This is a genomic window from Blastomonas natatoria, assembly GCF_003201955.1.
In the GTDB taxonomy this organism is placed as follows: Bacteria; Pseudomonadota; Alphaproteobacteria; order Sphingomonadales; family Sphingomonadaceae; genus Blastomonas; species Blastomonas natatoria.
This window is the reverse complement of record NZ_QJJM01000005.1, coordinates 114,613-224,382: the sequence shown is the minus strand read 5'-3', so window position 1 is coordinate 224,382 and position 109,770 is coordinate 114,613. Positions and strand designations below refer to the sequence as shown.

Genomic DNA, 109,770 nt, shown 5'->3' with positions numbered 1-109,770 from the left:
TGCCCTCATAGGCCTCGACGATGCGCCCGACGATCGGATGGCGCACCACGTCCGCCGCCGTGAAGCGCACGGTGCCGATGCCCTGCACGCCTTCCAGCCGTCCGACCGCATCCGCGAGGCCCGACGCACCGACCCCGCCGGGCAGGTCGACCTGTTTGGGGTCGCCGCAGATGACCATCCGGCTGTTCATGCCAAAGCGGGTGAGGAACATCTTCATCTGTGCAGGCGTGGTGTTCTGCGCCTCGTCGAGGATGATGAAACTGTCCGCCAGCGTGCGGCCGCGCATGAAGGCGAGCGGCGCAATCTCGATCTCGCCGCTGGCGATCCGGCGCTCGACCTGCTCGGCGGGCAGCGTGTCGTAGAGCGCATCGTAGAGCGGGCGGAGATAGGGATCGACCTTCTCCTTCATGTCGCCGGGCAGAAAGCCCAGCCGCTCGCCTGCCTCGACCGCCGGGCGCGAGAGGATCAGCCGGTTGACCGTGCCGGTAATCAGCTGGCTCACCGCCTGTGCCACCGCGAGATAGGTCTTGCCTGTGCCCGCCGGGCCCAGCGCGAAGATCACGTCATCGCGCACCAGCGATCGCATATACTCGGTTTGCGTGGCCGACCGCGGCACGATGGTCTTCTTGCGCGTGCGGATCATGATGCCGGGCGGGTCGGCCACCTCGGAGCGGACAATGCCCTCCAGCGTCGGTTCGGCCGACATGGTGATCAGCGCGTCGACCGCGCCCTCGTCGATATCCAGCCCCTGCTCGATCCGCTTGTGCAGGCCGACCAGCACATCGCGCGCCCGCGCCGCAGCTTCGGCCTCGCCCTCGATCTGGATTCGGTTGCCCCGCGCCTGGATATAGACGCCCAGCCGGTTCTCGATCGCTACCAGATTCTTGTCGAACTGGCCAAACAGCGGGCCAAGCAGCGTCGGCTCGTCAAACTCGACCCCGATCCGCGCCTTGTTGGCGGGTTCTGGCCGGTTGAACGGAAAGTCGCTGCCATAGACCGGCGAAAGCTGGGTCGACTGCGGATCGCGCTTGCCGCGAAACTTGGTCGAATCGCTGCCGCGACCGCCACCCGGCCCCTGCTTGCGCGCCATCAGGCCGTCACCAGCGCGAGCGGTTCGCCAGCAAGGCTGTTCGGCCCGGCAGAGACGATCTCTACCTCGATCATGTCGCCGATACTGGCGCCTTCCTGCGTCACATGCACCGATTGCAACCATGGCGACTTGCCGACCAGCTGGCCCGGCTTGCGCCCGGTCCGCTCGAGCAGCACCTGCATCCGCTTGCCCACCGTCGCCAGATTGAAGGCATGCTGCTGGGCATTGAGCAGGTCCTGCAGACGCTGCAGACGCTCGTCCATGATTTCGGCGCTGATCTGATCCTCCATATCGGCAGCGGGCGTGCCCGGGCGCGACGAATATTTGAAGCTATAGGCCTGGGCGTAATCGGTGGCGCGCACGATATCGAGCGTCGCCTGGAAATCCGCCTCGGTCTCGCCGGGAAAGCCGACGATGAAATCGCCCGACATGGCGATATCGGGCCGGGCGGCGCGCACCTTGTCGATCAGCTTCAGATAGCTCGCCGCCGTGTGGCTGCGGTTCATGGCCTTGAGGATGCGGTCGCTTCCGGCCTGTACGGGCAGGTGCAGATAGGGCATCAGCTTGGGGATGTCGTGATGCGCGGCGATCAGCGCATCGGTCATGTCATTGGGATGGCTGGTCGTGTAGCGGATGCGCTCAAGCCCGGCCATGTCCGCCAATGCCTCGATCAGCCCTTCGAGCCCCTTGGCCCGTCCCCGGTCGTCCTCGCCCGTCCAGGCGTTGACGTTCTGGCCGAGCAGCGTGATTTCCTTCACCCCTGCATCGACCAGCGCGCGCGCCTCTGCCACCAGATCGGCATAGGGACGGCTGATTTCGGCGCCGCGCGTATAGGGCACCACGCAATAGGTGCAGAACTTGTCGCAGCCTTCCTGCACGGTGAGGAAGGCCGAAGGCCGCTGCTGGCGCGCACGGCCAGGCAACAGGCCGAACTTGGTGGCCGCCGGCATGTCGGTGTCGATGGCGGTTTCGCCCTTGCGCGCCTGCTCGATCAGCTGCGGCAACCGGTGATAGGCTTGCGGGCCGACGACGATATCGACGCTTCTTGCACGCCGGGCAATTTCCTCGCCCTCGGCCTGCGCGACGCAGCCTGCGACCGCGATCATCGGCTTGGATCCGTCCTCGCGGCGCAGGCGACCGATATCCGAATAAACGCGTGCGACCGCCTTTTCGCGGATATGGCAGGTGTTGAGGATGACGAGATCCGCCTCGTCGCGCGTTTCCGCCTGCGCCATGCCTTGCGCCGCCAGCATCTCGCCCATGCGCTCGCCGTCATAGACGTTCATCTGGCAGCCGAACGAGGTGACGAAATAGCGGCGGGGCGCGTCTGCTGGCGTTTCAGGCGCGGAGACGGAGGATGTATCGAAAGTGTCGGTCATGAATGCGTCAGGCTATACAGCCGGTTCGCGGCCCAAGGAAGCACAAAGCGCCGCATCGATGCGCGCCCGCGCCTCGGCTGCAATCGCCTTGCGGCCGGGAAAATCGGCGGGGCTGAACGGTTCGAGAAAATGCAGCGTCACCCAGAAGCTGCCCCGCCGCGTGAACAGCCTCAGCGCATTGTTGGGTGCCGTCTCTTCCCCGACCCAGGCGATGTCATGCGCGTTGGCCCCGTAATCGAGATACATGGGCTGGACCAGCACTTCGGGCGGCGGAGGATCGAGCACCTGCAGCAGCGGCGACTTGAACGGCAGCAGCGTGCTGCCATCGGTCGTGGTGCCTTCGGGGAAGATGGTGATCGCCCAGGTCTCGGCCAGCGCATCGCGCAGTTCGTTGATCTGCCCGGCAATGCCCAGCCGGTTGGTGCGCGAGACGAAGACCGTGTCGTTGAGCTTGCACAGCCAGCCGATCACCGGCCAGCTCTTGATCCCGTCCTGCGCGACAAATGCACTGCCATTGCGCCCCGCGATGACAGGAATATCGAGCCAGCTCAGATGATTGGAGATATAGAAGACGTCCCGCTTGAGCGGCGTGCCGACCACGCGGACCTTGGCTCCGCAAGCGCGCCCGACGCCGCGCAGGAACAGCTTGGGCCAGGGATTGGACAACCGAAGCGTGCGCCAGACATAATAGAGCGGGACGCAGACGATCAGCATCAGCACGATCGCCAGAACGCGCAGGGACAGGCGCACGCGCCCGATCAGCCCCGGATCGCGCCAGTGCAGATGCGCCATGTCTGGCGTATCGGGATAGAGCGGTGCGGGCTTCGGGGCGACCGGCGCAGCTTCGGCCTCGCTCATGCGCGGGCTCAATCCTTGCGGTCGAGCGCGACGCCGTACAATTCCATGCGATGATCGACCAGCCGATAGCCGAGGCGCTCGGCGATCAGCTTCTGCAGCGCTTCGAGTTCCGGATCGACGAATTCGAGCACCTTGCCGGTCTCGACATCAATCAGATGATCGTGATGCGCTTCCGGGGCGGCTTCATACCGCGCCCGGCCATCGCCGAAATCGTGCCGATCGAGAATGCCGGCCTCTTCGAACAGACGCACCGTCCGATACACCGTGGCGATCGAGATGCGCGGGTCGATGGCCGAGGCGCGCTCGTGCAACCGTTCGACATCGGGATGGTCATCGGCTTCGGACAGCACGCGCGCGATCACACGCCGCTGATCGGTGATCCTGAGGCCGCGATCGGCGCACAGCGCCTCCAGGTCGATTTTCTGGCGCATGCTGCCCCTTTGAATGCCTTTGCTGGTTCTAGTCCGGCTCGTCGCACGACGTCATGCGAAGACGGACCGGCGCCGGAAACCCAGTTCCTGCGCCTGTCGCTCAACTTATCGCGCAACGCCGCAATTGCAACCGCCCGTGACGCAAGCACGGCCGGTTGCGGCCAGGTTATTTCGCCGTGCGCTTGCCCGGCTTGCGGCCCAGGCCGATCTTCTTGGCGAGTTCGCGACGCGTGGCGGCATAATTGGGCGCAACCATCGGGTAATCCGCCGGCAGGCTCCAGCGCGTGCGATATTCTTCGGGCGTCATGTTGTAATGCGTCATCAGATGCCGCTTGAGCATCTTGAGCTTCTTTCCGTCTTCCAGGCAGACGATATAATCGGGCTTCACCGATGCGCGGATCGATACTGCCGGTTCGGGAAGCTCGGGCTCTTCTGCTGTCTCGCCGGGGGTAAGACCGTTCAGCGCGCGATGTACGTTCTCGATAAGTCCGGGAATATCCGAAACGGCCACGCTGTTGTTGCTGACATGAGCCGCAACAATATCGGCTGTAAGCGTAATCAGCGTTTCATGCATGTCGATTTCTGTATCTGCCATGGTCCATCATCCTGTTTCTTTTTGTGAATTGCGACCGCTAATTCCGCCAATTGGTCTGGCAGAGGCGATATGCAAGACCGATTGACCCACGTCAACGCTCTTAAGCACCTCGGAAAAAACGGGTAGCATATACTAACATTTTGGGAGCTATTCGATTACTGTATTTAACCCAGTGCCATAGCCATGGTCAAGGCATCATATCGGCAACTATCTGTCCCTATGTAGTAATCTTTACGTAAACCGATAGGCTGGAAGCCAAATTTTGAATAAAGACGAATCGCGGGATTATTGGACCGCATTTCAAGATGAAGCTGCGACACGCCGGCTTCTCGCGCATTCTCTAGAACCTGACCCAGCAAGATCGTTGCCGCGCCAAATTGACGCCATTTTGGGGCGACCGCGATCAGCAGCAATTCTTCCTCGTCGGCGACACGGCGCGTCATGGCAAAGCCCACCGGTTCGCCGCTTTCCTCCAACTCGCTAGCAATCGTTTCCAGAAGCAGTACGTGGGTCAGCGGCAGCGCCAGCATCGATCGGGTCTGGCTGTGGTTCCAGGCCTCGCCGTATCGCGGGTCAAAGGCCTGCTGCATGACCTGCATGATCGGACCAAGCGCGTCTTCCGCCGCAAGTCCGTCGATCAGCTGGAAGGCTGGCGCACTCGACGTTCGGGGCGGCGGGGACTCCATCTCGATCACCGTGGCGCTTGCATGGCCATGGGCTTGGCATCGGCACCCCGGCCATAGATCGGATCGGCGGGAAGGCTCCGGGCCGCCTCGGTCAGCAACAGGGCCTGGCGCGCATCGGGCAGCAGCGCCACCGCAGTTCCGAAGCCGCGCGCTGCGACAAGCGTCTCGGCCATGCTTCCGGCCACGAGCTCGTGCCCGCACACTGCATGTGCCGCATCGGGCAGCAGCGAGGCAAGCGGGCCGAGCGCCGCGCCCTCCCGTCCGAAGCTCTGGACGAAATATTCGCCGTGACCGCCCGTCATCACCACATCGACAGCGTCGGCATCCGGATGGGAGGCCAGCGCAGTGGCGGCCACCAGGCTGTGCGTGGCATAGCCGCTCACCGGGACATTCCAGGCGAGCGCCAGAGCGCGCGCCGCCGCAAGGCCGACACGCACGCCGGTGAAGCTGCCCGGCCCGCAATTGACCAGGATCGCGTCGGCGCGGCCGCGTTGCGGCAGGGTGGCAATCATCGGCACAAGGCGTTCGGCATGACCGCGCCCCATGACCGCATGTTCGCTGGCCAGCAGTTCGTCACCGGCAAAAAGGGCAACGGAACAGGCTTCGGTTGCCGTGTCGATGACCAGCAGCTTATGGGGTTCGGGCGGCATACCCGAAGCCGCTAGCGGATTGTATTGAACCGGTCAAAACCGGGACGCGGGCTGCGACCGAAAATGGTCGACGGATCGCCATGGCCCAGCGTCGAGATGAAGTTGGACTTCACGTTCGGCTGATCGGCAAAGAAGGCCTTGTCGACGGCGGCATTGTCGAAGCCCGACATCGGGCCGGTATCGAGACCGAGCGCGCGCGCAGCGAGGATGAAATAGGCGCCCTGGAGCGAGGAGTTGCGCAGTGCCGAGATGCGGCGGAACTCGGCCTTGTCGTCGCCGGTGAACCAGCTGCGCGCATCGGTGTGGGGGAAGAGCTCGGGCAGCAGCTCGTGAAATTCCAGGTCCATGCCGATCACGACGCTGACCGGTGCGGCCAGGATCTTCTTGGCATTCGCCTCCATGCAGCAGGCGGCGAGCTTCTGCTTGGCCTCGTCGGACACGCACCATACCATTCGCGAAGGCAGCATGTTGGCCGACGTCGGCCCCATCTTCATCAGGTCCCAGATCGCATGCAACTGCTCGGTGCTGACCGGCTGATCGGTATAGCCATTATAGGTGCGTGCGGTGCGGAACAGCTGATCGAGCGCGGCATCGTCGAGCGGTGCGGACATGGGGGAGCTTTCTGGGTCGGGGGAGGAGGAGCCGTCAGGCGGCACGGACTTCGGTAACTTCGGGCACATAATGCTTGAGCAACGATTCGATGCCGTGCTTGAGTGTCGCGCTCGACGAGGGGCAGCCCGAGCACGCGCCCTGCATCTGCAGATAGACCACGCCCTTGTCGAAACCGCGATAGACGATGTCGCCGCCATCATTGGCCACTGCAGGGCGCACCCGCGTCTCGATCAGTTCCTTGATCTGCGCGACGATATCGGCGTCTTCCGGATTGCTGGGCCAATCGGCGTCTTCGGGCGGAACGGCGATGCCGGCTGCGGTCGCGGCTCGGAACAGCGGCATGTCTGCCGAGAAATGGTCGAGCAGGACCGAGAGCACATCAGCCTTCAGCACCGACCAGTCGGCGCCGGGCCCCGAAGTCACCGAGATGAAATTGTGCCCGAAGAACACGCCTGTCACATCGCCCAGGCTGAAGATCGCCTCGGCCAGCGGCGAGGCTTCGGCCTCTTCGGGCGAGGCAAAGTCGCGCGTGCCCATTTCCATGACCGTACGACCGGGCAGGAACTTGAGCGTGGCGGGGTTTGGCGTGGTTTCGGTCTCTATCAGCATGGGCCGTATCTGGTGCAGGCCTTGGCCCGGCGCAAGGCCGTTTTTGTCTATGGCGGTCGGCCCGCGATCAGGTCCGCATATTCACTGGCCCTTCATCATGCGGCTGCCTATAGATTCGCGCATGACCTTTCCCCTGATGCGCTGTGCGCCCGTGGCCGCTGCTCTGGCGGCATTTTCGCTGATACTCTCTCCGCCGCTGCTCGCCAATCTTCCCGGCGAGCCGGTGGCCAGCGGCAAGGACGCCAACGGCAAGCCGCTGCGCCCCCCCAATCTCGAGCCGGGCGAAAAGACCCCCTGGCTGTACCGGGGAAGCAACGTGCCGGTCGACAAGGGCTGGACCTTTGGCGAGCTGAGCAATGGCGTGCGCTATGCGGTGCGGCGCAACGGCGTGCCGCCCGGCCAGGTGTCGATCCGCGTGCGCATCGATGCCGGTTCGATGATGGAGACCGATGCGGAGCAGGGCTATGCCCACCTGCTCGAGCATCTGACCTTCCGGGGATCGAAATATGTGCCAGATGGCGAGGCGATCCGCATCTGGCAGCGGCTGGGCGCGAGCTTCGGCAGCGACAGCAATGCCGAGACCACACCAACCCATACGGTCTACAAGCTCGACCTGCCTGCCGCGACCCCGGCAGGGCTCGACGAGAGCATGAAGATCCTTTCGGGCATGATCCGCGAGCCCGGGCTGACCGCCGATGCGGTCAAGGCCGAGGTGCCGGTGGTGATGGCCGAATTGCGCGAACGATCGGGCGCGCAGGTGCGCGTCGGCGATGCGACCCGCAACCTGTTCTTCGCCGGGCAGAAGCTGGCCGAGCGGTCCCCCATCGGCAAGCCAGAGACGCTGAATGCGGCAACCTCGCAAGCCGTGCGCGCCTTTCATCAGCGCTGGTACCGTCCGGAAAATACCGTGATCTCGATTGCGGGCGATGTCGACCCGGCGACGCTCGAACAGCTGATCCGGACCTATTATGGCGACTGGAAGGTGAGCGGCAAACAGGCCCCCTATCCCGGCTTCGGCGAGCCCGATGCCACCCAGCCCATCGCGCGGACGATCGTCGAGCCCGGCTTTCCCTATCTTGTCAGCATGGCGATCCTGCGGCCCTGGAAACCGGTCAACGACACGATCGAATACAACCAGCAGCTGCTGATCGATCTGGTCGCAACCCAGCTGATCAACCGCAGGCTGGAGGGGCGCGCGCGCGGAGGTGGCAGCTTCCTGCAGGCGCAGGTCAACCAGGAGGATGTCAGCCGCTCGGTCGATGGCACCTTCATCTCGATCGTGCCGATTGGCGACGACTGGCAGGCGGCGCTGGCCGACGTACGCGGCGTGCTCGCCGATGCCACCACCACCCCGCCCACCCCTGAGGAAATCGCGCGTGAGATGGCGGAATTCGATGCCGCGCTGGCCGTCCGCGTCGAAAGCGCGGAGACCGAGGCGGGGGCGAAACAGGCCGATGACATTGTCGGTGCGGTCGATATTCGAGAGGCGGTGGCCTCACCGCAGACCGCGCTCGACGTGTTCCGCGCGATGAAGGACCAGTATACGCCCGAAAGGCTGCTCGAATCGACGAGGCGTCAGTTCACGGGCGTCACCACCCGCGCGATTCTGGTGGCACCCAAGCCGGTGGAAAATGGTGAGCAGCTCCTCGCCGCCGCGCTCACCCGCGATGTCAGTGCAGATGCCAGCGCGCGCCTTGCCGCTGCCAATGTCACCTTCGATGACCTGCCCAAGCTGGGTGCGCCCGGCACCGTCACCGCAACCACCGATCTCAGGTTGCTCGGCATCGAGATGATCGAGCTTTCCAACGGGGTGAAGGCCATTCTCTACCCCAACGACGCCGAAGTATCGAAGATCATGGTCAAGGTCCGCTTCGGCAACGGCTATCAGGCCTTTCCTGCAGACAAGCCCTCGCTGGTCTGGTCCGGACAGTCGGCGCTGGTGGCGAGCGGAATCGGCGAGATCGGTCAGGAGGGGCTCGACAGGCTGACAAACGGGCGCCGGATCGGCTTCGGCTTCGAAGTGGAAAATGACGCCTTCGCCTTTTCCGCCGATACCCGCCGCTCCGATCTGGAGGATCAGCTCAAGCTGTTCGCGACCAAGCTGGCCGCGCCGCGCTGGGATGCGAACCCGGTGCGCCGCGCCAGGGCCGGGACGGAACTGGCCTATCGCAGCTTCGGCATGTCCCCGCAAACGGTACTCGAGCGCGATCTCAATTACCTGACCCGCAACCGCGATCCGCGCTGGAAGGTCCCGGGGCCGGACGAAGCCGCACAACTGACGCCCGAAGCATTCCGCGCGACCTGGGAACCGCTGCTGCAACAGGGGCCGGTCGAGGTGCTGCTGTTCGGCGATTTCGACAAGGCCGAAGCGATTGCCGCGCTGCAAAGGACCTTTGGTGCCCTGCCGCCGCGCCAGCCGGCGCCGGTGGTTGCGGGCCCTGACACGGTCAGCTTCCCCGCACCCAACAGCACGCCGCTGGTGGTCCGGCATGAAGGCGCGCCCGACCAGGCAGCCGCCTTTATCGGCTGGCCGACCGGTGGCGGGCTGGAAAACGTGCAGGAAAGCCGTCAGCTCGAGATCCTGACCGCCATCTTCAACAGCCGCCTGTTCGATCAGCTCCGCGCGCAGGCAGGGGCCAGCTATGCGCCGCAGGTCCTGAACAACTGGCCGATCGCGTTCGACAAGAGCGGCTATGTGGGGGTCATCGGCCAGCTGGCGCCGGAAAATGTGGCCAAGTTCTTCGAGATCGCCAACAGCATCGCCGCCGACCTCGCCGCCAGGCCGGTCGATGCCGACGAACTGGCCAGGGCTACCGAGCCGCTGCGCCAGCTGGTCTCGCGCGCCAGCACTGGCAACAATTTCTGGCTCAACCAGTTGCAGGGCGCCACGCGTGACCCGCGCAAGATTGCAGCGGTGCGGACGATCCTGCCGGATTACACAGAGACGACGCCGGAACGGATGCAGGCGCTCGCCGCCAAATACCTGCGCGGGGACAAGGCCTGGTCGTTCGTAGTCCTGCCCGAAGAAACCGAAGCTCCCTCGGGCCGGTAGGGATCAGATCAGACTGGCATTTCATCCGGCCCGCGATCGGGCTCGATGATATCAGGGCTGACAGGATCTATTTCGGGAGGCTGCTGGACCGGGTCTTCCATCGGGGTCGGGGTCACCGGCAGCTCGGGCGGGCTCTGCGGCTCGATGCGGTCGGGGGCGGGGATTTCCGGATCGTCGGGACGGGTGGCCATGCTATCGTTCCTTTCGAGCCCCTTACGCCCTGCCGGACGGCTGGTTGCATGCCGGGACGGCTGCTGGATGCGCCCCCTTGCCCTTTGCGGCAACCTTCTTTAGACGCGCACGCTTGATTACCGCGACGCGGGCGTGGCGAAACTGGTAGACGCGCCAGATTTAGGTTCTGGTATCGCAAGATGTGGGGGTTCAAGTCCCTTCGCCCGCACCATCGCATGGATGGCCGGGAAAGGGCGGGATTGCCCTTTCTTATTATGGAAAGACAAGAGTTTAAGCCGATGCAGATTGTCGAGACGCTGAACGAGGGCCTGAAGCGGGCCTATACCATCACCATCCCCGCCAAGGATCTGGACGCCCGGGTCGATGCGGAGGTGAAGAAGATCGCGCCGCAGGTGCGCATGCCCGGTTTCCGCCCCGGCAAGGTGCCCGCCAACCTGATTCGCAAGATGCACGGCGAATCGATTCATGCCGATGCGCTCAACGCCACCATCCAGGAAAGCGTCGACAAGGCGATCCGCGACAACAACCTTCGCCCCGCCATCCAGCCTTCGGTCGACCTCAACGAGGATTATGCCGCCGGCAAGGATGCCGAGGTCAAGGTCTCGCTCGAAGTGCTGCCGCAGGTTCCCACGCCGTCGATCGATTCGATCACGCTCGAGCGCCTGACGGTCGAGCCTGCGGAGGAAGCCGTGACCGAAGCGCTGCAGCGCATCGCCGACGGCCAGAAGAGCTATGACACCGCGCCCAAGAGCTACAAGGCCAAGGAAGGCGATCAGGTCGTCATCGACTTCGAAGGCAAGGTCGATGGCGTTCCCTTCGAAGGCGGCAAGGGCGAAGGCATGGCCGTCGTCATCGGTTCGGGCCAGCTCATCCCCGGTTTCGAGGATCAGCTTGTCGGCCTGAAGGCCAATGACGAAGCCGTGATCAATGTGACCTTCCCCGAAAACTACGGCGCTGCCGATCTCGCCGGCAAGGCCGCGACGTTCGACATCGTCGTCGGCGAAGTGAAGAAGCCCGGCGAAACCAGGCTGGACGACGATTTCGCCAAGTCGCTGGGCCTCGAAAGCCTCGAGCAGCTGACCGGCCTGATCAAGGGCCAGCTGGAGCAGGAACTGAACGGCCTCACCCGCACGCACATGAAGCGCCGCCTGCTCGACCAGCTGGCTGCCAATCATGACTTCGAGGTTCCCCCCTCGATGGTCGAAGCCGAGTTCAACCAGATCTGGGCGCAGCTCGAGCAGGAAGCCGCACAGGAAGCCGATGTCGAGGCCGCCCGCGCCGAGATGGAAAAGGACCGCGACGAATATCACGCGATCGCCGTGCGCCGCGTGCGCCTCGGCCTGTTGCTGTCGGAAATCGGCCAGGCCAATGGCGTCGAAGTGTCGCAGCAGGAAATGAACATGCTGATCGCGCAGGCCGCGCAGCAGTATCGCCAGGAAGACCGTCAGCGCTTCGCGGAATATATCCGCCAGACGCCGATGGCCGCCGCCCAGCTGCGCGCGCCGCTCTATGAGGACAAGGTCGTCGACTTCCTGTTCGACAAAGCGACGATCACCGACCGCGCCGTGACCCGTGAAGAGCTGGAAGCTGCGATCGAGGCGGACGAGGACGGCCATGTCCACGGTCCCGATTGCGGTCACGACCATGGCCATGACGAAAAGCCCAAGGCCAAGAAGGCCGCGCCGAAAAAGGCCGCGGTGAAGAAGGACGCGGAAGCCGAGGCTGCTCCGGTTGAGGCAGCGGAAGAAGCCAAGCCCGCCAAGAAGGCGCCGGCCAAGAAGGCAGCAGCGAAGAAGGAAGAGGCTCCGGCCGAAACCGCTGAAGCTGCCGAAAAGCCCGCCAAGAAGGCTCCGGCGAAGAAGGCCGCTGCCAAGAAGGCCTGATCTTTCGGGCCTTCGGACCAGAAAACAGCCCCCGCGAGCCAGGCTCGCGGGGGTTTTTTCATGTCCGCCGCCAGCGCCGATCGGTCAGGATCGCGCGCGCGGCATTGTGCCCCGGCGCACCGGTCACGCCGCCGCCCGGATGCGTGCCCGATCCGCACATGTACAAGCCCTTCAATGGCCCGCGATAATCGGCATGGCCCAAGATCGGCCGCGCCGCCCAGAGCTGGTCGAGGCTCATCCGCCCGTGGAAGATGTCGCCGCCGACCAGTCCGAACGTGCGCTCCAGCCCCTTGGGGCTGAGCACCTGCCGCCCCAGGATCGAGGCGCGGAAACCGGGGGCATGCGCCTCCACGGTCTCGATGATCGTGTTCGCCGCCGCCGCTTCCTGCGCGTCGGTCCATTCCAGAGCCGGGTCGAACTGCTGGCAGAACAGGCTGGCGACATGGTGTCCGGCAGGAGCAAGGCTGTCATCGACTTGGCTAGGAATCAGCATCTCGACGATCGGTTCGCGCGACCAGCCATGCAGTTTCGCGTCGGTGAACGCGCGGTCCATGTAATCGAGGCTGGGTGCGATCACGATGCCGGCGCGCAGATGCTCGCCGTCTCCTGGCAGACAGGTGAAATCGGGCAGGCGACCCAGCGCAACATTCATGCGAAAGCTGCCCGACCCCGCGACATAGCCGCGCATCCGCCGTGCAAAATCCTCCGGCAGCGCGGTCTCGTCGATCAGCCGTCCGTAGAGCAGCTTGGGTCCCACATTGGCGACGATCCGCGCCGCTCGCATCGCCTCGCCGCTCGCCAGCCGCACGCCGACCGCGCGACCACCCTCGACCAGCACCTGCTCGACCGGGCTGTTCAGCCGGATATCGACCCCCTGCTCCTCGCACGCCTCGGCCATCATCCGGGTGATGCTGCCCATCCCGCCGAGAACATGTCCCCAGCTGCCCTTGTTGCCGTTCACCTCCCCAAAGACATGGTGGAGCAGCACATAGGCCGAGCCGGGCGTGTCGGGGCTGGCATAATTGCCGACTACCGCGTCGAAGCCGAAGGCGGCCTGGACGGGCGCGCTTTCGAACCATTGGGCCAGGAACTCGCGCGCGGACTTGGTGAACAGCTCCAGCATATCGCGCTGCACCTCACGCGACAGGCGGGAGAGCAGCCGCCCGGTCGTGAGCGCCTCGACAAGACCGGCGATACCGCTGCCGATATTGGGCGGGGGCCTGAGCGCAAGATCGCGCAGCACATCGGCGACCCGGTCGAGCATCGCGTAATAGGCGGGCAGCGCCTCGGCATCGCGTTTCGAGAAGCGCGCGAACTCGGCCTGCGTGCGTTCGAGCCCGCCCCCCAGGATCAGATAATCGCCATTCGGCAGCGGAAGGAAGTTCGATACCGGTCTTTCGATCACCCGATAGCCGCGCTGCACCAGCCCCATGTCCGCGATGACGCGCGGCTGGAGCAGGCTGACGGTATAGCTTGCTACAGAATTGCGGAAACCGGGGTGGAATTCTTGCGTCACCGCCGCCCCGCCGACGACAGGCCGCGCCTCCAGCACGCGCACCTTCATTCCTGCTCGCGCCAGATAGAAGGCTGAGGTCAGGCCGTTATGCCCGCCCCCTATGATGATTGCATCCGGCTGCGTGTCGCTGCTTCCCATGCTCCAAGGCCTAGCCGAGCGGCGGGAAACCGCCAAGCACGCACACACGGGACATTATCGCAAGAAATCGCTGGCGCGTGCGAGCGGATATTGATAGCGGTTCGCAAAACCATGCTTCTTGACCAGCTTCCCACCGGCCAGCGCGCGGAGATTGCCGCGATCGACTGGAGCATTCTGCCTCCGGACGAGGGCAAGCGCCTGCGCGCGCTCGGCGTGGACGAGGGCGCGATGGTCTCGATCCGCCAGCGCGGCATCTTTTTCGGGCGCGATCCCATCGCGCTCGATATCGGGCGGATGACCGTGGCGATCCGCCGCGTCCACGCCCGCGCGATCACGCTGCGCGCGCCGGAAACTGCGGCATGACCCGCCACCAGCCACTGATCGCGCTGGTCGGCAACCCCAATGCCGGCAAGAGCGCGCTGTTCAACGCGCTGACAGGCGCGCGGCAGAAGATCGCCAACTATCCCGGCGTCACCGTCGAGCGCAAATCGGGCCGGTTCGCCTTTGCCGACGGACGCCCTGCCGAGCTGATCGACCTGCCGGGCAGCTACAGTCTCGACCCGACCAGCCCCGACGAGGCGGTGACCCGCGACGTGGTGATGGGCCGCCAGGCGGGCGAGCGCCAGCCCGATGCACTGGTGATCGTGCTCGATTCGGCCAATCTCGACCAGCATCTGGTCTTCGCGCTCGAACTGCTCGCGCTGGGCCTGCCGACCGTGATCGCGCTCAACATGGTCGATCTTGCCGAACGCGATGGTCTTACGCTCGATGCGACGCGGCTGGCGGCGGACCTCGGCGTTCCTGTGATCCCCACCGTCGCGGTGCGACGCCGGGGCCTGACCGAGTTGGCGGGAGCGCTCGATGCGGTGATCCTCGCCAAGCAGGTGCCGCACGCGCCTTTGGGTGAGCCCGATATGCGCGCGCGGCGCAGGCGCGCAGAACATATCGCGACAGCCGCGATCGTCAGCCAGACGCAAAGCCGCCGCTGGACAGATCGCGCCGACAGCCTGCTGCTCCACCCCTTTGCCGGACCGCTGGTCCTGTTCGCGCTGCTCTTCGTCATCTTCCAGGCGGTGTTCAGCTGGGCGACGCCGTTCGCCGATGCGCTCGAGGCAGGTGCCGCCGCGCTCGCCGAGCTCGCCACCGCGACGATACCGGAAGGCTTTTTCCGCTCTTTGGTGGTCGATGGCGTGATCGCAGGCGTCGGCTCGGTCGTCGTCTTCCTGCCGCAGATCGTCATCCTGTTCTTCTTCATCCTGATGATGGAGGCGACCGGCTACATGGCGCGCGCTGCCTTCATCATGGACCGGCTGATGGCGAGCGTCGGGCTTTCGGGCCGCTCGTTCATTCCGCTGCTTTCCAGCTTTGCCTGCGCCATTCCCGGCATCATGGCGACGCGCAGCATCTCGGACGAGAAGGACCGGTTGACGACAATCCTGATCGCGCCGCTGATGACCTGCTCTGCGCGGCTGCCGGTATACACCGTGATCATCGCCGCGTTCATTCCCGAGATTGCGGTCGGTCCCGGCATCGGGCTGCAGGGGCTGGTGCTGTTCGGCCTTTATGTCTTCGGCATCATCGGCGCAATGGTGGTGGCGCTGGTGCTGCGCTCGACCGTCGCCAAGGGCGGCGCGAGCGGCTTCCTGATGGAAATGCCCAAATACCAGATGCCGCGCATCGCCGATCTCGCGCTCGGCCTGTGGCAGCGCGCCTGGCTGTTCCTGCGCCGCGCGGGCACGATCATCTTTGCCGTCACCATCGGCCTGTGGCTGCTGCTCAGCTATCCGCAGGTGCCTGCGGGCAGCAGCATGAGCCAGTCCGAATATTCCGCCGCCGGGCGCATCGCAGGCGTGATCGAGCCGATCGTCGCGCCAATCGGCTTTTCGCGCGACATCGCGCTCGCTCTGATCCCCGCGATGGCGGCGCGCGAGGTCGCGGTGTCGGCGCTCGCCACGACCTACGCGATCGATGCGACCGACGAGGACGAACAGGCACAGGCGCTGGGCGAACGGCTCGCCGGGCGCTGGTCGCTGCCGACCGCACTCGCCTTTCTTGCCTGGTTCGTGTTCGCGCCGCAATGCATCTCGACCATCGCGGTCACGCGGCGCGAGACCAATGGCTGGAAATGGCCGATGTTCATGGTCGGATACCTGTTCGGCCTCGCCTGGATTGCGGCGGGGATTACCTTCTGGACCGCGACCGCATTCGGTCTATAAACGGGCCAACGGACCGCGCGGTGCATCGCGCGTTCTCTCCATCACAGCATCATTATCCTGAGGAAAGCATATGTCGGGCAGCGTCAACAAGGTCATCCTGATCGGCAATCTGGGGGCCGATCCCGAGGTCCGCAGCTTCGCCAATGGCGGCAAGGTCGCCAATCTGCGGCTCGCCACGACCGAGACGTGGAAGGACCGCAACAGCGGCGAGAAGCAGGAGCGCACCGACTGGCACACCGTCGCGGTGTTCGGTGACGGCCTCGCCGGTGTCGCCGAGCGCTATCTGCGCAAGGGCAGCAAGATCTATGTCGAAGGCCAGCTGCGCACCCGCAAGTGGCAGGACCAGCAGGGCAATGACCGCTACACCACCGAAGTGGTGCTGCAGGGCCCCGGCGCGGTGCTGACCATGCTCGACAGCGCGCAGGGTCGCGGCGGCGGTGGCGGCGGCATGGGCGGCGGCGGCGATTTCGGCGGCGGCTCGCGCGGCGGTTCGTCGGGTGGCGGTTCGGGCGGCTCGCGCGGCCTCAACGATGGCGGTTCATCGAGCGGCTGGGGCGGCGGCGGCTTCGACGACGATCTGAACGACGACGTGCCGTTCTGATCGGACGCGCGTCATGGCCTTCACAATCTATCACAACCCCAGATGCGGCACCTCCCGCAACGTCCTCGCGGCGCTGCGCGAGGCTGGGCATGAGCCGCAGGTCATCGAATATCTGAAGACCCCGCCGTCGCGCGAGACGCTGGAAAGCCTGATCGCGCGGGCAGGGCAAGGCGCGCGCGGCCTGCTTCGTGCCAAGGAGCCTCTGGTCAAGGACCTCGGCCTCGATGCCGAAGGCGTGACCGATGCGCAGATCATCGAGGCGATGATGGCGCATCCGATCCTGATCAACCGTCCGATCGTGGTCGGCCCCGGGGGCGTCAGGTTGTGCCGCCCGAGCGAGACCGTGGCAGAGCTGCTCGACAGCTGAGCGTCGCCCCGTCTGGCGCGAGTGTCTTTTTCCGTTCGCATATGCAACATAGGATGGCCAAGCGGGTTGATGGCCTTGGGCCGCGGCCCGCGCCGATCTGCGCCTATCCACCACGCGCCACAAGGGAGTCTTCGCCATGCTCAACGGATTGAACGCCATCGTTACCGGATCGACCAGCGGGATCGGGCTGGGGGTTGCCAAGGTGCTGGCCGCGAAGGGCGCGAACCTGGTGATCAACGGCTTCGGCGATGCCGACGCGATCGAAAAGGAACGCGCCGGGCTGGAATCGGATTTCGGGATCAAGGCGGTCTATAGCGACGCCGACATGTCCAAACCCGATCAGATCGCGGCCATGGTCGATCTGTGCGCCAGCAGCTTCGGATCGGTCGACATTCTGGTCAACAATGCCGGCATCCAGCATACCGACCCGGTCGAACAGTTCCCGGCGGAAAAATGGCACGCCATCCTGGCAATCAACCTGTCGAGCGCCTTCTTCTCCATCCAGGCCGCGCTGCCGCACATGCGCGCCAAGGGCTATGGCCGCATCATCAACATCGGTTCGGCGCACGGCCTGGTCGCCAGCGCCAACAAGTCCGCCTATGTCGCGGCCAAGCACGGCGTGGTAGGCCTTAGCAAGGTCGTCGCGCTGGAAACCGCAGGCAGCGGCATCACCTGCAACACCATCTGCCCCGGCTGGGTCCACACCCCGCTGGTGCAGAAGCAGATCGAGGCGATGGCCGATGACCAGAATATCAGCGTCGAGGCTGCAACCGACAAGCTGCTCTGCGCCAAGCAGCCCTCGGGCCAGTTCGTCACCCCCGACCAGATCGGCTCGCTCGCCGCGTTCCTGTGCAGCCCCGCCGCAGCGCAGATCACCGGCATCGCCCTGCCGATCGACGGCGGCTGGACGGCGCAGTGATGCGATGACGGTGGCGGGGCCGGGGGGCTCCGCCGATATTCGGATACGAAGGGGGACGGCGGGACGAAAGCTTCGCCGGTTTTCGTGTGGCGACCTGATTGCTTCTGTGCCGATCAATTGATATCTTATAGGATATGTTGAAAGTCGTGCTCGACACGGACGTGGTTGTGACAGCGCTTCGGAGCAGAGAGGGCGGCAGCAACGCCGTCCTGCGACTGGTCGCCGCCGGGCGGATTGTTCTGCTGGTCAAACCTGCGCTGTTCGTCGAATACGAATCGGTTTTGAAAAGACCAGAGCAATGCATGGTGCATGGCTTCAGCCCGAGCGAGATCGATGCTTTCCTCGATGCGCTGGCGAGCAGCTGCAAGGCGACGGAAGTAAGTTTCCGCTGGCGTCCGTTGCTGAACGACGCAAACGATGAAATGGTGCTGGAAGCCGCGATCAACGGCGGTGCGGACAGGTTGGTAACGCACAATGTCCGCGATTTTGCCAAAGGTGCGGCGCTGTTTGGACTGCCGGTGGTCAGACCGGGAGAACTGTTGAAGGAATTGCGGTCATGACCAAGGCATCCTATCCCTTGAAGTTGCCGGTATCGATCAAGGAGGCCGCCGCGCGCCTAGCCAGGCAGGATGGCGTGTCGCTCAATCAATGGATCTCAGTGGCCGTGGCTCAAAAGATCGGAGCCGTGGAAACAGCTGCAGATTTTCTCAAGCAGCGCGCCGGGACTGCCAAGCCATCGGATATGCTGGCCTTTCTTGATCGCGCCGGAACCGAGCCGCCGCCTCTGGGGGACGAGATCGAACCGTGAGGCAAAGCGCCCCCCCTCACCCCACCGGTGCCCGTCGCCGATAGCTCAGCGCCTCCGCCACATGCACCCGGCCCACCGTTTCTGCGCCGCCAAGGTCCGCGATCGTGCGGGCGACCCTGAGCACCCGCGTATAGCCCCGCGCCGATAGCCGCATCGCTTCGGCGGCGCGGGCGAGCAGCTGGCGCGCGGGCTCGTCGGGCGTGGCGAAGCGTTCGAGGGCTTCGCCGTCGATCTCGGCATTGGTGCGCGCCTTGATGTCCGCATAGCGCGCGGTCTGGAGGGCGCGCGCGGCGGCGACGCGCGCGGCGACCTCTTTCGAACCCTCGGCGGGCGGGGGCAGGGTCAAATCGGCGGCGGTCACCGCCTCAACCTCGACATGCAAGTCGATGCGGTCGAGCAAGGGGCCGGAGACCTTCGCCTGATAATCCGCCGCGCATCTGGGCGCGCGCGAGCAGCCGAGTGCGGGATCGCCCAGATGCCCGCAGCGGCACGGGTTCATCGCCGCGATCATCTGCACCCGCGCCGGAAAGGTGACATGCGCATTGGCGCGCGCGACGCTGACCTCGCCGGTCTCGAGCGGCTGGCGCAGCGAATCGAGCACGATGCGCTGGAATTCGGGCAGTTCGTCGAGGAACAGCACGCCCAGATGCGCCATCGAGACCTCGCCTGGCCGGACCTTCAGCCCGCCACCGACCAGCGCCGCCATCGAGGCGCTGTGATGGGGGGCGCGAAAGGGACGCGCGCGACTGATCCGGCCATCGACCAATGTTCCCGCAACACTCGCCACCATCGAGACCTCCAGCGCCTCCTGCGGGGTCAGCGGCGGCAATATGCCCGGAAGGCACGAGGCCATCAGCGACTTGCCCGCACCGGGTGGGCCTACCATGACCATGTTATGCCCGCCGGCCGCCGCGATCTCCAGCGCGCGCTTGGCGGTTTCCTGCCCCTTGACCTGTTTCAGGTCCGGCCCCGGTTCGGGTTCTTCGGCCACGCCCGGTTTCGGCGGGCTCAGCCGTCCGTTGCCCTTGAGATGGTTGAGCAGGGTGAGCAGATCGGGCGCGGCGATCACGTCGATCCCGCCCGCCCAGGCAGCCTCCGCGCCCTGCGATGCCGGACAGATCAGGCTTTTGCCGGTCGCCGAGGCGTGGAGCGCGGCGAGCAGCACGCCGGGTGAGGCGGCGATGCGCCCATCGAGCGCCAGTTCGCCCACCGCGACATATTCGCTGACCAGTTCGCTATCGATGATGCCCATCGCGGCGAGCAGCGCGAGGGCAATCGGCAGGTCGTAATGCGAGCCTTCCTTGGGCAGATCCGCCGGGGACAGGTTCACGGTGATGCGCTTAGGGGGAAGCGACAGGCCGAGCGATGCGATCGCCGCGCGCACCCGCTCGCGGCTTTCGCCCACCGCCTTGTCGGGCAGGCCGACCACCGCGATTCCCTTGTTCATGCCGGGCGAAATCTGCACCTGCGCCTCGACGCTGCGCGCTTCCAGCCCCAGATAGGCGACGGTCTGGACGATGGCGACCATGCGCTGCCCCCTGTTTGTTCCAGAGGCGAGACTGGCGCGACGCTATCTTCGAGTCGAGCGGAATCGGCAGAATTGCTTCATTCCGGATGCAATTCCACCTTTTCGGGCAACGGAAACAGGGTGAGGAAACGGGCGATCAGCTGGGGGTCGCCCGTGGCGGTCAGCTGTCCACCGCCTTGCAACTCGGCAAGCGGAACCCCGCCATAGACTGCGCCCACCAGCGCATGCGGCGATCCGGTGAACACGATGTCGCAAGCCTGGGCCTCGCCGCGTGCGATCGCGATGCCGGTGCGGTCGAGCTGGCCGACATAGGTCATGTCGCCGAACACGAAGCCGACGCGAATGGCAAGATCGCCCACCCGCGCGCGGTCGATCATCGTGCGGAACGAGAGCAACACCGACACCCCGCTGATCGGCAGGCCGGGATCGTGCCAGGGCGATCGCGCCGCCCAGCGGCCGAGCATCTGGATCAGCGGTTCGGCCTCGTATCCCCAGGGGGTCAGCGCATAGACCTGGACCGAGGCGGGCGGCGGCAGGCGGCGACGGACGAGCAGCTGCTTCGCCTCCAGCCCCTCGAGCCGCTGGGTCAGAACATTCGCGCTGATGCCCGGCAGATCGGCGCGCAACTCGCCGAACCGGCGCGGCCCCAGCATCAGCTCGCGCATCACCAGCAGCGCCCAGCGTTCGCCGATCAGTTCCAGCGCATGCGCAGTGCCGCACGCATCGTCATACAGCCTTTTTGGCAATGTTACTCCCTTTGAGGTTATAAATAGTAACTAGACGGTTGCTTTTTGTAACACAGGCTCGCACGCTCGGCAACGACAGTCCCGAGTCGCAGAAACAGGCGGCCGGGCCAAGCGAGGATGTGGTGATGAGCAAGATTGCACCGTGCCTGTGGTTCGACGGGGCGGCGGAAGAAGCCGCGCGATTCTATTGCAGCCTGCTTCCCGGCAGCCGCATCGATCGTGTGGTGCAGGCACCGTCCGACAACCCTTCGACCGCTGGAGGCGCGGTGATCCTGGTCGAATTCACGCTTGCCGGACAGGGCTGGGTCGCGCTCAATGGCGGACCGGGCAAGCCGCATGGCGACGCCATCTCGTTCCAGATCTATACTGAAGGCCAGGCCGAGACCGACCGGCTCTGGGACGCGATTGTATCCGCTGGGGGCGCAGAGATGGCATGCAGCTGGTGCCGGGACCGCTGGGGCGTGCGCTGGCAGATCGTGCCCAGGCGGATGATGGAATTACTGTCCGATCCTGATCCTGCGCGTGCCAGAGCAGCCTTCGATGCCATGTCGGCGATGGTCAGGATCGACATCGCCGCGATCGAAGCTGCTGCCGACGCGGCCTGAACTCTCTCTCCCTGCTGCGACAAGGACCATGCCCCATGACCTATATCGACGGATTCGTGATCCCCTGCCCCACTGCCAATCGCGAAGGATTCATCGAGCACGCCCGCGCTGCCGATGCGGTCTTCGTGGAGCTCGGCGCCTTGCGTATCGTCGAATGCTGGGGCGATGACGTGCCCGACGGCCACACCACCGACTTTCGCCGGGCCGTACAGGCAAGGGAGGGCGAGACGGTGCTGTTCAGCTGGGTCGAATGGCCGGACAAGGAAACGCGCGATGCGGCCATGGCGCGCATGCAGGAGATGATGAGCGATCCGGCCAAGGTGGATCCGCGCATGGACCCGGCAACCAACCCGATGCCATTCGACGGAACGCGGCTGATTTTCGGCGGTTTTGTTCCTGTGGTCGACATGACCGCCTGAACAGGAGAACCCTTATGCCCAACCGCCCCGGTGATTTCGTCTGGTACGAACTCATGACCCGCGATGTCGACGGCGCCATGGCCTTTTACGGCGCGCTGCTGAACTGGACCTATGAGGATTCCGACCAGCCGGACCGGGACTATTACACGATCGAGGCCGAGCACGAACCGATCGGCGGCATGCTGGGGATGAGTGCGGACATGCTGGCAGGCGGATGGCAGCCGTGCTGGCTGGGCTATGTCGCCGTCGATCGGATCGATGCAGCGATCCGGGCCATCACGACGGCTGGCGGCGCGCTTCACATGGGCCCGATGGAGGTGGAGGGCACCGGCCTGATCGCCATGGTCGCCGACCCGCAGGATGTGCCATTCTATATCGTAGAAGACCGGTCGGGCCGTACCAGCCAGGCTTATGTCGCCAATGGCGGGAAGCCCGGCCATTGCGCATGGAACGAGCTTGCCACCACGGACCAGGCCGGCGCCATCGCCTTCTACACCTCCCAGTTCGGCTGGGTGAAGGATGGCGCGATGGACATGGGACCGATGGGATCATACGAGTTTTTGCGGCATGGCGAGCAGATCGGTGCGGTGATGACCAAGCCCGCCGACATGCCCCGGCCCGGCTGGGCGCATTATTTCCATGTCGAGGATATCGATGCCGCCGCGCGCACCATCCCGATCCGCCAGGGAGAGATCCTGTTCGGACCCTCGGAAATTCCCGGCGGCGATTTCATCATCACCGGACGCGATCCGCAAGGCGCGATCTTCTCGCTCGTCGGCCCCCGGAAGGCCGCCGAATGACGCTGCATGCTCTCGTGGACGCGATCCCATTTCGTGACGCAGGCGCGGAGCCTCGATGGCCCTCGCCGCTTCGACCGCCCGATCGCAATGGCTCTGAGGAGAATCATCATGCCAGACGAACAGGACCAGCCCGGCTATCCGTTGCGCGTCACCCGCCATATCGCCGCACCGCCCGAGCGGGTCTGGCACGTGATGACGGAACGGCTGGAGGACTATTGGTGCCCGCGCCCCTGGCGGACCGAGATCATCGAGATTGACTGGCGATCGGGCGGACGCATGGCGACGACCATGTGCGGCCCCGAAGGTGAGCGCCATGACGGCGATGGCGTGCTGCTGGAGGTGACTCCAGGCCGGCGCATCGTGTTTACCGATGCCTTTCGCGCCGGATGGATACCGCAGCCTGCGTTCATGGTCGGATGCCTCGAGATCACTCCCGAAGGCGAAGGCACGCGCTATACTGCGACGACCTGGCACTGGACAAAGGAAGCCTGCGAACAGCACAAGGCTATGGGTTTCGAGGCTGGCTGGGCCACCATGGGTGATCAGCTTGCCGAACTTGCAGAGGCCGGGTAACCATGATGCATGTCGCAAACCTCTGAAATTGCAGGAACAGGCTTCAGCCGGTCGGCGGGGTTAACCCTGACTTAACATTCGCAGCTGACCCTGTTCGTCAACCCGTCGGCAAATCGCCGGGCGCATCGATGGAGCATCGTCTCCGGTCCGAAGATGCCCGCCCATGTCGCTGCTGCGTTCCTTGCCCGTCCTGCTCGTCCTGGCCCTCGCGCTGTGCCATGAGCGGGCGGCTGCCCATGCCGCCGGCCCGGTCATTCTCCAGACCGTCCTCGAACACGACATGGTCGCCGACCATGAGGTGGCGAGCGGCAGCATGCAGGCTCCCCAGGCGCCTCGTGCCGCAATCCCGGCGCTCGCAGCCTTCGGCCCGTTTCGCGTGACCGGGCCCGCCACCGCCGACATGATCGGACTGGTCGATTCGGGGACGCCTGACGATTTTGCCGCGATGCTCGAGGCCTTTCCCGGGATCGCGACGCTGTGCATGATCGAATGCCCCGGGTCCGAGGACGACGAGGCGAATCTGAAGCTGGCGCGCATGCTGCGCAAGGCGGGGATAGAGACCCTGGTTCCCGCAGGCGGGTCGGTCCGATCGGGCGCGGTCGAGCTGTTTCTGGCCGGCGTGAAGCGCCGCGCCGATTCGAAGGCGGAGTTTGCCGTGCACAGCTGGCGCGACGAGCTGGGGCGCGAGGCACGGGACCTGCCATCCGACGATCCCGTCCACCGGGAATATCTCGATTTTTACCGTGAAATGGGGCTGAGCGAAGACAGCGCCGCGCGATTCTACGCGCTGACCAATAGCGTTTCATTCGATGATGCGGTGATGCTTGCGCCGTTACAACTTGCGGCCATGGGACTGCTCGAGATGCTGTAACGCTCTCAAAACGGTGTAAAAACTGCGGTGAAAGTCACGATAATTGCGCCCAACGCATGTTGCATTTGCTAACAAGCTGTGGAATATCGCAACTGCTAGCAGCATGTCTGAAGGGACAATCTTATGAAACTTGCAAAGACCGCACTGGCTGCGCTTGCTCTGACCACGATGGTCGGCGCTCCGGTTCTGGCACAGGCTGCGACCTCCGCAGCTCGCGTCAGCGCTTCGGGCGAAGAGAGCGACGCAGAAGGCAGCACCGGCATCATCATTGGTGTCGTGGCCGCTGCCGCCGTCGTGGGCGGCATCATCGTCATCGCTGACGATGATGAGCCCAACAGCCCCTGATAGCCGCAAGGCAATCAGGTACTGATTCGGGAAAGGGCGGTCGGCAACGGCCGCCCTTTTTCGTTGGGTGCCCGGCGCGCGCCATCGCTCTTGACTGGAAAGCGCGCACAGCCATCTAGTTCAGCGACGCCCCTGTCGTCGCGATCCGGCCTTTCGAATCGCGATCGAACCGCGAAAGACCAGCCTCATGACCAACTTCCCCGAAAATTATACGCCACCTGCCATCTGGACCTGGAACAAGGACAATGGCGGCGCCTTTGCGAGCATCAACCGGCCGGTCGCCGGCGCGACCCACGATAAGGCGCTGCCCGTCGGCAAGCATCCGCTGCAGCTCTATTCGATGGCGACGCCCAATGGCGTGAAAGTGACGGTCATGCTCGAGGAGCTGCTCGCAGCAGGGCATGCGGGCGCGGAATATGATGCCTGGCTGATCGACATCCGCCAGGGCGGTCAGTTCGGCAGCGATTTCGTTGCCATCAACCCGAACAGCAAGATCCCTGCGTTGATGGACCGCAGCGGACCCGAACCCGTTCGGCTGTTCGAATCGGGATCGATCCTGCTGTATCTTGCGGAGAAGTTCGGCGCATTCCTGCCGACCGATCCGGCCAGGCGCACCGAGGCGCTCAACTGGCTGTTCTGGCAAATGGGCAGCGCGCCCTATCTCGGCGGCGGCTTCGGCCATTTCTATGCCTATGCGCCGCTCAAGATCGAATATTGCATCGACCGCTTCACCATGGAAACCAAGCGCCAGCTCGACGTGCTCAACCGGCATCTGGCGGACAACGAATATATGGCGGGCAGCGACTATTCGATCGCCGATATCGCGATCTGGCCCTGGTATGGCGGGGTCGCGACCGGACAGGTCTATAACGCCGCCGAATTCCTGCAGGCCCACGAATATACGCACCTGCTGCGCTGGGCCGATCAGATCGGCCAGCGCCCGGCGGTGCAGCGTGGGCGGATCGTCAACCGAACCTTTGGGGACGACCTGAGCCAGCAGCTGCACGAGCGCCATGATGCCAGCGATTTCGAACTGCGCACCCAGGACAAGCTGGCCGCCGAACCGGCGCAATAGTCAGTCCTGCAAGAGGTCCGCCGCCAGCAGGAACGCACCGGCAAGGCCCGATATGGGGCCGAGCGCGGGGCGGCGGATCACCTGGTTTGCGCTCAGCGCGAAATAGCCGCCGTCGCGCGCACTCGCCTCGGCCACGATCCGCTCGAACAGTCCCGGCGTGCCCATGACGCCGCCGCCGAGCACGATGGCATCGGGTGCGAGTGTGGCGCGTACGCTGTTGCACATTTCGGCGAGATAGCCCGCGATGATCGCATGGGCTTCATGATCCGGCGCGAGGTGCGAAAGCGACTGGCCCCAGCGCGCGATGATTGCCGGACCGCTTGCCAGCCCCTCCAGGCAATCGCCGTGAAAGGGACAAGTACCGCCAAAGTCCCGGTCATCCGCCGCACGCCGCGGGCGCATATGGCCAAGCTCGGGATGTCCGGTGCCGCCGATGATCTGACCATCGGCAATCACCCCGCCGCCGATGCCGGTTCCGATGGTGACATAAACGCTGACCTTGGCATCGCGCGCTGCGCCGCGGCGCGCTTCGGCCAGGGCCGCAGCGTTGACATCGGTATCGAAACCGACCGGAAGGCCGAAGGTGCGCGCAATGCTTCCCGCGAGGTCGCAATCGCTCCAGCCGGGCTTGGGGGTAGCGAGAATATGCCCCCATTTTGCCGCATCGCGGTTCCGTTCGAGCGGCCCGAAAGAGCCGATTCCGATCGCGGCGAGGCCCGCATGCTTGCGGAAAAAGGCGACCGTCTCAGCCAGTGTGGTTTCAGGATCGCGCGTCGGAATCTGCATCTGTTCGATGATCGCATCGGGACCATCACCGACACCCAGCACGAACTTGGTGCCCCCCGCCTCGATCGCGCCGAGCAATGGGCGTTCAGCCGGCATCGCAGACCGCGTGCAGCTGGTCCATCGCGAAGACCTCGACGATGGACGAGCGGTCGCCGTCGAGCGCAATGCGCACCATCGGTGCAGGGGTTCCGCCGAACGTCTCGGCGGCGACCAGGGCGCTGTCCGATGGCTTGCGACCGTTGAGGCCCCAATGGTCGATAAAGCTGCACACCAGCAGTTCGGTGCTGGCGAACCAGCTGTAGGTCTGCATCGGCTCCTCGTCCGGATTGGCGATCACCAGCCCGGTGCCATTGAGCGGGCGCCATGGCCCGGCGATCGAATCGGCGACCATGCCGTAAAATCCGGTCGGCCCGGTCGGACCATCGGGGTTGAACACCGAGCGTTGCGTGGACCAGAAGGCATAATAGAGCCCCTGATGCGCGATGATCTGCGCGCGCTCAAGCTCGTTGTTCAGCGTATCGGCATGGATGATCGGCGGCAACAGCTGCCATGCGCCGGTGTCATCCATCCGCGCCAGTCCCACTGCGCCGTTGAACGCATGGCTCGACGTCGCGAGCGTGGCGGTGAACACCAGATAGCGCGCGCCATCACGCGGATCGACGAAGAAGGCCGGGTCGCGAAACGCCTTGACCGTACCGGGCGCGCCTTCGTGCCTGTCGGCGGCGAGGTACATCTTCCCATCGGCGACCATGCTCTCGCGGACGGGGCTCCAGCCGGTGATGCGACCATCGGCCTGCAGGGTCCCCGTCGTTTGCGCCAGCCGCTGCTGGAAGCCGCCGGGACGATCCGCATAGCCTGCCGCGGTGAAATACAGCGTGACCCGATCGCCTTCGAGCAGCGCCGAGCCCGACCATTCACGCTCGAAATCGCCCAGACCGCCGGGCATCATTTCGCCCAGATCGTGCCAACCCGCGGCATCGAGGTGGAGCAGACGGATCTTGGCCTCGAAATGGCGCAAAATCGGGTCGCCGCGGTCTGGCGCGGCAAGCACCATCCACAGGCTGCCCTGGTTGACCGGTGCAATGGCGCCGTCAGGCAGCTGCAAGGGCCACATGTCCCACAGCAGCAGATCGGGCATGATCCGCCGGGCATCCGCCTCGCCGATCAGCCCCGGAGCGGGAAGGGGCTGATCGGCGAGTGCCGCGACATGTTCAGCGGTCCAGGCGGTGGTCATCGCAGATCAGAAGTCGTAGCGCAGCGTTGCCGAGATGGTGCGACCGTTGATCGATCGGGCGCGCACGATGCCGTTGGGCGGAATGGTGCCCTCCTCTGCCTCGGTAAAGCCGCGCGTGTCGAACAGGTTGTTCGCATTGACCGACAGCTGCACCCGGTCGAACGGACGCACTGCGACGAACGCGTTCACCTGGGCGAAGCCGGGCAGCACGAGCTGGTTGTCATCCTGGGCGAAGCTGTCGGTCGTGCCGACCATGTTCGCGCCCACCGTGAACATGTCCTGTTCGTACTGGCCGCTCAACTGATAGATGAAATCGGCCTGGCGACGCGGCGTGTTGCCCTGATTGGCCGGCGTGATGCGATCGCGGCTGATCTCGGCGTCGGTATAGGTGCCGCCAGCGCTGAAGGTGAAGCCGCCGGTGCGGTACGAGGCTTCGAGCTCGAGCCCCTTGGCCTTGAACACGCGGTCGAAGCTGCGCAGCGTGGTGGCTTCGAAATTGGTTTCCTCGGTCTCGGCATAGAAGGCCGTGGCATAAAGAGCGAGTCCGCCCGCGCGATATTTCACCCCGGCTTCGGCCTGCTTGACGAAATCGACGGCAAGTCCCTGGTTGGCGATCGCGCCGGTGGTGAAGTTCACGTTGTTGGGGTTGAACAGGATGCGATCGGCATTGGCCCGGCCGCCCCGGCTGTAGCGCGCGAACACCGCCAGATCGTTGGAGACACGGTAGTTGGCGCCGAACGAATAGCTGAAATAGTCATAGCTGTAATCGACCAGCGCCGGCGCATTCAGCGGAATGGTCGCGGTCTGTGCCTCTGCAGGGCTGATGACGCCATTGCCGTTGAAATCGAAGCTGGTGATGCCGACGCGGCCACCGCCCAGGTCCGCGCCGAAAGTGCGGCCCGAGGCATCGCCGAAATCATAGCGGATGCTGCCATCGAGCGTCAGCTTGTCGAATTCGAGCGAGAGCGAGGCGAAGGGCGCGTTGGTATCATATTGCAGATCATAGCTGCGGCGGCAGCAATTGCCGAAGAAGCTCGCCGAATAGGCCACGGTGCCGAGGTCCGACAGCCGCTGGCCGGTGGGACCGACCAGATCGATCAGCGCTGCATTGCCGCCGCCGCGCACTTCGAGCAGATGCGATGTCCACAGCCAGTCGGTGTTGATGTCCTGACGCGACTTGTAGAAGCCGGCTGTCAGCGTCGCCTTGCCGCTGCCGACATCAAAATCGCCGGTGATGCGCAGGTCGTTGGTGATGTTGTCGAGGCTGTTCAGCCGTGTGTTGAACAGCACGACGCTGGCGACCAGCGCGTTGCCGGGCACGTTCTGTCCGGCCTGCTGGCCATTGGCGAAGACGAGGCGCGAACCGGCCCCGGCAAGGAAGGCCGCAGTGTTCGTGGCGGTGTCGACCGATCCGGGGAAGGGCGAGGCGAAGCTGCCCGACACATCGGAGAAGCGGAAGCGGTTGGTGACCGTCCAGCCATCGGCGACCTCGAACTCGCCCTCGAAGCCGAAGGCCTTGACCAGCGGCCGCTGCCCGGCGGTGATATCGAAACGCTGCGGCTGGTTGTTGCCGTTGAGGCTGAGTGCCGAACGGAAGAAGCGCGAATGCAGGCTGTCGCCGCTGATGTCGAACCCGGGGACGTTGCGGTAATTCGGGTTGGCATTGGTGCCGGTCACCTGCACCGGATTGGGCAGATAGGCGACTGCGCGGTCGTCCAGATACTTGCCGTAGAAGCGGATGAAGCCGCCGGTGAATTCCTTGGTGATGTTGATCTTGAACTGGCCGCCGCGATTGCCGTCATAGCCGATGTCGCGCGGGCCTTCACCTTGGCGCACGAAGCCGCCCATGTGGAAATAGAGGTCGTCCGCCAGCGAACCACCATAATCGAAATCGAAGCGCTTCTCGTCATAATCGAGGCCGAGCGTCGCCTGGATGGTGCCACCATCCTGACCCTTGCCGGTCTTGGAGATCATGTTGATCACGCCGCCGGGCGAATTGGAGGCGAAGGTCGAAGCCGAACCGCCGCGGATCGCCTCGACGCGCGCGATGTTGAGGTCCGAGCGCAGGAAGATGTCGGCATTGCCGAAGGTGATGTCGCCGAATTCGAGGATCGGCAGGCCGTCTTCCTGCAGCTGCAGGAACTTCGAGCCGCCCGAGGCGATCGGCAGACCGCGCACGGCAATGTTGGCATTGCCTTCACCGCCCGACGATTCGGAACGGATGCCGGGAATGTTGCGGAAGATTTCCGCCGCGCTGCGCGGAGCGGTGGTGGCGATCTGCTCGGCGTCGAGCGCACTCACCGAGACCGAGCTGTCGAGCACGTTGGCGCCGCGCGCCACGGCGGTCACGACGATGACCTCGCTCTCGGCGCTGTCGTCCTGAGCGGCGGTGTCTTGCGCGAAGGCGGCGGTGGTGAAGAAGAAGCTGGAAGCGGCAAGGGCCGCAGTAGCGCTGGATGCGCGAAGAGCCTTGGAAATCGACATCGTTTCTCTCCTGAACCTGCCGGTTGATCGGCTATGACCTCAGAGGCTAGCAATATGGCAAACGATTGCAAGTCTAAACTGCAATCGTTTGCAAAAAAGCTTGCCAACGGTGCTTGCCGCAGCTTAGCATGGCTTCCAAGGCGCAGGGCAAGACGCCGTACCGGATATTGAGGAGAGGCAGATGACCAGCGCCACGCACGCCCCGGCTCCCGAATTCGCGACGCCCCGGGCGACACCGCCACGCCTCTCGCTGGCGCGAATCGTCGAGATGAATCTCGGCTTTTTCGGTCTCCAGTTCAGTTTCGGCCTGCAACAGGCCAACATGACGCCGATCTACACCTTTCTGGGCGCGGACGAGGCGACGATGCCGCTGCTGTGGCTGGCCGGGCCGATGACGGGCCTTCTGATCCAGCCGATCGTCGGCGCGCTGTCCGATCGCACCCGCTCGAAACTCGGTCGCCGCACGCCCTATTTCCTGATCGGCGCAGTCATCTGCTCGCTCTGCCTGTTCCTGATGCCCTATTCGAGCACGCTGTGGATGGCCGCCAGCCTGCTCTGGCTGCTCGATGCCGGCAACAACATCACCATGGAACCCTATCGTGCCTATGTCGCCGACCGGTTGGAGCCGGAACAGCGACCTGCAGGCTTTCTGGTGCAGAGCGCGTTCACGGGCCTCGCGCAATGCCTGTCCTATGCCGCGCCCAGCCTGCTCGTCGGGTTCGGGATCAGTCAGAATCTGGTCGACCTGAACGGCATTCCGGTGATCGTCCGCATCGCCTTTGTCATCGGCGCGATCCTGTCGATCTCGACCATTGTCTGGTCGGTGGTCCGCGTGCCCGAATTGAAGCTGAACGATGCCGAACTTGCCGAGATGGCGGCCAGGCCAATGGGCGCGGCGGCAGCACTGGCAGAGATTCGCGACGCCTTCATCGCCATGCCCCGGCCGATGCGCCAGCTCGCCTGGGCGATGCTGTGCCAATGGTACGCAATGTTCGTCTATTGGCAGTATATTGCGCTGTCGGTCTCGCGAACGCTGTTCCCTGCAGGCGAGAGCGCACGGGCCAGCAGTGCCGATTTCATCTCCGCCTCGCTCACCGCGCAACAGATGGGCGTTGCCTATAATGCCGTTTCGTTTGTCGCCGCACTCGCGCTGATCCCTATCGTGCGCCGGCTGGGGGCAAAGCCCGTTCATGCGCTCTGCCTGGTGGCATCGGGCATCGCAATGCTCAGCCTGCCAATGCTCGACAGCCGCGCTGCCATGTTCGTTCCGATGATCGGCATCGGACTCGGCTGGGCAGGCATGATGGGCAATACCTATGTGATGCTGGCCGACTGCATTCCGCCCGAACGCACCGGCGTTTACATGGGCATTTTCAACATGTTCATCGTCATCCCCATGCTGATCGAGACGATGACCATGCCGTTGATCTACGGTCCGCTGCTCGGCTCCGATCCGCGCAATGCGATATTGCTGGCGGGGGTGCTGATGCTGTGCGGAGCGGTCGCAACGCTGATGGTCGGCAGGGCGCAACGCATCGGGGCTTGAACTTGCGCGCAAACAGGCCGATTTAGGCGGTCGAAACAAAAGCGCAGAAAGAAGGCTAGTTTATGTACGATACCGTCCGCGATGCCCTGGTCCCGATTGTCATCGAACAGTCGAATCGCGGGGAGCGCAGCTTTGACATTTTCTCGCGGCTGCTGCGTGAACGGATCGTGTTCGTGACCGGTGAGATCGAGGACAACATGGCCTCGCTGATCGTCGCGCAGCTGCTGTTCCTGGAATCGGAAAATCCGAAAAAGGACATTTTCATGTACATCAACTCGCCGGGCGGCGTCGTCACGGCGGGCATGGCGATCTATGACACCATGCAGTATATCCGTCCGCGCGTCGGCACGGTGTGCATCGGCCAGGCGGCATCGATGGGCAGCTTCCTGCTCGCGGCGGGCGAACCGGGCATGCGCACCGCGCTCGCCAATGCGCGCATCATGGTGCACCAGCCCTCGGGCGGTGCGCGCGGCATGGCATCGGACATCGAGATCCAGGCGCGCGAGATCCTGCGCATCCGCAAGCGGATGAACGACCTGTACGTCAAGTTCACCGGCCGCAAGCTCGAGGAAATCGAGAAGGCCATGGACCGCGACACCTTCCTCGAGGCCGAGGAAGCCAAGGCGTTCGGCCTGGTCGACCATGTCATGGAAAAGCGCCCTGCCCCCTCGGACGAGGCAGGAAATTAACAAGGATTGCGCCCTATCACGGGCGCTACGGGCCCTGGCCCATGCAGGATTCGTCGCAACGCCTGTCCACAGGACAGGTGTTGCGTGTTGAATTTCGCGTTTTTGGCACTAGGCTGAAACGTCACGTTCCGGGCACGATGCCGCAGGAACAGAAGGAAGAGCTATGACCAAGCTGAGCGGTTCCGATTCGAAGAGCACCCTGTACTGCTCCTTCTGCGGAAAATCGCAGCACGAAGTGCGCAAGCTGATTGCCGGACCCACGGTATTCATCTGCGATGAGTGCGTTGAGCTGTGCAACGACATCATCCGCGAGGAATCCAAGGCCGGTCTTGCCGGCAAGAAGGATGGCGGAGTGCCGACGCCGCAGGAAATCTGCGACGTATTGAACGATTATGTCATCGGCCAGGACCGCGCCAAGCGCGTGCTCTCGGTCGCGGTGCACAACCACTACAAGCGCCTCAACCATTCGGGCAAGGGCTCGGGCGAGGTCGAGCTGGCGAAGTCGAACATCCTGCTCGTCGGCCCGACCGGCTGCGGCAAGACGCTGCTCGCGCAGACGCTGGCCAAGACCTTCGACGTGCCCTTCACCATGGCCGATGCGACGACGCTGACCGAGGCCGGCTATGTCGGCGAGGATGTCGAGAACATCATCCTCAAGCTGCTCCAGGCGTCCGATTACAACGTCGAAAAGGCGCAGCGCGGGATCGTCTATATCGACGAGATCGACAAGATCAGCCGCAAGGCCGAGAACCCCTCGATCACGCGCGACGTATCGGGCGAAGGCGTGCAGCAGGCGCTGCTCAAGCTGATGGAGGGCACCACCGCCAGCGTTCCGCCCCAGGGTGGCCGCAAGCATCCGCAGCAGGAATTCCTGCAGGTGGACACGACCAACATCCTGTTCATCTGCGGCGGCGCATTCGCGGGTCTCGAAAAGATCATCGGCGACCGTCTGCAGGGCAAGTCGATCGGCTTCGGCGCGCATGTTGCCGCCCCCGAGGAGCGCAAGACCGGCGAGCTGCTGCGCCAGGGCGAGCCGGAGGATCTGCTGAAATTCGGCCTGATACCCGAATTTGTCGGTCGCCTGCCGGTCATCGCGACGCTCGAGGATCTCGACGTCTCGGCGCTGGTGAAGATCCTCAAGGAACCCAAGAACGCGCTGATCAAGCAGTATCAGAAGCTGTTCGAGCTCGAGGATGTGGAGCTGAGCTTCACCGACGACGCGCTCGAGGCGATCGCGAAAAAGGCCATCGAGCGCAAGACCGGCGCGCGCGGCCTGCGCTCGATCGTCGAGGCGATGCTGCTCGATACGATGTTCGAGCTGCCGGGCATGAAGGGCGTGGCCGAGATCGTGGTCGACAAGGACGTGGTCGAGGGCCGCAAGGACCCGATTCAGGTCTTCGCTGCCAAGGACAAGGTTGGCGCTGGCGACGCAGCCTGACGTTGGTGTCCTGGTCGCTGAGCGGCCTGCAGAACCCATGACAAGGGGCGCGGCGAGCCATCGCTGCGCCCCTTTTTGCTGCGGCTGGCAGCGAATCGCCATTATCGCGAGGCCATTGTGACGGCATCGTCCGGTCGGGCTGGCCGGTCGCGGAAAGAGCGTGTCATTTATGCCGCAGTTGCGAACAAAACGTCAAGGCGAGCGATAGGCCCGTGCTGGCCCCACGCCCTGTAACAGCCTGTCGCCTCCATAAATATCTTTATTTTCCAATGCTATAACGCAGTTGCGAACGATTTGCGCGACCGCTGTCATATCGTGACTTAAAACTGTCACATTTCTTTCACATTGGTTTCGCTTTTCTGTCCTTAGCGCCGCCTAGTGCGCCGCTCATCTCTTGATTTTTGAGAGCGCTTTCATCGCCGCCGGTGTCCCAGGGCGGCAAGAAACGGGGAAAGACACATGCAGATTCGCTATTATCTCGCGGCCAGCGCCGCGGCGCTTTCGCTGGCCACCGTCATGGCCGCACCGGCGCATGCACAGGAAACGACTTCGGCCCTGCGCGGTTCCGTCACCGCTGACGGACAGCCCCTGCCGGGTGCTCAGGTCCGCGTGATCCATACGCCTTCGGGCACGGTCTCGACCTCGACGACCGACGCTCAGGGCAATTTCAGCGCCAACGGCCTGCGCGTCGGCGGCCCGTTCGTGATCGAGGTTTCGGCCGATGGTTACGAGCAGTCGTCGGTCACCGACATCTTTCTTCAGGCTGGCCAGCCGCTGCGTCTGCCGATCGAACTGCAGTCTCAGGCTGTGATCGTCGTATCCGCGTCTTCGGTGCGCAACTCGCTGGAAACCAGCAAGGGTCCGATCACCGCGCTGAGCCGCGAAGACATTGACGGTGTTGCCTCGATCAACCGCGACATCCGCGACCTCGCCCGCCGCGACCCGTTCGTGACGATGGACCTGACGAACAGCCGCACCATCGAAATTGCCGGCAATAACGGACGTCTCAACCGCTTCTCGGTCGACGGCGTGCAGTTCTCGGACGATTTCGGTCTCAACAATGGCGGCCTGCCGACCTCGCGCGGTCCGGTGCCGTTCGATGCAATCGAGCAGTTCTCGGTCAAGGTGGCGCCGTTCGACATTGCCGAAGGCGATTTCCAGGGCGGCGCGATCAACGTCGTGCTGCGTTCGGGCTCGAACGATTTCCATGGTGGCGCCTTCTTCACCTACACCGATGACAGCCTGACGGGCGACCGCACGCGCGGACGCAACGTCGCTCTCGATTTCGATTCGAAGCAGTATGGCGGCAACATCAGCGGTCCGATCATCAAGGACAAGCTGTTCTTCATGTTCGCCTATGAAAAGACCGAAGAAAGCGATCCGTTCGACAACGGCGTCGGTGCAGGCTTCTCGGCACAGATCCCCAATCTGACCCAGACGCAGATTGACCGCATCAGCCAGATTGCCCAGTCGGTCTATGGCTATGACACGCTCGGCCAGATCCAGAATGCGGTCGAGGAAGACGAGAAGTTCGTCGCCAAGCTGGACTGGAACATCACCGACGGTCACCGTGCCTCGCTGACCTATATCCGCAACGTCGGCAACCAGCAGTTCCAGCAGAACACCTCGATCAGCCTCTCGACGCCGTCGGTTGGTCTGTTCTCCAACGGTTATGAACTCACCGAAGAAGTCAATTCGGGCGTGTTCCAGCTGAACAGCCAGTGGTCGGATAACCTGTCCACCGAATTCCGTGCCTCGTATCGCGATTACAATCGCGGCCAGACCGCATTTGGCGACACCAGCATCGGTGAAGTGTCGGTCTGCCTTGACGAAACCTCGCTCGGCTCCGTCACCAACTGCTCGACCGGTGTCCCGCGGGTGTTCTTCGGGCCGGACGTCTTCCGTCATGCCAACGCGCTGAACACGGAAAACCTGTCGCTCGACTTCACCGGCCGCCTGAACGTTGGCGATCACGACCTGCGTCTGATGGTGGGCTATACCGATCAGAGCACGTTCAACCTGTTCGTGCCGCGCTCGCTGGGTCAGTTCTATTTCGACTCGGTCACGGATTTCCAGAATCGCAACCTCAGCCAGTTGCAGCTGAACAATGCCGTGCCGTCGCTGGATCCCGCCGATGGCGCCGCTCGGTTCAGCAGCCAGAGCTTCACCTTCGGCATTCAGGACGACTGGCAGGTCACCGACACGCTGCAGGTGAGCTACGGCGTCCGCTACGATCTGTTCAACGTGCCCGAGCGCCCGGCTGCCAACGCCAATTTCCTGGCGCGCACCGGCTTTACCAACCAGTTCACCTTCAACGGTCTGGGCGTCGTTCAGCCGCGTATCGGCTTCACCTGGAACGCGACCAACCGTCTGGTGATCCGCGGTGGTGCCGGCATCTTCGCTGGCGGTACGCCGGACGTGTTCCTATCGAACAGCTTCTCGAACACTGGCCAGCTGACCAACCAGATCACGATCAACCGGACCGCCCAGTGCAACACGCCGGGTTCGCTCTGCGCGCTGGGCCTGAACAATGTGGATCCGACCACGTTCAATCCCGCGGTCCTCTCGTTCCTGACGACCAACACGGCTTCGCTTGCTGCGGCACCGACGGATGCAGTCGACCCCAACCTGAAGCTTGCACGTCAGATGCGTGCAACGCTTTCGGCAAGCTACGAAGCGGATCTGGGTCCGCTGGGCGACGGCTGGCTGTTCGGAGCGACCGTGCTCTATGGTCAGCAGGTATACGGCTATAACTGGGTCGATGCCCGTTCGGTTCCGATCGGTACGCTGCCCGATGGCCGCCTGCGCTACGGCCCGGTCAACGGCGTCCCGACCGTCAACCGCGACCTGGTGATGACCAACACCACCGAAGGCCGCAGCTGGATCGGTTCGTTCCAGGTCGAAAAGAGCTGGGATTGGGGTCTGACCCTTTCGGGAAGCTACACCCGTTCGGACATCACCGACGTCAATGCCATCACTTCGGCCACCTCGAGCTCGCTGTACGGCAACAATGCCTTTATCGATCCCAACACGGTTGCCCTGGGCCGCTCGATCTATGAGATCAAGGATCAGTGGAAGTTCGGTATCGACTTCAACAAGGCGCTGTTCGACGACACGCACATGACTCGGATCAGCCTGTTCGGCGAATATCGCTCGGGCCGTCCGTACAGCATCACCATGTTCGACAACGTCAACGATGCGAGCGGCCGTCCCAGCCTGACCGGAACGAATGGCAACAACAGCCGCACGCTGCTGTACATTCCGACCGCAGGCGCCGATCCGCGCGTAACCTTCGCCAATGCTGCGACCGAAGCTGCGTTCAACAGCGCGATCGAGCAGCTGGGCCTCGAACGGTTCCGCGGTCGGGTGGTTTCGAAGAACACGCAACAGTCGCCCGACTTCTTCAAGGTCGACGTTCATCTCGAGCAGGAAGTTCCGCTGCTGTTCGGCTCGAAGCTGTCGGTGTTCGCCGATATCGAAAACGTGCTCAACATGATCGACAGCGACTGGGGTGCCCTGCGCCAGGTCGGCTTCCCGCAGACCTCGAGCCTCGTCCAGGCAACCTGTGCGCAGGCCAATGGCAATAACTGCACGCAGTATCGCTATTCCAACGTGCTTCTGCCGAACGAGGCACTGGTTACGCGGCCGTCACTGTACGGCATCCGCGTCGGCGTCCGGGTGAAGTTCTAAGACCTGTTCCCCTCGGGGAGAGGATCGGGGGCGCGGTGGTTTCGACCATCGCGCCCCTTTTCCTTGACCGGGTGCAGGGAAAGGCGCGCATGAAAAAGCCCCCCTGGCGGTGATCGCCGGGGGGGCTTTTTCGTGCACCAATGGGTTTTAGGCTCAGCCCTTGAGATCGGGCGGCAGCGCCTCGCTCTTCAGCATCGCCACCGCCTCGTCCAGCGACAGGAACTGCTGCTGCTGTTCGCCCAGGCGGCGCAGCGCCACGGTGCGCTTCTCGGCCTCCTGCTTGCCGACGACGAGGATGTTGGGCACGCGGCCGACCGAATGCTCGCGCACCTTGTAGTTGATCTTCTCGTTGCGCAGATCCTCCTCGACGCGGATGCCCGCAGCCTGAAGCTCTGCCACCACCTCGCGCGCATAATCGTCGGCATCCGAGACGATGGTCGCAATCACCGCCTGGACCGGCGCGAGCCAGAGCGGGAACTTGCCCGCATAATGCTCGATCAGGATGCCGATGAATCGTTCATAGCTGCCCAGGATCGCGCGGTGCAGCATGATCGGGCGGTGACGGGCGCCATCCTCGGCGACATAGCTCGCATCGAGTCGCTCGGGCAGCACGGTATCGGTCTGGATCGTGCCCACCTGCCAGGTGCGGCCGATCGCATCGGTCAGGTGGAATTCCAGCTTGGGCGCGTAGAAGGCGCCTTCGCCGGGAAGCTCTTCCCAGCCCCATTCTTCCGTGTTGCGTCCGGTCGCGGCGACGGCATCGCGCATCGACTGTTCGGACCAGTCCCACATTTCATCGGTGCCGAAGCGCTTTTCGGGGCGCAGCGCCAGCTTGATGGCATAATCGCCAAAGCCCAGATCCTTGTACACCACGTCGAGCAGGTCGCAGAAGCGGCTGATCTCGTCGACCAGCTGATCCTCGCGGCAGAAGATATGCGCATCGTCCTGCGTGAACTGGCGCACGCGCATCAGCCCGTGCAGCGCGCCATGCGGCTCGTTGCGGTGGCAGCAGCCCATTTCGGCAAGGCGCAGCGGCAGGTCGCGATAACTCTTGATGCCCTGGCGGAAGATCAGGACATGCGCCGGGCAGTTCATCGGCTTCAGCGCCATCCAGGCGGCATCGTTCGACACCACCGGGCCTTCATCCTCGGTATTCGGCACCTCGTCGGGGATGACGAACATGTTCTCGCGATATTTGCCCCAGTGGCCGGACTGCTCCCATTGCCGCGCGTCCATGACCTGCGGGGTCTTGACCTCGAGATAGCCCGCGGCATCGAGCCGGCGGCGCATATAGGCCTCCAGCGCGCGATAGATGACGAAACCGCGCGGGTGCCAGAAGACCGAGCCGTGCGCTTCGGCTTGCAGGTGGAACAGGTCCATTTCCTGCCCGATCTTGCGATGGTCGCGCTTGGCGGCTTCCTCGAGCCGCAGAAGATGCGCGTCGAGCTGCTTCTTGTTGAGCCAGCCGGTGCCGTAGATGCGCGAGAGTTGCGGGTTGCGCTGGTCGCCGCGCCAGTATGCGCCCGAGACGCGCGTCAGCTTGAACGCGGCCGGGTCCAGCCTGCCGGTCGAGGCCAGATGCGGGCCACGGCACATGTCCATCCAGTCATCGCCCGACCAGTAGACGCTGATCTCCTCGCCCTCAGGCAGTTCGGCCGCCCATTCGGCCTTGAACGTCTCGCCCTGCTCTCTCCAGCGCGCGATCAGCGCATCGCGGTCCCAGACTTCGCGCCTGAGCGGCTTGTTCGCGGCGATGATGCGGCGCATCTCGGCCTCGATGACGGGCAGGTCCTCGTCGGTGAACGGGCGTTCGGCAGGCGCGAAATCATAATAAAAGCCGTCATCGGTCGATGGGCCGAAGGTGATCTGTGTGCCCGGGAAGAGATTCTGCACCGCCTCGGCCAGCACATGCGCGAAATCGTGCCGGGCGAGCTCGAGCGCATCGGCCTCGTCCTTCGCGGTGACCAGGGCCAGCGTCGCGTCCCCCGTGAACGGCCGGGTGATGTCGCGCAGCTCGCCATCGACGCGCGCGGCAATCGCCGCCTTGGCAAGGCCGGGGCCGATCGCGGCGGCGACATCGGCGGGCGTGGAGCCCTCCGGCATCTCGCGCACCGAACCATCGGGCAGGCTGATCTTCAAAAGCTGGGACATGGCCGTCTTTCCTGTACTGGTCGCAGCGCCATGGCACAAAGCGCCGCGCCCCAAAAGGGGTTACGCGCCTGTTTGATCTGCCGGAAAGTGCGGGGGAGCCGACGCCGCGCCACCCGCTCCGGGTGGCTGGCCTCGTGCGCCTTCAGCCCACGCAGCCCCGCCCCCGGTCGCCCGGAGTAGTGGTGCTAGTGAGGGTGCGGATGCTCGCCATACGCGAGGCATAGCGGGGAAAGGTGAAGGAGTCACTAGGGGTGATGGTGCGCCATCCCCAAAGCCCTCGTCCTTGATGGGGGAGGGTTGGGTGGGGGTGATCGGGCCAAACCATGCCTGGGTGCCGAGACGCACCTTCACCCTCACCGTTGCAACCAGCCAGCCCTTCGACAGGCTCAGGACTGGCAAGTCTTGCTGCCTCTCCCATCGAGAGAGAGGCGGATAGTGTGCACCTCTCTCCTGCTTGGTCCGCCGGAGAGGAAAGACGCATGACAACCCTCCCAATCATTTTATCAAGGACCCTTGACATTCATGGCCCTAAATGACAAACAACCTTTACATCGAATCAAGGGAGCTTGACCATGAAAGCCTATATTCTCGCATTGTGCTGGGCGCTGCCGATGCTCGGGCTCGCGGTCCTGAACGTCTTTGGCATTGTCTCGGACGCCTCGATGCAGGTGATGCTCGCGATTATGCCGGCGCTGGCCGTCATCTCGATCAACCGCAACCGGCGCTGCCTCAAGGCGCGGACCAGTAACTGATGCGCGCCAAGGACCATCCGGCAATGCGGCGCTACGTGCGCCGCTTCGTGCCGATCACCTTTGCCTATGTCGCGAGTATCGCGCTGGCGACCTTCCTGGTGGCGGACAATGCTCCAGCCGGCGTCCTCACCATCGGACTGGCGCTTCTGCCCGGCCTTGCCGTTCTCGGCTGGCTCTGGGCGATGGCGCGGCTGCTGGTCGAGCTCGACGACGAATATCTGCGCATGCTGGAGGTGCGCAAGATGCTGGTCGCGACGGGCCTCACGCTCGCGATCACCAGCGTCTGGGGCATATTGGAGCTGTTCTCGCCCGGCATACCGCGCATGCCGGTGTTCTTCGTCTTCCCGATGTGGTGCGTGGGGTTAGCGATCGGCCAACTCGTCAACCGCTTCGGCTTTGGCGACGCGGGGGACTGCGGATGAAGAACCGGCTCAAGGTGCTGCGCGCCGAGCGCGACTGGACGCAGGGCGATCTCGCCGATGCGCTGGGCATCTCGCGCCAGAGCGTCAACGCGATCGAGACCGGCAAATACGATCCCTCGCTCCCCCTCGCCTTCCGGATCGCCGACCTGTTCGGCGTCCCGATCGAGGCGATCTTCATGCGCGATTGAACGATTCCGCAGAAATTTTCTGGAGTTCCATCAATGCGATTGATTGCCCTTGCCGCCCTGCTGGCGGCTTCGATGCCTGCTGGCCAGGCCACGGCGCAAGCCGCCAGCCCGGCGCCGGTCTCGGTGGATGCGTCCATGCCTGCCGTCCAGCGCCCCCGCCTGACGGTGCAGGTCGTCGGAAAAGGCCCCGACGTCATCCTGATCCCTGGCCTCGCCAGCCCACGCGCCGTCTGGGACCGGACGGTCGATCAGCTCAAGGGACGGTACCGCCTGCATCTGGTGCAGGTGCGCGGCTTCGGCGATGAAGCGGGCGCCAATGCAAGCGGTCCGGTGCTCGCACCACTGGTGGATGATCTTGCCGGCTATGTCCGCGACGCCGGGCTGAAAAAGCCTGCCGTGATCGGTCATTCCATGGGCGGGCTGACGGCGGCGATCATCGCAGCTCGCCATCCCGATCTGCTGGGCCGGGTGCTGATCGAAGACAGCTTGCCGTTCATCGGCCTGATCTTTTCACCGATGGCGACCGTCGATTCGGTCCGCAGCCAGGCGGACGCTCTGCTCAAGGCCGCACTTGCCGCAGGCCAGCAGCCGCCCAATCCCGCCAATCCCATGCTGGCCACGATGTCGGCGACCGATACAGGCCGGGCGCAAGTGGCCGCATGGAGCGGGACCGCCGATTACCGCGTCTCGGCTCAGGCGTTTCACGATGTGCTGCTGACCGACATTCGGCCCGAACTTGCGCGCATCACCGTTCCGGTGACGGTGCTCTATCCACATGACGCCGTGGTGGGACCGGTGGCGATGGTCGATGCGCTGTACGGCCATGCCTATCAGGGACTGACCGGCGTCACGCTCAAGCGCATCGACAACAGCCGGCATTTCATCATGCTCGATCAGCCTGAAGCCTTTGCGCAGGCCGTCGAGGCATTTCTGCAAGACTATGGCGGTTGATGCAGTGCTCGGCTAAGCCGCAGCCCATGACCAACACCCTCTCCTTTCTCGACCGCGCCGACCGTCCGCGTCTTGTCTATGCCCATCGCCGGGCTGCGCCGGAGCGTGCGGCAGCGCCGACGCTGGTCTTCCTGCCCGGCTATGCCAGCGACATGACCGGGACCAAGGCGCTGGCGCTCGATGCCTGGGCGGGGGCGCAGGGCCTGGCGATGCTGCGCTTCGATTATGCCGGGTGCGGCTCCAGCAACGGCGCGTTCGAGGATCAGGGCCTGGCCGACTGGCGCGACGATGCGCTGGCGCTGATCGATACAGTGGTAAGCGGCCCGGTGCTGCTGATCGGATCGTCGATGGGCGGCTGGCTGGCATTGCTGGTGGCGCTGGCGCGGCCGCAGCGGGTCGCAGGGATTATCGGCATCGCCGCTGCGCCCGATTTCACCATGTGGGGCTTCACCCAGGACGAGAAGATGACGATCCTCACCGAAGGGCGGCTCGAACGGGTGAGCGAATATGGCCCCGAACCGATGGTGACGACACGCAAGTTCTGGCAATCGGGCGAGGGCAACCGTGTGCTGATCGGCGAGATTGCCTATGATGGCCCGGTGCGGCTGATCCAGGGGCAGAAGGACGATGCAGTGCCCTGGCAATATGCGCTGGAGACCGCGAAGCAGCTGCGGTCCGAAGACGTGCAACTGATGCTGATCAAGGATGGCGATCATCGACTGTCGCGCGACGGCGATATCGCGCTGCTGGTGCAAACCGTGGGGAATCTGCTGGCGGACCTCTCGGGCAACTGACCCGTCACCCCCGCGCAGGCGGGGGTCCCGCTTTCTCCCTCGAACGCGACGCAGAAGCACGATTCCCGCGTGCGCGGGAATGACGATCAGACCAGAGGCGCTTCCCTGACGATCGGGCGCGGGCGGTGATTCTCGTCGAGCGCAACGAAGGTGAACAGCCCGCTGGTCACGCGCACTTCCTTGGCATCGCGCCCGCGCGTGGCGATCACGTCGAGCCGGATCGCGATCGAGGTGCGCCCCACCCGCTCGACCTCGCCATAGATCGAGATGATGTCGCGCAGCAGGATGGGGGCGAGGAACTGCATCGTCTCGATGGCGACGGTCGCGCATGGCCCCTGCACCTCGCGGCCGGCAACGATGCCGCCTGCGATATCCATCTGCGCCAGCACCCAGCCGCCGAAGATATGGCCATTGGAGTTGATGTCCGCAGGCGCGGGCACCACGCGCAGCACGGGCTCGCGGCCCGCAGTCAGCGATCCGGTGGGTTCAGACATCAAACAGGCCCCCTCAAGGCGCGTCGGGATCGAGCGCGTCGTCTATCGATTCATCATGCCCGGTGCCGCTGGAGAGGAAGACCAGCCCCATCAGCGCCGCAGTCAGCAGCATCGTAAAGCCGATCCCGAGCGCGGCGGCAATATAGAGATGGATCGATACCCAGCCGTGCAGCAGGAACAGCGTGCCCAGAATCAGCACGATCGCCAGCGTCGTTACGGCGGCCATCCAGCCCATCACCCGCCAGTAGCGGCCCCAGGCGAAGCGGGCATAGTCGGGATCGTCGAGATTGGAAAAGCGCGGCATGAACCGGGATATAGGTGCGCACCGCTTTTCTTTCCAAGCATTTCGTGGGACCATGGCCAAGTCTTGAGTCGCTCTGGCGGCGCTCATGCAGCAGCGCTGCCTTTCCAGAAGGCGACCGGGCCTTGCCGAGGAGAGCGCTTGCCATGACGATTGCCCATATCCTTTCCGCCCGCGACGGCACCGTGCACCAGTGCACCTGCACCGCCACCGTGCGCGATGCCGCCAATCTGCTCGCGGAAAAACGCATCGGCGCGCTTCCCATCGTGCGGGATGGCGAGGTGGTGGGCATCTTTTCGGAACGCGATCTGGTCTATCGGCTGCACTCTGACGGGCCCGGCATTCTCGACCAGCCAGTCGAAGCCGCCATGACGGCCCCGGCCATCACCGTAACCCCCGATTCGGCTGTCATGTCGGCACTGTCGCTCATGACCAGGCGGCGCATCCGCCACCTGCCGGTGGTGGAAGGCACGACGCTGATCGGCTTCGTCTCGATCGGCGATCTGGTGAAATACCGCATCGACAAGATCGAGAGCGAGGCAGCGGCGCTGCGCGACTATATCCAGAGCGTCTGACCTTCCTGCGCGAGCCACCGGACTTTGCGCCATGGCTCGCATGGTCCGCTAGAGCTTCCCGTGCGCGTCAACTTGTCTTGTGGCGGGCGGCTTCCTAGTGTGGCCCCGAACGCACCGATTTTCGGGCGAAAAGGAGGATGATGATGGGCCGAATCGCAATCGTTACTGGCGGAACGCGCGGCATTGGCGAGGCGATCAGCCTGGCGCTCAAAGACGCCGGCGCGCATGTCATCGCCAGCTATGGCGGCAATGACGATGCGGCCAGGGCGTTTTCGGAGCGTACCGGAATCGCGGTGCAGAAATGGGATGTGGGCGATCACCAGCAGAGCATGGACGCGGTCGCGAGGATCGAGGCGGATTATGGCCCGGTCGACATTCTGGTCAACAATGCCGGCATCACCCGTGACGCGACGATGATGAAGATGACCTGGGAACAGTGGGACGAGGTGATTCGCGTCGACCTGACCGGCTGTTTCAACATGGCCAAGGCGTGCTTCCCCGGCATGCGCACGCGCGGCTGGGGCCGCATCGTCAATATCGGATCGGTCAACGGCCAGGGCGGGCAGATCGGCCAGGTCAACTATGCCGCTGCCAAGTCGGGCATCCACGGTTTCACCAAGTCGCTGGCGATGGAAGGCGCGAAATACGGCGTCACCGCCAATGCCATCGCGCCGGGCTATATCGCCACCGAGATGCTCTCGACCATTCCGCAGAACGTGATGGACAAGATCGTCGCGCAGATTCCCGTCGGGCGTCTCGGCCAGGCGGAGGAAATCGCGCGGGGCGTGGTGTTCCTGACCGCCGAAGAGGCCGCGTTCATTACCGGATCGACGCTGTCGATCAACGGCGGTCAGCACATGTACTGATCGAACGACCAGCAACCGCAGAACGGGCCGCAGGGGGAAGCCCTTGCGGCCCTTTTTGCATCAACCCCGCGTGAACATGCTGGCGATCAGCCCGCGCTTGCCCCCACCCGATTTCAGCACGTTGCGGCGGAACAGCCTGGCGCCGAAGCGGATCAGCACCAGCACCCAGAAGGCCTGCCAGCCGAGCGCCACAAGGTGCTGCCACAGCACGTCCTGCTGGGCCGCGCGTGCCAGCATCGCGAAGGGCGAGCTGAACGGGAAGATGGCGGCAAACAGCTCGATCGGTTCGCCCAGGCGCGTGACCGAGAACGAGGCAAGGAAGAAGAAGATCAGCTGTCCCATCGTCACCGGCATCGACAGTGTCTGCACCTCGCGCACCGTCGTCGCCATCGCGCCGATGCCGAGGAACAGCGATCCGAGCAGCAGATAGGCCATGGCGAAATAGGCGATGCCCAGCGCCAGGAATGCGGGCCAGCCAATGGCCGGGGTTGGCAGGGCGGGCAGACCGCTGGCGGCGAGCAGGATCGCCGAGACCGCGAGCGCCGCCCAGCAGGTGATACCGATCATCGCCATGCCCAGCATCGCGAACAGCTTGCCCAGGAAGATCGCGTCGATTGGCACCGCAGCAGCGAGAATCTCGATGATCTTGTTGGTCTTTTCCTCGACCAGATTGGAAAGGACCATGCCTGCGAGCAGCATGGTGAGCAGCACCAGCAGCGCCTGGCCGACCTGCGCGGTCATCAGCCGCCCCTGTTCGACCGAACCGCTGCTCTCGGTGACGATGCGCGTCGCGATGCGGACAGGCGCCGCCCCCTCGCCTTGCCTTGCGCGCTCGATCAGAAGCTCCAGCGGCCCCTGCCAGCGGTCGATCTCGGCCTGGGTACCGATCAGCCGGGGGTTTGCGAGATTGCCGGTCAGCACGCCCAGATAGCGGGTGTCCCTGCCCGACGCGATGACGCTTTCGGGGTCATCGGTTTCGACCGCCACCAGCACCGGAACGCGCTGTTCGCCAAGTTGCTCGGCGAGCGCGGTGCGCGCCTGGAGCATTGCGGCGCTGTCGGCCCCGGCCATCACCAGCGCAAAGCTCGACCGGTCGATGTCGCGCGCGACCTGCCCGCCGATGCTGCCTGCGGCAATGCCGATGGCGAGCGGAAAGATCGGGCCCAGAAGGAAGAAGAAGAACGCCTTGGAAAAGATGATCGCAGCAAAATCGCGCCGGGCGATCACCCAGGAGGCGCGCAGGAGTTCAGGCATCGGCGCTCTCCTGCTGCTGGTCTTCCTCGAGCTGACGCGCGGCATCGGCCCCGGCGATGGCGACAAACGCATCGTGCAGCCCGGGCCGCTCGATCGACAGCGACAGGATTCCCGCCTCGCCCTCGATCAGCGCGCGCAGCAGCGGCTCGACCCCGGTTTCGGGCAGGGTGAAATGCCAGAAATGCCCCTCGGGCACCGCATCGGCGGGCAAAGCCGCGCGCCATGGCCCGTCGAGCGCGCGCGTCTCGAGCCGCACCTGCGGGCGCAGCCGGTCGCGCGCTTGCGAAACGGAACCGGCGAAGGGCACCTTGCCGCCCGCGATGATCGCGATCCGCTCGCACAACCGTTCGGCATGCGCGATGACGTGGGTGGAAAAGATCACGGTGACCCCGCGCGCCGCCTGGGCGCGGATCATCCGTTCGAGCTTGGCCTGGTTGAGCGCGTCGAGCCCGGAAAAAGGCTCGTCGAGCACGATCAGTTCGGGATCGTGCACCAGAGTCCCAAGCAGCTGCACGGTCTGCGCCATGCCCTTGGAGAGCGTGCGCACCTCCTTGTCGGCAGCCTTGCCCAGGCCATGCTCTTCCAGCATCGCGCGCCCGCGCCGACGCCCTTCGGCGAGCGGCAGCCCGCGCAGCGCGCCCATGAAGGCAATGGCGTCATAAGCCTTCATCGAGGGGTAGAGGCCGCGCTCCTCGGGGAGATACCCCACGCGCCGCGCAACATCGAGCGGATGATCGGTGCCGAGCAGCGTGCGTGTGCCCTCGTCGGGATCGAGAATCCCGAGCAGCATGCGCAGCGTCGTCGTCTTGCCCGCGCCGTTGGGGCCCAGAATGCCGAAGATGCTGCCGGCCGGCACGGTGAGGTCTACCCCGTCCACCGCGCGCTGACGCCCGAAGATCTTCACAAGCCCGTGCGCTTCGATCGCGTTGGCGGTCACCGTCTCTCCTGAGCCGTCGGGGCATGCAGCATGGGCATGCAGCTTGGTGGTTCTGGGCAAATCGGGTAGCGGATGACCATGGCGAGCGGCAAGCGAAACCTTGAGGCAGAGATAGCGGCGGAAGCGGCCCGGCTGGGCTTTGCCGATTGCGGCTTCGCGCCCGCCGTTCTAGGCCCGCAAAACGCCTTGCGCTTTCAGCAGTGGCTCGACCAGGGCTTCCATGGCGACATGCTGTGGATGGAGGCGCGCGCCGACCAGCGCGCCGAGCCCAGGGCGCTGTGGAGCGACGTCCGCTCGGTGATCATGCTGGGCATGAGCTATGCGCCGGGGCGTGATCCGTTTGCACTGGCCGAGCATCCCGATCGAGCACGGATCTCTGTCTATGCGCAAGGCGGCGATTATCACAAGACGGTCAAGTCCGCGCTCAAGGCGCTGGCGCGCTGGATCGTCGAGCTGGCGGATGACGTCGAGGTGAAGGTGTTTGTCGATACCGCGCCGGTAATGGAAAAGCCGCTGGCGATGGCGGCGGGACTCGGCTGGCAGGGCAAGCATAGCAATCTGGTGAGCCGCAGCCATGGCAGCTGGCTCTTCCTGGGCGCGATCTACACTACGCTGGACCTTGCGCCGAGTGGGGCCGGGCAGGACCGCTGCGGATCGTGCACCGCCTGTCAGGACATCTGCCCGACCGATGCCTTCCCTGCCCCCTACAGGCTCGATGCGCGGCGGTGCATCTCGTATCTGACGATCGAGCATGCAGGCCCGATTCCCGTGGAGCTGCGCGCCGGCATCGGCAACCATGTCTATGGCTGCGACGATTGCCTTGCGGTTTGCCCTTGGAACAAGTTCGCCGATGCTGCGCACCGCAACCGCGCCTTCCTTCCCCGCGCCGAGCTGGTCGCGCCGTCGCTTGCCGATCTGCTCGGCCTCGACGACGCCGGTTTCCGCGCGCTGTTCTCGGGCTCGCCGATCAAGCGCAGCGGCCGCGGGCGCATGGTGCGCAATGCCCTGATCGCTGCGGGCAATAGCGGCGATGCGGCGCTGGTTGCCCCGGTGGCGGCGTTGCTCGAGGATTCCGATCCGGTGGTGCGCGGCGCAGCGGTCTGGGCGCTGGGACGGCTCGATCCGGAGCGCGCGTCTGCCGAACGCGCCGCGCGAGCCGTCAGCGAATCCGATCCGCAGGTACAGGCCGAATGGCGGCTTGCCGATGCGCCGCAGCCAGTCTAGGCGCTTTGGCCATCATGCGCCCGCCTTTCGATCATGTCCGCACCTGGATCTTCGATCTCGACAACACGCTCTATCCGGCGGAGACCGACCTGTTCGCGCTGATCGACGAGCGCATGGGGCAATATGTGTCCGACCTGATGCAGGTCGATCTGGCCGAGGCGCGGCGCATCCAGAAGGCCTATTATTATCAGCACGGCACGACGCTGGCCGGGCTGATGCTCGACCATGGCGTCGATCCGCACCATTTTCTCGATTTTGTGCACGATATCGACATGGGCCGCGTTTCGCCCTGTTCGATCACCGCGCAGGGCCTGTCGCGATTGCCGGGGCGCAAGCTCATCTTCACCAATGGCGACGTGAACTATGCCGGGCGCGTGCTCGACCGTCTCGGGCTGGTGGACCAGTTCGAGGCGATCCACGACATTCACGCGACGCAGTACCGGCCCAAGCCCGATGCCGCCGCCTATGCGAGCCTGGTCGATGCGCTCGACATCGATCCGGCGTCCGCGCTGTTCGTCGATGATCTGGCGCGCAACCTCAAACCCGCCAAGCAGCTCGGCATGACCACGGTCTGGATGAACAACGGCTCGGACGGTGGCGATCACGAGCACGATCACGACTATATCGACCATGAAATTACCGCGCTGGGCGAGTGGCTCGCAGCGCTGACCGAGGAGACTTCTGCATGACCGACACCCTGCAAGCCCGAATCGACGCCGCCTGGGAAGGCCGCGACAGCCTCGACACCGGCGCCGACAGCCCCGTGCGCGCCGATGTGGCAGAAGCGCTGAACCTGCTCGACAGCGGCGCCGCACGTGTTGCCGAGCCCGATGGCCAGGGCGGGTGGCAGGTCAACCAGTGGCTCAAGAAGGCGGTGCTGCTCTCCTTCCGCCTCAACCCGATGGACCTGATCAGCGGCGCGCCCGGCGGCGCAAGCTGGTGGGACAAGGTGCCGAGCAAGTTCGACGGCTGGAGCGCCGACGAGTTCAAGGCCGCCGGTTTTCGGGCCGTCCCCGGCGCGGTGGCGCGGCGCGGCGCGTTCATCGCGAAGGACGCGGTGCTGATGCCGAGCTTCGTCAATATCGGTGCGCATGTGGGTGAAGGCACGATGGTCGATACCTGGGCCACCGTCGGCAGCTGCGCGCAGATCGGGCGCAACGTGCATATCTCGGGCGGCGTCGGCATCGGCGGCGTGCTCGAACCGCTCCAGGCCGGCCCGGTGATCATCGAGGACAATTGCTTCATCGGTGCGCGCTCGGAAGTCGCCGAGGGCGTGATCGTCGGCGAGGGCGCGGTGCTCTCGATGGGCGTGTATCTGGGTGCATCGACCAAGATCGTCGATCGGGCGACCGGCGAGGTGCATTATGGCAAGGTGCCGCCCTATGCGGTGGTCGTGCCCGGCGCGATGCCCGGCAAGCCGCTTCCCGATGGCACGCCGGGGCCGTCGCTCTACTGCGCGGTGATCGTCAAGACCGTGGATGCGCAGACCCGCTCCAAGACCGGAATCAACGAGCTGCTGCGCAGCTAACCCTCACGCTTGTCCCGTCATTCCCGCGAAAGCGGGAATCCCGCTTTTTCATTCGGCGCTTGCCACTGAGCGGGACCCCCGCCTTCGCGGGGGTGACGATGAGAAGGTTGGCCAAGATCCTCCACCATGGCTTGGCGTGCCCCCCTGACCACCAGACACGAAAAAGGGCGACCTGCGCAGTGCAGGCCGCCCTTTTCTTCATCCCCAGGCCCGCAGGCCTGGGAGCAGAAGATTACTTGAGCTCGACGGTGCCGCCGGCTGCTTCGATCTTCGCCTTGATGTCTTCGGCTTCAGCCTTGCTGACGCCTTCCTTGATCGCCTTGGGAGCGCTTTCGACCAGGGTCTTGGCTTCGGTCAGGCCCAGGTTGGTGATCGCGCGGACTTCCTTGATGACCTGGATCTTCTTGCCGCCGTCGCCGGTCAGGATGACGTCGAATTCGGTCTGCTCTTCAGCAGCCGGAGCAGCGCCGCCAGCGGCGGGAGCGGCAACAGCCACAGCAGCAGCGGCCGAAACGCCCCATGCTTCTTCCAGGGCCTTCGAGAGTTCAGCGGCTTCCAGAACGGTCAGCTTCGAGAGTTCTTCGACCAGGTTTGCGATATCTGCCATTTTAAGTCTCCAATTCTAAGATGTTGCTTGCCGCAGCCGATCCGGGCGTGCGGCAGGGGTACCAAAACTTATGCGTCTTCCTTGGCCGCATAGGCGCCGAACACACGGGCGAGCTGCCCGGCGGGAGCCTGAATGACCTGAACCACCTTGGTGGCCGGGGCATTGACGAGACCAATGATCTTGGCGCGCAGTTCGTCGAGCGAGGGCATCGAGGCAAGCGCCTTCACACCTTCGGCATCGAGGACCACATCGCCCATCGCGCCGCCAACGATCTCGAGCTTGTCGTTATCCTTGGCGAAATTGACCGCGACCTTGGCCGCTGCCACCGGGTCGCCCGAAGTCGCAAGCGCGACGGGGCCGGTGAACAGGTCGGCGATCGAGGCATAAGGCGTGCCCTGAGCGGCAAGCTTGGCCAGCCGGTTCTTGGTCACTTTGTAGCTGGCGCCTTCTGCGCGCATCTTCGTGCGAAGCTCGGTCGACTTGGCAACGGTCAGACCCAGATTACGGGTCACCACCACCACACCGGCTTCACCGAAGGTTGCGTTCAGCGAGGCAACAGCGGCTTCTTTTTCAGCACGATCCATGCCGTTCTCCTTCCACATGAGCGCATCGGCTTTGCGGATGACACAAGGCCATCCACCGGTGCGCCCGGTTGCTTGTGCAGCGCGTAAAGGGCCGTTGCCGGTCCTTGCCGTTCTGCTCGTCTGTCCGTGGGGGGTGTTTGCCGAGCCGAAGCCCCTGCTGCGCCAATGGCGGAAGGGACGTTAAAGGCAGCGTCCGTGCTGCATCGCTGCGGGCACGGTGAAAAACATGTCCCCGTCTAGGCTGGAAATTAAGCGGGGCAGATCCCCCGCACCAACTGTCTCGGACGGCGATCGGATATGCTCTTGCGAGCAATCCGGTCGGCGCGGGCATTAGCAGCTACGAGCAAGGAGTCAAGCTTGCGCGTGGCACTCAGGGCACTCGGGTGACGCTGACCCGCTGTTCAACCAGCTCGACCGTCCCGAAGGCCGTCAGAAAAGCCACGTCGAGCGCATCGCGGCCGACGCCGATCTTCACCATGTCGGCGGCGGTCGCCATTCCAGTGGGATCGACCAGATGCCAGGCCCCGCCTTCGCCTTGCGGATCGGCCAGGAACACCTCTGCCACCGCATGAAAATCCTGCGGCGTGACATCGGGCGCATAGACGCTGGCGAAACGTGCCGGGATCGAGCAGGCGCGCGCGAGCACGATCATCACATGCGCATAGTCGCGGCACACCCCATGGCGCGTGACGAAGCTGTCGAGCGCGGTGGTCGTCGCGTCCGAGCTGCCGGCCTGATAGGTGAAGTGCTCGGCGATCCAGTCGCGCATCGCCGCGATCCGGGCACCGCCCGAAAGCTCCCCGAACTCGGTATCGACGAAGCTGTGGAACTTGGTCGCCGGGCAGTAATGCGAATCGAACAGATACTGCACCGTTTCGCCCGGCAGCTGGTGCAGCGGCATCTGCGGCAGCGTGGCGACATCGGCCAGATCGCGCAGCACCGTCATCCGCGCGCGATAATCGATGCTGAGCCGTCCGCTGGTGCGCAGCCAGATGCGGTCGCCGATCCCGTCGAGCGCGGCAACGCGGACGAAATGGTCGCAATGCGATGCCTGGATATGTGCCTGCTCGATCCGCTGTTCGGGGATGGCGGCAGCCTCGACCTGAAGCAGGATGTCTGTCGGAACCTCCATGTCATAGGTGAGCGTGACGTGAAGATCGAGGGTCATGGGGTGCGGCTCCGGCCAGAAGGGATGGGCGATGCAGGGTGGCTGTCGAAGCCAGACACCAAAAAGGGGCCGAAGGTTCCCCTCCGGCCCCTGAATGGCTTAGCAGCAGATTGTGACAATCAGCCCGCGTGCACTTCCGACACGTCGACCTTCAGGCCGGGGCCCATCGACGAGCTGACCGAGATCTTGCGCAGATACTTGCCCTTGGAGCCCGAGGGCTTGGCCTTGACAATCGCATCGACGAACGCGTCGAAATTGGCGCGCAGTGCCTCGTCCGAAAAGCTCGCCTTGCCGATTCCCGAATGGATGATACCGGCCTTTTCGACGCGGAATTCGACCTGGCCGCCCTTGGCCGCCTTGACGGCTTCGGCGACGTTGGGGGTCACGGTGCCGAGCTTCGGGTTCGGCATCAGGCCCTTGGGACCCAGCAGCTTGCCGAGACGGCCGACCACGCCCATCATGTCCGGGGTGGCGATGACGCGGTCGTAATCGACCTTGCCGTTCTGCATTTCTTCCATCAGGTCTTCGGCACCCGCACGCTCGGCACCGGCGGCCAGAGCCGCTTCGGCCTTGTCGCCGCGTGCGAACACGGCGACGCGGACGTCCTTGCCGGTGCCCGAAGGCAGCGACACGACGCCACGCACCATCTGGTCGGCGTGACGCGGGTCGACGCCCAGGTTCAGCGCGACTTCGATGGTTTCGTCGAACTTCGACGTGGCCAGTTCCTTGATGGTCTTGATGGCGTCATCGACGCTGTACAGCTTGTTCGCGTCGAGCTTGGCGGCGAGAGCCTTTGCCTTCTTGGTCACCTTTGCCATGATACTCAGCCCTCCACCACTTCAAGGCCCATCGACGTCGCCGAGCCTTCGATAATCTTCGTTGCCGCTTCAATGTCATTGGCATTGAGGTCGGCCATCTTCACCTGCGCGATTTCCGCCAGCTGCGAACGCTTGATGGTGCCCGCGCTTTCCTTGCCGGGAAGCTTCGAACCGCTCTTGAGGTTCGCAGCCTTCTTGATCAGGTAGCTCGCTGGCGGAGTCTTGGTCACGAAGGTGAAGCTGCGGTCGCCGTACACGGTGATGACGGTCGGCAGCGGGGTGCCCTTTTCGACTTCCTGCGTCGCAGCGTTGAACTGCTTGCAGAATTCCATGATGTTCACGCCGCGCTGACCCAGGGCAGGGCCGATCGGCGGAGAGGGGTTTGCGGCACCAGCGGCCACCTGCAGCTTGATATAGCCTTCAATCTTCTTTGCCATGATGGCACTCCTTCATTCTGTCAGGCGACAGCCATGTGCCGGTCGCCCTCAAATTAAGCGGTCAAGCAGCGCACCCGAGGATGAGCCTTCCGCACGGTGCATCCTCTCTCCTTCAGGGGAGAGGATACGGAGCGTTACCGGCTTGCCGGTTACGCGGAGTTGGAGAGGGGCCGCGTTCGGATTGAACGTCGGAGCCCCGCTCCCACTGCGACTAGGCAGCAAGCTGCCAAGTCTCGTTGCCCTCTCCCCTAAAGGGGTGAGGGAAAAGAATCATTTCGCCAGTTCGACATGCTCGAAATCGAGATCGACCGGCGTCGCGCGGCCAAAGATCGAGACCGAGACCTTGACGCGGGCCTTGTCGAAATCGAGCTCCTCGACAATGCCGTTGAAGCTGGCGAACGGACCTTCGAGCACCTTGACCGAATCGCCGATCTCGTAATCGACGTCGATACGGGCGCGCGGCGCGTTGGCGGCTTCTTCCTTGGTGTTCAAGATGCGCGCAGCTTCGGCATCGCTGATCGCCTGGGGCTTGCCATTGGGGCCGAGAAAACCGGTGACCTTGGGCGTGTTCTTGACGACGTGATAGACATCGTCGGTCATCTTGAGCTTGGCCAGCACATAGCCGGGGAAGAACTTGCGCTCGGTCTGCACCTTCTTGCCGCGGCGCACTTCGGTCACGGTTTCGGTCGGCACTTCGACCTGCTCGACCAGCGCCGACAGGCCCATGCGCTCGGCATCGGCCAGAATCGCGTCGCGGACCTTGTTCTCGAAGCCCGAATAAGCGTGAATGATGTACCAGCGCGACATTCAGTTCTCTTTCAAAACAGCGGATTGGCGATCAGGCCAGGGTGAGCAGCCACTTGACGATGGCGCCGAAGATCGAATCGACGGTCAGGAAGAAGATGGCGAGGATCGTCATCAGGATGAACACCATGATCGACGTGGTCACCGTTTCCTGGCGGCTCGGCCAGACGACCTTCGAGGCTTCGGTCTTGACCTGGTTCACAAACTCACCGGGACTGGTCTTCTTGCGTTCGCTGGCCATGGCCTTCAACTTCCCTTGTTCCGAAAGGCGGGCATATCCGCTTTGGCAGGCACATCGCCGCCAGCCTTGCCCGGCTGAAACACGATATATGCACCCTGTCGGAGAAAGACAGCCCCATAGCCGCGCAAATCCGCAGAAGCAAGGGGATTCAATGGTCGGGGAGACGCCCCATCAGGGGACGATCGATCGCCGCTGGCAGGAGTGGAGGGACTCGAACCCCCGGCATTCGGTTTTGGAGACCGACGCTCTACCAGCTGAGCTACACTCCTGTGCGGGCAGGCGACGCCCTTAGCGGGTGCAACCGCGCAGTGCAAGCGCTGCTGCAACGATCCTGTGGCCCGATATGAAAATCGGGGCGATCGCTAGTCCGATGGAGGCGCCCAAGCAGCGCATTCCAAGGGAGGCGATCACCCCGTATTTCATTGCGGCATCGCACGGAGCCCTGAAAGGACCCCGGCGACGAGGCGCATCAGCGCTTCGAGAACTGGAAGCTCTTGCGCGCCTTGGCCTTGCCGTACTTCTTGCGCTCGACGGTGCGGCTGTCGCGGGTCAGGAAGCCTGCCTGCTTGACGGTGCTGCGCAGCGCGGGTTCGTACTTGGTCAGCGCCTGGCTGATGCCGTGCTTGACCGCGCCGGCCTGGCCCGAAAGACCGCCGCCCTTGACGGTGCAGATCACGTCATACTGATCCTTGCGATCGGTAATGTCGAACACCTGGTTGATGACGAGACGCAGCGTCGGGCGTGCAAAATACACGGCCTGGTCGCGCTTGTTGACGATGATCTTGCCGGTGCCGGGCTTCAGCCACACGCGGGCCACGGCATCCTTGCGGCGACCGGTGGCATAGGCGCGGCCCTGCTTGTCAAGCTCCTGCTCACGCAGCGGGGCGTTGGAAACCTTGACGGCGGGTGCGTCGGTGGTTTCGATGTCGGCGGCGATGTCCTTGATGTCGGACAGGGATTGCACGGTATCAGACATTATGCACCCACCTTGTTCTTGCGGTTGAGCGAGGCCACGTCGAGCACTTCAGGCTGCTGGCCGGCATGCGGATGTTCGGTTCCGGTAAAGAGATGCAGGTTGCGCATCTGCTTGCGACCGAGCGGACCGCGGGGGACCATGCGCTCCACCGCCTTTTCAAGCACGCGCTCGGGGAAGCGGCCGTCCAGCACCTTGGCGGCGGTCACTTCCTTGATGCCACCGATATAGCCGGTGTGCTTGTAATAGACCTTCTGGCCGCGCTTGTTGCCGGTCAGCTGCACCTTGCCGGCGTTGATGACGATGACATGGTCACCGCAATCGACATGCGGGGTGTAGCTCGGCTTGTGCTTGCCGCGCAGGATATTGGCGATGATCACCGCAACGCGGCCGACCACCAGTCCGTCGGCATCGATAACATGCCATTTCTTTTCCACCTCAGCCGGCTTGATCGACTTGGTGGTCTTGAGCAAAGCCTTCATGGCCTTCAACCTTCCAAAACGTCCTCCGCTGCGATGTCCGGACCTTGCTGATCCAGACGACAACCGGCTGACAGATTTCTGTGACACGACAGGCCGGCGCTATGCAGGCCTGAGCGAAGCGCGGCTAATGACGATCAGGCCCCGATTCGTCAAGCATTTTGGGGGTTTTGGCGTAGGGTATCATGATACCATCAAGGTTCTGACCCTGCATGAGTCCGAGAAAACCCTCGATTTGCACGACCGACAGGAGCTGTCGCCCGGCGCAGTTCAGTCGATCGCCAGTGTCTGGCCGAGCACCCATGCACGAAAGCTGGGCGGGCAATATTCCACGGGCAGCACCAGCACCGCCGGCTCGTCATAGCTGTGCAGATGCACGATCCGCGCGACCAGCGCCTTGGACTGGGGCAGGGCGGTCTTGAACAGCACCGGCACTTCCGCCTGTTCGGTCAGTTCGCCATTCCAGTGATAGATCGACTGGACCGTGCCGAGCACGTTGGCGCAGGCGGCAAGCTGTTCGCGCACCACCGTACGCGCGATCGTCTGCGCCTCTTCCTTGTCGGCAAAGGGGCAATAGACCAGCCGGATCTCGCTGGTGTCGATCAGCGAATCGCCGATCATGCCGGGCGCGTCGCACCCTTGTGGCCCAGGCTGTGGGCGCCCCAGGCGACCGTACCGACCAGGATCGCGCCCACGGCCTGGTGCAGCACCGCCAGATGCAGATCGACGCTGCTCATCACCGTGGCGATGCCGAGCAGCACCTGCACCCCGAACGCGCTGTGGATCGCGATCGAGGCGGGCCGGTCTGCCTTGCGCACCGCACGCGCCATCACGACGAGCGCGGCTACCGCGACGAATGCCCACCAGCGATGGAGAAAGTGGAGCAGGAACGGGTCATGGGTCAGCGCGTGCACCACGCCCTGCGACCAGTCGACATCCTGCGGGAAGAAGCTGCCGTTCATCAGCGGCCAGCTCTTGGCGGCATAGCCCGCGTTGAGCCCGGCGACCCAGGCTCCGAGCAGCAGCTGGACGAACAGCAGCAGGATCGTCGCCAGCGCCACGGCCGTCATCCGTGCTGGTCGGGCGTCGGGATCGCGCGCCAGCACCTGCAGGTCGCGCGCGGTCCAGATCAGCCCGGCCATGATGAACAGTGCATTGAGCAGGTGAACGGCGAGGCGGAAATGGCTTACATCGGTGCGCTCGGTCAGGCCCGATGCCACCATCCACCAGCCGATCGCGCCCTGCAGACCGCCCAGCGCGAACAGGGCGAACAGGCGCCAGCCATAGCCCTTCGGTATCGCTCGGCGGATCGCGAAATATGCGAAGGGCAGCGCGAAGGCCAGGCCGACAAGGCGTCCGAGCAGACGGTGAACATATTCCCAGAAATAGATGTTCTTGAACTCGGCCAGCGTCATGCCGGCATTGACCTCGATATATTCCGGGATGCGCTTGTATTTCTCGAATTCCGACACCCAAGCGGCTTCGCTGAGCGGCGGCAGCGTGCCGGTCACGACATTCCACTCGGTGATCGAAAGGCCCGATTCGGTCAGCCGGGTGATGCCGCCGACCACGACCATGCAGAAGACCAGCAGGGCAACCCCGTAGAGCCAGAGGGCAATGGCGCGCGGGGCGGCGCGGGGGACAGACAGAGGGGCGGCGATCCGAGGCTGGGACAGGCTGGTCATACGCCCGCATTTCGGATTGTGCGGCCGCCGTTGCAAGGTGTTTTTGCGTGGGCTGCCCGGCCGATCGCGGAACTTTATGCGAGACGGTGCATTGCGCAATGATATTATATCACCTATTAGAGCTGCCATGTTGTCTCGTATCACCCGTTCGGGCCGTCTTGATTCGGCCGCGATCGCATTGTCTGCGCTGTGCATGGTGCATTGCGCGGCAGGCATCTGGCTGGTCGCCGGATTCGCCTCGATGGGCGGCATTTTCCTCTCGCCCTGGGTGCACGAGATCGGCTTCGTGCTGGCGGCCGTGATGGCAGCCATCGCGCTGGGCCACGGTCTGAAGCTGCACGGCGCGCGCACGCCGCTGATGATCGGCAGCGCCGGGATAGCGGCCATGCTCGCAGCGATGACGGTCCCCCATGGCGGATCTTGGGAATATGCGCTGACCTTTGTCGGCGTGGCCCTGCTCAGCATCGCCCATCTGCTCAACTATCGCGCAGCACGGCAGCACTGATCGTCTCTGCAGGTCATATTGGGGCTTGCCCTGGCCCCTTCATCCGCGCCAAGAGTCGCGCCCTATGAACAGCACCTCCACCGATACCGCCCAGATCACCGTCCATATCAATGGCGAGCCGCGACGCGTGCCTGCCGGGCAGAGCATTGCTGCACTGGTCGAGACGCTGGGCTTCAACCCCGCAAAGGTGGCCGTGGAGCGCAATCTGGATATCGTGCCGCGCTCGACCCTGGCCGATGTCGCGGTGTCCGAGGGCGATCGACTGGAGATCGTGCACTTTGTCGGCGGCGGCGATCATGAACCTGGCGATGACAGCTGGACCGTGGCCGGTCATACCTTCCGCTCGCGCCTGATCGTCGGGACCGGCAAGTACAAGGATTTTGCGCAGAACGCGGCAGCCGTCGAAGCCTCCGGCGCCGAGATCGTCACCGTCGCGGTGCGCCGTGTCAACGTGTCGGATCCCAATGCGCCGATGCTGACCGATTTCATCGATCCGAAGAAGATCACCTATCTTCCCAACACCGCAGGCTGCTTCACCGGCGAGGAGGCGATCCGCACGCTGCGCCTCGCGCGCGAGGCGGGCGGCTGGGATCTGGTCAAGCTCGAGGTGCTGGGCGAGGCGAAGACGCTGTATCCCGACATGCACGAAACCCTGCATGCGACCGAGATCCTCGCCAGGGAAGGCTTCAAGCCCATGGTCTATTGCGTCGATGACCCGATCGGCGCGAAGCGGCTGGAAGATGCGGGTGCGGTGGCGATCATGCCGCTGGGCGCGCCGATCGGATCGGGCCTGGGCATCCAGAACCGGGTGACCATCCGGCTGATCGTCGAGAATGCCAAGGTGCCCGTGCTGGTCGATGCCGGTGTCGGCACGGCATCGGATGCCGCGATCGCGATGGAACTGGGCTGCGACGGCGTGCTGATGAACACCGCGATCGCCGAGGCCAGAGACCCCATCCGCATGGCACGGGCAATGAAGCTGGCCGTCGAGGCCGGACGTGACGCCTATCTTTCGGGTCGCATGGGAACGCGCAAATATGCAGATCCCTCGAGCCCGCTGGCAGGGCTGATCTGATAACGTTCCACGTGGAACCGCACACGATCGTCACCCTGACCAGGCAGGTCAGCATTCCGTAACGGAAGTGTGACCGAATCTTGCCGATTCGATGACAGTTTCTTAGCATATGTAACATTGGTCGATACAGCTGTGTCGTTCGTCGACAGCTGTAGTCGTTGAGCGACATCTGCTGCGCCCTTGTCGAGCGCGGCGCGACCCTGGCGGCATCCTCCCCTATCCAGATGATGTCGCCGATGCTCCATAGCTCCCCAGGCCGGACATCGGCGGCAAACAACAACAAGACCGGTCCTGCAGGGACCCTTGCCAGCAGGACCGGTCCCAACGTTCAGTTTGCTTGCCCATCGAAAGGACCCCACCCCATGTTCGCCCGTGCTCTTGCCCCGATCGCTACCCGCACCCTGGCCGCCGCCGCTGCTTCGGCCGTCCTCTTTTCCGCCGCCGTCCAGGCCAAGCCTGCCATATCCGAGCAGACGGTCGGCAACCGCCTCGTCCGCAGCGTCGAAGTTCCGTTCGTCGATCTGGACCTGACCACGCCCGAGGGCACCGAGACGCTCAAGGTCCGTTTGCGCTCAGCGACCCACCAAGTCTGTGGCAGCCTGCCCCGTGGCCCGCTGCGCGAACAGACCGACTACAAGAATTGCGTCAGGGAAACGACTGTCAGCGGCCAGCGCGCCATGGTGACGCTGATCGCCCGCGCCGAAGCTGGCGAGAATTTCAAGCCCGGCGAACGGATAGCCGTCGGCAGCTGACCTTCCTCAGTTTTGCCAACCCCTTGGTAAAAAACAGACTGGACCGGTGGCCCCCAAGCCGCCGGTCTCTTTCTGCATGCGCCCGGATTTTCTCGCGGTGCCCGAACAGGGTTGAGGCGGACGCAAAGGATGCGCCCGCCTCAGTCCTTTGCGACCCAAAGGACTAGCTCTGATGCTGGTTGACGGCCCGAAAGCCGCCAGGATCAGCGATAGAATACGTGATTGTCCACAGCCGCAAGGCGCTGCATGCGCCAGCCGGGCGAGACATGGCGCGCGTGGAAGAACAGGGCGCCCTCGACCGGGCTGTCCCACGCGTCCTTCATCGCGATCTGCGCGATGGCCACGGCTTCCTTCCAGTCCTGGCTGGAAGCCGGAATGGCCGGCATGCGGCCGCCACGGACGAACGAGAACTGGCTGGGCTGATAGACGACGCCGCACAGGCTGCTGGCAAAGCGGCCAGAATCGCGGCGCGCGATCACGACCTTGGCCACGGCCAGCTGGCCATTGAGCGTTTCGCCCTTGGATTCGAAATAGACGGCACCGGCCAGACAGCGGGTTTCTTCGTCGATCTCGGCTGGAATATCGGACATAGACACGAGCTGCGCCAGGCTTTCAGCCTTGAGCGGCGGCTGGGCGGTCTGAGTGTCGATCTGCTGGGGAGCGGTTCCGGCGTCGGCAATGGCTTCGACAGCGTCCTGGGGGGCGCTGGAGTCCGTCTGTTCGCTGCTCTGGGCGGGAACCGGCTGGATCATGTCGGCGATCAGCGGCGATGCAAGAGCGGCTGAAGCGTCGGTAAAGGCGATGGTGGCAATGCTGTAGAGTGCCACGGCGGCCATGCTGGCGGCCTTGAGGATCTTACTCATTATAGACTTTGACTGTGCGGTGAATCACCACGACCGGAACACGCATCGGACAGAAATGCCCGGGCGGTCCCGGAGGGCAACCCCCCGTCTGCGTGCTAGCCCTGTTCTTCTCTGGCTTGTTGAAAAAGCCGGGGAACCATTGGAGCCGCCTGCGCGTTGAACGATGGAGCGGCCCCTCTAGCAGAGGGCCAGGCGAGTCAACTCATCGCAGCGATTATAGCGTCGAACTGTGCGCGGCTGGCGACATCCAGTTCGATAATCCACAGATCCGCATCGCGTGACCGGCGTCTTTCGATATAGTCGGCCATGCTGCCCTTGCGCGCAATGGCCTCAGAATCGTCGCTCCAGACCTCCTGCCAGTCGGTCTTTCCGTCCATTCCCCTGAACATTTCGAACAGCGCATTGTCCTGCCCGCGCATGGTACGCGCGATCAGGATCGCACCGGATACCGGGTCTCCCCTGGCGATGAGGGTGGCAAAGGCGCCGGAAGCGGCAGACAGGCGTTTGAGCGCTTCGATCCGGACATTGGCGGCGAGCCGCGGCTCGATCACCGAGCAGTCTCGCCTGGCGGCACAGCATAGCCTTCCAGCCCCGACAGCGGGATGTGCGACCGCATGAAGGTGCCCGTACCGCGTGCGATTTCCTCCCCTTCGGAATCGACCAGCCGCGATTCCCCAACCCACACACGGCGACGCCCGCTGACCCAATGGCCCTCGGCATAGACCGGCCCGGCCCGGACCGGCGCCGTGAAATGCAGGTTGAACGCCGTGGTCAGCAGGAAACGGTCGGTGACCAGCGCATTGCAGGCGTAGAAGGCCGCATCGTCGAGCATCTTGAAATAGAGCGTGCCGTGCGCGGCCCCGGCCGCATGAAAATGTTCGGGCGTAACGTCAAAGTCGATCCGCGCCTTGCCAGCGCCTGTAATCGTCAGGCGGGACGGGAACAGCCGGTTGATCGCGGCAGCAGCATACAGGCGCTCGAGCGCACGAAAATGCGCCTCCTCGCCCGGTCCAGCGGCACGTTCAGGCAGCGTCACGATCCAGCTCGGCGGTCACCAGCGCATAGATGGCGTCGGGATCGTCGGCTCCCTTGATCTTCGCCAGCGTCTTTTCGTCACGCGTGAGGCGCGAGATATGCGCCAGCGCCTGGAGATGCATGGCTCCGGTCGCGACCGGCGAAAGCAGCGCGATCACCAGATCAACCGGGAGATTGTCGATCGAACCGAACTCGATCGGCTTGCCCAGGCGCAGCACGACGGCGACCGAGTGATCCAGCCCTTCCATCTTGCCATGGGGAATGGCGACCCTGCGGCCAAAGCCGGTCGAGCCAAGCTGCTCGCGCTCGAGCAGACAGGCGAGCACCTTGTCCGCATCGAGCCCGTAGCAATGGCCAAACTGTTCGGCCGCAAGTTCGAGGACCTGCTGCTTGTCCGCGACGCGCGCAGAGATCAGCACCGCCTGCTTGTCGAGTTCGAACCACGCCATGACAGTCAAAATTCTCGATTCTGTCGCGCCGGTCCCGGTCGTTGCGGGAACGGCGCGTACGAATGGTGTTCAGATCATCGTCGGCCCTGCCGGGAGGGGGTTGCCTCATCCCGCCGACGCGTTGCTGCGGCGCCCATGCACCATATCGGGCAAAAAACCAAGTCATGCGATGCACGGGCGCACAGCGCGCGCGATTCAGGTGGCGCGCGGTTCCACCCAGCCGATCGAGCCATCGGGGCGGCGATAGACCATGTTGTGCCGACCGGTGCCGGTGTTCTTGAAGAAAAGCGCGTTGGTGTTGCGCAGATCGAGCATCATCACGGCGTCGGACACGGTCGCCTCGGGCACATCGACCCGCGTTTCGGCAATCACGACCGGAGCGTCGCCGACGACCTCTTCTTCCTCGCTGCCGCTTTCGAAGACGACATAAGCGGCTTCTTCCTCACGTGCGGCATGCTGAAACTGCTCGTGGCGGCCCTTGAGGCGGCCCATATAGCGGCGCAGCTGCTTCTCGATCTTGTCGGCAGCACCGTCAAATCCGACATGCGCGTCCTGTGCCAGGCCATGGCCCTTGAGGATCAGCCCCTGCATGACATGGGTGACGATATCGCACTGGAACTGGTCGTGAGGCCCTCGCCCGAAGGTCACATGGCTGGATATCGCCTTGGAAAAATACTTTTCGACAATCGCATTGAGCCGGTCCGCGACGTGCACCTTCAGCGCTTCGCCAGTATCGACCTGATGACCAGAAATACGAATGTCCATGTTGTTCTCCATTATAGAGGCCAGCCGCCGGATCACTGCCGCGACGGGCCGGATCGAGTTATCCTTGGCGTGCAACGCTAAGGATGGGGTGACAATTCCGGTAAAGACCTCCTTTCCGCGATGGATTCAGCAAACAAGGTTAGCGTGTCGACCGCCAGAGCGGCTGCTTGATCCTGTCCAGAAACGCCGCATGCGCCGCAAGTTCCTCCTGGCTTGCAGCGAACGGCCGTGGCAGGCGGTGCGGCCGCTGGACCGAAGGGATCAGGCGGGGCCGGGTAGCCGGCCCGGAGGCCGCGTCCGCGCTGTCATCGGCGAGGCCCAGCCCGATCTGGCGACCGCCGGTCAGTTCGATATAGACCTGCGCCAGCAGCTCGGCATCCAGCAGCGCGCCGTGCAGCACGCGATGGCTGCGGTCGACGCCGAAACGCTTGCACAGGGCATCGAGGCTGGCGGGCGATCCTGGAAACTTGGCGCGCGCCATCGCGACCGTGTCGATCACGCGGTTCATCGCTATGGCGGGTCTGCCGACCATCGCCAGCTCGGCATTCAGGAAGCGCATGTCGAAACCGGCATTGTGCGCCACCAGCGTCGCCTCGCCGAGAAATTCGAGAAGATCGTCCACCCCGGCAGCAAAGAGCGGCTTGTCGGCGAGGAACGCGTCGCCCAGGCCATGCACCTTCTCGGCTTCCGGCGGCATCGGGATTTCGGGGTTGAAATAAGCGTGGAAGGTGCGGCCCGTCAGGCTGCGACCGACCATCTCGATGCACCCGATTTCCACCATCCTGTGTCCTTCGTCAGGGGACAGGCCGGTGGTTTCGGTATCGAAAATGATCTCTCTCATTTCCGATACTATTGGACCGATTTGGTCAGTGCGCAAGGGCCGATCGCAAATTCTGAAGCAGCCTGCGCACCGCCTGTCGCGTCGCCAATTTGGTCCCGCCGGTGGGGATCACCCAATCGGCATGGGCGCGCTTGTGATGATCGGCCATCTGCAGGTGGCGGATGTGCCGGAGGCGCGCTGCGGTCATTCCCGGCCGGGCCAGAACCCGCTTGCGCTGCTGCCACAAGGCGGCGGACACGACGACGATCCCGTCGACATTCTGCGTCCCTCCTTTCTCGAACAGCAGCGGAATGTCGAACACGATGATCCGGCGCGAACGGTTGGCGCGGACGAAGGCGGCGCGCGATCGGGCCACCGCAGGATGGACGATATTCTCGAGCCGTTTCAGCGCCACAGGATTGCCGAAGACGGCAGCGCCCAGCCTGGCCCTGTCGACCCCCTGCGGCCCTGTCGTGCCCGGAAAGGCAGCCTCGATCTGCGCAAGCAGCGCCCCGCCCGGCCCCTGCAGCACATGCACCTCGGCATCGGCATCGAACACCGGCACGCCCTCGGACCGGAGCATCTTCGCCACCGCCGACTTGCCCATGCCGATCGATCCGGTCAGCCCCAGCACCATGGGCCGGTGGCGGTGGTGCGGCGGCAGGCGCTTGATCGGGGCCATCATGCGGTGAGCAAGGCCCTGAGTTCGTCGTCGCGGTTCCGCGGCGGGGCAGCACCGAAGAAGATCTCGAAGGCGAGCGCGGCCTGGCCGATCAGCATCTCCAGCCCGTCGACCGTATCGAGCCCGCGCGCACGCGCCGCCTTGAGCAGGCCGGTTTCGAGCGGGTTGTAGACGATGTCATAAACGAGTGCGCTGTCGGGCAGCGGCGAGAGATCGAGCACCAGCGGATCGAAGCCCTTCATGCCGAGCGGGCTGGTGTTCACGAGCAGGTCGACCTCGCCCAGCGCATCTTCCATGCCGCGCACCTGGCCCTTGAGCCCGAAACCTGCGAGCAGCCCCATGGCTTTCAGGGGATTGCGCGCATGGATGGTCACGCTGGCGACATCCATCCGCGCGAGCGCAAACAGCACCGCACGCGCCGCACCGCCTGCGCCGATCAGCGCCACATCAGCGCCGGTGAAATCGCTCTGGCCGAGCGGCGCATAGAAGCCGCCTGCATCGGTATTGGTGCCGAACAGCGCACCCTGCTCATCGCGCGCTACGGTGTTCATCGCACCGATGCTGGCGCGGACATCGCCCGGATCGGCAACATGCTCCATCACCGCGATCTTGTGCGGAATGGTGATATTGCAGCCGCGCCACAGACGATCGTCCCGGCGTGCGGCGATGTAGTCGGCAAGGCCCTCGGGCGTGACATGACAGGCAAGATAATCCGCCTCCATGCCTAGCGCTTTCAGCCAGAAGCCGTGGATCAGCGGCGATTTGCTGTGCGCGATCGGATCGCCGATCACCTCGGCATAGGGTTGGGACATGGGAAACCCTTGGGTCTGCGTCCCTCGACTTCGCTCGGGACAAACGGAGGGGGTAAGGCGGACTCTGCTGGAATCCTTGCCGATTTTCCAAGCGGATAAATCAGCTCGGCATCAGTTCGCGTTCGCGCAGGAATCCGAGCAGCGGCAGCAGCGGCATGCCCTGCACCGTGAACACATCGCCTTCGATATGGCTGAAAAGCTGGGCTCCCGCGCCCTCGATCTCGTAACAGCCCACCGTATATCCGATAGTTTCCCAGTGCTTTTCCACATATTCACGCACAAAGGCAGGGCCGAGCGGGCGCACGTGCATCACCGCCTTGCCGACATGCCGCCAGATCGGCCTGCCACCCTCGACGATCACGGCAGCGCTCCACAATCTGTGCGGCTTTCCGGAAAGCGCCTCGAGCTGGCGGATCGCGTCTTCGGGCGTCTGCGGCTTGCTCAGCATCTCGCCATCGCTGGTTTCGAGGATCTGGTCGGAGCCGAGCACCATCGCTTCGGGGCGGCGCGTGCCGGCACGCATCGCCTTGGCTTCCGCCAGGGCATCGGCGATATCGCGTGGGGAAGTGCCCTCGGCATGCAGCGAGGCGCGGATCGATGATTCATCGATATGCGCCGCAACCACCGAAAAGGGCACGTCCGCAGCATCCAGCATGGCCCGGCGCGCGGTGCTTTGGGATGCGAGTATCAGCATGTTCCGTCGTCCTTATGCCCTGTACAAACTAGGTTCTGTCTACCGGCGTTGTCGCCTGACGCCTGCTCTCGCGCGCGGCCTCGCGCTCGTTGAACAGGTTGATGATCGCTGCTGCCGATTCCTCGATCGACCGGCGGGTCACATCGATCACCGGCCAACCATTATCCGCAAACATCCGCCGGGCAAAGGCCAGCTCGGCCTTCACCTTCTCGTCATTGACATAGTCGGTTTCGGGGGCCTGGTTCAAGGACAACAGCCGGTTGCGGCGAACCGCGATCAGGCGCTCGGGATTGGTCGTCAGCCCCACGACCAGCGGGTGCCTGAGCGAGAACAGAGATGGTGGCGGGGGGGATTCGACCACGATCGGGATATTGGCGGTCTTGTACCCGCGATTGGCGAGATAGATCGAGGTGGGCGTCTTGGACGAGCGCGAAACGCCAGCCAGCACGATGTCCGCCGCTTCCCAGTTCTCCCAGTTCTGCCCGTCATCATGCGCGATGGTGAACTGGATCGCTTCCACGCGCGCGAAATAGGCGGCATCGAGCACGTGCTGCCGGCCCGGCCGGGCCTTGGCGGCCTGACCCAGCAGGTTGGACAGGGCATCGCTGACCGCATCGAGCGCGGGCACCATTGGCAGGCCGAGCACGCGGCAGCGCCGCTCCAGCTTGGCGCGGATGTCGGGATTGACCAGCGTGAACAGCACCAGGCCCGGATTGGCCGCGACTTCGTCCAATATGCGGTCGAGATGCGTTTCGGACCGCACCATCGGCCAGAAATGCTTGATGATCTCCACCGCATCGAACTGCGCCAGCGCCGCCTTGGCGATGTTTTCCAGCGTCTCGCCGGTGGAATCTGACAAGAGGTGCAGGTGAAAACGGCTCATGCCCATGGTCTGTGGGCAGCGCGGGGATAAATCAAGGCATGATGTTGTGGGCAAAACCGGGGATGGTTTTGCTCCCCCCTGACCGGAGATTCCTCACAGGGCTTGTCCACAAGGGAAAGCTTTACCCACAGGCTGTTGATAGCCGGGATAAATTTGCCGACTCGTCAGGCCAGCGCGATTTGCCGACTGTCAATCTGTCGATACATAGGGCAAGAAAGCGTCATGCCGGTTTTCCAGCGGCCTTCTTCAACAGATTCCCTATATAAAGGATATAAGAATTAAGATGGGTGGGGACACAGCTCTGACGACGGCGCGCAAGGCGCCCTTGCTCGATTGCCTGAACGGTGCGGTGGCCAAGGTGCCGCCGATGTGGATGATGCGCCAGGCCGGACGCTATCTTCCCGAATATCGCGCGCTGCGTGCGGAAAAGGGCGGCTTTCTCGAGCTGGTCTATGACAGCCCCGCCGCTGCCGAGATCACGCTGCAGCCGCTGCGCCGGTTCGAGCTTGATGCCGCCATCCTGTTTTCCGACATCCTGATCGTGCCCTATGCGATGGGACAGGATCTGAAGTTCCTGGTGGGCGAAGGGCCGCATCTGTCGCCCCGGCTGCTCGATCATGCGCTGGAGAGCCTTGTCGCGGTCCCTGAGCGGCTCGAGGCGATCTATGAGACCGTCCGCCTGGTGAAGGCCGAGCTCGCGCCTGAGAAGACGTTTCTGGGCTTTGCAGGATCGGCCTGGACCGTTGCGACCTATATGGTCAACGGCGAGGGCAGCAAGGACCAGCACGCAACGCGCGAATATGCCTATCGCGATCCCGCAGGCTTCCAGGCGCTGATCGACGGAATCGTCGATCTCACCATCGAATATCTGATCGGCCAGATCGATGCGGGCGTCGATGCGGTGCAGATTTTCGACAGCTGGTCAGGCTCGCTCGCGCCGGCGCAGTTCGAACGCTGGGTGATCGCCCCCAATGCCCGCATTGCCGCCGCCATCCACGAAGCGCGCCCGGGCGTGCCGGTGATCGGTTTCCCCAAGGGTGCGGGCGAAAAGCTTGCCGCCTATGCGCGCGAGACCGGCGTCGACGCGCTGGGGCTCGACGAGACGATCGATCCGGTCTGGGCGGCAGCCAATATTCCGGCGCATCTTCCGGTCCAGGGCAATCTCGACCCGCTGGCGCTGCTGGCCGGCAGCGAACAGATGGAAAATGCCGTTCGGCACATCCTGCGCACGTTCGAGGGGCGGCCGCATATTTTCAACCTGGGCCACGGCATATTGCAGCAGACCCCCATTGAACACGTGCATGCACTGCTTACACTGGTGAAGCAGGGCGTATGACCGCCCTGCCGTATCCACGGCAGAACCCATGAACGAGCTTCTTCTGACAACGGATTATGTTCTCTCCATGCTCTATCTCTGGCTGAAAGCAGCGCACCTCATCTTCGTCATCTTCTGGATGGCCGGCCTGTTCATGATGCCGCGCTTCCTGGTCTATCATCAGGAGGCCGAGCATGGCTCCGAAGAGGCGACGCGCTGGATTGACCGCGAATCCAAGCTCAAGAACATCATCCTCAACCCGTCCATGATCATCGTCTGGCTGCTGGGGCTGATCCTCGCGACCCAGGGCAACTGGTGGACCTCGAGCTGGATGCACGCCAAGCTGCTCTTCGTGCTGCTTTTGAGCGGCTATCATGGCTGGATGATCGGCTATTCGAAAAAGCTGGCGCGCGGCGAACGCAAGCTGACCGGCAAGCAGCTGCGGTTGATCAACGAGGTTCCGGGCATTGCTGCGGCGGTCATCGTGATCCTGGTGATCGTGAAGCCGTTCTGAGGGTTGTTTGCGGTCGAATCGTGCGGTTGCGCGTGCACGATAACCAGTCCCGCTCGGCCTGAGCCTGTCGAAGGCCCCGCGCTCATGGTTCGGACCATGAACTCCTCACCCCCGCGAAGACGGGGGTCCCGCTTCTGGCGAAAGTGTAGATACGTAGCGGGATTCCCGCTTTCGCGGGAATGATGACGAGTTGAGGCAGTTCTCGGCGCGGGGCCTTCGACAGGCTCAGGCCGAGCGGATGGGGTAACAGGTGGAGGGGAGAGGTGGGTCCCTCGCCTCATCGCAGGCCGGATTGACTTTCGCCGCTCTCGGGCCTATTTCCGCTGGCGTCCCGTCCGGGACCTTCGACGACCCGCTTCACCAGTGACCGGATTACCGGCTGGGCGTCCCGCATCTCTTTCCTTTCTGCCGCGTTGCAATTTTTGGCGGCACCCTTCCCACGGAATCCTGCACCTCATGCACCTTAAAGAACTCAAGCAGAAAACCCCCGCCGAACTCGTCACCATGGCCGAAGAGCTGGGCGTCGAGGGCGCATCGACGCTCCGTCGTCAGGACCTGATGTTCGCGATCCTCAAGGAACTCGCCGAAGATGGCGAGCAGATCATGGGTCTGGGCACCATCGAGGTGCTGTCCGACGGTTTCGGCTTTCTGCGCAGCCCCGAGGCGAACTATCTCGCCGGGCCCGATGACATCTACGTCTCGCCGAACCAGGTGCGCCGCTTCGGCCTGCGCACCGGTGATACGGTGGAAGGCGAAATCCGCGCACCGCGGGATGGCGAACGCTATTTTGCCCTGACCAAGCTCACCGCGGTCAATTTCGACGATCCCGACGTGGTCCGCCACCGCGTCAATTTCGACAACCTGACCCCGCTCTATCCGAACGAGAAGCTGCGGCTCGACACGCTCGATCCCACGGTCAAGGACAAGTCGGCCCGCGTCATCGACATCGTCTCGCCGCAGGGCAAGGGCCAGCGCGCGCTGATCGTCGCGCCGCCGCGCGTCGGCAAGACCGTGCTCTTGCAGAATATCGCCAAGGCGATCACCGACAACCATCCCGAAGTCTTCCTGATTGTGCTGCTGATCGACGAGCGCCCGGAAGAAGTCACCGACATGCAGCGCAGCGTGAAGGGCGAGGTCATCTCCTCGACCTTTGACGAGCCCGCACAGCGCCACGTCCAGGTTGCCGAAATGGTGATCGAAAAGGCCAAGCGTCTGGTCGAGCACAAGAAGGATGTCGTGATCCTGCTCGACTCGATCACGCGTCTGGGCCGTGCCTACAACACCGTCGTGCCCTCGTCGGGCAAGGTGCTGACCGGCGGTGTCGATGCCAATGCGCTGCAGCGTCCCAAGCGCTTCTTCGGCGCGGCGCGCAACATCGAGGAAGGTGGTTCGCTCTCGATCATCGCCACCGCGCTGATCGATACCGGCAGCCGCATGGACGAAGTGATCTTCGAAGAGTTCAAGGGCACCGGCAACAGCGAGATCGTGCTGGATCGCAAGGTGGCCGACAAGCGTATCTTCCCTGCACTCGATGTCGGAAAGTCCGGCACGCGTAAGGAGGAACTGCTGGTGGAAAAGGATATCCTTTCCAAGATGTGGGTGCTGCGTCGCATCCTGATGCAGATGGGCACCATCGATGCGATGGAGTTCCTGCTCGACAAGATGAAGGATTCGAAGACCAACGAAGACTTCTTCGATTCCATGAACCAGTAATCCTTCAGGGCTGCGACACCCATCATGATGGAACTTTGGAACCATATCGTTGCCGATTTCTCGAATATCGGCTCCCCATCCGCGCTCGCCGCCTTCGGCCAGGTGCTGATGATCGACGTGCTGCTGGCCGGTGACAATGCGATCGTCGTCGGCGCGCTGGCAGCAGGCTTGCCCGCAGATCAGCGGCGCAAGGTCATTCTGATCGGCATTATTGCGGCGCTGATCCTGCGTATCGGCTTCGCGCTGGTCGTGACCCAGCTGATGCAGATCGTCGGCCTGATCTTTGCCGGTGGCCTGCTGCTGCTGTGGGTGTCGTGGAAAATGTACCGCGAGCTGCAGCCGGCAGGCGCGAGCGGAGGCTCGCCTGAAATCGAGGGTGACGAGCATAGCGGGGTCAAGCCTGCCAAGAGCTTCGCCGCTGCTGCCTGGGCGGTGGCCGTTGCCGATGTCAGCATGAGCCTGGATAATGTGCTGGCGGTCGCTGGCGCCGCGCGCGAGCATCCGGGCATCCTCATTGTCGGGCTGATCCTGTCGGTCGCGCTTATGGGCATCGCCGCCAATTTCATCGCCAAATATATCGAGCGCTATCGCTGGATCGCCTATATCGGCCTCGCCGTGATCCTCTATGTCGCGGGCAAGATGATTTATGATGGCTTTGTCGATCCGGGCGTCGGTGTGGTAACGCTCTTCTTCTGATCGCAAGGCGCGCGCAATATTTCCTCTCCATCGATGTTCGATCCCTGATAGGTTCGGACATCGATGGAGAGGATTTTTGCATGTACAGGATCGTTTTGGGCGCGCTGACGGTGGCCGGACTGGCCAGCATGCCGATGGCAGCCAGAGACAAGGCGCAGATCGCGGCCTCGGCCGAAATCAGCAGCAATGTCCAGCTGTTCGAGCTTCCCAGGGGTTCGCGGCCGCATGATGTTGCGCCGGCGCCCGATGGCAGGATCTGGTACACGGCGCAGCGCCAGGGTGCGCTTGGCATACTGGATCCGGCCACGGGCGAGGTGAAGCAGATACCGCTCGGTCCTGAATCAGCCCCGCACGGCGTTATCCAGGGGCCGGACGGCATGGCATGGATCACCGATGGCGGTCAGAACGCCATCGTTCGCTACAACCCTAAGAACGGCAAGCTGGACGTGTGGAAGCTGCCCGAGGATACGGGCTATACCAATCTCAATACCGGCGCGTTCGACGCCCGAGGCACGCACTGGTTTACCGGCCAGAACGGTATTTACGGACGCGTGAGCGCGTCTGACGGCAAGGTGCAGGTCTGGAAGGACCCCAAGGGCCGCGGCCCCTATGGCATTGCCACCGCGCCCGACGGGACGGTCTGGTATGTCTCGCTCGCCGGGAGCCATCTGGCAAGGATCGACAGTGCCACCGGCGAGATCAGCGTGATCGAGCCGCCGACCAGCGATGCAGGCTTGCGCCGCGTCTGGGCGGACAGCAGGGGCGATCTGTGGATCACCGGCTGGAACAGCGGCGAGCTCTATCGCTATCGCCCGTCGAACAGGAGCTGGAAGACCTGGAAGCTGCCAGGCGATGCGCCCAAGGCCTATGCGGTCTATGTCGATGAGCGCGACATGGTGTGGGTCAGCGATTTCGGCGACAATTCCACGCGCGTGTTTGATCCCCGGTCGGAGAAATTCGTCCGGCGCTACCCGGGCAGCGGGGAAAACGCCAATGTCCGCCAGATTCTGGGCCGCAAGGGCGAGGTCTTCCTGCCGGAATCGGGCACCGAGCGGTTGATGGTGGTGCGGACCGACAAATGAACCTTGCACGATTTCTGGCGCTGGTGGCGCTCGTCTTGCCCGGAGCGGCGCTGGCGCACTCCGCCAACCAGTCTGGTGAACGCGCCTTCCAGCGCTGTTACAGCTGCCACTCGGTGCAAAAGGGCGAGAAGGGACTGAGCGGCCCCAGTCTCGACCGTCTGTCGAAGCGCCCGATCGCAGGGGACAAGGCCTTCGCCTATTCCAAGGCCTTTCAAGCCTTTGCGGCAAGGAATCGCCGCTGGAATCCGGAATTGCTCGACCGTTTCCTGACCAATCCGGAAGCCCTGATCCCCGGCAACCAGATGGGCTTTTTCGGCCTGCGCAAGCCCGAGGAGCGGGCAGCGATCATCGCCTATCTGATGGCGGATGACTAACCGTAATGGTTAGTACCGTGTCGCAGGATCAACCCGCCCTGGCCAGCATCTCGCCCATCTTCTCCCAAACCTTGTTGATCGCCTTGAGGGGGCGAACCATCACCTTGAAATCCTCGATCTTGCCATCGGCATTCCAGCGGATCATGTCGACGCCGTTGACCTGGATGCCATCGAGCACCAGCGCGAATTCCAGCACGGCGGTATCGCCGTCGACGATCTCTCGGACATAGTGAAAGCTGTCATTGCCCAGCACATGCGATGCTGCATGCAGATAGGCAAAGACCTTGGCCTTGCCTTCCTGCGGGGTGTGGACGACGGGCGAGTGGAACACGGCGTCGTCCGCCAGCATCGCGCGGAGCTTTTCGGGTTCGGATCCGCCATGCATGTAATCATGCCAGGCAGCGATTCCGGTCCTGGCGACACTCATGCAAGGTGCTCCGCGAAAAAGGCTGCGGTGCGACTGTCGGCGAGCTGAGCGCCAGCTTCGTCGCGGCGATTGCCCATCTCGGCGGCAAAGCCATGATCGAGCCCTTCATAATCGTGCAGCGTGACCTTGGGATGATCGTCCAGCCCGGCATGGATCGCAGCCTGCGCTTCGGGACCGACAAGATGATCGGCAGTGGGGATGTGCAGCATCAGCGGGTTGGCGATCGCGTGCGCCTCGCTCAGCATCTGATCGATCATCACGCCGTAATAACCGACGCTGGCATCCACATCGGTGCGGGCAGCGGTCATATAGGCGAGGCGGCCGCCCAGGCAGTAGCCCACCGCGCCCACCTTGGCGACGCCGTCCAGCCCGCCAATGCCCGAGCGGATCGCGCGGATCGTTGCCTCGATATCCTTGACGCCGTCATCGGGATCGTACTGGCCGAAATAGCCGAACGCTTCCTGCAGTTCGGCCTCCACATCGGGGTCTAGCTCGATGCCCGGCTTGATCCGCCAGAACAGATCCGGCGCAACTGCGAGATAGCCTTGCGCCGCCCAGCCGTCGCACTTCTGGCGGATGCCGGGGTTCACCCCGAAAATCTCCTGGATGACGATGATCGCGGCCTTTGGCGTGCCTTCGGGCGCAGCGACATAGGCGCTGAAGCTGCCTTCATTGTCGAAAGTGGCGATGCTGTGCGTCGAACCCATTATGCTCTCCATCATCAATTCGATTGATTTGAATCGGATTTATACCCACTTTAGCCGGGCTGGTAAGCGGCAATTCGGGGCCGGGGGGCCTTTGTGCCAAGAGAGGATCCAATCCCATGAAAGTGAATATCGAAGTCGATTGCTCCCCCGAGGAAATGCGCCGCTTCATGGGCCTTCCCGACGTGTCCGATGTCAACCGCACCTATGTCGACGGTGTCGTCAACGCGATGAAAGGCACCAGCAATGTCGACCAGCTGCAGAACATTGCCAAGAATATCGCACCGATGGGCGAGATGGGGCTCCGTTTCTTCCAGCAGATCATGGACGCCGCTGCAGCCGGAGCGAGCGGCAAGAAGTCCTCGGACTGATATTTCCGCTTGAGCGATGCAGCAGGGCGAAACGATCTACGCGCTGTCCAGCGGCGCGCCGCCTGCTGCATTGGCGATCATCCGTATCAGCGGTGCGCAGGCGGGCAGGGCGCTTGAGGCGCTGGCGGGAGTCTTGCCCCTGGCCCGCCGCGCATCGCTGCGGACGCTGAGGCATCCTGACACCCGCGATATGCTCGACCAGTCCGTGGTGCTATGGTTTCCCGGCCCGAAAACGGCGACGGGCGAAGATCTGGCCGAACTGCACCTGCATGGCGGCCGCGCGGTCGTGCGGGCGGTGGAGGCGGCGCTGGGCGGGTTGCCGGGGCTGCGGCTGGCAGAGCCGGGAGAATTCACCCGCCGCGCGTTTCTCAATGGTCGCATGGATCTTGCCGAGGCCGAGGGACTGTCGGATCTGCTCTTCGCCGAGACCGAGGCCCAGCGTGTGGCTGCTATCCGCATGGCCAGCGGGCATCTGTCGAGACAGGTGGAAAGCTGGCGGCACGAGGTGCTGCGGCTGTCGGCCCTGGTCGAGGCTGAGCTCGATTTTTCCGACGAGGACGATGTCGGAATCCATGCCACAGATGCCGTCGGGGAAGGGATAGCCACGCTCGCTGGAGCGATAGACGCGGCACTGGCGAGACCCAGGGCAGAACGGCTCCGCGATGGCATTCGCGTCGTGCTGGCAGGACCGCCCAACAGTGGCAAGTCGACGCTGCTCAACGCCCTGGTGCAGCGTGATGCCGCGATCGTCTCCGATATTGCCGGAACCACCCGGGACATTATCGAAGCTCCGGTGGCGCTGGGCGGCATCCCCTTCGTACTCACCGATACGGCAGGGCTGCGCGACGACGGGGCGGAGGCCATCGAGCAGATCGGCATCGCTCGCGCCCGCAATGCAATGGAGGCAGCAGACATCGTGCTGTGGCTTGGGCCCGAAGGCGACGGGCCGATGGGAGCGTGGGAGATCGAGGCGCAGATCGACAGGACCGGTGTTTCACGTGAAACAAAACGCGCGCCCCGCCATCGTCTCTCGGCCCATACGGGCGAAGGGGTGGAACGGCTGGTCGGCGATCTGGTGGAGACGGCACGAACGCTGCTTCCATCAGCGGGAGAGACAGCGCTGAACGCGCGCCAGCATCATCTGCTGGGTGAATGTGCCGCAGCCCTGCATCAGGCGAGCGATCAATCCGATCTGCTGCTCCGCGCTGAATCGCTCCGTCTGGCCCGTCTGGCGCTCGATCAGCTCCTCGGTCGGACGCATGTCGAGGATATGCTGGACGCGCTGTTCGGGGCGTTCTGCATCGGCAAATGATCTTCCTTCTCCCGCTTGCGGGAGGGGTGCCAGAATGGCGGGCCGGGCCTGGGGGGCTTGCCACCCGACCCCGTAACGCCTTCGGCTCAACCACGTTCCCGAAGGGGAAGAGTGAAGCGGTGCCCAGTGTCGTTGCCTCGCTCGCATGACACCCTCTCGACCGAATCCCGCAATTGCTGTATGCGCCGCTTCATGCAGAAATTTGACGTTCTGGTTGTCGGCGGCGGTCATGCCGGGTGCGAGGCTGCGGCCGTGGCCGCGCGCATGGGCGCGCGCGTCGCGCTGGTCAGCTTTACGCGCGATTCGATCGGCGCGATGTCGTGCAATCCGGCGATCGGCGGGCTGGGCAAGGGCCATCTTGTGCGCGAAGTCGACGCGTTTGACGGGCTGATCGCGCGGGCGGCGGACAAGGCCGCAATCCATTATCGCATGCTCAACAGCTCGAAAGGCAGCGCGGTGCAGGGCCCGCGCGTCCAGGCCGATCGCAAGCTGTACAAGGCGGCCATCCAGGCGATGCTGTCCGAACAGGACGGACTTTCCATCGTCGAGGGTGAAGTCGCAGCCCTTCGACTGGAGCAGGGCAGGGTGACCGGTGTCGATCTGGCCGACGGTACAATCCTGGCGGCGCGGGCAGTCGTGCTCGCCACGGGCACCTTTCTCGGCGGACGGCTGTTCCGCGGCGAGGAGCGGCTCGAAGGCGGGCGGATCGGCGAGCAGGGCGCGAGTCTGCTGGCCGGGCAGCTGCGCGATGCTGCGCTGCCGATGGCGCGGCTCAAGACCGGAACGCCGCCGCGCATCGACGGGCGGACGATCGACTGGGCGCGGCTTGACGAGCAGCCCAGCGATGACGAAGCCTGGACCATGTCGCCGATGAGTGCAGGCCGGATGGTGCCTCAGGTGTTCTGCGCGATCACCCGGACGACGCAGCAGACGCATGACATCATCCGCGCGAACCTTGACCGCTCGCCGCTGTTCAGTGGCGCGATCGGTGCGCAGGGTCCGCGCTACTGCCCCTCGATCGAGGACAAGATTCACCGCTTCGGCGACCGCGACGGGCATCAGGTGTTCCTGGAGCCTGAGGGTCTGGACACGCCTCTGGTCTATCCCAACGGTATCTCCACCTCCTTGCCCACCGATGTGCAGCTGGCCTTTGTGCGGAGCATGGCAGGGCTTGAGCGCGCCGAAATCGTGGTGCCGGGCTATGCGGTCGAATATGACCATATCGATCCGCGTGCGCTCGACCATCGGCTTGAGGTCCGGGCGATGCCGGGCCTGTATTGTGCGGGCCAGATCAATGGCACCACCGGCTATGAGGAAGCTGCGGCGCAGGGGCTGGTCGCGGGCATGGCGGCAGCGGCAGCGGTACTGGACCGGGAGATCGGCTTGCCCGATCGCGCGAGCAGCTATCTTGCCGTCATGATCGACGATCTCGTGCTGCAGGGCGTCACGGAGCCATATCGGATGCTCACCGCACGAGCGGAATATCGGCTGAGGCTGCGAGCCAACAATGCGAGTGACCGGCTGACCGGGATGGCGATCGCCAATGGCGCGGTCGGAGGGGTTCGCCGGCGGTGGTTCGAGCAGCGTCAAGCCGGCAAGCAAGCCATGCTCGCTGCGCTCCAGCGTCCGGCGACCTGCACCGAGCTTGCGGCGCTGGGTCTGCCGGTGAAGGCGGATGGCACGCGCCAGTGTCTCTACGACTGGTTGCGCTTCCCCTCGATCACGCTCGATGCCCTGGCTGACTTGCTGCCCGATGCACTTGCCAAATGTCCTGAGGACCTGCGTGCCGAGATCGAGGAGGATGCCGTCTATGCGCCCTATCTCGCGCGGCAGGAGGCAGAGCTGCGCGACCTGCGCGCCAACGAGAAGGTGCTGCTGGGCGCCGATATCGACTATCGGGCCATCACCGGTCTTTCGAACGAGATGGTCGAGCGGCTTTCGCTGGCCCGGCCCCAGACGCTGGCCGAAGCAGGCCGGGTGCGCGGTGTGACCCCGGCGGCGCTCGCAGCGATCCTGGTACACGCCCGCAAGCGCGCCGCATGATCATCGGGAACGAGGATCAGGCGCGGGCATGGGTCTCGGCGTTTCCGGGTGTTTCACGTGAAACAATGACCGCTCTCGAAGCGCTGGTAGCCTATGTCACCGAAGAGGCCCGGCATCAGAATCTCGTCTCGGCGGCGACACTGGGTTCGATGTGGCAGCGCCATATCGCCGACAGCGCGCAACTGCTCCGCTTCGCCGAGCCGAAGCCCGGCGAGCACTGGATCGATCTGGGAAGCGGCGCCGGCTTCCCCGGGCTGGTTGTCGCGCTGATCGCGCCGTGCCGTGTGACCCTCGTCGAATCGCGCGGGTTGCGAATCGCCTATCTGAATCGCGCGATCGATCTTTTCGGCCTGTCCGACCGGGTGGATGTCGCCGGAATGGCACTCGACAAGCTGCCGGCCATCGAGGCGGATTACATTTCTGCTCGTGCCTTTGCCCCGCTGCCTCGATTGCTGGAAGGCGCAGGCCGCTTTTCCACAGAAAAGACGCGCTGGTTGCTGCCAAAGGGGCGCAATGCACGCACGGAACTGGAAAGCATCGCGCCATCGTGGCAGAAACTGTTTCACGTGGAACAGAGCCTTACCGATGCCGATGCGGCGATTCTGGTGGGGACAGGCCGAGTGGCTCAACCCGAAAGCCGGAAGGCAGCGCGCCGCCAGACCCGGCGCGCATACAGGAGCAAGTGATGATCCGCATTGCGGTCGCGAATCAGAAGGGCGGGGTGGGCAAGACCACGACCGCGATCAACCTGGCGACGGCGCTTGCGGCCACTGGACTCTCGGTGCTGCTGATCGACTTGGACCCGCAAGGTAATGCCTCGACGGGCCTCGGAATTGCACGCAATGACCGCGAATATTCCAGCTATGACCTGCTGACCAACGAAAGCTCGCTGGTGCAATGCTGTGTCCCGACCCAGATTCCGGGGCTCGACATCATCCCGGCCACGGTCGATCTTTCGGGGGCCGAGATCGAGATGGTCGATCTCGAGCATCGTACCCACCGGCTCAAGGCGGCGATGGACGGCGCCCCCCAGGATCGCTGGCAGGTCTGCCTGATCGATTGCCCGCCCTCGCTCGGCCTGCTGACGCTCAACGCCCTGGTGGCGACCGATCAGGTGCTGGTCCCGCTGCAGTGCGAATTCTTTGCTCTGGAAGGGCTGAGCCAGCTGCTCCAGACGGTCGAACGGGTGCAGCAGCGGTTCAATCCGGGCCTGTCGATCATCGGCGTGGTGCTGACCATGTATGATCGCCGTAACCGGCTGACCGACCAGGTGTCTGATGATGTCCGCGCTGTCCTGGGCCGACTCGTGTTCGATACCGTCATTCCGCGCAACGTCCGCCTGTCCGAAGCACCCAGTCATGGCATGCCGGCACTGATCTACGATCATCGCTGCGTCGGGTCGGAAGCCTATATCGCGCTGGCCCGCGAATTCATTACTCGCATGCCGCGCATGGAAGAGGAAGCTGCCTGATGGCCGAAGATACCGGCGGACTGCCCGATATTGCCAAGGCGCTGGGGCGCAAGCGGCCGAGCGGACTCGGTCGCGGCCTCAATGCCCTGCTCGGTGAAGTCGGGCGCGAAGAACCACTGGTGCGCCGCGACGAGGGCGGTGAGAGCCAGGCCAGTCCGGCGACCGGGCTGCGCACCTTGCCGCTCGCGGAAATCCGCCCGCATCCCGGGCAACCACGCCGCTATTTCGACGAGGAGGCGCTTGACGATCTGGCGCGCTCGATTGCGCAGCGCGGGGTGATCCAGCCGGTCATCGTGCGCCCGCGCAAGGGCGGTGGCTACGAACTGGTTGCGGGCGAACGCCGCTGGCGCGCGGCGCAGCGCGCAAGGCTGCACGAGATTCCGGCGATCGTGCGCGAGCTGAGCGATCCCGATACGCTGGCTCTGGCGCTGATCGAGAACATCCAGCGCGAGGACCTCAATCCGGTCGAGGAGGCCGAGGCCTATCAGCGCTTGGTCGGCGATCAGGGCTATTCGCCGGTCGAGGTCGCGCGGATGGTCGACAAGTCGCGCAGCCATATCGCGAACCTCATGCGCCTGCTCGCATTGCCGCAGCCGGTGCTCAAGATGGTCGCCGACAAGAGCCTCAGCATGGGCCATGCCCGCGCGCTCATCAATGTTCCCGATGCCGAGGCGATCGCTGCCGAGGTGGTCGACCGTGGCCTTTCGGTGCGCGAGGTTGAAAAGCTGGTGCGCCGGACCCGCAGCGATGCTGCCGGAAAAACGGGCGGCAAGGCACGTACGGGTGGTTCATCGGACGGCAGCAATGCCGATATCGAGGCAGTCGAGCGGCATCTTGAAGATTTGCTCGGGCTCAAGGTCAAGATCACGGCAGAAGCCAACCAGCGCAGCGGCGCTGTGACGATTCGCTATGGCAATCTCGATCAGCTCGATCTGATCTGCCAGCGTCTTTCGGGTGAGATTATCTAATTATTACAAATATTTAACCCGTCAGTTCTGCGGAAGCCGGAATCCCGCTTCAAGTGCTTACGTTCAGGGCAGCGGGACCCCCGCCTGCGCGGGGGTGACGCTGAAAAGGGGCAGGGGAAGAACCTTCAGCCCCGATCCACTGCGTTCAGTTCGTTGATCGCCTTGTGTACCCGCGCCTCGATCTCCTCGCGCGACAGGCCTGCAGGAATAGTCTCGCCGAAGCGATAGACGATCACGCCCGGGCGCTTGATGAAGCCGCGGCGCGGATAGAGGTGTCCGCTCGCCAGCGCGATCGGCACAACCGGCAGCTTGGCCAGCTTGTAGAGCCCGGCAAAACCGGCCTGGAGCGGCGGCTGCTCGCCCGGCGGGGTGCTGGTGCCTTCGGGATAGATGACGATCGAGCGCCCTTCCGCGACGAAGCGACGCACCTCGGCCATCATGTTCCGCAACGCTACCGCGCCGCCTGCACGGTCGATGAAGATCATGCCATAGGTTCGGGCGATATGGCTCCACAGCGGAATGCGCGACAGCTCGATCTTGGCGACGACGGCCGGACGGTTGAAGATGCGCAGCAGTTCGATCGTCTCGAAAAAGCTCTCATGCTTGATCGCATAGAGCACCTGACCTTGCGGCTTGGGGCCTTCGATACGCACCCGGATACCCAGGAACGTCCTGGCGCAGCAATAATGGTACATGCCCCATCCGCGCGCCATGCTCTGCAGGCGGTGACGCGAGAAGGGCAGGATGATGAAGGCGATGATGACGATGAACACCGATCCGCCGTAAAAGGCCAGAGTAAACAGGATCGAGCGGAACAGCGCCAGCAGCGTGCGTGCCATGATCAGACTCCGAACAGCCCGGCCAGCACGCGCAGCACCAGCTTGTTATACTCGCGCCACAGCGTCATCAGGCTGGGCTTGCTGGCGACCGCATCGGGATAGATCGCGATGTCGTCCGGAAGGGCGCGATGCAGTTCGTATTCGGCGCGGCGCATATGCCAGTCGGTGGTCACCAGGCGGACCGATCGGACCTTGCGCTGCTTCGCCCAGCGCGCGGTCTCAAGGCCATTCGACCGCGTGTCATAGGCACGAAAGCCCAGGTCCACGCAGCAGTCGAACAGCGCGACCGAGCCGGGATATTGGGCGCTGAGTTCGGCAGGCCGGACGTCGCGGTCAACGCCCGAAATCAGCATGCGTTCGGCCCATTTGTTGCGCAGCGCCTCCAGCCCGCGGTCGATGCGCAAGGGGCCGCCAGTCGGCACCACGACGGCATCGGTCTGCTGGTCACCCAGCGGTTGGGGCAGCAGGATGGCAAACCAGGCAAAGCCCAGGATCCAGGCCAGCAGCACCGATGACAGGAGGCGAACGATCACAGCTTCTTCCTGAGCGCGCCGAGCACCGTCACCCGCGCAGTGAACACAGCCAGCGCAATACCTGCAATCGGCACACATGCAAGCAGCAGCCAGTCGATCGCGGCAAAGCTTCCGGCGGAAACCAGCCCCGAATCGAGCTGCGATGCGGCCCGGGCGAGCATCCACAGCACCGGTACGGCCAGCAGGCAGCCCAGCAGCGCCCCCATGGCGGCATCCAGCGCAATCCGTCGCTGGAACAGCCGCGCGATCTGCTGGTGCGTGCTGCCCAGCAGATGCATGATGTCGATCGTTTCGGAATGGGCGGCGAAGCTGCTGCGCGCCGAGAGCATCACCGATGCCGTGGTGGCAAGCGCGAGCAGCGCGACAAGCGCAATCGCCAGCCAGCGCAGCGTCGCGATGAGACCGAAGACCGGTTTCAGCCATTGGCCATGGGCATCGATCCGCGCATCGGGGGCGGCGGTTTTCAGTGCCTCGCGCAGCCTGGCGAGTGCTGCAGGACCTGCTGCCGTGCGGAAATCCACATCGATCAGCGCGGGCAGGGGGATGTCACGACTGGTTGCACCGCTGCCCAGCCATGGCGTCAACAAGGCGCGCACTTCAGCCTCGCTCACTTGCCTTATGCCCGTGACCGCGCGGTCGGATCGCAGCACTGCCTCTGCTGCGAGGGCCTGTTTCTGCCGTGCCTCGCTATCGGCATTGACAATCTGCACCGTCGCGCGCCCGGCAAGATCGGCATTGACCTGCCGTGCCGCGCTGCCCAGTGCCAGCGCCGCTGCGGTGGCCAGCAGCGTCAGGAACAGCATGACCGCCATGACCCAGGGCATCGGCCCGGTCAGGCGCGCCTGGGGAATCAGCCGGCGATCGTGGCGCGTCGGAAAGAACGATCCCAGCATCAGAACGGCCTGTCCTGCCGACCGTCCGTATCGGCCCAGCCGTGCATGTCGGCGGGGCGCGGCGGATAGCGCAGGGCACCCGTGGGGTCGGACAGGCGGCCACCCTCCAGCCGCATCATCTGCGCGCGCCTGATCCGGGTCATCAGATGCACGTCATGGGTGGCGACGATGATCGTCGTGCCCATGCGGTTGAGCGCCTCGAACAGCCTGAGCAGCTTCACCGCCATGTCGGGATCGACATTTCCCGTCGGCTCGTCGGCGACCAGAATGTCGGGCCGGGTGATGACCGCGCGGGCGATGGCGACGCGCTGCTGTTCGCCACCGGAAAGAGTGGCGGGCAGCGCATCGACCCGGGCGCTGAGGCCGACCCAGTCCAGAATCTCGCGCACCGGCGTTGCGATGTCGCTATCGCGCATGCCCGCAATGCGCAGCGGCAGCGCAATATTGTCGAACGCCGAGAGGTGCGGCACCAGCCTGAAATCCTGGAACACCACGCCGATGCGACGACGGAAGCCGGGCAGGCGATCGCGCGCCAGCGTCATCAGGTCGCTGCCGAACAGCCGCACCATCCCCCGGCTGGGCCGCTGCGCCAGATAGAGCAGCTTCAGCAGCGAGGACTTGCCCGCACCCGAAGGCCCGGTGAGGAAGTAGAACTGGCCCGCAAACAGGGTGAATGACAGGTCGGACAGCGCCTCCGGGCCTGTGCCATAGCGCAGCCCGACATTCTCGAACTGGACGATGCTGTCGACCGAAGGGGCCATGGGTGCGGCGCTCATGCAGCGGCGATAGCGCGATGGCGCCGCGACAGGCAATGGGAATGCGCGTCATGCCGTCATTGGCATGGGCATTAACCGCAAACCGCGCGGCAAGCTGTTGAAATACCGCTGCAGGATGCAATCAGCAGTGGAAAACGGGCCAGCACGCGTTTGCAGGGGCTGCAAGCCTCTTGCGGCGATTCGTCCGGCATGGTTAGAAACGCCATGATTATTGCGTGCCCTGCGTGCAACACCCGCTATGCGGTTCCGGACAGCGCCATCGGTATCGATGGCCGGTCTGTTCGTTGCGCCAAATGCGGGCATAGCTGGTTCCAGCATGGTCCGGAGGCTCCCGTACCTGCTTCCGCTCCGGTTGCCGCGGCGCAGGAGGCGCCCGTCGCTGTTCCTGAAGCTGCGCCTGCTGCGCCTGCAACCCCGCCGCCGGCCCCTGTACCCACTCCCAGGACATCGACCGAAGCCCCGTTGCCTGAAGCGCCCCCGGCCGAAGCGCCGATGGTCGCTCCCGTTCCTGCCGAACCGGCAGGCCAGGCCGAGCCGGAGCCGGATCTTCCGCCGCTGCCACGCCCCGTCCCCCCTGTCAGCCGTCCGATCGTCGCCAGCTATGCCGACGACGCGCTGGCCGACCGGCCCAGCAGCTTCAGCCACGAGCCGCCGTTCCGCCCGCGCCGCAACCCGGCCAAGCTGTGGATGATCGGCGCTGTCGCCTTTGCCGTGCTGGCGTCAGGCGCGGCGGTGGCGATCCAGACCTTCGGCCTTCCCGGTTTCATCGCCGATTACAGCCTGCCCTTTGCCGAAGTCGAACCCGATCTGGTGATCGACTTCCCGCCCAAGAAGCAGGAACGGCGCACGCTGCCCAATGGCACCGAATATTTCAGCGCCTCGGGCACGATCCGGAATCTCAGCCAGCGCGCGCAGGACGTGCCGCCGATGCTGGTGGTGCTGCGCGATTCGCAGGATCGTGTCGTCTTCAACTGGATCATCAACCCGCCGGTGGAACGGCTGGAGCCCGGCCAGAAGGCCGATTTCCGCCAGGCGATGGTCGATGTGCCGCGCTCTGCCGCCTCTGCCGAGATCGCCTGGGCCAGGCGCAACTGACCGCCGCCGGCCGTATGACAGGCCGGTAACATTCCCTTGTTGCTATGGGCTTGCCGCTTTGCTAATGGCGCGGCCTGCCACGCGGGCAGGGGGTGTTTTCAACCCTCATTTGCCTGCGAATTGCTTGACTGTGCGGTCATGGCGGAATTGGTAGACGCGCAACGTTGAGGTCGTTGTGGGCGAAAGCCCGTGGAAGTTCGAGTCTTCTTGACCGCACCAGTCACACCGGGCTCCGCCGCCAGGGCGGCCCCTCACTCTCCCGACAATCGCACTCCGATTGCCTGGCCCATGCGCAAGGCCGCACCGGGTTGCAGGGCATCATTCCAGGCGACGCGGCCCGGTTCGAACAGCAGCACCACGGTGGAGCCGAGATAGAAGCGGCCCATCTCGTCGCCTGCCGCAAAGCGATGATCGCTGGCGGAGAAATCCTCGCGCACCGGTGCGGTTTCATGGTCCTGAAAGCGGTGCGGCCAGACCGTGTCGATCCCTGCGACGATCATCGCCCCCACCATGACGCTCGCGAACAGTCCATCGGGCCCGTCGAACAGGCACGCCAGCCGCTCGTTACGCGCGAACAGCCGGTCGACCCCGGCAGCCGTGCCCGGATTGACCGAAAACAGCTTGCCCGGAAGATAGACGCTCGATTGCAGCACCCCGGCAGCGGGCATGTGGACGCGGTGATAGTCGCGCGGGCTGAGATAGATGGTGATGAATTGCCCGCCGTCGAATCGGTGTGCATCGCCTGTCTGACCGCCGAGCAGTTCCTCGACGCTGTAATCGCGGCCCTTGGCCTGGATGATGCGCCCGTCACTTATGGGCCCAAGCTGGCTGACCGCGCCGTCTGCGGGGCTGAGGATGTAGCGGTCCGCATCCGCCAGCGGCCTTGCGCCGGGCTTCAGCTCGCGCGTGAAAAAGTCGTTGAAGCTGGCAAATTCGCCAAAGCTGCGCGCCGCCTCGCCCATGTCGACGCCATAGGCGGCGGCAAAGCGGCGGATCATCGGATCGCGCAGCCATGGCGACTTGCTGGCCGCCAGCCTCCCAGCCAGCCGGGTCAGGGCGTGCTGCGGAACCAGATGCTGAAGCGCGATAAAGGCAGAGGACATGGCTGTGCGGATCCCTGTCAGCCGTTACGCTCGTTCAGGCGGCGCTCCCACGCCAATGCATGAGCAACGATGGTGTCGAGATCGTCATGCGCGGGCTGCCAGCCGAATCGGGCGCGGATGGCGCTGCTGTCGGCGGTGAGCGAGGCGGGGTCGCCTGCACGGCGGGGGGAGAGCACGCGCTTGATCCGGTTGTTGGTGACGCGGTCGACAGCGTCGAGCACCTCCATCACCGAATAGCCATGGCCATAGCCGCAATTGAGGACATGCGACCGGTCGGGCTCGGCGATCAGCGCTTCCAGCGCCAGCACATGGGCATGAGCAAGGTCGCTGACATGGATGTAATCGCGCACGCCGGTGCCGTCGGGCGTGTCGAAACCGGTGCCGAACACGGCGACGCTCTCCCGCTTGCCGAGCGCGGCTTCCACCGCAACCTTGATCAGGTGGGTCGCGCCTGCGGTCGACTGGCCGGTGCGGCCCTGCGGATCGGCCCCGGCGACATTGAAATAGCGCAGCGCGCAATAGTTGAAGTCGTGCGCAAGGGCGACGTCGCGCAGCATCATCTCGGTCATCAGCTTCGATGTGCCATAAGGGTTGATCGGCACCTGCGGCGTGTCTTCGCCGATCGGGCCGCTGACATCGGGGGTGCCATAGGTCGCAGCGGTCGAAGAGAAGATGAAATGCTTCACCCCGCCTGCAACCGCCGATTCGATCAGCGACCGGCTCTTGGCGGTGTTGTTGTGATAATATTTGAGTGGATCGCTCACCGATTCGGGCACCACGACCGAGCCTGCGAAATGCAGGATCGCGCCGATCTGCTGCTCGGCGATGATGCGCGCGACCAGATCGGCATCGGCAATATCGCCTTCGTAAAAGGCGACATTACCGGGAACGGCCCAGGCAAAGCCGGTGACCAGATTGTCGATCACCGCGACCTTCCAGCCTGCATCCTTGAGCGCGAGCACGGCATGGCTGCCGATATAGCCCGCCCCGCCTGTCACCAATATGGTGTGCGCCGCGCGGAAGCTTTCGATCGCGGTCATCGCGTGCTCCTCAATGGCCGACGCTCTCGCCCCGGACCAGGCCCGACTGGGCGAGCTGATCGTCGATCTGTGCCATCAGCCGGTCGAGGCCTTCCTGACTGCGCGCTTCGGCGCGGGCGACCAGCACGTCCTGCGTGTTCGAGGCGCGCAGCAGCCACCAGCCGTCCTCGGTATTGACCCGCGCGCCATCGGTGGCGTTCACGCTGGCGCCTGCCGCCGACAAGCGTTCCAGCACCTCGTCCACCACCGCGAACTTGCGGCTCTCATCGACCTGGAAGCGCATCTCGGGCGTGTTGATCATCGGCGCCATGGCGCCGCGCATCTCGGTCACCGATTTGCCGAGCAGCGTCTGCGCCTCGATCAGGCGGACGGCGGCATAGAGTGCATCGTCAAAACCGTAATAGCGGTGCTTGAAGAAGACATGGCCGCTCATCTCGCCCGCGAGGGGACAGCCGGTTTCCTTCATCTTGGACTTGATCAGGCTGTGCCCGGTCTTCCACATCAGCGGCTGACCGCCCAGCTCGCTCACCCGGTCGTACAGCGCCTGGCTCGCCTTCACATCGGCGATGATCGTGGCGCCCGGCACATCTTTCAGCACCGCTTCGGCGTAAATGCTCAGCAGCTGATCGCCCCAGATTACGCGGCCTTCGCCGTCGATCGCACCGATCCGGTCGCCATCGCCATCGAAAGCCACACCGAAATCGAGCTTCTTGTCGGCGACAAGTGCCTTGAGGTCAGCGAGATTCTTTTCCTCGGTAGGATCGGGATGATGATTGGGAAAATTGCCGTCAACCTCTGTAAACAGGGTGTAATGCTCGCCCGGAAGGCGCTGGACCAGCTTTTCCACCGCCGGACCCGCCGCGCCATTGCCGCAGTCCCAGCCGATGCGTGCTGCCGTGCCGCCGAAATCCTCGACCAACCGGTCGACATAGCGATCCAGGATCTCGATCTGGCGCGAGGTTCCGGTGCCGCTATCCCAGTCGCCCGCCGCCGCCATCTCGCCCAGCTTGCGGATGTCTTGCCCAAAAAACGGGCGGCCCTGAAAGACCATCTTGAAGCCGTTGTAATTGGCGGGATTATGGCTGCCGGTTATCTGAATGCCGCCATCCGCCTCTTCCAGAACTGATTCGGCATAATAGAGCATCGGGGTCGGGCCCATTCCGACGCTGATCGCATCGACGCCGCTATCGTTGAGGCCCCGGATCAGCGCGGCTTCCAGCACCGGCGAGCTGACGCGCCCGTCATAGCCGACGACCACGCACTTGCCGCCTGCGCGGGCGATCAGCGTACCGAAACCGCGCCCGATGGCATAGGCATCGGCTTCGCCAAGCGTCTCGCCGATGATGCCGCGGATGTCATATTCGCGAAGACTGGTGGGGTGGAACTGGTGGGTCATGGCAAAATCAACTTCCGGCAATGGCATCCGGCCGCAAGCGGGCCGTCGAGAATGAAGGAGGTGCGAACCCGGCGGTCCGCCCTATCGGCTCAATGCGGCAAACTCAATGTGGTTGCGAGGTTTCGGCCTGTAAAAACCAGTCGCTGATCGCCGTGCAGATCCGCGCCGAGCTGTGCCCGTCGCCGAACGGATTGTGCGCCTGCGCCATCGCGGCATAGGCGGTCGCATCGTCGAGCAGCCGGGTCGCTTCGGCAACGATCAGCGCGCGGTCGGTGCCGACCAGCTTGGCCGTGCCCGCCGCGACGCCCTCGGGCCGCTCGGTCGTGTCGCGCATGACAAGAACCGGCTTGCCAAGCGCGGGTGCCTCTTCCTGCACACCGCCGCTGTCGGTCAGCATCAGTTCGGCAATCTGCAGCAGCCGGGTGAAGTTGAGATAGTCGAGCGGTTCGAGCAGCGCGACATTGTCCAGGCCGCCCAGGATCGGCAGCATGGCTGCGCGCACCTGCGGATTGAGGTGGACCGGGAAGATGATCGCGACATCGTCGCGTGTGGCGAGCTCGCGGATGGCGTGGGCGATATCGTCCATTCCGCTGCCGAAATTCTCGCGCCGGTGCGTGGTGACGCCAATGATTCGCTTACCGGCGAAGCGCGCCTCGACCGGGGCAACCATGCCCGCGCGACCCGGATCTGCGGCCAGCCTGTCCGTGACCCAGTGCAGCGCATCGATCACGGTATTGCCGGTGACGCGGATCTTGGCCTCGTCCACCGCCTCGCGGCGAAGCGCATTGGCCGCCGTTTCGGTCGGAGCAAAATGGAGGTCGGCAAATGTACCGATGATCTTGCGGTTCACCTCTTCGGGCCAGGGGTGATAGATATTGCCCGACCGCAGACCTGCCTCGACATGCGCGACGGGAATTTTGCGATAATAGGCGGCGAGTGCGCCGCACATGGCGGTTGCGGTATCGCCCTGAACGATCACCATGTCGGGCTTCTCGGCGTCGAGCACGCTCCCGATTCCGGTGAGTAGCCGCGCGCTGATCTCGTCGAGACTCTGGCCGGGCTGCATCAGCGCGAGATCGTGATCGGGCACCAGCCCGGCGATATCGAGCACCTGGTCGAGCATCTCGCGATGCTGGCCGGTAACCAGAACCACCGGTTCCAGATCGGGCGCAGCCTTGAGCGCCGCGATGACGGGGAAGAGCTTGATCGCTTCAGGCCGCGTGCCGAAGATCACCGCGATGCGCCGTGCCATGTCCTTCTCCCCTGCCTGTCGATCGGCCTAGCGCCCGACGCTCACGTAATTGAATCCTGCCGCCTTCATCTGCTCGGGCTTGTAGATGTTGCGCAGGTCGACCAGCGTGTTGCCGCGCATCGTGCCCAGCACGCGGGGCAGCGCGAGCGCGCGGAACACGTCCCATTCCGTCACGATCACCGCGCAATCGGCATCCTGCAGCGCCTGATACGCCCCTTCTGCCATGATCACCCCGGGCATCAGTGACCGCGCGGCCTCCATGCCCTCGGGGTCATAGGCGATCACTTCAGCCCCGGCGTCGATCAGCCCCTGGGCGATGACGATCGCGGGTGCATCGCGCATGTCGTCGGTATTGGGCTTGAAGGTCAGGCCCAGCATCGCGATGCGCTTGCCTTCGACATCGCCGCCCATCGCTGCGATCACCTTGCGCGCCATCGCGCGCTTGCGCAGGTCGTTCACCCGCACCACCGCCTCGACGATCTGCAGCGGCGCCTCGTGATCCTGTGCGGTCTTCATCAGCGCCAGCGTGTCCTTGGGGAAGCAGCTGCCGCCATAGCCCGGCCCTGCATGCAGGAACTTGGAGCCTATGCGCCCATCGAGCCCGATCCCGCGCGAGACATCCTGCACGTTGGCACCGACCTTCTCGCACAGATCGGCCATCTCGTTGATGAAGGTGATCTTGGTCGCGAGAAACGCGTTCGCGGCGTACTTGATCACTTCGGAAGTGCGGCGCGAGACGAACAGGATCGGCGATTCGTTGAGGAACAGCGGCTGATAGATTTCGCGCATATAGTCGCGTGCCCATTCGACTTCGGTGCCCACGACAATGCGGTCGGGGCGCTTGAAATCGCCGATCGCCGCGCCCTCGCGCAGGAATTCGGGGTTGGACACGACCTCGAACTCGGCCTCTGGCGCGGTCTGGCGGATGATCTTTTCCACCTCGTCGCCGGTGCCGACCGGCACGGTCGACTTGGTGACGACGACACAGCGCTTGGCGATCGATTCACCGATCTCGCGCGCGGCATCGCGCACATAGCTCAGATCCGCAAAGCCGTCGCCACGGCGCGAGGGCGTGCCCACCGCGATGAACACCGCATCGGCATCGGCGACGCTCGAGGGCAGATCGGTCGAGAAGGACAGGCGGCCGGCACGGACGTTCGAGGCGACCAGGCCCTCGAGGCCGGGCTCGTAGATCGGCATCTTGCCTGCGAGCAGGGATTCGATCTTGGCCGGATCCTTGTCGACGCAGACCACGTCATGGCCGAAATCTGCGAAACAGGCGCCCGACACCAGGCCGACATAGCCCGAACCAATCATCGCGATCTTCATAGGGGGATAAGCTCCACAGCAACCGGGCTTCGTCTAGTGGGCCGCGCGCGGGGCGTCAAACCCGGCGACGCAGGACTGGCAGAGCGCCATAGCCAGCGAATGTTGCAATGATCTGAACGAGGCCAGAGGACCGCGCCGGATCAGAGCGTCTTTTCGTAGATCAGATACTCGCGGTTGACCTTGCTTTCGATCGCATCGGCAATCGCGTTCATGCCCTGATTGTCCTCGAGCACCCAGCCGATCTCGCCGCGCACCGTACCGTAATGCTTGACGGCCTCGACGCGGATCGTCTCGATCAGCATGAAGGCAAGCTGGGCGGCCATGCGCGAATTCTGCAGGTCGCTGACCACGCCCATCAGCGGCACGCGCACGCTGGGCGAGCGGCACTTGCGCAGCCACCACAGCACCCTGGCCCAGCCGAAGGGGAACAGCGAGCCCTTGAGCGGCGCGATGACGGTGTTGATATCGGGCAGCGTCATCAGGAATGCGACCGGGCGTCCGTCATATTCGGCGATCATGATCAGGTCCTCGCGCACCAGCGGGCGCAGCTTCTTGCCGATATAGGCGACCTCTGCGTCGGTGATCGGCACGAAGCCCCAATTCTGTCCCCAGGCATCATTGAGGATCGACAGGATGATCGCGGCATCCTCGTCGAACCGGCTCTTGTCCACCTTGCGCAGCCGGATACGGTCGTTCTTGCGTCCGGCGGCGACGATGCGCTGGACCAGCGGCGAAAATCCCTCGACGATGGGCAGTTCGTAGCTCAGCAGCTTCTTGACCGGCGCGTAGCCGGCGCGCTCGATCCAGCCCTGATAGGCCGCATTGTGATGCCCCATCATGATGATCGGTGGGCGGTCATGGCCGAAGGTGAGCAGGCCGGGTTCATCCCAGATCGAAAGGCTTAAGGGGCCGAGCGCGCGGGTCATCCCCTGATCGCGCAGCCAGGCTTCCGCAGCCGCCAGCAGCGCGCGCGCAACGTCCTCGTCCGCCGCCTCGAACATGCCGAAATTGCCGGTACCGGGGCCCATGCCCTGGCTGGCCGGCTGGGTCAGCGCCAGATGATCGATATGCGCCGATATGCGTCCTACCACCTTGCCGCCGCGCCGGGCGATCATCGGCTGGACGGTGGCATGGCCATAGAACGGGTTCTTGGCCGGATTGAACATCTCGTAGACTTCGGCGCGCAGGGGGGGCACCCAGGCAGGGTCGGAGGCGTTCAGTTCATAGGCGATCTCGACGAACGCCTTGAGGGCGGCCTTGTCGTTCACCGGGCTGACGCTTATCTGCTGCTGGTCCGCCAAAATCGCTTCCTTTGCCTGACATTGCCACCCCGTGGGGACGCGCTTCTTTTCGCCGCGCGATGATCTGTGTCAAGGAATTGCGGGCCAGATATTGCCATCATGCTGCCACGTTGCTCTGGCTTAAGCAGGCGATCATTACAGGATTTTTATGGCTAGCAGTTTCCCTCTTTCCGATCCCGGTCGCAGCGCCGCCCCAGGCGCGACCCTGGCGCGCGCCAGCGGTCAGGTGCCCGACGACATGGCGATGATCCGCGCGGCGGCATCGCTGACGCGCGATCTCAACGCGGCGAAACCGGGCGTATACTGGATCGACATGCTGGCTTCGGTGACGATCGGCTATGGCGCGCTGGCAGGTGCTGTCCTGGCCGATGGCGTCGCGATGGCTTTGGTCTTCGCACTTGTCGCGGTGCTGGCGCTCTATCGCGCGGGCAGCTTCATCCATGAGCTGACCCATCTGCGCCCCGATGCGGTGCCGGGGTTCAACAAGGGCTGGAACGCGCTGGTCGGAATTCCGCTGCTGATCCCCAGCTTCATGTACGAAGGCGTCCACAATCTGCACCACCAGCGGCTGCGCTATGGCACGGTCAAGGACCCCGAATATCTTCCGCTCGCGCTGATGAAGCCGTGGACGGTTCCGCTGTTCGTGCTTGTCGCGGCGCTGGGTCCGATCGGGCTGATTGTACGCTATGGCGTGCTGTCGCCGCTCTCGCTGGTCATCCCGCCGCTGCGCCGCATCGTGGTCGAACGCTATTCGGGGCTGGTGATCAATCCCGCCTTCCGCCGCGCGATGCCCGAGGGCGAGGCGCGCCGCCACTGGCTGGTGCTCGAAACGCTCGCCAGCGCCTGGGCGATGACGCTGATCGCGCTGGTCGCGACCGGAACCCTGCCCTTGCGCGCCTTCCTGATCGGCCTCGCCATCGTCTCGGGCACCATGGTGCTCAACCAGGTGCGCACGCTGGTCGCACATCTGTGGGAGAACGAGGACGAGCCGATGAGCGTGACCGCGCAATATCTCGACAGCGTCAACGTGCCGCCGCCGGGCCTGCTGCCCGAACTCTGGGCTCCCGTGGGCCTGCGCTACCATGCGCTGCACCATCTGCTGCCCGGCGTGCCCTATCACGCGCTGCCCGAGGCGCATCGCCGTCTGTCGCGCGAGCTGGGGGTGGAATCGACTTACAGTCTTGCGAACTATCGCAGCCTGTCCGGGCTGGTGGTGCGGCTGGTGAAGAGCACCTTCGGCAGCAGGGCAGCCAGTTGAACCTTGTCGTCATTCCCGCGAACGCGGGAATCCCGCTTCGGAGCCGGTGATGAAGGTCGAAGCGGGACCCCCGCCTGCGCGGGGGTGACGGTGCAAAGGATGCAGGTTTATTCCCCGCCTTTGGCCACGGCGCGCTCTACGTCGAGCAGTTCCAGCCCCTGGCCCAGCGCGACCCGCTCGTCGAAGACGAAGCACCCGCCTTCGAACAGCGATCGCTCGGCAGGCACTTCTTCGAGATATTTCAGGATGCCGCCCTTGAGGTGATAGACTGCGTCAAAGCCCTGCGCGCGGACATAGGCGGTCGCCTTTTCGCAGCGGATGCCGCCGGTGCAGAACATCGCAATCTTCTTGCCCGATCGGCGCAGTTCCTCGGCCTGTGCGTCGAACCAGGCAGGGAACTGGGTGAAACGCTCGGTGCCCGGATCGACCGATCCGGCGAACGTTCCCTGCGCAAATTCGAAGCTGTTGCGCGTGTCGATGACCAGCGTGTCCGGGTCTTCGATCAGCGCATTCCAGTCCGCCGGTTCGACATAGGCGCCTTGCCCGTGCACCGGGTCGATATCGGGCACGCCCATCGTCACGATCTCGCGCTTCACCTTGACCTTGAGCCGTTTGAACGGCCGTTCGAATGCGCCCGAATATTTGACCTCGATCGGCTCGAAACCGGGCATTGCGCGGATGGCCTCAACCAGGTCTGCAACGCCCGCGTCCGGCCCTGCCAGCGTGCCGTTGACACCCTCTCGCGCGATCAGCAGCGTGCCGCACAGCCCCCGCGCCTCGCACAGCCTGTGCAGTGCATCGCGCACGGCTTCCGGCTCGGGAACCGTCGCAAAGTGATAGAGCGCCGCCACGGTCAGCGGATATTCGATGGGGCCGGTCATGCGCTGCCCCATAATCGGCATGCGACGATCTGCCAAGGACCGGGCTTGCATGGCTCGCCCGGCTGCGGCATGGCGGCGCTATGGTTCCCCTTTCGTTCGCCGGACAGGATTTCGTCATCGTCGATCGTGCCGCGCTGTACTGGCCGCGCGAGAAGGCGCTGTTCGTCGCCGATCTGCATTTCGAAAAGGCGAGCTGGTATGCACGGGGCGGGCAGATGCTGCCGCCCTATGACAGCGCCGCCACGCTCGACCGGCTCGAGCGCGCGCTGGATGCATGCGGCGCGACAAGCCTGTGGTGCCTGGGCGACAACTTCCATGACAGCGATGGCGCAGCGCGGCTCGACCCAGCCCTGGCCGATCGGCTCGAACGCCTCTCCCGCCAGATTGCGCTCCACTGGATCACCGGCAATCATGACAGTGCGCTCGAGCGCGGCTTTGGCGGTCAGGTGGTCGAAGAGGCCGATTTCCGTGGACTGGCGCTGCGGCACAAGGCCGAGTCGTGCCGCAGCGTGCCCGAGCTGTCGGGTCATTTCCATCCGCGCATCCGCCTGCGCCTGCGTGGCCGGACCGTATCGCGGCCCTGCTTCGTGGCCTGTTCCGACCGGCTCATCCTCCCGGCATTCGGCGCACTGACCGGCGGGCTCGATGCAGACAATCCGGCCATCCTGTCGGTCATGGGTCCGGGCCCGTGCGCGATTGTCGCTACGGAAAGCACTGCCTTGCGCTTCGACTTGCAAAAAACGGCAGAAATTCGGCGATAAAGTCACTTGCATAACTGGTGTTGCGATTCTGCGACAACAGTCTGCATTTTTGCGGCCATCCCGCGCAAACGCTGGAATCCCGCCGATTTTGGTCTAACGTTCACGTCAAGGCGGCGAATGACCGCCAGAGAGACCACAATCAGGAGAGAGATATGCCCATGCGTTTCGGCAAAGCCAGCCGTGTGTCCCTCATGCTTTCAGCCGGTCTTGTCGCCATGGCGAGCCCCGCCCTGGCACAGGACACCGATCAGGAAGGCATCAACGACAGCAACACCATCGTCGTCGTCGCACAGGGCCGTGAGCAGCTGCTCTCCGACGTTCCGGTCGCGGTTTCGGCGGTGAACGCCGAAACGCTCGAGAATACCGGCGCGAATGACATTCGCCAGCTCAACCAGGTCGTTCCCTCGCTGCTCGTCTCCTCGACCGGTAACGAGGCCAACGGATCGGCGCGTATTCGCGGTATCGGTACCGTGGGCGACAATCCGGGCCTCGAAAGCTCGGTCGCGGTGTTCATCGACGGCGTGTATCGCTCGCGCTCGGGCATCGGCCTCAACGAACTGGGCGAGCTCGACCGGGTCGAGGTGCTGCGCGGTCCGCAGGGCACGCTGTTCGGACGCAATGCTTCGGCCGGTATCCTCTCGATCTATTCGAAGAAGCCCGAATTCGAATTCGGCGGCTTCGGCGAAGCCACCTATGGCAATTTCGACAATATCCGCCTGCAGGCCGGTCTCACCGGTCCGCTGAGCGAAACGCTCGCGGCGCGCTTCGACGGCGTGTATGAAAAGCGCGACGGCTTCCTGCGCGACGTGAATAACAATGTCGATCTGGGCAATCGCGACCGCTATTTCGTCAAGGGCCAGCTGCTCTGGGAGCCGGTCGATGCCGTCTCGTTCCGTTTCATCGCCGATTACACCAATCGTGACGAGCGCTGCTGCGGCGCGGTCTATCTCGGCCGCGATTTCAACCCGCTGATCGGCGATCTCAACAATCCTGCAGTACCTCTGTCTGTTGCTGGCTTTCCACCAGCAAATGGCAACAACATCATCAACGTGCTGCGCGATTTGGGCCAGCCGATCGGCTCGTTCAACGATCCCTTCAGCCGCCAGACCTTCGTCACCCGCGGCCGCAATTACAACGGCCAGACCAGGGACGGCGGTGTCTCGCTCGAAGTGAACTGGGACATGGGCGGCGCGACGCTGACCTCGATTACCGGCTATCGCTATTACAAGAACAGCCAGGCATCGGACACCGATTACAGCGCAGTCGACATTCTCTATCGCGCTGACGACGATGATGCGCAGTTCCGCCAGTTCAAGACCTTTACCCAGGAACTCCGGCTGCAGGGCGAAGCCTTTGATGGCAAGCTCGACTGGCTGGTCGGCGGTTATTTCGCCGACGAAGACCTGACGGTGCGCGACAATCTCCGCTTCGGCACACAGTATGGTCGTTTTGCCGCGTGCCGGCTAATATCCGGTGGAAGTCTTGCAGGCCTTTACTCGCCAACATCAACAGGGTGTATTAGTGGTCCAGGCCGCGCTGCCGTGCTTGCTGCGAATGGTGGCTTAGGCCAATTTGGCGCAGCTACCCCGCTCATCTTGGGATCGCTTGATCGACTGGACGGCATCAGCGATCGAGGTTCAATTAGCGACCGCTATTTCCAGAACAGCCGCAACTACGCGTTCTTCACGCACAACATCTTCCACATAACCGACAAGCTCGATCTGACCCTCGGCCTGCGCTATACCAACGAGCGCAAACGGTTCAATGCGACATTCAGTAACGACAACGTGGCTTGCCAGCAGAATCAGGCGGCACTGACTGGTCTGCTTGCTCCGACTGTCGATACCAATGGCGATGGGCGACCCGACTTTGCACCGCTCGGCGCGCTGGCAGGCGGCATCATCGGCCTGTCGTGCCAAGGGAACTCGACGGCTGAGTTGAATGGCGTTTCGATCCGCGACCGGCGTAGCGAGAACGAGTTCACGGGCACTGCCGTACTTTCGTGGAAGCCGACCGACGATCTGCTGCTGTATGGCAGTTATTCGCGCGGCTACAAGGCGGGCGGATTCAACCTTGACCGCTCGGCTCTAAAAGGTCCAATCGTGGCACCGCTCGGCACTGGTGTGCCCACCACGACATTTGCGGCTGTTGGCGGTGCGCAGGCGCTGGTGCGCAACCTGCAGTTCGATCAGGAAATCGTCGATGCCTTCGAACTGGGTGCGAAATATTCGAGTGGCCCGCTGACCATCAACCTCGCGCTGTTCCGCCAGCAGTTCGAGAACTTCCAGCTCAACACCTTCAACGGCACCGTCTTCCTGGTGCAGACGGTCAATGGCTGCTCGACCAATCTGAACGGCGGTGATCGCGATCTGAGCGCGGCCACGGGTGGTTGCGCGCCTGGTGATGTCACCTACGGCGTGGTTGCCCAGGGTGTCGAGCTCGAAGCCTCGATCCGCCCGTCGCGCAATTTCACCGTCAATGGCGGCGTGACCTATGCCGATACCAGCTATCGCAACAATCTGGTCGGCAACCGCACGGGTGCGCCGCTCGATCCGGCGCTGCGCAAGCTGCCCGGCGACAATCTGTCGAACGCGCCCGAGCTGACGCTGACCGGATCGATGGCCTGGACCCCGGATATCGGTGACAGCGGTCTGTCGGGCCTTGTCTATGTCGACAGCCGCGTGACCGACGCCTTCAACACTGGATCGGATCTGTTCCCGCAAAAGGAACAGCCGAGCTTCGTCGTCGTCAATGCGCGTGTCGGTGTGCGCGGACCCGATCAGGCCTGGGCGATCGAACTCTGGGCCCAGAACCTGTTCAACGAGGACTTCACCCAGGTCGCATTCAACAGCCCGTTCCAAGCAGGCGGTGCGGGAGGCCCGTTCGTCGATCCGCAATTCCCCGGTGGCCGCCAGATCTTCTCGGCGTTCCTCGGCGAACCGCGCACCTATGGCATCACCCTGCGCGGTCGCTTCTGATCGATTTGCCAGCGTAACGCAAAAGGCCCCGTCCGCGCGCTGCGGGCGGGGCTTTTTGCTGCTCTCAGGTGGCGGAGTCGCGCCCGGCGTGACGGGCGAGCGTAACCGCCAGAACCGCAACCGCGCCCACCATCAGCCCGGCCGCCAGCACGAAGGGCGCACCGGGGAAAAAGGCGCCCCGATCGTCGGCATAGGCGCCAAACACGCCGGTCATCAGCGGCGGGCCGATGATCGCGGTCAGGCTGATCACGCTGGCGATCGCGCCCTGCAGCTCGCCCTGCGCATCCTCGCCCACGCGCGGGCTCATCAGTTGCTGCATCGCGGGGAAGCACATGCCGGGGACGCAACCGATGACCATGCCGAGGATCGCAACCGCTGTGGTCGGCGCAAAGGCCAGCGTCAGGAAAGACGGCACCGAAAAGGCGAGGCTGAAGGTCGCGGTGCGGACCGCGCCGAACCGGGCAATCGCCTTTCCGGACAGCACGCCCTGGGTCAGCACCAGCAGGATGCCGAACAGCGCGATGGTCATTCCGGTGACGGCCGGAGTCCATTGGAAGCTTGCCGCGCCATAATAGGCCCAGACCGATAGCTGCGACTGGCTGGCGAGTTGCATCAGGAAGATCGCGGACAGGCAGCCGACGACCAGCGGACTGCGGCGCATCTGCACGATCGTGCCCAGCGGATTGGAGCGGAAGGGATCGAAACGGCGCCTGCGGGCGGGATCGAGCGTCTCCTCGAAGCGCCACCAGCCGAATATCGCTCCCGCGGCACAGAGCAGCGCAGCCGCGACAAAGGGCAGGCGATCGCCATACTGGCCGATCAGCCCGCCGATCGCAGGGCCCAGCACGAAGCCGGCAGCGCCCGCACCGCCGAGCATGCCAAAGGCTGCCCCGCGCCGCTCTGCGGGAATGCTGTCTGCGATGCAGCTGTTGGCGGCGGCATAGCTTGCCCCCATCACGCCCGAGATCAGCCGCCCGGCGAACAGCCAGCCGATGGTCGGCGCGATCGCCATCAGCGCATAGTCGATGCCCAGCAGCGCCAGCGTTCCGAGCAGCACCGGACGTCGCCCGAACCGGTCGCTCAGGCCCCCGATCACCGGAGCGAACAGGAACTGCATCATCGCGTAGGTGAACAGCAGCCAGCCGCCCCAGGTCGCCGCCTGATCGAGGCCTTGCCCTGTCAGCGACTGGATCAGCGAGGGCATGACCGGGACGATCAGGCCGATTCCCGCCATGTCGATGAACACGATAGAGGCCAGCACCAGCAAATTGCGATTGATCATGCCGCCCCCGCGCCCATGGCAGCGCATCACTCAGGCTGCAGATCGGTTACCATCGCGCTTCGGCTGCGGACTGCAAGCCCAATCTACGCCATTTTCAGGCCAGTTCCTCGTCCTCTGATGCGGCTGCTCGCGGCTTGCGGCCTTGCGCCACGACATACCATTCGTTGCTGCCCTTGCGGCTGGCGGGAGGCTTGGCGTGTTTCACCGTCCTGAAATGCTGCTTGAGCAGGGTCAGCAGATCGTTGTCCGTTCCGCCGGCCAGCACCTTGGCGACGAACGTGCCGCCCTCGACCAGCTGATCGACCGCGAAATGCGCGGCCGCCTCGACCAGGCCCATGGTGCGCAGATGGTCGGTCTGCTTGTGGCCGACCGTGTTCGCCGCCATGTCGGACAGCACCAGATCGGGCCTGCCGCCCAGGGCATCGATCAGCCTGTCCGGCGCGTCGTCTGCCATGAAATCCATCTGGAAGATGGTGACGCCCTCGATCGGATCGACCGGCAGCAGGTCGATGCCGACCACCGCTGCTTTCGGGTTCACCCGGCGCACCAGCTGCGACCAGCCGCCCGGGGCAATCCCTAAATCGACGACATGCCGTGCCTTGCGGACGATCGCGAATTTCTCGTCCAGCTCGACCAGCTTGTAGACCGCGCGGCTGCGATAGCCCTCGGCCTTGGCCTTGCGGACATAGGGGTCGTTGAGTTGGCGCTCGAGCCAGCGGTTCGAAGAGGCGGTGCGGCCACGCGCGGTCTTGACCCGCTGCTTGAGGCCGTCGCGATACTTGCCCGTCGCCTTGCGCCGGCTGTCTCCGGGGATCTTGCCGCTGCCGCCACCCGATTTTTCGTCGCTCATCCGCGCTGCTCCGGCCGGGTGGAAGGGGCGTCGCGGCCCATCAGCGCGCGCAATATGCCTTCGCGGATGCCGCGATCGGCGACGCCCAGCCGCATCGCCGGCCAGATGTCGAGAATCGATTCGAGGATCGCGCATCCCGCCACCACCAGATCGGCGCGCTCCTTGCCGATACAGGGAAGCTCGCGACGCTGCTGCAGGCTCATGCCCGCCAGCCGTGCGCTGATGGCGCGCATCGATTCGGAGGGGACGATCAGCCCGTCGATCGCGTCGCGGTTATAGCAGGGAAGGTCGAGATGCAGGCTGGCCAGCGTCGTGACCGTTCCGCTGGTGCCCAGCAGCCGCCGCTCGGCATCGGGCAGCGCGGGCAAGCGGCTGGCAAAGGGGGCAAACGCGTCCATCACGCGCGCACGCATCCTGTCATAGGCAGCGGAACGCGAAGGTGCATCCTCGCTGTCGAACCGCTCGCTTTCGGTCAGGGTCACCACGCCCCAGGGCACGCTCATCCAGTCGAGAATGTCGGGCACCGGGCCGGAACTGTCGACCAGCACCAGCTCGGTCGATCCGCCACCGATATCGAAGATCAGCGCGGGGCCATCGCCGGGCTCCAGCAGGATATGGCAGCCCAGCACCGCCAGCCGCGCCTCTTCCTCCGCCGTGATGATATCCAGCACGATGCCGGTCTCGCGGCGCACGCGATCGATGAATGCCGGGCCGTTGCTAGCCTTGCGACAGGCTTCGGTCGCGACCGAACGCGCGAGCGCGACATGGCGGCGGCGCAGCTTGTCGGCGCAGATCGACAGCGCGGCGACCGCGCGGTCCATCGCCGCATCGCTCAGCCGCCCGCTCTGGCCCAGCCCTTCGCCCAGGCGCACCACGCGCGAAAAGGCATCGACCACGACGAAACCGTCGGCAGCGGGCTTGGCGATGAGCAATCGGCAATTGTTGGTGCCCAGGTCGATCGCCGCATAGGCGCGGCGCGCATTCCACCCACCGCGGTCGTGATGACCGGGCTGATCACCGAATCGCGATGACGCGCTGGCCGCACTGTTCGGGGGACGGTGGGATGAAGCAGGCGCGGCTGGACGCCTGCCTCTGTGCTTTGCCGCATTCCGGCCTGATGTGGCGGATTTCGCCATATCCTTCGGGACTTTGCCGCTTTCGGCTGGCGAGGTCACCGCTGTATCGGCCTGCGGCATGGATGTGGGTCGCTCCACCATGCCAAATTGCTCTTTTTCTCATCCGGTCATGCCCACGCGGCCAAAATGTCCGCGCTTCGCCGGTACTTGAGATCAAGGCTAGCGATTATGCGGCGAATGCGCAAGCTTGCCACCGATTCGCAGCGATTTGGGTCTTGACCGCACAAGCTGACGCGCTTAATTGCGGCGGCTCCATTGCCCCTTCGTCTAATGGTAAGACCACGGACTCTGACTCCGTTAATCAAGGTTCGAATCCTTGGGGGGCATCCATCTTCTTCCACAGCGCGACGTGACAGGCAGGGCAGTGCACCCGCACGGCTTGCGGCCAGGATGCTGCAGGCCAGGGATCAGGTCATGACCGCCATGTTCGATGGCCAGCCACCCGCCACGGGTTTGCCGGTACAGGGTCTGCCGGCCGTGCTGCCATCGCATTGCACGCTGCTGCTGCTTGGCAGCCTGCCTGGCCGAGCCTCGCTCGCGGCAGCCAGCTATTACGCACACCCTCGCAACCAGTTCTGGCAGCTGATGGAATTGGTCACTGGCGAAGCGCTGGCCGCGCAGGATTATCCGACGCGGCTTTCCCGATTGGGTGCGCGCGGCGTCGGGCTATGGGATGTGATTGCCTCTGCGCGGCGCGCGTCCAGTCTCGATTCCGATATCCGCGACGCCGCGACCAATCCGCTGATGCCGCTGTTGGAAACCCTGCCGGACCTTCGTGCCATAGCCTGTAACGGCGCGCTTGCCGCAAAAACGGCTGCGCGGCTGTTGCACGAAACCGCGCTGCCCGTCATCGCGCTGCCGTCGAGCAGCCCGGCATATACCCGCAGCCTCGCCGACAAGGCACGGGAATGGCAGGTGCTGCGCGCCCACCTGCTGCCACCAGACTGATATCCGTCCGGGTCAGATGCGCCCGCGCTTGGGGCCCAGGAAGAACCACGCGATCAGGCCGATCACCGGCAGGATGAGAATGAGCGCGGTCCAGAGCAGCTTGGACAGCGTGCTGGCAGCGCTCGACCAGACACTGATGATCGCGATGATGTCGAGAATCAGGATGACGATCCCGAAAATTCCGTATTCCATGGGGGTAAACTCCGTGTTCGACGTGATGATCAGGGGTGCATCACCACCTTGATCCATTCGTCCTGATGGTCGCGGAAATTGCGATAGCCGGTCGCTGCCTCGTCGAGCGGGAGGCGATGGCTGATCAAGAAACTGGGATCAATGACATCACGCTCGATGAGGTCGAGGAGTTCCCCGGTAAAGCGCCGGACATGCGTCTGACCGGTGCGCAGCTGCAGACCTTTCTGCATCATCGCACCCAGCGGAAACAGGTCCGCCTTGCCGCCATAGACCCCCGGCACCGAGACCCGTCCGCCCTTGCGGCAGGCCATGATCGCCTGGCGCAGCGCATGCGCGCGGTCTTGCCCCAGGCCGACCGTCTGCTTGACCCTGTCGGCGATGGTGTCGACGGAAAAGCCGTGTGCCTCCTTTCCCACCGCGTCGATCACCGCGTCGGGGCCGACCCCGCCGGTCATCTGTATGAGCGCATCGAGAATGTCGGTTTCATGGTAGTTCACCGGCTCCGCGCCCAGTTGCTCGGCCATGGCGAGCCGACCCTTGACCCCGTCGATCGCGATGACCCGCCCGGCCTTTTGCTGGAAGGCGCTGAGGATGGTGAACAGCCCGACCGGGCCGCAGCCCCAGACCGCGATGGTATCGCCCGGCGCGATGTCGGCATTGAGTGCGGCCATCCATCCGGTGGGCAGGATGTCGGACAGGAACAGCAGCCGATCGTCGGGAATATCCTCGGGCACGACCAGCGGCACGACGTCCGAATAGGGGATGCGGACATATTCGGCCTGTCCGCCGGCATAGCCGCCGGTCAGGTGCGAATAGCCGAACATGCCCGCCATCGGGTGGCCGAACGCCTTTTCCGCCACCTCCTGGTCCTCGACCGGGCAGCTGTTGTCGCAGTTGCTGTAGCGCTGCTCGCTGCAGTGGAAGCACTGGCCGCAGAAGATGGTGAAGGGCACGACGACGCGCTGGCCGACCTCGAGCGTGCTCTCCTTGCCGACGGCGACGATGCGGCCCATGAACTCATGGCGAGTATGTCGTCCTTCTCGACGGCGGGGATGACGCCGTCATAAAGATGCAGATCCGATCCGCAGATGGCGGTCGAACTGACCTCGATGATGCAGTCGCGCGGGTTGACGATGGCCGGATCGGGCATGGTGCGGACGTCGATATCGCCCTTGCCCTGGAAGGTGGCAGCTCGCATGGCTTGAATTCTTCTGTCTTGCTCGACCGGTGATGTGCAGCGCTCAAACGGCGTCGGGGCGCAACCGCGCGGTGGCGATCTCGCCTGTCTCGATCAGCATCTTCATCCGGCGCAGATCGCGCAGCAGGCCAAGCTCGAGCGCTTCGGCCATCATCGCCTCGGTCTTCCAGGCGGAGGCGAAATGGTGCGGGCGCACCGCCACGATCACCTCGACCGCCGTGCCCTTGTCGCCATTGTCGCGAAAGCGCAGGCGGCCGTGCATATCGGCATGACCCTCGCCCTCGGACCGCCAGGCGACCAGTTCGTCCTCGCGCTCGGTGACGATACGGGTCAGCAGCGGCCGCGACGCCATGTCGCGCAGTCCGGATGGCGGCAGCAGCAGATCGTCCTGATGGCCTTCGGGAAAGGGCAGAAACTCCAGAACAGGCCAGAGCGCGGCGTTGTTCCGCCAGCAGGCGAGTATCTGCTGCGGCGTGGCGCGGACAGTGACGGCAGCGCCGGTGACCCGGTAATCGCCGAAGCGGCGGCGATGGCGGGCACTGCGCGCAGGCGCAGCGTCATGGTTGATGCGCGGCTGGCGACGATAGATCAGCATGCCGCCTGCTGCCGTGGCAAGCGTGGCTGCCAGCCCATAACGGGCCCAGTTGGCAAGGGTCATGGCCGGGTCTTCCTGTCTGCAAGACGTGGTGACACGGTGCCCGTCAAGGCTCGTCGGGGGGTGGGAGAAGGCACCGTGTCACCGGCAGCATTAAGCGGCCCTGTTCGCAGCAATCATCACATGGGTTGGTAAGCCTTCATAAAAGCACATGAAAATGCATCAGCTATCGCGATCCTGCGCGCGCGCCAGCGGCAGGCGCACATCGAACATCAATCCGGCAGGCAGCACTTCGATGGCGGTCTCGGCATCCATCTCGTAATGCAGCGCGCGTTCGACAAAATCGCGGGCCAGTGCGCCAAGCGCTTCTTCCGGATCGGCCAGATTGCGCCCCTCTTCCTTCCAGACAAGGGTCAGCAAGGGCCTGGGCGTGCTGTCATCTATGCCCCAGCGCACCTGCAGCCGGGGCGGTGGATCGCCCGGATTGCCGAAGGTCACTGCGTGGCTTGCCAGTTCGTGGATCGCAAGGCCCAGCATGTTGGCCGCCTTCACCCCGAGCATGATGTCGGGCCCCTCCGCGCTGACCTGATCGTCGGCATAGAGATGATGACTGAACAGCTCGTCGCGCACCAGATCGGCCAGATTGACCTGTCCTGTCGCCGACCGGGTCGAGAGCGACTGGGTGCGCGCGAACGTGTTGATGCGGCCATCAAATTTGAGCACGAACTCCTCGATGGAATCGCAGTGATCGGCGGTCCGCCGCGACAGCGCCCGCACCACGCCCAGCGTGTTGCGGACGCGATGCTGCAACTCCCCCAGCAGCGACCGCTCCTGGTCGCGCAGTCGCTTGAGATCGTCGATATCGGTTGAGGTGCCGAGCCATTCGATGATGCTGCCATCATCGTCATAGACCGGACCGGCGCGGGTCTGGTGCCAGTAATAGCGGCCTTCATCGGCCTTGCGGATGCGGAACTCGACTTCGAAGCTCTGCCGATCGGATGCAAGGCTCCAGGTACTCTGCGCCGCCTCGCGGTCATCAGGGTGAATGACATCCAGCCAGCCATCGCCGACATAATCGGCCTCGCTCTGCCCGGTAAACCGCTCCCATTGGGGGCTGGCCCATAACCATGCGCCATCGCGCCCGGCCCGCCAGACAAGCAGGGGCAGCGTCGCGATGAAATGGTTGAGGGTCTGGACCGGGCCCGACCAGCTAGACGGCATGGGCATTCTCCCTGTGCGAATCTGCTCCGCCATCGGATTCGCAGATCCTGAGATAGCCCGCATCGAACAATGCGAGCTCTTGCAGACGGTCGAAATCAAGCACCGTCAGGCATTTCTGTTCCAGCTGGATCAGCCCCTCGCGGCGCAGATCCTGAAGCGTGCGATTGACATAGACCGGGGTCATTCCGAGCAGCTCGGCCAGTTCGGTCTGGGTCAGATGAAACGCGCAGCGGTGCCCCGATGAGCGATTCACCGAGCGCTGGCGCAGATAGAGTTCGCACAGGATATGGGCCATGCGTTCGCGCGCAGTGCGCTGACCGAGCGAAGTCGACCGGTCGCGCTGGATCGCGGCGGATACATGCATGTCGCACCACAGGAGCTTTTCGAGATCCGGATGGCGGGCGCGGGCCATGTCGAGAAAATCATCGGCGAGAACGCCCAGGCTGGCGGAGGTTAGGGTGGCGATGCTGTGATCCATCGATTCGGCGAGATGCCCGTTGATATCGAAGATATCGCCCGGCAGAAGAACCGACAGGATCTGCCGCCGCCCGTCCTCGAGCGTCTTGTAGCGGATCGACCAGCCCTCCAGCAGCACGTGCAGTGAACCTGTGCCTTCGCCCTGCCGCAGCAGATCGACCCGCGGCGGCACGCTGCGCACATCGCATTGTACCGCCTCCAGAAGCCATGCTTCGGAACGGGCGTCGAGCGAGCCGAAGCCGCGCAGCTTTTGGGTGACGGGGGACGTCACGTTCTGGCCTCCCTTGGGCATCGTCCGAGGGAACCTACGCACGTCCTGCGGGTATGTTGCATGAGAAACCGTCTTCGCCCTTTTTGCGGGTTCAACAGTCCGAGTGGTTCATGACATCATCACCTGCTGACGAAGCCTTGTTGCGCGGTTGCCGCGTGCTCGTGGTGGAAGACGATTTCCTCATTGCCGACGATTTCTCCCGCCGTCTTGCAGGCCGCGGCGCGCAGATCATAGGCCCGGCCGCAACCCTTGATGCCGCGCGCGCTGCGCTGGGCGACGGGGAAGACGTCGATGTCGCGGTGCTCGACATCAATCTGCGCGGGACACTCGTCTTCCCGTTCGCACAGCACCTCGAGGCAGCCGGCATACCGTTCCTGTTCTGCACCGGCTATGGCGAAGACCCGATCAGCGAATGCTTTCGCGATGTCACCCGGTTTGAAAAACCGCTGTCGCATCAGAGTTTCAGCGAAATGGTCCAGAAGATCGCCCGGCTGGTCGCCAGTCCCAGGGGTGGTCCGTTGCGCTGAACGGGCGAGGTCGGCGAAGACTCGCTTATGTAAGTTCAGGGGGACCCACGCCGTCCTATCCATGCGGCATCAGTCATCGAAAGGATGTGACGATGCGCAATATGGTTATCTTGACGGCGACCCTGCTGGCGCCGGCGTGCAATGCGCCCGGCGGAGCCCGGTCCGACACCGCTGAGGGCGATAGCCTGGCCACCGGGCAGGATGGTGGGATGATGGCGGGTCAGGACGGCACGACCATGGCGGCAACGCCTGTTTCGACCGGCACCTATGTCGCTCAGGCCGCCGATTCGGACAGGTACGAGATCCAGGCCGGCGAACTGGCGGTGAAGAACGGCCAGTCGCAGCAGGTCAAGGATTTCGGAAAGAGGATGGTCGAGGATCACACCAAATCCTCGCAGGACATGAAGGCGATGGTTGCGCAGGCCAATCTTGGTGCCCAGCCACCGGCGCGACTGGATGACGAGCATCAGGCGATGATCGACCGGCTCAAGGCTGCCAGAGGCGAAGCATTCGACCGGGAATACATGAGCCAGCAGATGGCTGCCCATCGCAAGGCGCTGGCGCTGCATCAGGGCTATGCGCAGAATGGCGAGAATACCGAGCTGAAGGGCTTTGCCGCACAGGTGATTCCTGTGGTCCAGAAGCATCATGACTGGCTGGAACAGCAGGGTCATGGCGCCAACGGCACCACCGCAGGCGTCGGCACGGGCAATCGCAGCGGCGCGATGCAGAACGGCAGCATGGGCACGGCGAATGAATCGGGTGCCACTGCCGGTCGGTAATTGCGGCCAACCAGAGCGGATCCGCTCCTTCTCTCCACCTCACTGGCGGCCCCAAGGGTCGCCATTTTTTTGGATCGCTACAGGCGGAGCGCTCAGCTCTGGCCTCCGGCCAGTGTCAGTCGCGGGCGGTCCTTGCTCGGCTCGGGTGCTTCAAGCGCGGCGATGAAGCGCGCACTCCACCAGCGCACGTCCTGCTTGACCACCGAGGCCAGCATCGCGGCATGCCGTTCACGGCGTTCCTCGAGCGGCATGGAAAGCGCGCGGGCGATTGCATCGGCCATGTCCTCGCTGCTGTGCGGGTTGATGATCAAGGCCGCATCCAGCTGCGCGGCGGCGCCTGCAAAGCGCGACAGCACCAGCACGCCCGGATCCTCGGGATCCTGGGCGGCGACATATTCCTTGGCGACCAGGTTCATTCCGTCGCGCAAGGGGGTGACCAGCCCGACGCGCGAGGCGCGATAGATTCCGAACAGCTCCTCACGCGCATAGCCCTTGTTGACATAGCGCACCGGCACCCAGTCGATCGAGGCGAACTCGCCGTTGATGCCGCCCGACAGCGCGTTGAGTTCCGCGCGGATCTGCTGATAGCTCGGCACGTCGCCGCGCGAGGGTGGTGCGATCTGCAGCAGGAACAGCCTCTCGCGCAACTCCGGCCGGGTGGTCAGAAGCTGCTCATAGGCCATAAACCGCTCCTGCAGCCCTTTGGAATAGTCGAGCCGATCCACGCCCACGATCACCTGGCGACCGACCGCGCTGGAGATCAGCCGCGACTGGGCGGACCGTGCGGCAGGCGTGTCGCGCGCGGCAGTGAACTCGCTGGTGTCGAGGCCGATCGGGCAGATCAGCAGCCGGGTCGAGCGCCCGTCGAGCAGCGCATGATCGCCGTCGAGTTCCGCGCCCAGATGCGTGACGATATAGTCGATGAACGAAGCGCGCCATTCGTCGGTATGAAAGCCGATCACGTCATAGCTGAGCAGGCTCTTGACCAGGTCCTTGTGGCCAGGCAGCGACATCATCAGGCTGGCGGGCGGCCAGGGGGTGTGCAGGAAGAAGCCGAGCCGGTTACTGAACCCGCGCTCGCGCAGGCGCTGGCCCAGCGGCATCAGGTGATAGTCGTGCACCCAGATCATGTCTTCGGGCTCGATCAGCGGCGCGACCGTTTCGGCAAAGCGCTGGTTGACGCGGGCATAGCCGCCGGCGAAATCACGCGCGATCTCGGTCAGATCGAGACGGTAATGGAAAAGCGGCCACAGCGTCCGATTGGCAAAGCCGTTATAATATTCCTCGATATCCTGTGCCTCGAGATCGATGGTCGCAGTGGCGACCCCGTCCTGGCGGCGGAAGCTGATCTGGCCGGTGAATTCGTCGGTCTGTTCGCCCGACCAGCCGAACCAGATGCCGTTGCTTTCCCTCAGAGCGGCGGATAGCGCGACGGCCAGGCCGCCCCGGTTGCTGCTTGCGCCGCTGCTGGCGGCCTGGACCCGGTTGGAAATGCAGATCAGGCGTTTCATCGAGCGTCACTCCAGGGCCGCGAGAGCAGGCCTGCACACTGGATCAGCCCAACCAGCGAATAGGTTTGCGGATAATTGCCCCACAGCGCACCGGTGCTGGGGTCGATATCTTCTGACAGCAGGCCTGCGGGCGTCCGGCGGCTCAGCATCTCCTCGAACAGCGCGCGCGCATCGCCATAGCGGCCGGTGGCATGCAGCGCCTCGATCAGCCAGAAGGTGCAGACGTTGAACGCCGATTGCGGCGGCCCGAAATCGTCTTCGTCAGCATAGCGCAGCATATGGCTGCCCCGGCGCAAGCCCCCTTCGATGGCGTCGAGCGTCGATATGAAACGCGGGTCGTCGGCGCGGATGAACTTGAGGTCGAGCAGCTGCAACAGGCTGGCATCGAGCGTGCGTTCGCCGAGCACCGCCGAATAATGGTTGCCCGCACGGCTCCAGGCGTTCGCGTCGATATGGGTGCGGATATGTTCGGCACGCTCGCCCCAGAACATCGCGGCTTTCTGTCGTCCGATGGCGCCTGCGGCATTGGCCAGCCGGTCGCACGCGGCCCAGCACATCGCGGCGGAATATGTATGGACATGCGCCCGGGTGCGCAGCTCCCACAGCCCTGCATCGGGCTGGTTGAACATCGCGAAGGCGCGATGACCGACCACCTCGAGCGCCTCGAAATCCTGCACCGTCGCCTGACGGAGCAGCCGCTGATCGAAAAAGGCCTGAACGCTCGACAGCACGATCTGGCCATAGGCATCGTGCTGGATCTGCTCATAGGCCTGGTTGCCCGATCGCACCGGCCCCATCCCGGCAAAGCCCCGGAGTGCGGGCATGACATGCTCGGTCAGTGTCGCCTCGCCGCCGATCCCGTAAAGCGGCTGGATATGCCCGCCGCGCGCCGCATCGACGATGTTGCGCAGATAGTGAAGGTAGGATTCGAGCACGTCGAGTGCGCCCAGACGGTTCAGCGCCTGCACGGTGAAATAGGCGTCGCGAATCCAGCAGAAGCGATAGTCCCAGTTGCGCCCGGAATCGGCATGTTCGGGCAGCGAGGTGGTGAGCGCCGCGACGATCGCGCCGGTCTGCTCGTACTGACAGAGCTTGAGCGTGATCGCGGCGCGGATCACGGCCTCCTGCCACTCGAGCGGCAGGTTGAGCCCGCGCACCCAGTGCTGCCAGGTCGATACGGTTTCGCCCAGCATCGCCTCCATCCGCGCCTCGAGCTGCGCATCGAAGCCTTCATCGGGTCCGAAATAGAAATAAAGGTCGCGTTCGGCCCTGAACATGCGCTCGTCCCTGATCCAGCCTAGCGGGGCATTGCTGGTCAATCGCTGGACTTGCTCTCCCAGGATATAGCGTATGTGA

At 64.2% G+C, this 109,770-nt stretch carries 116 protein-coding genes, 4 tRNA genes and 1 pseudogene (2 of these 121 cut by a window edge); 55 read left to right on the top strand and 66 right to left on the bottom strand.

Translation table 11 applies throughout. The features are described from left to right. The 9 genes from C7451_RS08245 to C7451_RS08205 all read right to left on the bottom strand — a co-directional run. Nucleotides 1-1,090, bottom strand: partial view of a PhoH family protein gene (locus C7451_RS08245; RefSeq protein ID WP_244181738.1) — the 5' portion only. Its footprint begins 11 nt before the window's first position; the window shows 1,090 of its 1,101 coding nt (coding positions 1-1,090); it begins with the start codon at nt 1,088-1,090; the stop codon falls past the left edge of the window. After that, nucleotides 1,090-2,469, bottom strand: coding sequence for a tRNA (N6-isopentenyl adenosine(37)-C2)-methylthiotransferase MiaB (gene miaB / locus C7451_RS08240; protein ID WP_110298475.1), 1,380 nt, complete (start codon nt 2,467-2,469; stop codon nt 1,090-1,092). The genes C7451_RS08245 and miaB overlap by 1 nt, the downstream gene beginning before the upstream one ends. A gap of 12 nt (nt 2,470-2,481) precedes the next feature. After that, on the bottom strand, nt 2,482-3,327 hold the full coding sequence (locus C7451_RS08235) for a lysophospholipid acyltransferase family protein (protein ID WP_110298474.1): 846 nt from the start codon (nt 3,325-3,327) through the stop codon (nt 2,482-2,484). A gap of 8 nt (nt 3,328-3,335) precedes the next feature. Beyond that, complete coding sequence (locus C7451_RS08230; protein ID WP_060977413.1) at nt 3,336-3,758, bottom strand: Fur family transcriptional regulator; 423 nt, start codon at nt 3,756-3,758, stop codon at nt 3,336-3,338. Nucleotides 3,759-3,924: 166 nt separating this feature from the next. Then, a complete protein-coding gene (locus C7451_RS08225; RefSeq protein WP_110298473.1) occupies nt 3,925-4,353 on the bottom strand; it encodes a Ros/MucR family transcriptional regulator in 429 nt (142 codons plus the stop codon). 164 nt (nt 4,354-4,517) lie between these two features. Beyond that, complete coding sequence (locus C7451_RS08220) at nt 4,518-5,039, bottom strand: GNAT family N-acetyltransferase (RefSeq protein WP_110298541.1); 522 nt, start codon at nt 5,037-5,039, stop codon at nt 4,518-4,520. Nucleotides 5,040-5,044: 5 nt separating this feature from the next. Next, a complete protein-coding gene (gene tsaB / locus C7451_RS08215) occupies nt 5,045-5,689 on the bottom strand; it encodes a tRNA (adenosine(37)-N6)-threonylcarbamoyltransferase complex dimerization subunit type 1 TsaB (RefSeq protein WP_110298472.1) in 645 nt (214 codons plus the stop codon). An 11-nt stretch (nt 5,690-5,700) separates the two neighbouring features. Then, a complete protein-coding gene (locus C7451_RS08210; RefSeq protein ID WP_110298471.1) occupies nt 5,701-6,300 on the bottom strand; it encodes a malonic semialdehyde reductase in 600 nt (199 codons plus the stop codon). A gap of 34 nt (nt 6,301-6,334) precedes the next feature. Continuing rightward, entirely contained in the window at nt 6,335-6,910 is a 576-nt protein-coding gene (locus C7451_RS08205; RefSeq protein ID WP_110298470.1) for a NifU family protein, read from the bottom strand. A 121-nt stretch (nt 6,911-7,031) separates the two neighbouring features. On the opposite strand from C7451_RS08205, the gene C7451_RS08200 reads away from it, so the two are divergent. Beyond that, nucleotides 7,032-9,962, top strand: a complete 2,931-nt coding sequence (locus C7451_RS08200) for a M16 family metallopeptidase (protein ID WP_110298540.1) — start codon at nt 7,032-7,034, stop codon at nt 9,960-9,962. An 8-nt stretch (nt 9,963-9,970) separates the two neighbouring features. On the opposite strand, the gene C7451_RS08195 is transcribed toward C7451_RS08200, so the two are convergent. Next, on the bottom strand, nt 9,971-10,153 hold the full coding sequence (locus C7451_RS08195) for a hypothetical protein (RefSeq protein ID WP_110298469.1): 183 nt from the start codon (nt 10,151-10,153) through the stop codon (nt 9,971-9,973). A 127-nt stretch (nt 10,154-10,280) separates the two neighbouring features. Between C7451_RS08195 and C7451_RS08190 the strand changes: the two genes are divergently transcribed. Both C7451_RS08190 and tig read left to right on the top strand, forming a co-directional pair. After that, nucleotides 10,281-10,365: transfer RNA gene (locus C7451_RS08190), tRNA-Leu, on the top strand. A gap of 67 nt (nt 10,366-10,432) precedes the next feature. Continuing rightward, a complete protein-coding gene (tig, locus tag C7451_RS08185) occupies nt 10,433-12,037 on the top strand; it encodes a trigger factor (protein ID WP_110298468.1) in 1,605 nt (534 codons plus the stop codon). Nucleotides 12,038-12,095: 58 nt separating this feature from the next. Here the strand turns inward: tig and C7451_RS08180 are convergent, their stop codons facing one another. Further along, on the bottom strand, nt 12,096-13,691 hold the full coding sequence (locus tag C7451_RS08180) for a phytoene desaturase family protein (RefSeq protein ID WP_110298467.1): 1,596 nt from the start codon (nt 13,689-13,691) through the stop codon (nt 12,096-12,098). A 111-nt stretch (nt 13,692-13,802) separates the two neighbouring features. On the opposite strand from C7451_RS08180, the gene C7451_RS08175 reads away from it, so the two are divergent. The 7 genes from C7451_RS08175 (at nt 13,803) to C7451_RS08145 (ending at nt 18,602) form a co-directional block, all read left to right on the top strand. After that, nucleotides 13,803-14,054 (top strand): FeoA family protein, encoded by a 252-nt coding sequence (locus C7451_RS08175; protein ID WP_110298466.1) that lies wholly within the window; start codon nt 13,803-13,805, stop codon nt 14,052-14,054. After that, nucleotides 14,051-15,907 carry a ferrous iron transporter B gene (gene feoB / locus C7451_RS08170; RefSeq protein WP_110298465.1) on the top strand — a complete coding sequence of 619 codons (1,857 nt, stop codon included), beginning with the start codon at nt 14,051-14,053 and terminating at the stop codon, nt 15,905-15,907. Before C7451_RS08175 ends, feoB begins: the two co-directional genes overlap by 4 nt. 70 nt (nt 15,908-15,977) lie before the next feature. Then, the gene (gene ssb, locus C7451_RS08165) at nt 15,978-16,508 is read left to right on the top strand and encodes a single-stranded DNA-binding protein (RefSeq protein ID WP_110298464.1); all 531 of its coding nucleotides are present in this window, start codon (nt 15,978-15,980) and stop codon (nt 16,506-16,508) included. Nucleotides 16,509-16,521: 13 nt separating this feature from the next. After that, nucleotides 16,522-16,875, top strand: coding sequence for an arsenate reductase (glutaredoxin) (gene arsC, locus C7451_RS08160; RefSeq protein WP_110298463.1), 354 nt, complete (start codon nt 16,522-16,524; stop codon nt 16,873-16,875). Between the two features lie 136 nt (nt 16,876-17,011). After that, nucleotides 17,012-17,794: a 3-hydroxybutyrate dehydrogenase gene (locus C7451_RS08155; RefSeq protein WP_110298462.1), complete on the top strand. Its 783-nt coding sequence runs from the start codon at nt 17,012-17,014 to the stop codon at nt 17,792-17,794. Nucleotides 17,795-17,928: 134 nt separating this feature from the next. Continuing rightward, nucleotides 17,929-18,354, top strand: coding sequence for a putative toxin-antitoxin system toxin component, PIN family (locus C7451_RS08150; RefSeq protein ID WP_110298461.1), 426 nt, complete (start codon nt 17,929-17,931; stop codon nt 18,352-18,354). Next, nucleotides 18,351-18,602 (top strand): pilus assembly protein HicB, encoded by a 252-nt coding sequence (locus C7451_RS08145; RefSeq protein WP_110298460.1) that lies wholly within the window; start codon nt 18,351-18,353, stop codon nt 18,600-18,602. Before C7451_RS08150 ends, C7451_RS08145 begins: the two co-directional genes overlap by 4 nt. Before the next feature lie 16 nt (nt 18,603-18,618). Here the strand turns inward: C7451_RS08145 and C7451_RS08140 are convergent, their stop codons facing one another. Together C7451_RS08140 and C7451_RS08135 are read right to left on the bottom strand one after the other, a co-directional pair. After that, nucleotides 18,619-20,130, bottom strand: a complete 1,512-nt coding sequence (locus C7451_RS08140; RefSeq protein WP_110298459.1) for a YifB family Mg chelatase-like AAA ATPase — start codon at nt 20,128-20,130, stop codon at nt 18,619-18,621. Nucleotides 20,131-20,207: 77 nt separating this feature from the next. Next, entirely contained in the window at nt 20,208-20,876 is a 669-nt protein-coding gene (locus C7451_RS08135; protein WP_244181735.1) for a winged helix-turn-helix transcriptional regulator, read from the bottom strand. A 125-nt stretch (nt 20,877-21,001) separates the two neighbouring features. Between C7451_RS08135 and C7451_RS08130 the strand changes: the two genes are divergently transcribed. From C7451_RS08130 to yghU, 7 genes are all read left to right on the top strand, one after another. Next, nucleotides 21,002-21,481, top strand: coding sequence for a VOC family protein (locus tag C7451_RS08130; protein ID WP_110298538.1), 480 nt, complete (start codon nt 21,002-21,004; stop codon nt 21,479-21,481). A 35-nt stretch (nt 21,482-21,516) separates the two neighbouring features. Then, on the top strand, nt 21,517-21,900 hold the full coding sequence (locus tag C7451_RS08125; RefSeq protein WP_110298458.1) for a DUF1428 domain-containing protein: 384 nt from the start codon (nt 21,517-21,519) through the stop codon (nt 21,898-21,900). A 14-nt stretch (nt 21,901-21,914) separates the two neighbouring features. Continuing rightward, nucleotides 21,915-22,700 carry a VOC family protein gene (locus tag C7451_RS08120; protein WP_110298457.1) on the top strand — a complete coding sequence of 262 codons (786 nt, stop codon included), beginning with the start codon at nt 21,915-21,917 and terminating at the stop codon, nt 22,698-22,700. A 108-nt stretch (nt 22,701-22,808) separates the two neighbouring features. Then, on the top strand, nt 22,809-23,273 hold the full coding sequence (locus C7451_RS08115) for an SRPBCC domain-containing protein (protein ID WP_110298537.1): 465 nt from the start codon (nt 22,809-22,811) through the stop codon (nt 23,271-23,273). A 163-nt stretch (nt 23,274-23,436) separates the two neighbouring features. Continuing rightward, entirely contained in the window at nt 23,437-24,144 is a 708-nt protein-coding gene (locus C7451_RS08110) for a hypothetical protein (protein ID WP_110298456.1), read from the top strand. 123 nt (nt 24,145-24,267) lie between these two features. Further along, on the top strand, nt 24,268-24,489 hold the full coding sequence (locus C7451_RS08105) for a hypothetical protein (RefSeq protein ID WP_110298455.1): 222 nt from the start codon (nt 24,268-24,270) through the stop codon (nt 24,487-24,489). Between the two features lie 187 nt (nt 24,490-24,676). Next, nucleotides 24,677-25,564, top strand: coding sequence for a glutathione-dependent disulfide-bond oxidoreductase (yghU, locus tag C7451_RS08100; protein ID WP_110298454.1), 888 nt, complete (start codon nt 24,677-24,679; stop codon nt 25,562-25,564). Here yghU and C7451_RS08095 read toward each other — a convergent pair whose 3' ends face one another. Genes C7451_RS08095 through C7451_RS08085 form a run of 3 tightly spaced genes read right to left on the bottom strand, consistent with a single transcriptional unit; the run spans nt 25,565 to nt 30,068 of the window. Continuing rightward, the gene (locus C7451_RS08095; RefSeq protein ID WP_110298453.1) at nt 25,565-26,446 is read right to left on the bottom strand and encodes an ROK family protein; all 882 of its coding nucleotides are present in this window, start codon (nt 26,444-26,446) and stop codon (nt 25,565-25,567) included. It abuts the gene before it with no gap. Continuing rightward, nucleotides 26,436-27,584 carry a glycoside hydrolase family 68 protein gene (locus C7451_RS08090; RefSeq protein WP_110298452.1) on the bottom strand — a complete coding sequence of 383 codons (1,149 nt, stop codon included), beginning with the start codon at nt 27,582-27,584 and terminating at the stop codon, nt 26,436-26,438. Before C7451_RS08090 ends, C7451_RS08095 begins: the two co-directional genes overlap by 11 nt. A gap of 6 nt (nt 27,585-27,590) precedes the next feature. Beyond that, nucleotides 27,591-30,068, bottom strand: a complete 2,478-nt coding sequence (locus C7451_RS08085; protein WP_110298451.1) for a TonB-dependent receptor — start codon at nt 30,066-30,068, stop codon at nt 27,591-27,593. Nucleotides 30,069-30,249: 181 nt separating this feature from the next. On the opposite strand from C7451_RS08085, the gene C7451_RS08080 reads away from it, so the two are divergent. The 4 genes from C7451_RS08080 (at nt 30,250) to C7451_RS08065 (ending at nt 37,431) form a co-directional block, all read left to right on the top strand. Continuing rightward, entirely contained in the window at nt 30,250-31,614 is a 1,365-nt protein-coding gene (locus tag C7451_RS08080; RefSeq protein ID WP_110298450.1) for an MFS transporter, read from the top strand. 62 nt (nt 31,615-31,676) lie between these two features. Continuing rightward, nucleotides 31,677-32,303: an ATP-dependent Clp endopeptidase proteolytic subunit ClpP gene (gene clpP, locus C7451_RS08075; protein ID WP_110298449.1), complete on the top strand. Its 627-nt coding sequence runs from the start codon at nt 31,677-31,679 to the stop codon at nt 32,301-32,303. 163 nt (nt 32,304-32,466) lie between these two features. Beyond that, nucleotides 32,467-33,741 carry an ATP-dependent Clp protease ATP-binding subunit ClpX gene (gene clpX / locus C7451_RS08070; RefSeq protein WP_110298448.1) on the top strand — a complete coding sequence of 425 codons (1,275 nt, stop codon included), beginning with the start codon at nt 32,467-32,469 and terminating at the stop codon, nt 33,739-33,741. A gap of 459 nt (nt 33,742-34,200) precedes the next feature. Continuing rightward, nucleotides 34,201-37,431, top strand: coding sequence for a TonB-dependent receptor (locus C7451_RS08065; RefSeq protein WP_110298447.1), 3,231 nt, complete (start codon nt 34,201-34,203; stop codon nt 37,429-37,431). A gap of 153 nt (nt 37,432-37,584) precedes the next feature. Here C7451_RS08065 and thrS read toward each other — a convergent pair whose 3' ends face one another. Further along, nucleotides 37,585-39,582, bottom strand: coding sequence for a threonine--tRNA ligase (thrS, locus tag C7451_RS08060; RefSeq protein WP_110298446.1), 1,998 nt, complete (start codon nt 39,580-39,582; stop codon nt 37,585-37,587). Between the two features lie 572 nt (nt 39,583-40,154). Between thrS and C7451_RS08055 the strand changes: the two genes are divergently transcribed. The 5 genes from C7451_RS08055 to C7451_RS08035 are packed head-to-tail and all read left to right on the top strand — an operon-like array spanning nt 40,155 to nt 42,689. After that, nucleotides 40,155-40,334: a hypothetical protein gene (locus tag C7451_RS08055; RefSeq protein ID WP_110298445.1), complete on the top strand. Its 180-nt coding sequence runs from the start codon at nt 40,155-40,157 to the stop codon at nt 40,332-40,334. After that, complete coding sequence (locus C7451_RS08050) at nt 40,334-40,756, top strand: hypothetical protein (protein ID WP_110298444.1); 423 nt, start codon at nt 40,334-40,336, stop codon at nt 40,754-40,756. Before C7451_RS08055 ends, C7451_RS08050 begins: the two co-directional genes overlap by 1 nt. Beyond that, the gene (locus C7451_RS08045) at nt 40,753-40,944 is read left to right on the top strand and encodes a helix-turn-helix transcriptional regulator (RefSeq protein ID WP_060978614.1); all 192 of its coding nucleotides are present in this window, start codon (nt 40,753-40,755) and stop codon (nt 40,942-40,944) included. Before C7451_RS08050 ends, C7451_RS08045 begins: the two co-directional genes overlap by 4 nt. Nucleotides 40,945-40,977: 33 nt before the next feature. Then, nucleotides 40,978-41,895, top strand: coding sequence for an alpha/beta fold hydrolase (locus C7451_RS08040; RefSeq protein ID WP_244181732.1), 918 nt, complete (start codon nt 40,978-40,980; stop codon nt 41,893-41,895). Between the two features lie 26 nt (nt 41,896-41,921). Next, on the top strand, nt 41,922-42,689 hold the full coding sequence (locus tag C7451_RS08035) for an alpha/beta hydrolase (protein WP_110298535.1): 768 nt from the start codon (nt 41,922-41,924) through the stop codon (nt 42,687-42,689). Nucleotides 42,690-42,775: 86 nt separating this feature from the next. Here the strand turns inward: C7451_RS08035 and C7451_RS08030 are convergent, their stop codons facing one another. Next, nucleotides 42,776-43,183, bottom strand: coding sequence for an acyl-CoA thioesterase (locus C7451_RS08030; RefSeq protein ID WP_110298443.1), 408 nt, complete (start codon nt 43,181-43,183; stop codon nt 42,776-42,778). A gap of 13 nt (nt 43,184-43,196) precedes the next feature. Then, the gene (locus C7451_RS08025) at nt 43,197-43,487 is read right to left on the bottom strand and encodes a hypothetical protein (RefSeq protein WP_110298442.1); all 291 of its coding nucleotides are present in this window, start codon (nt 43,485-43,487) and stop codon (nt 43,197-43,199) included. 143 nt (nt 43,488-43,630) lie between these two features. On the opposite strand from C7451_RS08025, the gene C7451_RS08020 reads away from it, so the two are divergent. Both C7451_RS08020 and phbB read left to right on the top strand, forming a co-directional pair. Next, entirely contained in the window at nt 43,631-44,059 is a 429-nt protein-coding gene (locus tag C7451_RS08020; RefSeq protein WP_110298441.1) for a CBS domain-containing protein, read from the top strand. 143 nt (nt 44,060-44,202) lie between these two features. After that, nucleotides 44,203-44,925, top strand: coding sequence for an acetoacetyl-CoA reductase (phbB, locus tag C7451_RS08015; protein WP_110298534.1), 723 nt, complete (start codon nt 44,203-44,205; stop codon nt 44,923-44,925). A 60-nt stretch (nt 44,926-44,985) separates the two neighbouring features. On the opposite strand, the gene C7451_RS08010 is transcribed toward phbB, so the two are convergent. Both C7451_RS08010 and C7451_RS08005 read right to left on the bottom strand, forming a co-directional pair. After that, complete coding sequence (locus C7451_RS08010) at nt 44,986-46,179, bottom strand: ABC transporter permease (RefSeq protein WP_110298440.1); 1,194 nt, start codon at nt 46,177-46,179, stop codon at nt 44,986-44,988. Continuing rightward, nucleotides 46,172-47,116 carry an ABC transporter ATP-binding protein gene (locus tag C7451_RS08005; protein ID WP_110298533.1) on the bottom strand — a complete coding sequence of 315 codons (945 nt, stop codon included), beginning with the start codon at nt 47,114-47,116 and terminating at the stop codon, nt 46,172-46,174. The genes C7451_RS08010 and C7451_RS08005 overlap by 8 nt, the downstream gene beginning before the upstream one ends. Nucleotides 47,117-47,194: 78 nt before the next feature. Between C7451_RS08005 and queG the strand changes: the two genes are divergently transcribed. Genes queG through dapD form a run of 3 tightly spaced genes read left to right on the top strand, consistent with a single transcriptional unit; the run spans nt 47,195 to nt 49,868 of the window. Then, on the top strand, nt 47,195-48,340 hold the full coding sequence (gene queG / locus C7451_RS08000) for a tRNA epoxyqueuosine(34) reductase QueG (RefSeq protein WP_110298532.1): 1,146 nt from the start codon (nt 47,195-47,197) through the stop codon (nt 48,338-48,340). A gap of 14 nt (nt 48,341-48,354) precedes the next feature. Continuing rightward, entirely contained in the window at nt 48,355-49,029 is a 675-nt protein-coding gene (locus tag C7451_RS07995; RefSeq protein WP_110298531.1) for a pyrimidine 5'-nucleotidase, read from the top strand. After that, the gene (dapD, locus tag C7451_RS07990; protein ID WP_110298439.1) at nt 49,026-49,868 is read left to right on the top strand and encodes a 2,3,4,5-tetrahydropyridine-2,6-dicarboxylate N-succinyltransferase; all 843 of its coding nucleotides are present in this window, start codon (nt 49,026-49,028) and stop codon (nt 49,866-49,868) included. The genes C7451_RS07995 and dapD overlap by 4 nt, the downstream gene beginning before the upstream one ends. A 232-nt stretch (nt 49,869-50,100) precedes the next feature. Here dapD and rplL read toward each other — a convergent pair whose 3' ends face one another. From rplL to C7451_RS07930, 12 genes are all read right to left on the bottom strand, one after another. After that, a complete protein-coding gene (gene rplL, locus C7451_RS07985; protein WP_060977432.1) occupies nt 50,101-50,475 on the bottom strand; it encodes a 50S ribosomal protein L7/L12 in 375 nt (124 codons plus the stop codon). 68 nt (nt 50,476-50,543) lie between these two features. Next, a complete protein-coding gene (gene rplJ / locus C7451_RS07980) occupies nt 50,544-51,059 on the bottom strand; it encodes a 50S ribosomal protein L10 (RefSeq protein ID WP_060977453.1) in 516 nt (171 codons plus the stop codon). Nucleotides 51,060-51,429: 370 nt separating this feature from the next. After that, on the bottom strand, nt 51,430-52,227 hold the full coding sequence (locus tag C7451_RS07975; protein ID WP_110298438.1) for a transglutaminase-like domain-containing protein: 798 nt from the start codon (nt 52,225-52,227) through the stop codon (nt 51,430-51,432). Nucleotides 52,228-52,346: 119 nt separating this feature from the next. Continuing rightward, complete coding sequence (gene rplA / locus C7451_RS07970; protein WP_110298437.1) at nt 52,347-53,045, bottom strand: 50S ribosomal protein L1; 699 nt, start codon at nt 53,043-53,045, stop codon at nt 52,347-52,349. 5 nt (nt 53,046-53,050) lie between these two features. Further along, nucleotides 53,051-53,482 carry a 50S ribosomal protein L11 gene (rplK, locus tag C7451_RS07965; RefSeq protein WP_110298436.1) on the bottom strand — a complete coding sequence of 144 codons (432 nt, stop codon included), beginning with the start codon at nt 53,480-53,482 and terminating at the stop codon, nt 53,051-53,053. Nucleotides 53,483-53,752: 270 nt separating this feature from the next. After that, nucleotides 53,753-54,289: a transcription termination/antitermination protein NusG gene (nusG, locus tag C7451_RS07960; RefSeq protein ID WP_023839461.1), complete on the bottom strand. Its 537-nt coding sequence runs from the start codon at nt 54,287-54,289 to the stop codon at nt 53,753-53,755. 31 nt (nt 54,290-54,320) lie between these two features. After that, nucleotides 54,321-54,527 (bottom strand): preprotein translocase subunit SecE, encoded by a 207-nt coding sequence (gene secE, locus C7451_RS07955; protein WP_110298435.1) that lies wholly within the window; start codon nt 54,525-54,527, stop codon nt 54,321-54,323. A 193-nt stretch (nt 54,528-54,720) separates the two neighbouring features. Then, nucleotides 54,721-54,796, bottom strand: a tRNA-Trp gene (locus tag C7451_RS07950). A gap of 200 nt (nt 54,797-54,996) precedes the next feature. Beyond that, nucleotides 54,997-55,503, bottom strand: a complete 507-nt coding sequence (gene rpsI, locus C7451_RS07945; RefSeq protein ID WP_110298434.1) for a 30S ribosomal protein S9 — start codon at nt 55,501-55,503, stop codon at nt 54,997-54,999. Beyond that, the gene (gene rplM / locus C7451_RS07940; protein WP_110298433.1) at nt 55,503-55,982 is read right to left on the bottom strand and encodes a 50S ribosomal protein L13; all 480 of its coding nucleotides are present in this window, start codon (nt 55,980-55,982) and stop codon (nt 55,503-55,505) included. Before rplM ends, rpsI begins: the two co-directional genes overlap by 1 nt. Before the next feature lie 267 nt (nt 55,983-56,249). Continuing rightward, nucleotides 56,250-56,600 carry a divalent-cation tolerance protein CutA gene (gene cutA / locus C7451_RS07935; protein WP_110298432.1) on the bottom strand — a complete coding sequence of 117 codons (351 nt, stop codon included), beginning with the start codon at nt 56,598-56,600 and terminating at the stop codon, nt 56,250-56,252. Further along, nucleotides 56,597-57,664 (bottom strand): COX15/CtaA family protein, encoded by a 1,068-nt coding sequence (locus C7451_RS07930; protein ID WP_110298431.1) that lies wholly within the window; start codon nt 57,662-57,664, stop codon nt 56,597-56,599. The genes cutA and C7451_RS07930 overlap by 4 nt, the downstream gene beginning before the upstream one ends. 127 nt (nt 57,665-57,791) lie before the next feature. On the opposite strand from C7451_RS07930, the gene C7451_RS07925 reads away from it, so the two are divergent. The 3 genes from C7451_RS07925 (at nt 57,792) to C7451_RS07915 (ending at nt 59,996) form a co-directional block, all read left to right on the top strand. After that, nucleotides 57,792-58,169 carry a MerC domain-containing protein gene (locus C7451_RS07925; protein WP_110298430.1) on the top strand — a complete coding sequence of 126 codons (378 nt, stop codon included), beginning with the start codon at nt 57,792-57,794 and terminating at the stop codon, nt 58,167-58,169. 64 nt (nt 58,170-58,233) lie between these two features. Beyond that, the gene (gene thiS / locus C7451_RS07920) at nt 58,234-59,244 is read left to right on the top strand and encodes a sulfur carrier protein ThiS (protein ID WP_110298429.1); all 1,011 of its coding nucleotides are present in this window, start codon (nt 58,234-58,236) and stop codon (nt 59,242-59,244) included. A 362-nt stretch (nt 59,245-59,606) separates the two neighbouring features. Then, nucleotides 59,607-59,996, top strand: coding sequence for a UrcA family protein (locus C7451_RS07915; RefSeq protein ID WP_167398478.1), 390 nt, complete (start codon nt 59,607-59,609; stop codon nt 59,994-59,996). A 203-nt stretch (nt 59,997-60,199) separates the two neighbouring features. Here C7451_RS07915 and C7451_RS07910 read toward each other — a convergent pair whose 3' ends face one another. The 10 genes from C7451_RS07910 to C7451_RS07865 form a co-directional block, all read right to left on the bottom strand. Further along, nucleotides 60,200-60,859, bottom strand: a complete 660-nt coding sequence (locus C7451_RS07910) for a cell wall hydrolase (RefSeq protein WP_110298427.1) — start codon at nt 60,857-60,859, stop codon at nt 60,200-60,202. A 197-nt stretch (nt 60,860-61,056) separates the two neighbouring features. Beyond that, nucleotides 61,057-61,410: a DUF1491 family protein gene (locus tag C7451_RS07905; RefSeq protein WP_167398477.1), complete on the bottom strand. Its 354-nt coding sequence runs from the start codon at nt 61,408-61,410 to the stop codon at nt 61,057-61,059. Continuing rightward, nucleotides 61,407-61,895 (bottom strand): PaaI family thioesterase, encoded by a 489-nt coding sequence (locus C7451_RS07900; RefSeq protein WP_110298425.1) that lies wholly within the window; start codon nt 61,893-61,895, stop codon nt 61,407-61,409. The genes C7451_RS07905 and C7451_RS07900 overlap by 4 nt, the downstream gene beginning before the upstream one ends. After that, nucleotides 61,882-62,343 (bottom strand): PTS sugar transporter subunit IIA, encoded by a 462-nt coding sequence (locus tag C7451_RS07895; RefSeq protein WP_110298424.1) that lies wholly within the window; start codon nt 62,341-62,343, stop codon nt 61,882-61,884. The genes C7451_RS07900 and C7451_RS07895 overlap by 14 nt, the downstream gene beginning before the upstream one ends. 195 nt (nt 62,344-62,538) lie before the next feature. After that, on the bottom strand, nt 62,539-63,108 hold the full coding sequence (gene hpf, locus C7451_RS07890; RefSeq protein WP_110298530.1) for a ribosome hibernation-promoting factor, HPF/YfiA family: 570 nt from the start codon (nt 63,106-63,108) through the stop codon (nt 62,539-62,541). Between the two features lie 139 nt (nt 63,109-63,247). Beyond that, nucleotides 63,248-63,949 (bottom strand): DNA polymerase III subunit epsilon, encoded by a 702-nt coding sequence (gene dnaQ / locus C7451_RS07885; protein WP_110298423.1) that lies wholly within the window; start codon nt 63,947-63,949, stop codon nt 63,248-63,250. Between the two features lie 25 nt (nt 63,950-63,974). Continuing rightward, a complete protein-coding gene (gene coaE / locus C7451_RS07880) occupies nt 63,975-64,613 on the bottom strand; it encodes a dephospho-CoA kinase (protein ID WP_208625166.1) in 639 nt (212 codons plus the stop codon). Then, entirely contained in the window at nt 64,610-65,422 is an 813-nt protein-coding gene (gene aroE / locus C7451_RS07875) for a shikimate dehydrogenase (protein ID WP_110298422.1), read from the bottom strand. Before aroE ends, coaE begins: the two co-directional genes overlap by 4 nt. A gap of 100 nt (nt 65,423-65,522) precedes the next feature. Continuing rightward, nucleotides 65,523-66,116: a Maf family protein gene (locus C7451_RS07870; protein ID WP_110298421.1), complete on the bottom strand. Its 594-nt coding sequence runs from the start codon at nt 66,114-66,116 to the stop codon at nt 65,523-65,525. Nucleotides 66,117-66,144: 28 nt separating this feature from the next. Continuing rightward, complete coding sequence (locus C7451_RS07865) at nt 66,145-66,999, bottom strand: pyruvate, water dikinase regulatory protein (RefSeq protein ID WP_110298528.1); 855 nt, start codon at nt 66,997-66,999, stop codon at nt 66,145-66,147. 283 nt (nt 67,000-67,282) lie between these two features. On the opposite strand from C7451_RS07865, the gene hemE reads away from it, so the two are divergent. The 6 genes from hemE to C7451_RS07835 all read left to right on the top strand — a co-directional run bounded on the left by hemE (nt 67,283) and on the right by C7451_RS07835 (nt 72,693). After that, nucleotides 67,283-68,335: a uroporphyrinogen decarboxylase gene (gene hemE, locus C7451_RS07860; protein WP_279629491.1), complete on the top strand. Its 1,053-nt coding sequence runs from the start codon at nt 67,283-67,285 to the stop codon at nt 68,333-68,335. 28 nt (nt 68,336-68,363) lie between these two features. Then, complete coding sequence (locus C7451_RS07855) at nt 68,364-68,828, top strand: CopD family protein (protein ID WP_208625165.1); 465 nt, start codon at nt 68,364-68,366, stop codon at nt 68,826-68,828. A 456-nt stretch (nt 68,829-69,284) separates the two neighbouring features. Then, nucleotides 69,285-70,541, top strand: a complete 1,257-nt coding sequence (rho, locus tag C7451_RS07850) for a transcription termination factor Rho (RefSeq protein WP_023839438.1) — start codon at nt 69,285-69,287, stop codon at nt 70,539-70,541. A 24-nt stretch (nt 70,542-70,565) separates the two neighbouring features. Next, a complete protein-coding gene (locus tag C7451_RS07845; RefSeq protein ID WP_110298420.1) occupies nt 70,566-71,237 on the top strand; it encodes a TerC family protein in 672 nt (223 codons plus the stop codon). Nucleotides 71,238-71,317: 80 nt separating this feature from the next. Then, nucleotides 71,318-72,319, top strand: a complete 1,002-nt coding sequence (locus C7451_RS07840; RefSeq protein ID WP_244181731.1) for a Vgb family protein — start codon at nt 71,318-71,320, stop codon at nt 72,317-72,319. Beyond that, nucleotides 72,316-72,693 (top strand): c-type cytochrome, encoded by a 378-nt coding sequence (locus C7451_RS07835; RefSeq protein ID WP_110298419.1) that lies wholly within the window; start codon nt 72,316-72,318, stop codon nt 72,691-72,693. The genes C7451_RS07840 and C7451_RS07835 overlap by 4 nt, the downstream gene beginning before the upstream one ends. A 28-nt stretch (nt 72,694-72,721) precedes the next feature. Here C7451_RS07835 and C7451_RS07830 read toward each other — a convergent pair whose 3' ends face one another. Together C7451_RS07830 and C7451_RS07825 are read right to left on the bottom strand one after the other, a co-directional pair. After that, nucleotides 72,722-73,120: a nuclear transport factor 2 family protein gene (locus C7451_RS07830; protein ID WP_110298418.1), complete on the bottom strand. Its 399-nt coding sequence runs from the start codon at nt 73,118-73,120 to the stop codon at nt 72,722-72,724. Beyond that, the gene (locus tag C7451_RS07825) at nt 73,117-73,827 is read right to left on the bottom strand and encodes a dienelactone hydrolase family protein (protein WP_110298417.1); all 711 of its coding nucleotides are present in this window, start codon (nt 73,825-73,827) and stop codon (nt 73,117-73,119) included. The genes C7451_RS07830 and C7451_RS07825 overlap by 4 nt, the downstream gene beginning before the upstream one ends. A gap of 116 nt (nt 73,828-73,943) precedes the next feature. Here C7451_RS07825 and C7451_RS07820 point away from each other — a divergent pair, with 116 nt between their 5' ends. From C7451_RS07820 to C7451_RS07795, 6 genes are all read left to right on the top strand, one after another. After that, nucleotides 73,944-74,195 carry a DUF6489 family protein gene (locus C7451_RS07820; RefSeq protein ID WP_023839432.1) on the top strand — a complete coding sequence of 84 codons (252 nt, stop codon included), beginning with the start codon at nt 73,944-73,946 and terminating at the stop codon, nt 74,193-74,195. A gap of 16 nt (nt 74,196-74,211) precedes the next feature. Continuing rightward, nucleotides 74,212-75,507 (top strand): tRNA uridine-5-carboxymethylaminomethyl(34) synthesis GTPase MnmE, encoded by a 1,296-nt coding sequence (mnmE, locus tag C7451_RS07815; protein WP_110298416.1) that lies wholly within the window; start codon nt 74,212-74,214, stop codon nt 75,505-75,507. Between the two features lie 192 nt (nt 75,508-75,699). Continuing rightward, complete coding sequence (mnmG, locus tag C7451_RS07810; protein ID WP_110298524.1) at nt 75,700-77,550, top strand: tRNA uridine-5-carboxymethylaminomethyl(34) synthesis enzyme MnmG; 1,851 nt, start codon at nt 75,700-75,702, stop codon at nt 77,548-77,550. Further along, a complete protein-coding gene (rsmG, locus tag C7451_RS07805) occupies nt 77,547-78,236 on the top strand; it encodes a 16S rRNA (guanine(527)-N(7))-methyltransferase RsmG (RefSeq protein WP_110298415.1) in 690 nt (229 codons plus the stop codon). The genes mnmG and rsmG overlap by 4 nt, the downstream gene beginning before the upstream one ends. After that, the gene (locus C7451_RS07800; protein ID WP_110298414.1) at nt 78,236-79,021 is read left to right on the top strand and encodes a ParA family protein; all 786 of its coding nucleotides are present in this window, start codon (nt 78,236-78,238) and stop codon (nt 79,019-79,021) included. The genes rsmG and C7451_RS07800 overlap by 1 nt, the downstream gene beginning before the upstream one ends. Further along, complete coding sequence (locus tag C7451_RS07795) at nt 79,021-79,989, top strand: ParB/RepB/Spo0J family partition protein (RefSeq protein ID WP_110298413.1); 969 nt, start codon at nt 79,021-79,023, stop codon at nt 79,987-79,989. The genes C7451_RS07800 and C7451_RS07795 overlap by 1 nt, the downstream gene beginning before the upstream one ends. A gap of 125 nt (nt 79,990-80,114) precedes the next feature. On the opposite strand, the gene C7451_RS07790 is transcribed toward C7451_RS07795, so the two are convergent. From C7451_RS07790 to ftsE, 4 genes are read right to left on the bottom strand one after another with little or no spacing between them, the layout of a single operon-like run. Continuing rightward, a complete protein-coding gene (locus C7451_RS07790) occupies nt 80,115-80,828 on the bottom strand; it encodes a lysophospholipid acyltransferase family protein (protein ID WP_167398476.1) in 714 nt (237 codons plus the stop codon). Between the two features lie 2 nt (nt 80,829-80,830). After that, nucleotides 80,831-81,361 (bottom strand): YdcF family protein, encoded by a 531-nt coding sequence (locus C7451_RS07785; RefSeq protein WP_110298411.1) that lies wholly within the window; start codon nt 81,359-81,361, stop codon nt 80,831-80,833. Further along, nucleotides 81,358-82,254: a cell division protein FtsX gene (locus C7451_RS07780; protein ID WP_110298410.1), complete on the bottom strand. Its 897-nt coding sequence runs from the start codon at nt 82,252-82,254 to the stop codon at nt 81,358-81,360. Before C7451_RS07780 ends, C7451_RS07785 begins: the two co-directional genes overlap by 4 nt. Further along, complete coding sequence (gene ftsE, locus C7451_RS07775) at nt 82,254-83,030, bottom strand: cell division ATP-binding protein FtsE (protein WP_425266470.1); 777 nt, start codon at nt 83,028-83,030, stop codon at nt 82,254-82,256. The genes C7451_RS07780 and ftsE overlap by 1 nt, the downstream gene beginning before the upstream one ends. Nucleotides 83,031-83,234: 204 nt before the next feature. Here ftsE and C7451_RS07770 point away from each other — a divergent pair, with 204 nt between their 5' ends. Continuing rightward, nucleotides 83,235-84,125, top strand: a complete 891-nt coding sequence (locus tag C7451_RS07770; protein WP_110298409.1) for an MJ0042-type zinc finger domain-containing protein — start codon at nt 83,235-83,237, stop codon at nt 84,123-84,125. Between the two features lie 132 nt (nt 84,126-84,257). After that, nucleotides 84,258-84,344: transfer RNA gene (locus C7451_RS07765), tRNA-Leu, on the top strand. 32 nt (nt 84,345-84,376) lie between these two features. On the opposite strand, the gene asd is transcribed toward C7451_RS07765, so the two are convergent. The 6 genes from asd to C7451_RS07735 all read right to left on the bottom strand — a co-directional run bounded on the left by asd (nt 84,377) and on the right by C7451_RS07735 (nt 91,546). Continuing rightward, nucleotides 84,377-85,228 (bottom strand): archaetidylserine decarboxylase, encoded by an 852-nt coding sequence (gene asd / locus C7451_RS07760; protein WP_110298408.1) that lies wholly within the window; start codon nt 85,226-85,228, stop codon nt 84,377-84,379. 17 nt (nt 85,229-85,245) lie between these two features. Continuing rightward, on the bottom strand, nt 85,246-86,268 hold the full coding sequence (gene galE / locus C7451_RS07755; protein WP_110298407.1) for a UDP-glucose 4-epimerase GalE: 1,023 nt from the start codon (nt 86,266-86,268) through the stop codon (nt 85,246-85,248). Between the two features lie 10 nt (nt 86,269-86,278). After that, nucleotides 86,279-87,664, bottom strand: coding sequence for a phosphoglucomutase/phosphomannomutase PgmG (gene pgmG / locus C7451_RS07750; RefSeq protein WP_110298399.1), 1,386 nt, complete (start codon nt 87,662-87,664; stop codon nt 86,279-86,281). A gap of 103 nt (nt 87,665-87,767) precedes the next feature. Continuing rightward, nucleotides 87,768-88,916, bottom strand: coding sequence for a non-hydrolyzing UDP-N-acetylglucosamine 2-epimerase (gene wecB, locus C7451_RS07745; RefSeq protein ID WP_110298398.1), 1,149 nt, complete (start codon nt 88,914-88,916; stop codon nt 87,768-87,770). A 27-nt stretch (nt 88,917-88,943) separates the two neighbouring features. Continuing rightward, complete coding sequence (locus C7451_RS07740; RefSeq protein WP_110298397.1) at nt 88,944-90,245, bottom strand: UDP-glucose dehydrogenase family protein; 1,302 nt, start codon at nt 90,243-90,245, stop codon at nt 88,944-88,946. A gap of 140 nt (nt 90,246-90,385) precedes the next feature. Next, nucleotides 90,386-91,546, bottom strand: a complete 1,161-nt coding sequence (locus C7451_RS07735) for an N-acetyltransferase (RefSeq protein WP_110298396.1) — start codon at nt 91,544-91,546, stop codon at nt 90,386-90,388. Between the two features lie 148 nt (nt 91,547-91,694). Here C7451_RS07735 and C7451_RS07730 point away from each other — a divergent pair, with 148 nt between their 5' ends. Next, complete coding sequence (locus C7451_RS07730; RefSeq protein WP_110298395.1) at nt 91,695-92,804, top strand: fatty acid desaturase family protein; 1,110 nt, start codon at nt 91,695-91,697, stop codon at nt 92,802-92,804. A gap of 107 nt (nt 92,805-92,911) precedes the next feature. On the opposite strand, the gene trhO is transcribed toward C7451_RS07730, so the two are convergent. Then, nucleotides 92,912-93,685, bottom strand: coding sequence for an oxygen-dependent tRNA uridine(34) hydroxylase TrhO (gene trhO / locus C7451_RS07725; protein ID WP_110298522.1), 774 nt, complete (start codon nt 93,683-93,685; stop codon nt 92,912-92,914). 80 nt (nt 93,686-93,765) lie between these two features. On the opposite strand from trhO, the gene pdeM reads away from it, so the two are divergent. Then, on the top strand, nt 93,766-94,446 hold the full coding sequence (gene pdeM, locus C7451_RS07720; protein WP_110298394.1) for a ligase-associated DNA damage response endonuclease PdeM: 681 nt from the start codon (nt 93,766-93,768) through the stop codon (nt 94,444-94,446). A gap of 152 nt (nt 94,447-94,598) precedes the next feature. Further along, nucleotides 94,599-97,424 (top strand): TonB-dependent receptor, encoded by a 2,826-nt coding sequence (locus tag C7451_RS07715; RefSeq protein ID WP_110298393.1) that lies wholly within the window; start codon nt 94,599-94,601, stop codon nt 97,422-97,424. A 64-nt stretch (nt 97,425-97,488) separates the two neighbouring features. Here C7451_RS07715 and C7451_RS07710 read toward each other — a convergent pair whose 3' ends face one another. The 3 genes from C7451_RS07710 to C7451_RS07700 form a co-directional block, all read right to left on the bottom strand. Next, on the bottom strand, nt 97,489-98,706 hold the full coding sequence (locus C7451_RS07710; protein ID WP_167398475.1) for an MFS transporter: 1,218 nt from the start codon (nt 98,704-98,706) through the stop codon (nt 97,489-97,491). A 94-nt stretch (nt 98,707-98,800) separates the two neighbouring features. Beyond that, nucleotides 98,801-99,556, bottom strand: coding sequence for an RlmE family RNA methyltransferase (locus tag C7451_RS07705; protein WP_110298391.1), 756 nt, complete (start codon nt 99,554-99,556; stop codon nt 98,801-98,803). Next, nucleotides 99,553-100,773: a Ppx/GppA phosphatase family protein gene (locus C7451_RS07700; protein WP_244181730.1), complete on the bottom strand. Its 1,221-nt coding sequence runs from the start codon at nt 100,771-100,773 to the stop codon at nt 99,553-99,555. The genes C7451_RS07705 and C7451_RS07700 overlap by 4 nt, the downstream gene beginning before the upstream one ends. 175 nt (nt 100,774-100,948) lie before the next feature. Here C7451_RS07700 and C7451_RS07695 point away from each other — a divergent pair. Together C7451_RS07695 and C7451_RS07690 are read left to right on the top strand one after the other, a co-directional pair. Beyond that, nucleotides 100,949-101,022, top strand: a tRNA-Gln gene (locus tag C7451_RS07695). 84 nt (nt 101,023-101,106) lie between these two features. Continuing rightward, nucleotides 101,107-101,640 (top strand): DNA-deoxyinosine glycosylase, encoded by a 534-nt coding sequence (locus C7451_RS07690; RefSeq protein WP_244181729.1) that lies wholly within the window; start codon nt 101,107-101,109, stop codon nt 101,638-101,640. Between the two features lie 12 nt (nt 101,641-101,652). On the opposite strand, the gene C7451_RS07685 is transcribed toward C7451_RS07690, so the two are convergent. From C7451_RS07685 to C7451_RS07665, 5 genes and pseudogenes are all read right to left on the bottom strand, one after another. Next, entirely contained in the window at nt 101,653-101,832 is a 180-nt protein-coding gene (locus C7451_RS07685) for a PLDc N-terminal domain-containing protein (RefSeq protein ID WP_110298390.1), read from the bottom strand. A gap of 29 nt (nt 101,833-101,861) precedes the next feature. Then, nucleotides 101,862-103,030 (bottom strand): annotated as a pseudogene (locus C7451_RS07680) (zinc-dependent alcohol dehydrogenase). A 43-nt stretch (nt 103,031-103,073) separates the two neighbouring features. Continuing rightward, on the bottom strand, nt 103,074-103,688 hold the full coding sequence (locus tag C7451_RS07675) for an SRPBCC family protein (protein ID WP_110298389.1): 615 nt from the start codon (nt 103,686-103,688) through the stop codon (nt 103,074-103,076). A 159-nt stretch (nt 103,689-103,847) separates the two neighbouring features. Continuing rightward, the gene (locus tag C7451_RS07670; protein ID WP_208625164.1) at nt 103,848-104,846 is read right to left on the bottom strand and encodes a sensor histidine kinase; all 999 of its coding nucleotides are present in this window, start codon (nt 104,844-104,846) and stop codon (nt 103,848-103,850) included. After that, entirely contained in the window at nt 104,836-105,594 is a 759-nt protein-coding gene (locus C7451_RS07665) for a Crp/Fnr family transcriptional regulator (RefSeq protein WP_167398473.1), read from the bottom strand. The genes C7451_RS07670 and C7451_RS07665 overlap by 11 nt, the downstream gene beginning before the upstream one ends. 110 nt (nt 105,595-105,704) lie before the next feature. Here C7451_RS07665 and C7451_RS07660 point away from each other — a divergent pair, with 110 nt between their 5' ends. Further along, entirely contained in the window at nt 105,705-106,121 is a 417-nt protein-coding gene (locus tag C7451_RS07660) for a response regulator (RefSeq protein WP_110298386.1), read from the top strand. Nucleotides 106,122-106,213: 92 nt separating this feature from the next. Next, on the top strand, nt 106,214-106,903 hold the full coding sequence (locus C7451_RS07655; protein ID WP_110298385.1) for a DUF4142 domain-containing protein: 690 nt from the start codon (nt 106,214-106,216) through the stop codon (nt 106,901-106,903). Nucleotides 106,904-106,995: 92 nt separating this feature from the next. Here the strand turns inward: C7451_RS07655 and C7451_RS07650 are convergent, their stop codons facing one another. Together C7451_RS07650 and C7451_RS07645 are read right to left on the bottom strand one after the other, a co-directional pair. After that, nucleotides 106,996-108,414 (bottom strand): alpha,alpha-trehalose-phosphate synthase (UDP-forming), encoded by a 1,419-nt coding sequence (locus C7451_RS07650; protein WP_110298384.1) that lies wholly within the window; start codon nt 108,412-108,414, stop codon nt 106,996-106,998. Further along, nucleotides 108,411-109,770: the 3' portion of a glycoside hydrolase family 15 protein gene (locus C7451_RS07645; RefSeq protein ID WP_110298383.1), read on the bottom strand. 458 nt of this gene lie beyond the right edge of the window; the window shows 1,360 of its 1,818 coding nt (coding positions 459-1,818); its start codon lies off the right edge, out of view — the gene reads right to left on this strand; the stop codon is at nt 108,411-108,413. The genes C7451_RS07650 and C7451_RS07645 overlap by 4 nt, the downstream gene beginning before the upstream one ends.

Coding starts and splice junctions, on each gene's coding strand:
- C7451_RS07910 (WP_110298427.1), bottom strand. CDS start 60,859: ATGAGTAAGATCCTCAAGGCCGCCAGCATGGCCGCCGTGGCACTCTAC.
- C7451_RS08045 (WP_060978614.1), top strand. CDS start 40,753: ATGAAGAACCGGCTCAAGGTGCTGCGCGCCGAGCGCGACTGGACGCAG.
- C7451_RS08205 (WP_110298470.1), bottom strand. CDS start 6,910: ATGCTGATAGAGACCGAAACCACGCCAAACCCCGCCACGCTCAAGTTC.
- C7451_RS07660 (WP_110298386.1), top strand. CDS start 105,705: ATGACATCATCACCTGCTGACGAAGCCTTGTTGCGCGGTTGCCGCGTG.
- pgmG (WP_110298399.1), bottom strand. CDS start 87,664: ATGACCCACCAGTTCCACCCCACCAGTCTTCGCGAATATGACATCCGC.
- C7451_RS07870 (WP_110298421.1), bottom strand. CDS start 66,116: ATGCTGATACTCGCATCCCAAAGCACCGCGCGCCGGGCCATGCTGGAT.
- C7451_RS08235 (WP_110298474.1), bottom strand. CDS start 3,327: ATGAGCGAGGCCGAAGCTGCGCCGGTCGCCCCGAAGCCCGCACCGCTC.
- C7451_RS07800 (WP_110298414.1), top strand. CDS start 78,236: ATGATCCGCATTGCGGTCGCGAATCAGAAGGGCGGGGTGGGCAAGACC.
- C7451_RS07995 (WP_110298531.1), top strand. CDS start 48,355: ATGCGCCCGCCTTTCGATCATGTCCGCACCTGGATCTTCGATCTCGAC.
- C7451_RS07780 (WP_110298410.1), bottom strand. CDS start 82,254: ATGCTGGGATCGTTCTTTCCGACGCGCCACGATCGCCGGCTGATTCCC.
- C7451_RS08085 (WP_110298451.1), bottom strand. CDS start 30,068: ATGTCGATTTCCAAGGCTCTTCGCGCATCCAGCGCTACTGCGGCCCTT.
- wecB (WP_110298398.1), bottom strand. CDS start 88,916: ATGGCACGGCGCATCGCGGTGATCTTCGGCACGCGGCCTGAAGCGATC.
- dnaQ (WP_110298423.1), bottom strand. CDS start 63,949: ATGAGAGAGATCATTTTCGATACCGAAACCACCGGCCTGTCCCCTGAC.
- C7451_RS08140 (WP_110298459.1), bottom strand. CDS start 20,130: ATGGTCGCCATCGTCCAGACCGTCGCCTATCTGGGGCTGGAAGCGCGC.
- coaE (WP_208625166.1), bottom strand. CDS start 64,613: ATGATGGCCCCGATCAAGCGCCTGCCGCCGCACCACCGCCACCGGCCC.
- C7451_RS07825 (WP_110298417.1), bottom strand. CDS start 73,827: ATGGGTTCGACGCACAGCATCGCCACTTTCGACAATGAAGGCAGCTTC.
- C7451_RS08175 (WP_110298466.1), top strand. CDS start 13,803: ATGCTTCTTGACCAGCTTCCCACCGGCCAGCGCGCGGAGATTGCCGCG.
- dapD (WP_110298439.1), top strand. CDS start 49,026: ATGACCGACACCCTGCAAGCCCGAATCGACGCCGCCTGGGAAGGCCGC.
- C7451_RS08195 (WP_110298469.1), bottom strand. CDS start 10,153: ATGGCCACCCGTCCCGACGATCCGGAAATCCCCGCCCCCGACCGCATC.
- ftsE (WP_425266470.1), bottom strand. CDS start 83,030: ATGAGCGCCGCACCCATGGCCCCTTCGGTCGACAGCATCGTCCAGTTC.
- C7451_RS07855 (WP_208625165.1), top strand. CDS start 68,364: ATGAACGAGCTTCTTCTGACAACGGATTATGTTCTCTCCATGCTCTAT.
- C7451_RS07705 (WP_110298391.1), bottom strand. CDS start 99,556: ATGAGCGACGAAAAATCGGGTGGCGGCAGCGGCAAGATCCCCGGAGAC.
- C7451_RS07795 (WP_110298413.1), top strand. CDS start 79,021: ATGGCCGAAGATACCGGCGGACTGCCCGATATTGCCAAGGCGCTGGGG.
- asd (WP_110298408.1), bottom strand. CDS start 85,228: ATGTCCTCTGCCTTTATCGCGCTTCAGCATCTGGTTCCGCAGCACGCC.
- C7451_RS08180 (WP_110298467.1), bottom strand. CDS start 13,691: ATGGGAAGCAGCGACACGCAGCCGGATGCAATCATCATAGGGGGCGGG.
- cutA (WP_110298432.1), bottom strand. CDS start 56,600: ATGATCGGCGATTCGCTGATCGACACCAGCGAGATCCGGCTGGTCTAT.
- C7451_RS08150 (WP_110298461.1), top strand. CDS start 17,929: ATGTTGAAAGTCGTGCTCGACACGGACGTGGTTGTGACAGCGCTTCGG.
- ssb (WP_110298464.1), top strand. CDS start 15,978: ATGTCGGGCAGCGTCAACAAGGTCATCCTGATCGGCAATCTGGGGGCC.
- C7451_RS08065 (WP_110298447.1), top strand. CDS start 34,201: ATGCAGATTCGCTATTATCTCGCGGCCAGCGCCGCGGCGCTTTCGCTG.
- rplM (WP_110298433.1), bottom strand. CDS start 55,982: ATGAAGGCTTTGCTCAAGACCACCAAGTCGATCAAGCCGGCTGAGGTG.
- C7451_RS07715 (WP_110298393.1), top strand. CDS start 94,599: ATGCCCATGCGTTTCGGCAAAGCCAGCCGTGTGTCCCTCATGCTTTCA.
- C7451_RS07655 (WP_110298385.1), top strand. CDS start 106,214: ATGCGCAATATGGTTATCTTGACGGCGACCCTGCTGGCGCCGGCGTGC.
- C7451_RS07830 (WP_110298418.1), bottom strand. CDS start 73,120: ATGAGTGTCGCCAGGACCGGAATCGCTGCCTGGCATGATTACATGCAT.
- C7451_RS08105 (WP_110298455.1), top strand. CDS start 24,268: ATGAAACTTGCAAAGACCGCACTGGCTGCGCTTGCTCTGACCACGATG.
- C7451_RS08210 (WP_110298471.1), bottom strand. CDS start 6,300: ATGTCCGCACCGCTCGACGATGCCGCGCTCGATCAGCTGTTCCGCACC.
- C7451_RS08050 (WP_110298444.1), top strand. CDS start 40,334: ATGCGCGCCAAGGACCATCCGGCAATGCGGCGCTACGTGCGCCGCTTC.
- rsmG (WP_110298415.1), top strand. CDS start 77,547: ATGATCATCGGGAACGAGGATCAGGCGCGGGCATGGGTCTCGGCGTTT.
- tig (WP_110298468.1), top strand. CDS start 10,433: ATGCAGATTGTCGAGACGCTGAACGAGGGCCTGAAGCGGGCCTATACC.
- C7451_RS07770 (WP_110298409.1), top strand. CDS start 83,235: ATGATTATTGCGTGCCCTGCGTGCAACACCCGCTATGCGGTTCCGGAC.
- C7451_RS08200 (WP_110298540.1), top strand. CDS start 7,032: ATGACCTTTCCCCTGATGCGCTGTGCGCCCGTGGCCGCTGCTCTGGCG.
- thrS (WP_110298446.1), bottom strand. CDS start 39,582: ATGTCCCAGCTTTTGAAGATCAGCCTGCCCGATGGTTCGGTGCGCGAG.
- hpf (WP_110298530.1), bottom strand. CDS start 63,108: ATGGACATTCGTATTTCTGGTCATCAGGTCGATACTGGCGAAGCGCTG.
- C7451_RS07925 (WP_110298430.1), top strand. CDS start 57,792: ATGTTGTCTCGTATCACCCGTTCGGGCCGTCTTGATTCGGCCGCGATC.
- clpP (WP_110298449.1), top strand. CDS start 31,677: ATGTACGATACCGTCCGCGATGCCCTGGTCCCGATTGTCATCGAACAG.
- C7451_RS07790 (WP_167398476.1), bottom strand. CDS start 80,828: ATGGCACGCACGCTGCTGGCGCTGTTCCGCTCGATCCTGTTTACTCTG.
- C7451_RS08035 (WP_110298535.1), top strand. CDS start 41,922: ATGACCAACACCCTCTCCTTTCTCGACCGCGCCGACCGTCCGCGTCTT.
- C7451_RS08025 (WP_110298442.1), bottom strand. CDS start 43,487: ATGCCGCGCTTTTCCAATCTCGACGATCCCGACTATGCCCGCTTCGCC.
- C7451_RS07685 (WP_110298390.1), bottom strand. CDS start 101,832: ATGGAATACGGAATTTTCGGGATCGTCATCCTGATTCTCGACATCATC.
- hemE (WP_279629491.1), top strand. CDS start 67,283: ATGGGTGGGGACACAGCTCTGACGACGGCGCGCAAGGCGCCCTTGCTC.
- trhO (WP_110298522.1), bottom strand. CDS start 93,685: ATGACCGGCCCCATCGAATATCCGCTGACCGTGGCGGCGCTCTATCAC.
- rplL (WP_060977432.1), bottom strand. CDS start 50,475: ATGGCAGATATCGCAAACCTGGTCGAAGAACTCTCGAAGCTGACCGTT.
- C7451_RS08230 (WP_060977413.1), bottom strand. CDS start 3,758: ATGCGCCAGAAAATCGACCTGGAGGCGCTGTGCGCCGATCGCGGCCTC.
- rpsI (WP_110298434.1), bottom strand. CDS start 55,503: ATGTCTGATACCGTGCAATCCCTGTCCGACATCAAGGACATCGCCGCC.
- C7451_RS08125 (WP_110298458.1), top strand. CDS start 21,517: ATGACCTATATCGACGGATTCGTGATCCCCTGCCCCACTGCCAATCGC.
- miaB (WP_110298475.1), bottom strand. CDS start 2,469: ATGACCGACACTTTCGATACATCCTCCGTCTCCGCGCCTGAAACGCCA.
- feoB (WP_110298465.1), top strand. CDS start 14,051: ATGACCCGCCACCAGCCACTGATCGCGCTGGTCGGCAACCCCAATGCC.
- C7451_RS08095 (WP_110298453.1), bottom strand. CDS start 26,446: ATGCCGGCTGAACGCCCATTGCTCGGCGCGATCGAGGCGGGGGGCACC.
- C7451_RS07650 (WP_110298384.1), bottom strand. CDS start 108,414: ATGAAACGCCTGATCTGCATTTCCAACCGGGTCCAGGCCGCCAGCAGC.
- C7451_RS07710 (WP_167398475.1), bottom strand. CDS start 98,706: ATGATCAATCGCAATTTGCTGGTGCTGGCCTCTATCGTGTTCATCGAC.
- C7451_RS07895 (WP_110298424.1), bottom strand. CDS start 62,343: ATGGCGTGGTTCGAACTCGACAAGCAGGCGGTGCTGATCTCTGCGCGC.
- rho (WP_023839438.1), top strand. CDS start 69,285: ATGCACCTTAAAGAACTCAAGCAGAAAACCCCCGCCGAACTCGTCACC.
- C7451_RS07675 (WP_110298389.1), bottom strand. CDS start 103,688: ATGACCCTTGCCAACTGGGCCCGTTATGGGCTGGCAGCCACGCTTGCC.
- C7451_RS07820 (WP_023839432.1), top strand. CDS start 73,944: ATGAAAGTGAATATCGAAGTCGATTGCTCCCCCGAGGAAATGCGCCGC.
- C7451_RS07700 (WP_244181730.1), bottom strand. CDS start 100,773: ATGGTGGAGCGACCCACATCCATGCCGCAGGCCGATACAGCGGTGACC.
- C7451_RS08020 (WP_110298441.1), top strand. CDS start 43,631: ATGACGATTGCCCATATCCTTTCCGCCCGCGACGGCACCGTGCACCAG.
- C7451_RS08110 (WP_110298456.1), top strand. CDS start 23,437: ATGTCGCTGCTGCGTTCCTTGCCCGTCCTGCTCGTCCTGGCCCTCGCG.
- nusG (WP_023839461.1), bottom strand. CDS start 54,289: ATGTCGCGCTGGTACATCATTCACGCTTATTCGGGCTTCGAGAACAAG.
- aroE (WP_110298422.1), bottom strand. CDS start 65,422: ATGTCCCAACCCTATGCCGAGGTGATCGGCGATCCGATCGCGCACAGC.
- C7451_RS07915 (WP_167398478.1), top strand. CDS start 59,607: ATGTTCGCCCGTGCTCTTGCCCCGATCGCTACCCGCACCCTGGCCGCC.
- thiS (WP_110298429.1), top strand. CDS start 58,234: ATGAACAGCACCTCCACCGATACCGCCCAGATCACCGTCCATATCAAT.
- mnmG (WP_110298524.1), top strand. CDS start 75,700: ATGCAGAAATTTGACGTTCTGGTTGTCGGCGGCGGTCATGCCGGGTGC.
- C7451_RS08010 (WP_110298440.1), bottom strand. CDS start 46,179: ATGCCTGAACTCCTGCGCGCCTCCTGGGTGATCGCCCGGCGCGATTTT.
- C7451_RS08040 (WP_244181732.1), top strand. CDS start 40,978: ATGCGATTGATTGCCCTTGCCGCCCTGCTGGCGGCTTCGATGCCTGCT.
- C7451_RS08120 (WP_110298457.1), top strand. CDS start 21,915: ATGCCCAACCGCCCCGGTGATTTCGTCTGGTACGAACTCATGACCCGC.
- C7451_RS08130 (WP_110298538.1), top strand. CDS start 21,002: ATGAGCAAGATTGCACCGTGCCTGTGGTTCGACGGGGCGGCGGAAGAA.
- C7451_RS07845 (WP_110298420.1), top strand. CDS start 70,566: ATGATGGAACTTTGGAACCATATCGTTGCCGATTTCTCGAATATCGGC.
- C7451_RS08090 (WP_110298452.1), bottom strand. CDS start 27,584: ATGACCACCGCCTGGACCGCTGAACATGTCGCGGCACTCGCCGATCAG.
- C7451_RS08145 (WP_110298460.1), top strand. CDS start 18,351: ATGACCAAGGCATCCTATCCCTTGAAGTTGCCGGTATCGATCAAGGAG.
- C7451_RS07835 (WP_110298419.1), top strand. CDS start 72,316: ATGAACCTTGCACGATTTCTGGCGCTGGTGGCGCTCGTCTTGCCCGGA.
- C7451_RS07840 (WP_244181731.1), top strand. CDS start 71,318: ATGTACAGGATCGTTTTGGGCGCGCTGACGGTGGCCGGACTGGCCAGC.
- C7451_RS08225 (WP_110298473.1), bottom strand. CDS start 4,353: ATGGCAGATACAGAAATCGACATGCATGAAACGCTGATTACGCTTACA.
- phbB (WP_110298534.1), top strand. CDS start 44,203: ATGGGCCGAATCGCAATCGTTACTGGCGGAACGCGCGGCATTGGCGAG.
- C7451_RS08220 (WP_110298541.1), bottom strand. CDS start 5,039: ATGGAGTCCCCGCCGCCCCGAACGTCGAGTGCGCCAGCCTTCCAGCTG.
- C7451_RS07865 (WP_110298528.1), bottom strand. CDS start 66,999: ATGAGCCGTTTTCACCTGCACCTCTTGTCAGATTCCACCGGCGAGACG.
- galE (WP_110298407.1), bottom strand. CDS start 86,268: ATGACCGCGATCGAAAGCTTCCGCGCGGCGCACACCATATTGGTGACA.
- secE (WP_110298435.1), bottom strand. CDS start 54,527: ATGGCCAGCGAACGCAAGAAGACCAGTCCCGGTGAGTTTGTGAACCAG.
- C7451_RS07730 (WP_110298395.1), top strand. CDS start 91,695: ATGGCTAGCAGTTTCCCTCTTTCCGATCCCGGTCGCAGCGCCGCCCCA.
- C7451_RS07975 (WP_110298438.1), bottom strand. CDS start 52,227: ATGACCCTCGATCTTCACGTCACGCTCACCTATGACATGGAGGTTCCG.
- C7451_RS08055 (WP_110298445.1), top strand. CDS start 40,155: ATGAAAGCCTATATTCTCGCATTGTGCTGGGCGCTGCCGATGCTCGGG.
- tsaB (WP_110298472.1), bottom strand. CDS start 5,689: ATGCCGCCCGAACCCCATAAGCTGCTGGTCATCGACACGGCAACCGAA.
- pdeM (WP_110298394.1), top strand. CDS start 93,766: ATGGTTCCCCTTTCGTTCGCCGGACAGGATTTCGTCATCGTCGATCGT.
- C7451_RS08155 (WP_110298462.1), top strand. CDS start 17,012: ATGCTCAACGGATTGAACGCCATCGTTACCGGATCGACCAGCGGGATC.
- arsC (WP_110298463.1), top strand. CDS start 16,522: ATGGCCTTCACAATCTATCACAACCCCAGATGCGGCACCTCCCGCAAC.
- rplK (WP_110298436.1), bottom strand. CDS start 53,482: ATGGCAAAGAAGATTGAAGGCTATATCAAGCTGCAGGTGGCCGCTGGT.
- rplJ (WP_060977453.1), bottom strand. CDS start 51,059: ATGGATCGTGCTGAAAAAGAAGCCGCTGTTGCCTCGCTGAACGCAACC.
- C7451_RS08080 (WP_110298450.1), top strand. CDS start 30,250: ATGACCAGCGCCACGCACGCCCCGGCTCCCGAATTCGCGACGCCCCGG.
- C7451_RS07930 (WP_110298431.1), bottom strand. CDS start 57,664: ATGACCAGCCTGTCCCAGCCTCGGATCGCCGCCCCTCTGTCTGTCCCC.
- C7451_RS07690 (WP_244181729.1), top strand. CDS start 101,107: ATGACCGCCATGTTCGATGGCCAGCCACCCGCCACGGGTTTGCCGGTA.
- clpX (WP_110298448.1), top strand. CDS start 32,467: ATGACCAAGCTGAGCGGTTCCGATTCGAAGAGCACCCTGTACTGCTCC.
- rplA (WP_110298437.1), bottom strand. CDS start 53,045: ATGGCAAAGGTGACCAAGAAGGCAAAGGCTCTCGCCGCCAAGCTCGAC.
- C7451_RS07670 (WP_208625164.1), bottom strand. CDS start 104,846: ATGCCGTCTAGCTGGTCGGGCCCGGTCCAGACCCTCAACCATTTCATC.
- queG (WP_110298532.1), top strand. CDS start 47,195: ATGGCGAGCGGCAAGCGAAACCTTGAGGCAGAGATAGCGGCGGAAGCG.
- C7451_RS07740 (WP_110298397.1), bottom strand. CDS start 90,245: ATGAAGATCGCGATGATTGGTTCGGGCTATGTCGGCCTGGTGTCGGGC.
- yghU (WP_110298454.1), top strand. CDS start 24,677: ATGACCAACTTCCCCGAAAATTATACGCCACCTGCCATCTGGACCTGG.
- C7451_RS08030 (WP_110298443.1), bottom strand. CDS start 43,183: ATGTCTGAACCCACCGGATCGCTGACTGCGGGCCGCGAGCCCGTGCTG.
- C7451_RS08115 (WP_110298537.1), top strand. CDS start 22,809: ATGCCAGACGAACAGGACCAGCCCGGCTATCCGTTGCGCGTCACCCGC.
- mnmE (WP_110298416.1), top strand. CDS start 74,212: ATGCAGCAGGGCGAAACGATCTACGCGCTGTCCAGCGGCGCGCCGCCT.